This window comes from Streptomyces sp. NPDC018026, assembly GCF_044327745.1.
GTDB classification, from domain to species: Bacteria; Actinomycetota; Actinomycetes; order Streptomycetales; family Streptomycetaceae; genus Streptomyces; species Streptomyces rubrogriseus.
In genome coordinates, this window is the sequence record NZ_JBIRFY010000002.1 from 1 (window position 1) to 113872 (window position 113872).

Consider the following 113872-nt stretch of genomic DNA (forward strand, 5'->3'; position numbering starts at 1 on the left):
AGGCCCCGCAGGGCCCGCCGCCCCAGCAGCCCGGCTACGGCTATCCGCAGCAGCACCAGCCGCAGCGGTACGCCCCCCCCCCCGCCCCCCCCCCCCCCCCCCCCCCCCCCCCCCCCCCGGGCCCCCCCCCCCCCCCCCCCCCCCCCCCCCCCCCGCGCCCCCGCCCCCCCGCCGCCCCCCGGCCCGCGGGCGGTGCTACTGCCCGCAGTTGGAGTAGGGCGTCAGCGGAGGATGTTGGCCAGCAAGCGGGCCGCTCTTCGGGTTTTCGGGGTGGAGAGGAGGCGGGCTGCCGGGCGGAGTACCGCGGCGGTGGCTCCCGCCGGCTGCCAGGTGATCTGGAGGCGGCCCGGGTTGTGGCCCTCCGGGCGGAGGGTGACGCGGTGGGGGGTGAGGCCGGTGCGGTAGGGGACGCGGGCCGCGAGGGGCGGGAAGGCCGGCGGCGCCAGCAGGATGCCCGTGTGGGTGCGGCCGCGATGGCGCAGGCGGAGCACGGGATGCCGGGTACCCGCGAAGCCGTGCAGGGGGAGGCGGGCCGCCGCCAGGTCCAGGCGGACGCGGCCCTCGAAGAGCCCGGGGCGGACGGGCGAGAGGCGGAAGGGCACCGTGAGGCGTCGGCGGCCGGGGGAGAGGTGGAGCACCGCGCGCTGCGGGCCGACGGGGAGGCGCAGGGCCGGGTCGTAGGTGCGGACGGTGAGGTCGACCGACGCACCGGGGCCCCGCGTGATCTCCGTGATCTCGTGCCGGAGCAGGGCGGTGAAGAACGGGCGGGTGTCCAGTTCGAGGTCGGTCAGGTCCAGCTCCCGCCGGGCCTCGGGGGAGGCCGGGACCTCCTCGCCCCAGTACACGCGGCCGCTCTCCTCGTCCGGTGTCACCCGGCGCGGTGCCACCTCGTGGCCGAGGCCGCGGGCCGCCGTGCGTACGTCGGACAGGCGCCGGTCGCGCAGCAGCCGCAGGACGACCCGTTCGGCGCGGGGCAGCCGGGCACAGGCGCCCTCGGCGAGCGTGTCGAGGTAGGGGTTCATCAGGTCCGCGAAGGAGGCCAGCCAGGTGTCGTCCCGGTAGGGGAGGTCACCGGCGTACATCCGGAAGTCGTGCTTGAGGAACTTGAAGTCCTTGTCCTCGCGCAGCCCCTCGTGCCCGCTCTCGGCCAGGAACGCGTCGATGAGGCGCTGCACGTGGACGCGGTCGCGGACGTTGGTGAGCTTGTGCCGCTGGTTGGAGATGGAGGCGGTGTCGGAGGCGGCGTACGGGGCGATGTACCAGCGGTAGACCGGCTCGGGGACGACGGTGAACGTCTTGGCCAGGCAGTACGCCTGCGCCGAGAAGAGCTGGTCCTCGTAGTGGATGCCCTCGGGGAAGCGCAGGCCGTGCCGGTCGAGGAAGGCGCGGGCGTACATCTTGCTGGTGGAGAGGTGCTCGAAGAACAGCCGCGGGTCGGCCTCGATGCCGTCGAGGGTGCGGCGCTCGGCGACCAGGTGCGGCATCCAGGTCGTACGGCGTCCGCCGTCCACGCGGACGCGGTGCACGGCGCCCATGGCGAAGTCCAGGTCGCGTTCGCGGTGGGCGGCGAGCAGGACCTCGACGGCGCGTTCGGGGAGTTCGTCGTCGCTGTCCAGGAACATCAGGTACGGCGCCCGCGCGATCTCCAGGGCGCGGTTGCGCGGGGCGCTGCACCCGCCGCTGTTCTCCGGCAGCCGGAGGTAGACGACCCTCGGGTCGTGGGCGGCCAGTTCGCGGGCCACCTCCTCGGTCGCGTCGGTCGAGTGGTCGTCGCTGATGACGACCTCGATGTTCGCGTGGGTCTGGCGCAGCGCGGACGCGACCGCGCGGGGGAGGCGTTCGGCGTCGTTGTAGACGATGACCGTGACGGTGACGTCCGGGATCTCCAGCGGGAGAAGCGGGTCCGGGGCCGGGCTCGTGCTCGTGGCCGTCCTCATGACGAGGTCGCCTCCTCGGGGCTCGGGGCCGGAGTGCGGTCCTCGACCGGCAGGACCGGGGGCAGCGTCCGCTCGTCCTCGCCGAGGAAGACCCGGCGCACGACGCGTTCGGCGGCGCGGCCGTCGTCGTACTCGCAGAACCGGCGCCGGAAGGCGGTCCGGGCCTTCGTCGCGCGCTCGTCGTGCCAGGCGTCGCAGGTGAGGATCTCGGTCAGCTCCGCCTGGGTGCGGGCGACCGGTCCGGGGGCCTCGGCCATCAGGTCGAAGTAGACGCCGCGGGTGGTGCGGTAGGTCTCCCAGTCGTCGGCGTGGATGACGATCGGGCGGTCGAGGTTGGCGTAGTCGAACATGATCGACGAGTAGTCGGTGACCAGCGCGTCGGCGGCCAGGCACAGCTCCTCGACGGGTTCGTAGGAAGAGACGTCGACGAGGCGGCCGGTGCGGCGCAGGCCCGCCAGCGGGGCCGAGGGGGCGGCGGCGCTGTCGTAGAAGTAGTGGGCACGCACCAGCAGAACCGTTTCTTCACCGAGTCGGTCGGCGAGGGCCGCGAGGTCCAGGCGCGGGGTCCAGCCGGCCTCGTAGTCGCGGTGGGTGGGCGCGTAGAGGACCGCGCGGCGGCCGGGTGCGATGCCGAGGCGCTCGCGGGCCGCGCGGACCTCGGCGGGACCGGCGGTGTAGTACACGTCGTTGCGCGGGTAGCCGTGGTCGAGGGAGATGTGGCGGGACGGGTAGGCCCGCTGCCACATACGGGTGGAGTGGCTGTTGGCGGAGACGCTGAAGTCCCACTTGTCGACGCGCGCCAGCAGCGCCCGGAAGTCCAGGCCGTGGGCGGCGGCGGGGTACGGCAGCTGGTCCACGCCCATGCGTTTGAGCGGGGTCCCGTGGTGGGTCTGGAGGTGGACGGCGCCGGGGCGTTTGACCACCGCGTCAGCGAAGTTGACGTTGTTCACCAGGTACTTGGCGCGGGCCAGCACCTCCCAGTAGCGGCGGGTGCCGGGCACGACGTGGTCGGTGCCGGGCGGCAGCAGGGCCGCGCCCTGCGCCGTGACCACCCACACCGGGTGGACGCCCGGGGCGAGTTCGGCGAGCTTGGCGGCGATCGCGGCCGGGTTGCAGGCCACCCCGCGGTTCCAGTACGCCGAGAAGACCGCGAGGTGCGGGTCGAGGGGGCGGGCCAGGGCGGCACGGTACTGGAGCGTGCGCAGCCGGGTGCCGGCCCGGCGTCTGCCGGTGCGCGCGGCGGAGCGCACCCCGCGGCGGGCGTGGCTGGCCCGCTGGAGGGCGCGGTACCTGCCGTAGGCGCCCTCCTCCAGGAGCGACCGGCGTACGCCCTCCAGCCCGGCCGGGCGCCTCAGTCCTTCGGGGCGGTGGCGCCGGGCGGTCACCGACGCCCGGTGGAAGAACTCCCGCGCCACGTCGTCCGGCATCCCGGCGCGGGCGAAGGTGTGCAGGCAGTCGCGGATCATCAGGTCGTACAGGACGCCGTGGACGGCGGGTCGTCCGGCGGTGAGGCCCAGGAGCGCCTCGTAGCGGTCGACCAGCGCGTACCGCTGCGCCGCGGTGGGCGGCGGCAGGCTCTCGGGGCGCAGCCGTCGGTCCTCGTACGCCGGGTGGGGCAGGCAGGCGACGCGGTCGGCGAGCAGCAGCGCGGCGTACGCGGCGAAGGGCTCGTCCTCGGTGGTCAGGAGCCGTTCGTTGGCCCGCCAGAAGCCGGCGCGCACGGCCCGGTTGCCGAGCAGCGGGGTGAGGCGGAGCAGCCCCGCGCGGTCGTCGAGGGCGACACCCTCCCCCGCGCGGCCCGCGCGGGCGAGGCGGGGGCCGTCGGGGGAGGGCAGACCCGAGGCCCGCCAGGAGCTGCGGACGTGGTCGAGGAGCAGGACCTGCACGGCGTCGGGGAGCGCAGCGGCGCGCTCGGCGACGGCGGGCGGGGCGCCGACGGGCAGCCCGTCCTTGGCGTGCACGAAGTGCAGCCACCGGCCCCGCGCCCGGGCCGCCCCCGCCGAACGGGCCGCAGCGTCACCGGCTCCGTCCGGCAGGGGCAGCACGGTGAAGGCGGGGGCGTGCCGCTCGGCGACCTCCCGCGCCCAGTCCCCGACGGCGGCGACGATCACCTCGACGCCGGTGAGGGGATGGGCGTCCAGGGAGTCGAGGAGGGCGGGCAGGTGGTCCTGGACGTTGGCGCCGTGGACGATGACGCTGAGGTCGGGGGCCGTCTCGGACATCGCGGTGACGGACATCGCGGGGACTCCTTCGCCTTCGTCGCTCCCGGAGCACTCCTGTGGTCGACTGCTATTCGGTCATCGTGACATCAATCGGGCAAAAGGGTTAATTGTGAGTACGCCTCACGGGCGACGGGACGGTGCGCTCACGCGGGTGTCGGCGCCTTCGGTGTCTTTGGTGCGGGCGCGGCCTTGGCCTGCGGATTGGGCTTCGGACCGGGCTTCGGGCCGGGTTTCGCCGCCGGGCCCGGGCCCGCGGTGAACTTCTCGTACTCCTTGAGGACCTCCTCCGTCGGCCCGTCCATCCGCAGTTCACCGCGCTCCAGCCACAGCACCCGGTCGCAGGTGTCCCGGATGGACTTGTTGCTGTGGCTGACCAGGAACACCGTGCCGGCGTGCTTGCGCAGCTCCCGGATGCGTTGCTCGGACCGCTTCTGGAAGGAGCGGTCGCCGGTGGCCAGGGCCTCGTCGACGAGGAGGACGTCGTGGTCCTTGGCGGCGGCGATGGAGAACCGCAGGCGGGCCGCCATGCCGGAGGAGTACGTGCGCATCGGCAGGGTGATGAAGTCGCCCTTGTCGTTGATCCCGGAGAAGTCGACGATCTCCTGGTACCGCTCCTTGACCTGGGCGCGGGACATGCCCATCGCCAGGCCGCCGAGGTACACGTTGCGCTCGCCGGTGAGGTCGTTCATCAGGGCGGCGTTGACGCCGAGCAGGGAGGGCTGGCCGTCGGTGTAGATGCGGCCGTTCTCCACCGGAAGCAGGCCCGCGACCGCCTTGAGCAGCGTCGACTTGCCCGAACCGTTGGTGCCGATCAGGCCGATGGCCTCGCCCCGGTACGCCACGAAGGACACGTTCCGCACGGCGTGCACCCGGCGCACGCCCGCGGCCTTCTCGGTCTTCTTGCGGCGCAGGATGCGATTGAGGGCGGCGGTCGCGGAGCCGCGGCCGGCGCCGGTGCCGTTGACCCGGTAGACGATGTCGGCGCCGTCGACGACGACGGTGGGTACGCGCTCGGCCGCCTGCTCGGCGGCAGCGGCGGTGCTGTTGTTGTCAGCCACGACCGTAGGTCTCCTCGGCCTTCCAGAAGTAGACGAAGCCGCCGATCCCGGCGACCAGGGCCCATCCCGCCGCGAGCGCCCACACGTGGGGCGGCAGCTGACTCCCGTGGAAGCTGTCGATCAGGGCGAAGCGCATCAGGTCGATGTAGACCGCGGCGGGGTTGACCTGGAGGACGGTGCCGACCCAGGACGGCAGGCCGCTGTCCGGGCCGGTCATGTGGTGGATGCTGAACATGACGCCCGAGGCGTACATCCAGGTGCGCAGCAGGAACGGCATCAGCTGGGCCATGTCGGGGATCTTCGAGCCCACCCGGGCCATGACCATCGCGACGCCCGCGTTGAACAGGAACTGCAGCACCAGCGCCGGGACGGCGAGCAGCCAGGACGGGCCCGGCGGCACGCCGAACGCCAGCAGGATCAGGACCAGGGCGGCCATCGAGAACAGCAGCTGCTGGAGCTGCTGGAGGCAGAACGACACCGGCAGCGCGGCGCGCGGAAAGTGCAGGGCACGTACGAGGCCGAGGTTGCCGGAGATGGCGCGGGTGCCCGCCATGATCGAGCTCTGCGTGAACGTCCACACGAACACGCCGGTGACCAGGAACGGGACGAAGTCCTCCACGCCCCGGCTGGTGTTCATCAGCATGCCGAAGATGAAGTAGTACACCGCCGCGTTGAGCAGGGGCGTCATCACCTGCCAGACCTGGCCCAGCTTGGCCTGGCTGTACTGGGCGGTGAGCTTGGCGGTGGAGAAGGCGCCGATGAAGTGCCGGCGCGCCCACAGCTCACGGATGTACTGGGGCAGGGAGGGGCGGGCGCCGCTGACCGTCAGCCCGTGCCGGGCGGCGAGCGCCGCGAGGTCGGTCCCGGCGGCGGGGCCGGGGTCGGTGGTGGCCCGGGTCGAGGCCCGGGTCGGGGGAGGGGGGTCGAGGACCTGGCTCACATCCGGTGCTTTCGCTCGGGGGAGGGGGCGAGAGGGCGACGCCCGTCGTTCACCTGGGTGACCGTGTGTGTTCATTTACGTCGGGACGGCACCGTATCGTCGTGACGTGAGCGTAGGCCGTGGCAACGCCGGAACGCAACCGTTTCGTCGTTACGCCCTATGCTTGACTCGCATGACGACCAACGCCGCCGCCGACGAGCCGGCGCCGCGCCCGCGCCGCCGGGCCCCCGCCGGGGCGGCGGTGCTCCGCGAGGACGTGACCGAGGCCATTCGCGCGGCGGTCTTCGAGGAACTGGCGGCGGTCGGCTACGCCCGGATGTCCATCGAGGGCATCGCGCGCCGCGCGGGGGTCGGCAAGACCGCCGTCTACCGGCGCTGGCGCTCCAAGCTGCACCTGGTGCTCGACATCGTCTCCGCGCTGGCCGTGCAGGGCCTGCCCGCGCCGGACACCGGTTCCCTGGAGGGGGACCTGCGGCTGCTGTACGAGGTGACGTCCCGAGCCCTGCGCCACCCGGTGGCCTCGCAGATCATCCCCGACCTCCAGGCGGAGGCGGCCCGCAACGCCGACATCGCGCAGGCCCTGCAGAAGACGCTGCGGGAGGGCCAGGACGGCGTCGCCAGCAAGATCCTCGCGGCGGCGGCCGAACGCGGCGAGCTGGGCCCCGGCCTCGACACCGACCTGGCCCTCGACCTGATCTCGGGCCCGCTGTACTGGCGCTCGGTGGTCGTCCGCGGACCGAAGCCGCCGAAGGGCTACCTGGGCTCACTGGCCCGCGCCACGGCGCAGGGACTCAAGTCGCTCTGAGCCCGGGGCGAGTGTCAGTGGGTCCTGTCACGATGCCCGCATGGAACGAGTGGAACCGACGGAACCCATGGACGTGACCGAACCCGCGGCGGTCGTGCGGGAGTTCTGGACCCGCATGCAGGCCCGGGACTGGGACGGCCTCGGCGCGCTGCTCGCCGACGACCTGGTGGTGGAGTGGCCGGTCAGCGCCGAGCGGATCGACGGCCGGGCGAACTTCGTGGGCGTCAACGCGGAGTATCCGCAGGGCTGGTCGATAGAGGTGATACGCATCGTGGCCGACGGCGCGACCGTGGTCTCCGAGGTGGAGGTCCCGCACGAGACGATGGGCGTCCACCGGGCCCTGTCGCTGTGGACGGTCCGGGACGGACGCATCACCGGGGGCCGCGAGTACTGGACGGAGCTGGGCTCGGACCCGTCGCCGCAGTGGAGGGAGCCCTTCGTGCGACCGCTGTAGCCGGCTCGCCCTCACCAGCCGGCGAGCCGGACGACCTGCGCCGCGATGTCCGGCACCGCCCGGCCGTCCGTGGGCACCCGCACCGTGCCCACGGGAGCCTCCTCGGCCAGCCGCCGGGCCATGCGCAGACTCCGTTCGATGTGGACGCCGAGCTGCGATCCGGTCTCGCGCACGGCGAGCCGCCGGCGCACGGTGGCCTCGTCGGCGGTCAGCAGGACGCAGGTGACCCTGACCTCGTCCCCGCCCATGGCCCGCCCGATCATCGGCGCCTCGAGGATGCTCACGGTGTTGGTGTAGAGCAGCCTGCGCTGACCGAGCGCCGCGTAGTTCGCCCACACCGCGGCGATGTTCCGCTCGGTGATCGCGGTACGGTGCGGGTCGCCGTCGGGTGCGGGATGGATCTGGTCCATGGCGTCCCCCTCGATCAGGCAGTGCGCGGTGCCGGCCGCCCGCAGCAGCGCGGACACCTCCCGGCCGACGGTGCTCTTGCCGACGCCGGAGCCCCCGCCTATGAGCAACAGGTCGTAGGTACTGCCTTCTTGGTCCATGCCGGCAGTGTGCGTCGTCACCGGGGGCGCGTGCGCGCGAACGCGACTTCCGCGCCGGCGCCGGGCCGGACCCGGCGACGTACGATCGGGCGGGCTGCGAGTGGCCGCACGTCGACTTAGAGGACCACCTGCGCGCCTTCTACGTCGACGCCTGCGGTTCCAAGGAGACGACGGCCGGCCTCATCGCCCTGTGACGCGCCGCCGGGCGGCACACTGGCCCCATGATCCCAACAGACCCCAAGGCCAACCTCCGCTTCTACCTCCAGTCCGCCCGCGACGCGCTGCTCTGGAAGCTCGAAGGGCTCTCGGAGTACGACATACGGCGACCGGCGACGCCGACCGGTACCAATCTGCTCGGGCTGGTGAAGCACGCCGCCACCGTGGAGCTGGGCTATCTCGGCGAGGTCTTCGGGCGGCCGTCGGGGGAGCGGTTGCCCTGGATGGAGGAGGGCGCCGAGGCCGACGCGGACATGTGGGTCACCGCCGACGAGTCGCGCGAGTACGTCGTCGGGGTGTACCGCCGGGCGTGGGCCCACGCGGACGCGACGATCGACGCGCTGGCGTTGGACACGGTCGGCAAGGTGCCCTGGTGGTCGGCGGGCAAGGACGAGGTGACCTTGCATCATGCCGTGATCCGCGTGATCGCGGACACCCAGCGGCACGCCGGTCACGCCGACATCGTCCGGGAGCTGACGGACGGCGCCGTGGGGATGCGCGAGGACAACGTCGGGCTGCCGGAAGGGGATGCCGCGTGGTGGGCGGCGTACCGGGACCGGATCGAGCACGCGGCTCGGGAAGCCGGGCGCCGGGGGACGGACCAGACCCGATGAGGCGGGCGTGGACGGGCCCGGTGCTGCTGCTGATCGCCGGGGCGGGGGCCGCGACCGGGCCGTTCGTCCAGGGGCGCACCGGGACGGGTGCCGTACTGCTGCTGGTGTTCGTGGCGTTGGCGGGGGCGACCTCGCCCCTGGTGTTCCCCAGGTCGGTCGGTGCGGTGGAGGCGCGGCGGCGCAGTGCCGTGGACGGGCGGCCGGTGGTGTTCTGGCGGCCGGGCTGTACCTACTGCCTGCGGCTGCGCCTCCGGCTGGGGCGCAGCGCCCGGCGGTTGCACTGGGTCGACATCTGGCGGGACGAGGCCGGGGCGGAGTTGGTGCGCGGGGCCAACGACGGCAACGAGACCGTGCCCACGCTGCTCGTGGCGGGCCGGGCCTACACCAATCCCGACCCGGCCTGGGTGCGCGAGCAGGTCTCCTCTACCCGGTGACGACCCGGGGGCGTCAGTCCCGTGCGGCCTCCGGGTGGAGGCGTACCCAGCCTGCCCACGCCGACGCGATCATGTCCTCGACGTCGTGCTTGGCCTTCCAGTCCAGTTCGACGGCGGCGCGGTCGGCCGAGGCGACGACGCGGGCCGGGTCGCCGGGGCGGCGGGGGGTGACCGTCGGCGGCTGGTCGTAGCCGGTGACGGCGTTGATGCGGTCGATCATCTCGCGGACGGAGACGCCCTCGCCGCGGCCGATGTTCAGCGTGAGGGTGGCGCCGGGGGAGGACTGGAGGGCGCGGGCCGCGGCCACGTGGGCCTCGGCCAGGTCGACGACGTGGATGTAGTCGCGCACGCAGGTGCCGTCCGGCGTCGCGTAGTCGTCGCCGAAGATCCGGGGGGCCGCGGACTCCGTGAGCTTCTCGAAGACCATCGGGACGAGGTTGTAGACGCCGGTGTCGGTCAGCTCCGGGCTCGCCGCGCCCGCCACGTTGAAGTACCGGAGGGAGGCCGTGGCGAGGCCCGTCGCCTTGCCGGTGGCCCGGACCAGCCACTCGCCGGCCAGCTTGGTCTCGCCGTACGGCGACATCGGCACGCAGGGCGTCTCCTCGGTCACGAGGTCGACGTCGGGCATGCCGTACACCGCGGCGGAGGAGGAGAAGACGAAGGACGGCACCCCGGCCGCGGTGACCGCGTCCAGCAGGACGCGCAGGCCCTCCACGTTCTGCCGGTAGTAGTGCAGCGGCAGGTCCACCGACTCGCCGACCTGCTTCTTGGCGGCCAGGTGCACCACGCCCGTGACGGAGTGGTCGGCCAGGGCGCGGGCGACCCGCTCGCCGTCCAGGATCGAGCCCACCACCAGGGGCACACCGTCGGGCACGCGCTCGGCCACCCCCGTGGACAGGTCGTCGTAGACCACGGCCTTCTCGCCCGCTTCGGTCATCGCCCGTACGACGTGCGCCCCGATGTATCCGGCGCCGCCGGTGATCAGCCAGGTCATTGCGGCTGTCCCCTTCGTTCGGTGGTCCTTGGTAGCCATGATCCGTCATCGCGGCGCCCGCCGGGCGCCCGCACCCGTCAGGACGCTTCGGGTGCCGGACCGGTGCCGTACGCGTCCAGCGCCGCCGTGAGCCGGTCGAGGCGGGCGCGCAGGTCCTCGACCTCGGCCAGGTCCAGGCCGGTCGCCGCGGCGATCCGCCGGGGCACCTCGACGGCCCGCTCGCGCAGCGCCACGCCCTGTTCGGTCAGCCGCACCTCCACCGACCGCTCGTCGCGCGTGCTGCGCTCGCGCCGGACCAGGCCGGCCGCCTCCAGCCGCTTGAGCAGCGGCGACAGCGTGCCGGAGTCGAGACGGAGGTGCTCGCCGAGCCTCTTCACGGGCAGCTCGCCGTGCTCCCACAGCACCAGCAGCACCAGGTACTGGGAGTAGGTGAGCCCCAGGTCCTTGAGGACCACGCGGTAGACGCTGCCGAAGGCGCGCGACGCGGCGCTCAGGGAGAAGCAGATCTGCTGGTCCAGGCGGAGCCAGTCGGTCGCGGGCTCCGTCGCGGGCTCCGTATCGGGCTCGGTTGCGGGCGTGGTCATGCGCTCCAGGGTAGCCGACCGACCTTGTCCACGATTTAGTTGTGCGCAATCTAGTTGCGGGCAACCGAGTGGCGTGCTCTACTTGTGGCTGTCAGGCACACAGGCCCCTCCCGAACTCCTGAACTTCCGAACTCCTGAAAGGGACGGTTCTCCCATGGACGCGCTCTACACCGCCGCCGCCACCGCCACCCACGGCCGCGACGGCCGTGCCGTCAGCTCCGACGGCACGCTCGACCTCGCCCTCGGCATCCCCGTCGAGATGGGCGGCAACGGGCAGGGCACCAACCCCGAGCAGCTCTTCGCGGCCGGGTACGCGGCCTGTTTCGGCAGTGCCCTCGGCGTGGTCGGCCGGGCGGCGAAGGTGGACGTCAGCGACGCCGCGGTGACCGCCGAGGTCGGCATCGGCAAGCAGGGCGAGGGCTTCGCGCTCGCCGTCACCCTCCGGGTCGAGCTGCCCGAGGGTCTCGACGAGGAGACCGGGCGCAAGCTGGTCGAGCAGGCCCACCAGGTCTGCCCCTACTCCAACGCCACCCGCGGCAACATCCCGGTCGAGCTCGTCATCGAGTAGTCGCGCCCGCACCGGAGGCGGTCACCCGACCCGCGCCAGCACCTCCCCCGTCCGCTCGCTCCACGCCACCACCACCGCCTCCTCGGGCACCGGGTGCCAGCGCGTCAGCAGCAGCCAGCGGACGTGGTAGCGGCGGACGACCGCGGCGCGCTCGGCGCGGGTCGAGCCGGGCGCCAGGTACGCCCTGACGTCGGCCACCCGCCGGCCGCGCTCGCGCTCGTCCAGCGCCGGGTCCGGCCAGGCGGGCGCCGCGAGGTTCGGCCCGTACCCGGCGATGGCGTGCCCGGCGTAGTAGCCGTCGGTGATCACGACCTCGCCGGGGCCGATGTGCCGCGCCGCCCAGGTGTACGACGGCCAGTCGGGCGGCTGCTCGAAACCGACCGGGTCCAGCGCCCGCGGCACCACCGCCCCCGCGTGGACCGCGAGGAACCCCAGCAGGGCGCCCGCGGTCGCGGTCAGGCCCAGCGCCGTCCGCCACCGCGCCCACGGCCGGGGCGCGGCCAGTTCCACCGCCAGGGCGAACTGGAGCGGCACCAGTGTGAGCCCGAGGATCCGGCCGTAGGTGTAGTGGCCGCTGATCCAGCCGTACGCCACCACGGCGCAGTCCAGTGCGAACATCAGCACCAGCGGGTCCCGGCGTGAGCGGCGTCCGCGCGCCCACAGGGCCGGCAGGCCGAGCAGGGCCAGCCAGAACTCCCCGGGCAGGTCGAGGTACAGGACCCGGTGCATCGTGTCGATGCTGTCGTCGCCGGCCAGCGCGAACACGTCGAAGTACGGCCAGGCCGCCGCCGCCCCCACCGCCACGGCGCCCGCCAGTGCCCACCGCCCCGCGACCGGCCCGCGCCACCCGCGCTGCCATCCGGCCACCAGCGCCACCGCGCCGAGCACCGCCGCCACCGAGGTGATCGGGTGGACGAGGAGGATCACGCCGTACAGGACGCCCAGCGCCCCGTATCCGGGAAGGCCGCGCAGTCCGCCCGGCCCCACGTACCGCACCCGGCGCCCGTCCCGCGCCCGCGCCCCGGTCAGCGCCCAGGCCCAGAAGGTCAGCCCGATCGCGAAGGTCGACGGGTAGCCGAGGTTGCCCGTCATCGACATCAGCCCGAGGTAGCCGCTCCACCAGGCCCGCTCGGTGCCCCACAGCAGCGTCATCGCGCCCAGCGCCAGCACCGGCGCCCACGGGCGCGGGGTGAGTACCCGCACGAAGCGGTTCAGGCCGGTCAGCAGCACCAGCAGGTTCAGCGGCCCGGCGAGCCGCACCACCTCCCAGCCGCCCAGCCCCGTCAGCCGGGCGAACGCGCCCTCGGCCACCGCGTAGGGCGAGTAGTACGCGCTGCCCGCGCCCGGCAGGTCGGCCATCGGGTGCCGGGGGCGGAGCAGGTCCGCCTTCAGGCGCTCGACGACGGCCGCGTGCTGGCCCGCGTCGCAGCACAGCGGCACCGCCCAGTACGCCAGCGTCATCACGAGGAAGAAGAGGAATCCGGCGACCTGGTAGGGGGTGGGGCGCCAGGCGCGTCCGCCGCGCAGTGCCGTCGCGCCGCGCACGGGCTGCCGGACGAGGAGGTCGGCGCTCACGAAGCAGAGGAGGTGTGGGGCATTCGGGACATTTGGCGTATGTTCCCGGTGGGGTCACCCCCGCCAATCGCTCACCGGTCCAAGTCACCCGGGCGGCGGACGCCCAGGACACCCAGGACGCCCAGGACGCCCGGGACGCTCAGCCGACCGCGCCCGCCCGGTCCCGCCGCTCCTGCGCCGGCAGCGGCACCCGCCCGCCGCGCACCACCGGCTCCAGCAGCAGCGGCACCCCCACCACCGGCAGCAGCCACGCCAGCACGATCAGCCGCTCGCCCCAGATGTTGATGTCCGGGTGCCCGGCCTGGGTGAGGAGCCCGGTGCACGCCGCCGCCACCAGGAAGCCGCCGACCGCGCCCCCGCGCCGCAGCGCGCCCCACGCCCCGGCGGCCAGCGCCGCCACGAACAGCGGCTGCCACGCCTGCCGGCGCAGCCATTCCACCCAGAAGTTGCCCTGCAACTGCCAGAACTCCGGCCACGGGCGGGCGCGGTCGGGGCGGGCGAAGTGGTCGGTGAGCAGGTCCTGGAGGCTGTCCGCCTCGGACGGGTAGTGCAGCAGCCGCGCCAGCAGCAGGGTCGCGACCGCGGCGGCCAGGCCGACGGCCGCGAGCGCCAGCACCTCCCGGGGCGCCGGACCGCCTCCCCGCCGCCCGAGCCGCCGGTGCCGGCGCAGGGCGATCACCGCCCCCGCCGCCGCCAGGCACCCGCCCAGGAACAGCGCCTGGGAGTGCTTGACCGTGAACAGGGCGAGCAGCGCCCCGGCCACCAGCAGCAGCCCGGCCCGGGTGCGGCCCGCCCGCAGCACCAGCGCGCAGCCCCACACCGCCGCCAGGGTCAGCGCCATCAGCAGGCCCTCGGTCATCGGGCGCATCGCGGTCGTCCCGCACGGCAGCACGTAGTACAGCGCCTGCCCGGCCACCGCGAGCGGCACCGGCACCGACAGGGTCCGCAGGATCAGGAAGACCAGCACCCCGCCCGCGCACGCGACGACGACGCCCGCCGTCCACAGGCCCCACGTCACCCCGAAGGCCAGTACGAACGGCACCAGGAACGCCGGATAGCCCGGCCGCGCCTCGAAGATCGCCATGAAGCGCTCCGGCATGTACGGCACGGTGTGCCCGCCGGTCTGCCCGGCCGCCAGCCGCGGCTCGACCACCGCCCACTCCTGCTCGCGGCACTCGGCCGTCACCTCGGCGGTGGGGTCGGGGCGGTGGAAGCGGACCACGTGCACGCTCTGGTCCCGGCGGGCCCGCTCCGCCCGGCTCGCGCACACGTAGTCGATGGTGGCCGTCGCCGCCGCGCGCTTGCTCTGCCCGGTCAGACTCAGGGCGTACGACAGGTAGTTCCTGGTGTCGGGGGTGTCCCGGCCGGTGACGTTCGCCAGCTGGAGCGCGGCGAACACGGCGGCCAGGAGCAGCATCGCGACGACGGCACCCGGGCCGTCCGCCCGGCCGCGGGGTCTCATGTGGAGGGCAGCAGGTCGCGTCCGGACGGGACGGCGCGGGCGCCGGGGACGCCGGAGGGCTCCGGCGCGGGCATCGGCTCGCCCAGGAGCAGGGTCCGCACCACCCGTTCGGCGGCCCTCCCGTCCTCGTACTCGCAGTACCGGGCGCGGAAGGACGCCCGCAGCCGCGCCGCCTCCTCGTCCCGCCAGGCCCCGGACGCCAGCAGCCACGCCAGCTCCCGGTAGGAGCGCGAGACGTGTCCGGGTGCGTCCTCGGTGATGTCGAAGTACGTGCCGCGGGTCGCCGAGTACGGGCCCCAGTCCTCGGCGTGGATCAGGATCGGGCGGTCCAGGACGGCGTAGTCGAACATCAGGGCGGAGTAGTCGGTGATCAGCAGGTCGGAGGCGAGCATCAGGTCCTCGACGTGCGGTTCGTCCGTCGCGTCGACCAGCACGCCCCGCCGGTGCAGCTCCGTGAGGCCCAGGCCGCGGGCCGGACCGGTGGCGAGGGACGGGTGCAGGCGGACGAGCAGGGTGTGGCCCTCGCCCAGGTCGGCGGCGAGCCGGGCCACGTCGAGGCGCTCGACCAGCCCGCCGCGCCGGTACTCCCGGCGGGTCGGCGCGTACAGCACGACGGTGTGGCCGTCGGGGACACCGAGCCGCTCGCGGACCCGCCGCCCGTCCTCGGGACCGGCGTTGACCAGGGCGTCGTTGCGCGGGCTGCCGGTGCGCGCGGAGGTGAAGTGGCAGGGGTAGGCCCGCTCCCAGACCCGCTCCGCGTACCGGCTGGCGACCAGGCTGTGGTCCCAGCGGTCGGCCCGGCGCAGCATCTGCGGCACGTCCAGACCGTGCCGGGCGCCGGGCCGGTCCAGCAGGTCGGCGCCCATGTGCTTGAGCGGCGTCCCCTGGTGGGTGTGCAGGTGGACGGAGCCGTGCCGCTTGGCCACCGTGCCGGGCCAGTTGACGTTGTTGACGAAGAACGCCGCCCGCTCGGTCACCCGGTGGTAGGCGGCACTGCCCAGGACCACGTGCTCGGTGCCCGGCGGCAGCAGCGCGGGGTCCGCCGCGCTCTCCTCGTCCCGCACCACCCACACCCCGCGCAGGTGCGGGGCGAGTTCGCGGGCCGCGCGGTGGATGGCGGCGGGGTCGCCGAGCACGCCCCGGTGGGAGAACGCCGAGTACACGACGAGGTCCGGGTCGAGGGGACGGCGCACGTGCACGGCGGTCGCCGTCCGGCGCAGCCGCCCGGCGGCCGCGGCGCGCGCCTGCCGGGTCCGGCGCTCCAGCTCCCGCGCCGCCCGCCCGGACTGCCGGCGCACCCGGTAGGCGGTGTACGACCCGTCCAGCACCCGGAGTCCGGCCGGGACCGCGGCGTCCTCGGGCCGGTGGGCGCGGAACATCTCGGCGGTGCGGCGGAAGAACTCGGCCCGGTCGGCGGGCGGCAGCCGGTCAGGCTTGGACAGGATGTCCAGGCAGTGCTCGCCCATCTTGGCGTGCAGGAACGGCCGCCATCTGGCCGCCGGTTCCGGACGGGCGTCCAGGAAGGCGAAGACCCGCTCGTACTGCGCGTGGACGTCGAAGTGCTTGCGGCTGGTGGTGGACAGGATGTTGCCCTGGCGGCGCTGGCGGTAGTTGAGGCAGATGCGGTCCAGCGCGGCGATCCGTTCCGCGCTGAACAGGACCGGGAAGGTCCAGGGCGTGTCCTCGTAGTAGCCGGGCGGGAAGGTGAAGCCCTCCCGTTCGACGAAGTCGCGGCGGTAGACCTTGTTCCACACGACCATCAGCAGGTCGAGGATCTCGGGATGCCCGGCCGCGGTGAACGTGCCGTCGCCCGCCTCCGCGAGCACCCGGGCCAGGACGTTGCGCCGGGTGCCGCCCCACCAGTAGGTGCGCGCGTAGTCGAAGACCAGCACGTCCGGGTCGTCCGTCTCCGCGAGCCGGTCGGCCATCGCGCGCAGGGCGCCCGGGGTGAGGGTGTCGTCGCTGTCGAGGAAGAAGAGGTAGTCGCCGGTGGCGTGCGGCAGCCCGGCGTTGCGGGCCCGGCCGAGTCCGGCGTTCTCCGCCAGGTGCAGCACGCGCACCCGGTCGTCGCGTGCGGCGTACGCGTCGAGGATCGCGCCGGAGCCGTCCGGCGAGCAGTCGTCGACGGCGATGACCTCGATGTCCCGGAAGGACTGGTCGAGGACCGAGTCGAGGCACTCGCGCAGGAAGCCCTGCACCTTGAAGCAGGGGACGATGACGCTGAAGCGGGGCACGGCGGGGTCAGCTCCTCACGAGGGTGGCGGCGGCGGGGGCCGGGACGCGCTCCGAGAGCGGGAGCACCGGCGGCAGCGCCTCGGGCGGCTCGCCGAGCAGCACCCGGCGCACGACGCGCTCGGCGGCCCGGCCGTCGTCGAACTCGCAGAACCGCTCCCGGAAGACCGCCCGCAGCGCCGTCGACTCCGGGCCCGCCCAGCTGCCGTCGGCGAAGACCCGGGCCAGCTCCTCCGGCGTGCGCGCCACCGGCCCCGGGGGCGCCGCCATCAGGTCGAAGTAGACGCCGCGGGTCTCCCGGTACACGTCCCAGTCGTCGGCGTACACCACGATCGGGCGGTCCAGGTTGGCGTAGTCGAACATGATGGAGGAGTAGTCGGTGACCAGCGCGTCCGCGGCCAGGCAGACGTCCTCCGAGGAGCGGTGCCCGGTCACGTCGAGGACCCGGCCGGTGCCCGCCCGGCTGCCGCCCCGGTCGTAGAAGTAGTGGGCGCGCAGCAGTACGACGACGTCCTCGCCGGCCGCCTCGCAGAACGCCTCCAGGTCCAGGCCGCCCGCGCCGAACCCGGTCGCCCAGTCCCGGTGCGTGGGCGCGTACAGGACCGCCGTCTTCCCCTCCGGGACGCCCAGTTCCCGCCGTACCCGGGCCACGTCCTCGGCGGTCGCCGTGCAGTAGACGTCGTTGCGCGGGTAGCCGTACTCCAGGTGCTCGTACGAGCCGGGGAAGGCGCGCTCCCACATCTGGGTGGAGTGCCGGTTGGCGGAGAGGTTGTAGTCCCAGCGGTCCACGCGGGCCAGGAGCTTGGTGAAGCTGCCGGTGGCCGCCGCCACCACCGGGTACGTCGACTGGTCCACGCCCATCGTCTTCAGCGGCGTGCCGTGCTGGGTCTGCACGTGCACGCTGCCGGGGCGCTTGACCACGCCCTCGGCGAAGTTGGCGTTGTTCACCAGGTACTTGGCGCGGGCCAGCACCTCCCAGTACCGGTGGCTGCCGATCACCGCGTGGTCGACACCCTCCGGCAGGGTGTGCGCCTGGTCCGGCTCGACCAGGAACACCGACCTGAGGTGCGGGGCGAGTTCGCGGGCCTTGGCGTGGATCGCGGCCGGGTTGCAGGCGTAACCGCGGCCCCAGTAGGCGCAGTACACGACGAGGTTCGGGTCCAGCGGGCGGCGCAGGTGGCGGCGGTAGCGCAGGCGGGTGCGCAGCCCGCGCGGCCACGGCAGGCGGCGCAGGACGCCGGCCGCCGCCCGGTTGGCGGCGCGCAGGGCGCGGAAGCCGGCGTACGACCCGGACGCCAGCAGCCGGTGCTGCACGCCGAGCCGTCCGCCCGGCGGCCGGAAGCCCGCGGGGCGGTGGCGCCGGTACAGGCGGCTCGCCCGGCGGTAGAAGGCGCGGCGCCCCCGCCGGGCCAGGCGCCGGGGGTGGGTGGCCGTCTTCAGGACCGCCGCGAACAGCTGCTCGAACAGCGGGCCGCGCCGCTCGGGCGGCAGGCCCCACTCGACGGCGTGAGTGAGGGCGAGTTCGGCCTGGTCGAGCAGGTCCGCGTGGTGTTCGCCGGGCAGGTTCAGCCGGTTGCCCTGGCGCCGCACCCGGTGCCGTACGGCCACCTCGCGCAGCACGGCCACCCGCTCGGCGCGCGCCGCGACCCGGGCGCCGAAGCCGACGTCCGTGAAGTGCCCCTCGGGGAAGTCCAGCCGGCGCTCGCCGAGGAAGGTGCGGCGGTGGACCGCGCTCCACGCGGGCAGGTGCACGCCGGTCAGGTGCGGGGCGCGGTCCGGGGTGAAGGCGCCGTCCGGGGTCCCCGCCAGCAGCGGCGCGGCCGGGTTGCTGGTCTCGCCCTCCCACCAGGGCACCCGCTCGTACTCGAAGTACAGGACGTCGACGCCGCCGGTGTCCGCAAGGCGCGCGTCCAGGGCCGCCAGCGCCCCCGGCACCAGGGTGTCGTCGCCGTCGAGGAACAGCAGGTACGCGCCGGTCGCCGCCCGCATCCCGGCGTTGCGCGCCCCGGCCAGGCCCGCCGACGGCGGCGAGTGCACGGGCGTCACCCGGGAGTCCCGCTCGGCGTGCTCCCCGGCGACGTCCGCCGCGGCGCAGTCCGGGCCGTCGCAGACCGGGATCAGCTCGAAGTCGCCGAAGGACTGGCCGAGGACCGAGTCCAGTGCCTGGGAGAGCCGCCCCGCGACCCCATGGGACGGGACGATGATGCTGAAGCGGGGCATACTGCTCTTTCTCTCGGGTTCAGAGGCTGTCGGTGACGGTGCGCGGACCCGCCGGTGGCGGCACCGTGGTCAGCGGGGCCCGCACGAGAGCCGCGGCGGTGGGCGCGGGGCAGCGCCCGGCCGGCGGGACGACCGGCGGCAGGTCCGTCTCGCCCAGGACCACCCGGCGTACGACGCGCTCGGCGGCGCGGCCGTCGTCGTAGGGGCAGAACCGCTCGCGGAAGGCGGCCCGCAGCCGCGCCGACCGGGTGCCGTGCCAGTCGCCGCTCGCGAACACGCCGATCAGCTCGTCCTCGTCCCGCGCGATCGGGCCCGGCGGGAAGGAACGCAGGTCGACATAGGTGCCGCGGGCCGCCTCGTACGCCTCCTGCTCGGCGGCGTGGATCACGATCGGGCGGTCGAGGCCCGCGTAGTCGAACATCAGCGAGGAGTAGTCGGTGACCAGGGCGTCCGAGGCCAGGCACAGCGACTCCACGTGCGGGTGGTCGCTGACGTCCAGCACCCGCCCGGCGGACGCGGCGAGCGGACCGCCGTGCCGGGGGTGGGCGCGGGCCAGCACCACGAAGCGCGGGCCGAGGCGGCGTACGACGCGCTCCAGGTCCAGGGCGGAGCGCTGGGTGCGCCGGTAGTCGCGGTGGGTGGGCGCGTACAGGATCGCGACCGTGCCCTCGGGGACGCCGAGGGTCTCGCGCAGCCGGGCCACGTCCGCGGCCGTCGCCCGCTGGAGGACGTCGGTGCGCGGCTGGCCGTACTCCAGCGCGGTCCAGTCGCCCGGGTGGACGCGTTCCCAGGTCAGGGTGGAGTGGCGGTTGGCGGAGACCACGTAGTCCCAGGAGTCGGCCTCGCGCAGCAGCCGGGCGAAGTCGGTGCCCTGGGCGGCGGCCGGGCGCTCCTGGAGGTCCAGGCCCATGTGCTTGAGGGGTGTCCCGGCCTGCGTCTGGACCAGGACCTGGCCCCGCCGCCTGACCAGGTCCGGTCCGAAGGCCCCCTCGCGCACCAGGTAGCGGGAGCGGGCCAGGGCCGTCCAGTGGGCGGCCGTGCCCGGGGCCAGGCGGCGGGTGCCGGGCGGCACGGTGTGGTGGTGCACCCGGTCGGCGGCCCACGCCGTGCGCACGTGCGGCGCGAGACGGCGGAACGCCTCCTCCAGCGCGCCCGGGTCGCGGCCGTACCCCCGGTCGGCCTCGACGGCGAAGACGGCCCGGTCGGCGCGGAGCGGGAGGCAGCGCTGGACGCGGTAGTGCAGGCGCAGGGCACCGGTCCGGGCGGCGCCCAGCAGCCCCGCGGCGGCCCCCGCCGTACGGCGGCGCAGGGCCGACGCCAGCCGCAGGGCGCCGTAGGTGCGGCGCAGGCCCAGGCGGAGCAGGGCGTGGCGCAGCCGGACCGGCAGCGGGGCGGGGGCGCCGGGGACCCGGTAGCGGCGGCAGTGGACCCGGGCCCGGCGCAGGAACTCGGCGCGCAGGGAGCGCGGCAGACGGCCGGGACGGGTGTACACCGTCGTGAGGTGGTCGGCCATGCGGCGGTACAGGAGCGGCCGCCAGCGGGCCAGCTCCTTGCGCGACTCCGGGTGCGTCTCCATGCGCGCGTCGAGGAACGCGAAGACGCGGTCGTACTGCGTGAAGACGTCCAGGTGGCGCGCGTCCGGCGTGCCCAGGATGCTGCCCCGCCGCCGCTGCCGGTAGTGGACGCAGACGCGGTCCAGGGTGGCGACGGAGCCCGCCGTCATCAGGACCGGGTACGTCCACGGCGTGTCCTCGTAGTAGCCCGGCGGGAAGACGAAGCCCTCGCGCACGGCGAACTCCCGTCGCACCGTCTTGTTCCAGGCCACCATCAGCAGCTTCAGCAGTCCGGGCCGGTCGGCGAGCCGGAACGGCGCCGGGCCCTGCTCGGTGAGGTGCGCGGCGGCCTGGTTGCGGACCGTCTCGCCGGTCCAGTACGTGCGCGCGTAGTCGTAGACCAGGACGTCCGGCTCGCCGGTCTCCTTGATCCGGTCGGCGATGCCCCGCAGCGCGTGCGGGGTGAGGGTGTCGTCGCCGTCGAGGAACACCAGGTAGTCGCCGCCCGCCCGTTCCATGCCCGCGTTGCGGGCGGGGCCCAGCCCTTCGTTGCGCGGCAGGCTCACGACGCGGACGCGCGGGTCGAGGGCCGCGAACTCGTCGGCGATCGCGCCGCAGGCGTCCGGCGAGCAGTCGTCGACCACGATCACCTCGAAGTCCGGGTACGACTGGGCCAGCACCGACTCCAGGCACGCGTGCAGATAGGCCTGCACCTGGTACGCGGGAACGATGACACTGAACCTGGGCACGGGGACATCCATCGGTCGGCGGGATCGGTGCGGGCGTTCTGCCCGGCAACGGCCGGTGGCGCCGCTTGGTTACGGTCCCCGGGGCATTCGGGGGACGCCTGGCCCGTACGGATGAGGGGGCGGGCCGGTGACCGGCCCGCCCCCTCAAGGGTGTTGTCGCGGCGGCTACTTGACGGCGCCCGCCATCACGCCGGAGACGAACTGCCGCTGGAACGCGAAGAACACGGCCAGCGGGATCACCATGGAGATGAACGCGCCCGGCGCGAGCACGTCGATGTTGTTGCCGAACTGCCGTACCTGGGTCTGCAGGGCGACCGTGATCGGCTGGCTCCCGGAGTCCGAGAAGATCAGCGCGACCAGCATGTCGTTCCACACCCACAGGAACTGGAAGATGCCGAGACTGGCGATCGCGGGCCCGCCGAGCGGCATCACCACCCGCACGAACAGCCGCAGTTCACCCGCGCCGTCCAGGCGGGCCGCCTCCAGCAGCTCCCGCGGGATCTCCGCGAAGAAGTTCCGCAGCAGGAACACCGCGAAGGGCAGGCCGAAGCCGACGTGGAAGAGGATCACGCCGAGCATCGACCCGAACAGGCCGATCTTCCCGAAGAGTTCGGCGATCGGGATCAGGGCCACCTGCACGGGTACGACGAGCAGCCCGACCACGGCCAGGAACCACCAGTCGCGGCCCGGGAACTCCATCCAGGCGAAGGCGTATCCGGCCAGCGCCCCGATGACCACGACCAGGACGGTCGCGGGGACGGTGATCAGCGCGGTGTTGAGGAGCGAGGAGGTGATGTCGCCGTTCTCCAGCAGCTTCTCGTAGCTCTGGAAGGTCAGCCGGGACGGCTCGGTGAAGACCTTCCACCAGCCGCTCGCCGCCATGTCCTCGGGCGTGCGCAGCGAGGACAGCAGCAGCCCGATCGTCGGGACCAGCCAGAACAGGCCCACCACGATCAGGAACACCCGGACGAGCCCGCCGCTGACGACCTCGGCGAGCCGGGACCCGAGGGACCGCCTGGCGGAGAGGGCACCCGTGTCCGCGGTCATCGCCGCACCTCCCGCCGCAGTCGCCGTACGTTGAACCACATCACCGGGATGACCAGGAGCAGCAGGAACACCGCGATGGCGCTGGCGACGCCCGGCTGGTCCGAGGCGAAGCCCTTGCGGTACAGCTCCAGGGCGAGCACGTTCGCGTCGTCCTGGGAGGAGCCGGGGGCGATGATGAAGACCAGGTCGAAGACCTTCAGCACGTTGATCATCAGGGTGACGACGACGACCGCGAGGACCGGTGCCAGCAGGGGCACCGTGACCCGTCTGAAGACCTGCCACTCGTTGGCGCCGTCCACCCGGGCGGCCTCCAGGAGTTCCCGGGGCATCCCGGCCAGTCCCGCCGCGATCAGCACCATCGCGAAGCCCGCCCACATCCATACGTACGATCCGATGATCGCCGGGGTGACCAGGGAGGGGCCGAGCCAGTTCAGGCCGTTGTACGGCTCCTTGAAGTTGTCGGCGGGCAGCCTGAGCAGCGCCCCGTCGGCCGCCGCGGGCAGCGTGAAGGTGCCGTCCCCGGCCGCCGTGGCCGTCGCCACGACCTCGCCGTCCCTGACCGCCTCGATCTTCATCCCGGCGTAGCCCAGCTCGGCCGCGTCGACGCCGCCCAGCTTGCCGACGCCCTTGCCGCGGGTGAAGTCCTGCCAGGTGGTGCCGGTGACCTTCCCGTCCTCGGGTTCGGCGGCCGCGGCCTTCTTCGCGCCGTCGGGCATCAGGTCGGGGGCCACACCGACGAGGGGCAGGGCGACCGGGGTGCCGAGGCCGACCGGCTGCTTCGTGACGAACGCGCCCCCGCCGGCGGGCTCCAGCGGCGAGTCGCGGCCCGGGTGCGCCTTCGGGAACGCGGAGGACTCGGCGAACGTGTCGTGCACCCCGACCCACACCGCGTTGGCGACGCCCTTGTCCGGGTCCTGGTCGTACACCAGGCGGAAGATGATGCCGGCCGCCAGCATCGAGATCGCCATCGGCATGAAGACGACCAGCTTGAACGCGGTGCCCCAGCGGATGCGTTCGGTCAGCACCGCGAAGATCAGGCCCAGCGCGGTGGCGACCGTCGGCGCGAACACCACCCAGATGACGTTGTTCTTCAGGGCGGTGCGGATGCCGTCGTCGGTGAAGAGCGTCTCGTAGTTGTCGAACCCGGCGAAGGAGTCGCCGGACTGGTCGTAGAAGCTGCGGATCAGCGAGTACCCGATCGGGTAGACCACGAGCGCGCCGAGCAGCACCAGGGCGGGCAGCAGGAACAGCGCCGCCACGGACCTGCGGGTGCCGGTCACGCTCCTGCGCGACTTGGGTGACTTGGGGGCGGCGGGGACCGGTGGGCCCTCGGGGGCCGGTCCGGTCCCCGCCGCCGTGGCCGACGTCATCGCGTCAGCCGCCGTAGGCGGCGGCCGCGTCCGCCTCCAGCTTCGCCTGGGCACCCGCGACGTCCTTCGGGTTCTTCAGGAAGTCCTGCAGCGTCTTCCACTCGCCCTTGCCCGGGGTGCCGCCGAAGGCCTGCGGGGCCTGGTCCGACATGTCGAAGCGGAAGTCGTCACCGGCCGCGATCAGCGACTCCGCGATCTTCTTCTGCACCGCGTTCGGGTACACCGACGTGTCGAAGCTCTTGTTGGGCGAGAGGAACCCGCCGAGCTTCGCCTGGATCCCGGCCGCCTCCGGCGAGGCCAGCCAGGTGGCCAGCGCCTGCGCCGCCTTCGAGTCCTTGAAGACCACGGCCGCGTCGCCGCCGGACACCACCGGCGCGGTGTCGCCCACGGCCGGGAACGGGAACACCTTCGCGTCCGTGCCGACCTTCGCCTTCGTCTCACCGATGTTGACCTGGACGAAGTCGCCCTCGTAGACCATGCCCGCCTTGGGCTGTTCGCCGCCGGTGAAGGTCTGCGTCACCGAGGCCGGGAACTCCGTCTGGAGCGCGCCGGACGCGCCGCCCGCGACGAAGTCCTTCTTGCCCCAGATCTCCGCGAGCGTGGTGAGGGCCTCCTTCACGGACGGGTCCGTCCACTTGATCTCGTGCTTGGCGAGCTGGTCGTACTTCTCCGGACCCGCCTGCGAGAGGTAGACGTTCTCGAACCAGTCGGTGAGCGTCCAGCCGTCCGCGCCGCCCACCGAGAACGGGGTGACGCCCGAGTCGTAGACCATCTGGGCCGTGTTGAGCAGCTCGTCCCAGGTCTTCGGCTCGGCGGCGCCGGCGTTCTCGAAGACCTGGGCGTTGTACCAGATCAGCGACTTGTTGGCGGCCTTGTAGTACACGCCGTACTGCTTGCCGTCGACCTTGCCGATGTCCTGCCAGCCCTGCGAGTAGTTCTGGCCGAGTTCCTTGGTCGCCTCGGCACCCAGTGGCTTGGCCCAGCCCTTGTCCACGGCCTGCTTGATGGCGCCGGGCTGCGGGAGCATCGCCACGTCCGGCGGGGCGCCGCCCGCGATCTTCGAGCCGAGGAAGTTGATGATCGGGTCCTGGGCGGGCACGAAGGTCACCTTGGCACCGGTGCGCTTCTCGAACTCGGCGAGGACCTTCTTGAAGTTCTCCTGCTCGGTGCCGGTCCAGACGGCGGCGACCTCCAGGCTCTCGCCGTCCAGCTTCGGGAGGGTGACGGAGGCGCCCGGCTGCTGCTTGCCGCCGCCCTTGTCGCCCTCGTCTCCGCCGCCGTTGTCGTCGTCCCCGCCGCACGCGGTGAGCGAGAACGCGAGCGCTCCCGCGGCGAGGGCGGCTGCGGCCCGGGTGGTCCTCTTGACGGTTCCGCGTGTCCGGATGGTGCTGCTCGTACGCATCACTGCCCCGTTCTTCGTTCCTCGTCGAACGCTCGGCGCTGTCCCGTGCGCTCTGGTGTACGCCAGGGGGGTGAGGGCGGCAAGGGCGCGTCCGCGGTCAACCGGGGTTTCGTGACCGCGTCGTGACCATGATCAGGCGTCCGGCGCTACAGGAGTGACGGGACCCCGGCCGCCGAGACCTCGCGGGCCGCCCTCTCCAGGGCGCTGGCCAGGAGGGCCAAGTCGGTGGGGCCGTTGCCCAGTTCGCGTACGGGGCGGCGGGCGGGCGGGTCGCCCATGCGGTGCCACTCCAGGGGGACCACCGTGGGGCGCAGGGTCGCCGTGCGGGGGATGCGGCCCGTGACGCGGCCGCCCTGGAAGGCGGTGGTGCGTCCGTCGGGGCGGGCCAACCGCCCGCGTCCGGGCGCCGGTTCGTCCGGGCCCGGTACCGGCGGGTCCAGGGTGACGCGCAGGGTCGCGCGCAGGGCGGGCTCCGTCCGGTCCGTACGGTCGTCGGGCGCGGTGGCGGCCACCAGGTGGACGCCGAGCCGCTCGCCCTCCCGCGCGACGGCCTCCAACGCCCGCATCACCGACCCCGCCGCGGGCCGCCCGGGGGAACCGAGCGGGGGAGTGACCAGGGCGTCGAGGTCGTCGACGACCACGACCAGGCGGGGGAGGGGCGGGACGGGACCGGTGCGGCGCCTGGCGGCGGCCGGGCGCAGCCGCAGGGTGGAGCTGGGCGGGGACTCCACGTCCCCGGAGTCGGAGACCGGAGCGGGCGCCGCCGTGGTTGGCGTGCGCTGGGTGACCAGTCGGCCCGACACCTCGCGTCCCGTGTGCCACTCGGCGAAGTCCGACCGGCCGACCAGCTCGGCGCGCCGCTTCAGCTCGGCGCTCAGGGACTGGGCGAACTCCCGCATCCGCACCGGGTCGTTGGCGGTGAGGTGGGTGGTGACGTGCGGTACGTCCGTGCACACGTGCAGGCCTTCGCCGCGGGCGCCGCCCGAACTCACGCTGTCGCGGCCGTCCACGAGGACGACACCGAGCCGGTCGGGGCGTTCGACCGAGGCGAGTGAGGCGACGAACGCCCGCAGCAGCTCGGTGCGGCCGCTCCCGGCGGGTCCCTCGATCAGCAGGTGCGGGCCCTCGGCGGCCAGGTCGGCCAGGACGGGGCCGCGCGGACCGGCGCCCAGCACGGCCTGCGCGCGTCCCCCGAGGGACTCCGTGTCGTCGGCCGCGGCGGCCCAGCGGGCCATCAGGGAGGCGGGGGTGGCGCGGGCCAGGCCCAGTTCGTCGAGGAGCCGGGCCGTCCGGGGGAGCGGTGCGGACACGCGCGCGTGGTGCTCGCCGCCGGTCGCGGAGGTGTCGGTGCGCAGCGGGGCCAGGGCGCGCGCGAAGCGCTCGGCCCAGGGCAGGGAGACGGCGTCCAGCGTGCCGAGGGTGCCGTGACCGACCGGGCCGGCGGGAGCGGCCGGGGCGCCCGTGCCCGGGTTCGTGCCCGTGCGGGCGACGCGCAGCAGACGCAGGGTCGTCGCCACGTCGCCGCTGAGCAGCGCCACGGCGCCGCACTCCCGGAACACCGGCGACACCGCGCAGGCCGCCTCGTAGGTCCGCGTCACCGGGGAGGTGGGGGAGGCGGCGGGGGTCTCGGCGAGGCACACGACGTGCACACCGGCCCGCGGTCCCTCCAGGGCCAGCCGCGCCACCGCCTCGCGCACGTCCGCACCGCCGGGATCCCCGTCCACGACGACCACGGTGTACGGCCCGGTGAAGCCGCCTGCCGGGCCGGTGCCGTCGTCGGCGCCGTCGCCGGGGCGCGCCCAGGAGGGCTGCGGCCGGACGGCCCCCGTGGCGGCTGTGGCCGCTGTGGCCGCTGTGGTGTCCCCGGTCGTGTTGTGGGGGCGTGCACCGGACCGGGTCTCGTCCCCGAGGTGGTCGTCCAGGCGGCGGAGCAGTTCGGCGGCGCGGGCCGTGGCCTGCTCGCGGTCGTGGGCCAGCAGCAGACGGCAGTCCTGGCCGTGTCCCGGGCGCACCTGGGGCAGCCAGCCCAGCCAGGACCACTCGGCGGTCCGCTCGGCGAGCGGACGGGAGCGGTCCGCGCTGATCAGGACGATCTCCAGGGTGTCGGCGGAGTGCAGCGCGGCGAGCTGGGCCAGCACCGAGCGGGCCAGCCCGGTGAGCCGCTCGCGCGGACCCGCGAGGCCGAGCGCGCCGACCTCGCGCAGGTCGGCGGTCACCGGCACCGCGGGCAGCGGGGCGTCACCGCCCGGCACCGCCCGGTCGGCCGTACCGAGCCGCACGGTGAGCGCCTCCGGGTGGCCCGGGCCGCGCTCCCACAGCCGCGGTCCCGGTCCCAGCGCGGTCAGCAGCAGCGACGCGGAGTCCGGCCAGGTCTCCGGAGCGCCCGAGATGCCGGGCGGGGACGCCGGGGCCGGCCCGGTCGCCGCCCCGTCGGACGCGTACGCGCCGGGTGCGGGGGCCTCGGGGGCACCTGCGCGCCCGCCGGTCAGCCGCCGCGCCCACGCACCTATCCCCCCGCGCCTGCGGACCTCCTGCGGTACGTCGGTGCCCCGCAGGGGAGTCCCCTTGCGTCCGGTGCGGGCACCCGGGCCGCCGGCCGTGTCCGCGCGGAGGGCGCCCGCGTTGGCCGGGTCCGGGCCCTTCCGGTCCGGCCCGGAGAGGCTCTGGCCGTAGGCGTCCCTGCCGCCCGGGTCCCTGCCGCCCGGGTTCCTGTCGTACGTGTCCCTGTCGTACGCGCCGGGGACGGTCCCGTCGGCGCGGGGAGCGGCGCCGCCGGAACGGGCCGCGCCCGAGGCCGGAGATCCCTCGGCGTACGGGTCCCGGCCTGCTGTCCGCGGGGCCGGAGCGCCGTGTCCGTCCGCGCCGGACCCGCCGGTCGCGTACGCCCCCGCGCCCTGCGCGCCGCCGTGCGTCTCGCCCCCGGTGGGTGACTGCCGGGGCAGGCCCGCCGAGGGGCCGGTGCCGTGGCTCTCGATGCGGGGTGCGCCGCCCTGGCCGGGGACCTGCGGCGGCTCGGCGGGTGCCCCGTCCCTGTCGTACCCCGACGTGCCGTACGCGTGCTGGGTGCGCCCGCGGGGCCGGACCGTGCCGTCCGGACCGGTGCCGCGCGGCGCGGGGTCCGGTGCGGCTCCGTCCGCCGAAACGGACCCGCGGCCGGCTGCCCGTCCGCCCGGGCCGTTGGCTGGGCCGTGGCCCGGGGCCGTCGCGCGGGAGCGGGCGTCCGCGTCGCGCACCTGTCCCTCCGCCCCGTCGGCCACGCGCGCGTGGACCACCGCGTCGCCGTCCCCGGCGTCCGACGAGGGCGTCCTCGGCCCGGACAGCCGTACGTGTCCTTCCCCGTCCGGCGTCGTCGCCACCCGCACCTCCGCCGCGGGCGGCACCGGCACGAGCCGCAGGGCGGACTCGCCGATCCGCAGCAGCGCGCCCGGCGGGAAGCGCACCGGGCGGTCGCCCACGCGGGTGCCGTCCAGGGTGGTGCCGTTGGTGGAGCCGAGGTCGGCCACGGAGACGCGGGCGTCGGGACCGACGGTCACGGCGCAGTGCATGCGGGAGACGTCCGGGTCGTCGAGCGCGACGTCGGCGTCGGCGGAGCGGCCGAGCCGGATCTGGCCGCCGTGCAGGAGGTGGACGCCGCCCGCGTCGGGGCCCGCGACCACGTGGAGCTGGGCGGGGACGTCGGCCGGCTCGGTGTGCGGGTCGGGCTCGCCCGGGGCGCCCAGGCAGAGCACGGCGCCGTCGATCAGCGGAGGCTCGCCCAGGGTGCTGCGCTGGGCGTCGAGCCGCTGCGCACCGGCGTACAGCACCACCTGGCCGGAGCCCGGTCCGTCGCCGGGGAGCGTCGCGGCCAGCGCGGAGGAGACCGCGGCCAGGGCCGTGCCGGCCGGGGCGGTGACGAGAACGTCACAGCGCGCGGAGCGGTCCCCCGCCGGGACAGCCGAAGCAGCCGAAGCATGCGGGCCCAGCGGGTCTACGACGGTCAGCCGGATCTGCATCGCCGTAAGCGGTCCCTTCGCGCGGGCGCCCGCACGCCGGGACAGAAGCCGTCACCACGGTCCCCCACCGCGGACTTCCCCCACCGTCACACGAACACGTCGGCCAGTACTGCACGCATCCTCGCACCTGCCACTGACAACGCGCCCGCCGCCCGCCGTCAAATGATCTTGATTGGTCGGCTCTGCCCCCAAAAATGCCTGACAGGTGCCCTGCGGATGATCGAATGCCGTCCGCTTGAGATCGGTCACGTGCGGGCAACGGCAACCATGGGACCGGGTCGAGCGTCTTTCCTTCGAACGTGGTCCGGGGGGCGGCACTACAGTTGGGTCCGACTGGGACCGACCGGGTCTGGGACAGTGGGTCCGAACAGCCAGCAAGCAACTAGGAGCGCATGACGTGCGGCCGGTAGGCAGCAAGTACCTCCTCGAGGAGCCCCTCGGCCGCGGTGCCACGGGCACCGTATGGCGTGCCCGCCAGCGGGAGACCGCGGGCGCCGAGGCGGCCGTGGCCGGACAGCCCGGCGAGACCGTCGCGATCAAGGTCCTCAAGGAAGAGCTCGCGAGCGACGCCGACATCGTGATGCGCTTCCTGCGTGAGCGCTCCGTGCTGCTCCGGCTCACCCACCCGAACATCGTCCGGGTCCGCGACCTGGTCGTCGAGGGCGAGCTGCTGGCCCTGGTCATGGACCTCGTCGACGGACCGGACCTGCACCGGTACCTGCGCGAAAACGGGCCGCTCACCCCGGTTGCCGCGGCTCTGCTCACCGCGCAGATCGCCGACGCCCTCGCCGCCAGCCACGCCGACGGCGTCGTCCACCGCGACCTGAAGCCGGCCAACGTCCTGCTGAAGCAGACCGGCGGCGAGATGCACCCGATGCTGACCGACTTCGGCATCGCCCGCCTCGCCGACTCGCCCGGCCTCACCCGCACCCACGAGTTCGTGGGCACGCCCGCGTACGTCGCGCCGGAGTCCGCCGAGGGCCGCCCGCAGACCTCCGCCGTCGACGTCTACGGCGCCGGCATCCTGCTCTACGAGCTGGTCACCGGCCGCCCGCCGTTCGGCGGGGGCTCCGCCCTGGAGGTGCTGCACCAGCACCTGAGCGCCGAACCGCGCCGCCCCTCCACCGTCCCCGACCCACTGTGGACGGTCATCGAGCGCTGCCTGCGCAAGAACCCCGACGACCGTCCCAGCGCCGAGAACCTCGCCCGCGGCCTGCGCGTCGTCGCCGAGGGCATCGGCGTGCACGCGAACAGCGCGCAGATCGGCGCCGCCGAGAACGTGGGCGCGCTCCTCGCCCCCGACCCGGCGCCCGCGCAGGTCCCGGGCGCCCCCGACGCCGCCTACGACCCGAACGGCGCGACCAGCGTCCTGCCGCACACCTCGGGCCCGGCGGGCGCCGCCGACCCCACCGCCGTACTCCCGAACACCGGCGCCCCCGATCCGACCGCCGTCATGCCGCCGGTGCCGCCGGGACAGCCCGGCGCCCCGGGACAGGGCGGACCCGAGGACCCGCACCCCTGGCAGAACCAGCTGCGCGCCGCCCGCGACCGCAACGAACAGACGCAGGTCCAGTACCTCGACCCGAACCAGGACCCGCTGCGCCGCCGCCCCCAGCGGCAGGTCTCCCGGCCGCCGCAGCAGCCGCGTCAGGCCCCGCAGGGCCCGCCGCCCCAGCAGCCCGGCTACGGCTATCCGCAGCAGCACCAGCCGCAGCGGTACGCCACCCCCCAGCCCCCACCCCCGCCCCAGCCCCAGCAGCCGCAGCGGTACGCGCCGCCGCCCGCGCCCGAGCCGCAGCAGCCGCGGCGCGAGCCCAGGCCGCCGCGGCAGCGCAGCGCCAACCCCATGCGCATCCCGGGCCTGGGCTGCCTCAAGGGGTGCCTGGTCACGATCGTCGTCCTGTTCGTGGCGGGCTGGCTCGTCTGGGAGCTGAGCCCGCTGCAGGACTGGATCGGCACCGGCAAGGGCTACTGGGACCAGCTCACCGACTGGTTCACCACCGTGACCGACTGGATCGGGGACCTGGGCGGCTCCAGCGGAGGCTGAGTCTGGAGACTTGTCGACATCCGGAGGGTGATTTCCGCCTCCGCGGTGAAGGCCGGCTCCTCGGACGCGTACTTTTAGGCGCAACACGCGTCGGTAGGAGCAGTCTTGGCACGGAAGATCGGCAGCCGGTACACCGCCCACCAGATCCTCGGGCGGGGCAGCGCCGGCACGGTGTGGCTGGGCGAGGGACCCGACGGTCCCGTCGCGATCAAGCTGCTGCGCGAGGACCTGGCGTCCGACCAGGAACTCGTCTCGCGCTTCGTGCAGGAGCGCACCGCCCTGCTCGGCCTGGACCACCCGCACGTCGTCTCCGTGCGCGACCTGGTGGTCGACGGCAACGACCTCGCGCTGGTCATGGACCTGGTCCGCGGCACGGACCTGCGCACCCGCCTCGACCGGGAGCGGCGCCTGGCGCCCGAGGCCGCGGTGGCCGTCGTCGCCGACGTCGCCGACGGGCTGGCCGCCGCGCACGCCGCCGGGGTCGTGCACCGCGACGTCAAGCCGGAGAACGTGCTGCTCGACATGCAGGGCCCGCTCGGCCCCGGCGGCTCGCACCCGGCGCTGCTGACGGACTTCGGCGTGGCCAAGCTCATCGACACCCCGCGCCGCACCCGCGCCACGAAGATCATCGGCACGCCCGACTACCTGGCCCCGGAGATCGTCGAGGGCCTGCCCCCGCGCGCGGCGGTCGACATCTACGCGCTCGCCACGGTCCTGTACGAGCTGCTGGCCGGCTTCACGCCGTTCGGCGGCGGCCACCCCGGCGCGGTGCTGCGCCGCCACGTGACAGAGACCGTCGTCCCGCTGCCCGGCATCCCCGACGAGCTGTGGCAGCTCCTCGTCCAGTGCCTCGCCAAGGCCCCGGCCTCCCGGCTGCGCGCCTCCGAGCTGAGCGCCCGGCTGCGCGAGCTGCTGCCGATGCTCGCCGGAATGGCCCCGCTGGACGTGGACGAGCCCGACGCCGAGCAGCCGGAGGACGAACCCGACGCGTCCGCGGCGTCCCCGGCCGCCCCCGTGTCCAGCGCGGAACCGGTTCGGCGCCGGGGAGCGGTGCCCCTGGTGCCGGGGGCCAAGCCGGCCGACTCCAACCGCGACACCCACACCTCGATGCGCGTCCCCGCCCCCGACGAGCTGGCCGGCGGTGCCCGCGGCACCGCCCGGGCCCCGCGCGCGTCGGGCGCCCCGCGCCCCGGCTCGGCCCGCAACCGCGCCGCCACGCGGCGCCGCCGGATCGCGGTGGGCGCGGGCGCCGTCGCCCTGGTGGCGGCGATCGGCGTCGGTACGTGGCTGGCCACGGACGGTGACGAGGGCGGCGGCGGACCCCAGGACACCCGGAACTCGGCACCGGCCGCTCCCTGAGGCCCTGCCCCTGCCCCCGCCCCGGCCGACGTCCGCACCCGCGCCCGCACCCGTCCGGCGTGGACCGGTGGACGGAGCCGTTACGCTGGATGCGTGGCAGTCGTCGATGTATCCGAAGAGCTGAAGTCCCTCTCCTCGACCATGGAGTCGATCGAGGCCGTCCTGGACCTCGACAGGCTGAGGGCAGACATCGCCGTGCTCGAGGAGCAGGCGGCCGCGCCCTCCCTGTGGGACGACCCGGAGGCGGCGCAGAAGATCACCAGCAAGCTCTCGCACCTCCAGGCCGAGGTGCGGAAGACCGAGGCCCTGCGCGGCCGGATCGACGATCTCGGCGTGCTCTTCGAGATGGCCGAGGAGGAGGACGACCCGGACACCCGCGCCGAGGCCGAGTCCGAGCTCGCGGCCGTCCGCAAGGCGCTGGACGAGATGGAGGTCCGCACCCTGCTCTCCGGCGAGTACGACGCGCGCGAGGCGCTCGTCAACATCCGCGCCGAGGCGGGTGGCGTGGACGCCGCCGACTTCGCCGAGAAGCTCCAGCGCATGTACCTGCGCTGGGCCGAGCAGCACGGCTACAAGACCGAGGTCTACGAGACGTCGTACGCGGAGGAGGCCGGCATCAAGTCGACCACCTTCGCCGTGCAGTCGCCGTACGCCTACGGCACCCTCTCCGTCGAGCAGGGCACGCACCGGCTGGTGCGCATCTCGCCCTTCGACAACCAGGGGCGCCGCCAGACCTCCTTCGCGGGCGTCGAGATCCTCCCCGTGGTCGAGCAGACCGACCACATCGAGATCGACGAGTCCGAGCTGCGGGTGGACGTGTACCGCTCCTCCGGCCCCGGCGGCCAGGGCGTGAACACCACCGACTCGGCGGTGCGCCTGACCCACATCCCCACCGGCATCGTCGTCTCCTGCCAGAACGAGCGCTCCCAGATCCAGAACAAGGCCACCGCCATGAACGTCCTCCAGGCCAAGCTCCTGGAGCGGCGCCGCCAGGAGGAGCAGGCCAAGATGGACGCCCTCAAGGGCGACGGGGGCAACTCCTGGGGCAACCAGATGCGTTCGTACGTGCTGCACCCATACCAGATGGTCAAGGACCTGCGCACGGAGCACGAAGTGGGCAACCCGGAGGCCGTGTTCAACGGCGAGATCGACGGTTTCCTGGAGGCCGGAATTCGCTGGCGCAAGCAGCGGGAGAAGTAACGCGAGGCGGAACCGCCGCTTTGTCGACAAGGCAACTGCCGCCCCTCCGGCGGCGGTTGCCTTTTCTCTGACCCCCGTTCGCCGGTGATGTCTGGGTTTTGCATCACACTCACACCCATTGTGTCCGGCATACGTCCCGTACCCGGACATCGCGTACGCAATGGCCTTGACGTTGCTTTGAACATTCGGAATGGTGAGGCGCGGCATGCGTATTTCTGGGGCGCATGTGAACCGGGGGGCTTGAGCACACATGCAGCCACCCCCGTCGATCACGGCCCCCGAGTGCGGCCTCGACGACTAAAACGGCTACTGGGGGTAGCAACTACATGACGAAGAAGACGCGCATCCGTGTCGCGCGCATAGCGGCCGGCGCCGTGATCGCGGCCGGCGCCTCCCTGACCGCCGCGGGTGCCGCCTCGGCGCTCGACATCGGCGTGAGCGCCAGCGCCGACGACCAGGGTCTCGGCCTCGGCGTAAGCGTCCAGGGCGGCGAGGAGGACGGCGGCCTGACCGAGGGCTCCAGCGTCGGCGTGAGCGAGGGCACCTCCGAAGGGACGTCCGAGGGCACGTCCGAGGGGACCTCGGAGGGTACTTCTGAGGGCACTTCGGTCGGTACCTCCGAGGGCACCTCGGAAGGGACGTCCGAGGGTACTTCCGAGGGCACCTCCGAGGGGACCTCGGTCGGCACCTCGGAGGGGACTTCTGAGGGCACTTCGGTCGGTACCTCCGAGGGCACCTCGGAAGGGACGTCCGAGGGCACCTCCGAGGGCACCTCCACCGGCACGTCCGAGGGCGGTGACAACGGCGGCACCGGGGACAACGGTGGCAACGGCGACAATGGTGGCGCCGGTGACAACGGCGGCAACGGTGACAACGGCGGTTCCGGCGACAATGGCGGCAACGGCAACGGCAACGGCGGCAACGCCGGCGGTGCCGGTGGCGGTGACAACACCACCCCCGATGGCGGTGGCAACGACAACGTCGCTCAGGAGGAGGGTTCCTCCGCGCTGACCGACACCGGCGAGGAGGCCCCGGCCTCCGACACCGCCGCCCAGGGCAGCGGCGAGGAGCTCGCCGAGACCGGCGCCGCGGAGACCACGTTCCTGCTGGTCGGCGCCGCGACGATGATCGCCGGCGGCATCGGCTTCCGCTTCCTGCCGCGCCTGATGAACGGCCGCGGGGCAGCTGCCTGACGGTAGCCGTCCGCGTACACATCGCACACGCGGAGGAGGGGCCCGGAGCGTCATCGCTCCGGGCCCCTCCCGTGTCCTACGTGTCTTCCGCCACTATTTCGGCGCCCGCGCCCGCGCCCGTCCGTGTCCTGGCGGGCACCCAGGGCCGCTCCAGGGCCGTCAGACGGTCTGGTGGGCCAGCAGGGCCACCGCGGCGACCAGCATCGCCAGCAGCACGATCAGCGTCGTCGGATTCAGCCCCGTGAGGAAGCTGTTCTCCTGCTGCAGCCGCTCGCGGTTGGCCCGGCAGACCGGGCACCTGCCCTCGCTCACGGGCGACGCGCAGTTCGCGCACACCAACCGGTCGTACGTCATGCGCTCACCCTCCTTGCCGCCGGCTCCCTTGGGACAACGCCCGCGACGACGCGAACGTTCCCCCCTCCCACTGTGCCAGGTTCCGAAGGGCCCCGCGCGCCCTCCCGTGGGGACAAAACGCGCAACTGATACGCAACCCCGACCGGTGACTGCGGTCCGCTCCCCGGTTCGCGTATGGTCACGCACATCTACCCCCGGCGACCCGTGGTGCATTCGTGATCCGATTCGACAACGTCTCCAAGGTCTACCCCAAACAGAGCCACCCAGCCCTCAGGGACGTCTCCCTGGAGGTCGAGAAGGGCGAGTTCGTCTTCCTCGTGGGGTCCTCCGGCTCCGGAAAGTCCACCTTCCTGCGACTGATCCTCCGCGAGGAGCGGTGCAGCCACGGACAGGTACACGTCCTCGGGAAGGACCTCGCCCGCCTGTCCAACTGGAAGGTGCCGCAGATGCGGCGCCAGCTGGGGACGGTGTTCCAGGACTTCCGCCTGCTGCCGAACAAGACGGTCGGCGAGAACGTCGCCTTCGCCCAGGAGGTCATCGGCAAGTCCCGCGGCGAGATCCGCAAGTCCGTGCCGCAGGTCCTCGACCTCGTCGGACTCGGCGGCAAGGAGGACCGCAGGCCCGGCGAGCTGTCCGGCGGTGAGCAGCAGCGCGTCGCCATCGCGCGCGCCTTCGTCAACCGGCCCAAGCTGCTGATCGCCGACGAGCCCACGGGCAACCTCGACCCGCAGACCTCGGTCGGCATCATGAAGCTGCTCGACCGGATCAACCGGACGGGCACCACCGTGGTGATGGCCACGCACGACCAGAACATCGTGGACCAGATGCGCAAGCGCGTCATCGAGCTGGAGAAGGGCCGCCTCGTCCGGGACCAGGCACGCGGTGTCTACGGCTACCAGCACTGACGAGCCACTGACGACGAGGAACGAAAGGCTTAACGAGACGCCATGCGCGCCCAGTTCGTAGTCTCGGAGATCGGAGTCGGTCTTCGCCGCAATCTGACGATGACCTTCGCGGTCATCGTCTCGGTCGCCCTGTCCCTGGCCCTGTTCGGCGGTTCGCTGCTGATGAGCGACCAGGTCACCACCATGAAGGGCTACTGGTACGACAAGGTCAACGTCTCGGTCTTCCTCTGCAACAAGAGCGACGCCGAGTCCGACCCCAACTGCGCCAAGGGCGCGGTGACCGAGGACCAGAAGAAGCAGATCATGTCCGACCTCGACGAGATGGCCGTCGTCGAGAAGGTGACGTACGAGTCGCAGGACGAGGCGTACAAGCACTACAAGGAGCAGTTCGGCGACTCGCCGCTGGCCAGCTCCCTCACGCCGGACCAGATGCAGGAGTCGTACCGGATCAAGCTGAAGGACCCGGAGAAGTACCAGGTCATCGCGACCGCGTTCGACGGTCGTGAGGGCGTGCAGTCCGTGCAGGACCAGAAGGGCATCCTGGACAACCTCTTCGGTCTGCTCAACGGCATGAACTGGGCCGCCCGCGCGGTGATGGCGCTCATGCTCGTGGTCGCCCTGATGCTGATCGTCAACACCGTGCGCGTCTCGGCGTTCAGCCGGCGCCGTGAGACCGGCATCATGCGCCTCGTGGGCGCGTCGGGGTTCTACATCCAGGCGCCGTTCATCATGGAGGCGGCGGTCGCCGGTCTCATCGGCGGTGGTGTGGCCTGCGGATTCCTGGTGATCGCCAGGTACTTCATCATCGATCACGGACTCGCCCTGTCCGAGAAGCTGAACCTGATCAACTTCATCGGCTGGGACGCCGTCCTGACGAAGCTGCCGCTCATCCTGGCCACGAGCCTGCTGATGCCCGCGTTGGCCGCGTTCTTCGCGTTGCGCAAGTACCTGAAGGTGTGACACATGCCAAGAGGGCCGCGCGGTCAAGGGACCGTGCGGCCCTTGCCCGTTGTCCTAGACTCACCGGCATGTCAGGTCGTGACCTGCTCTGCCGGCCCCGCCGCGTACGCCACGGGGCTGCCCTGACCTTGGTGTTCGCGAGTGTGCTCGTCGCGGGCGCGGCCACCGGCTCGCTGCCCGGGACGGACCGGAGGTCCGAGCCCGGCACGGCCCGTTCGGCCGCCCCGGCCGGTCAGCAGGCCCGCCACGACGACGTAGCCCGCGCGGCGGCCGAGGCCATGGCCGACGGCAAGTCCCCCGTGGAGGCAGCCGAACGCGCGGTCAGCCGCAGCGGGGACCGCTGGGGGGCCGTCTACTCCCAGGGTGAGTACGAGGAGTTGGAGGACGCCCTCGACGGCCGCTACACCGGCGTCGGGCTCTCCGCGCGCCGCGAACGCGACGGCCGCATCGAGGTGACCCGGGTGCGCTCCGGCTCGCCGGCCGCCGACGCCGGGATCCGCGAGGGCGACCGGCTGCGCAGCGTGGACGGCGAGCGGGTCGACGGACGGCCCGTCACCGAGGTCGTCTCCATACTGCGCGGCGACGGCGAGCAGGAGCCCGCCGGCACCGCCGTCCGGCTGGGCCTGGAGCGCGGCACGCGCGCGTGGACCGAGACCGTACGCCGCGCCCGGCTGTCCACGGACTCCGTGACGGTCCGCACGCTCGCCGACGGCCTCACCGTCGTCAAGGTCACCTCCTTCACCAAGGGCGTCGGCGAGCAGGTGCGCGAGTCCGTGGCCCGGGTGCCGTCCGGCGCCGGGGTCGTCCTCGACCTGCGCGGCAACTCCGGCGGCCTGGTCACCGAGGCCGTCACCGCCGCCTCCGCCTTCCTCGACGGCGGCCTGGTCGCCACGTACGACGTCGACGGGGACCAGCGGGCTCTGCACGCCGAGCCCGGCGGCGACACCACCAGACCCCTGGTCGCGCTCGTCGACGGCGGCACGATGAGCGCGGCCGAGCTGCTCACCGGAGCCCTCCAGGACCGCGGCCGGGCGGTCGTGCTGGGCTCCCGCACCTTCGGCAAGGGCTCGGTGCAGATGCCGAGCCGGCTGCCCGGCGGCTCGGTGGCCGAGCTGACCGTCGGCCACTACCGCACCCCCTCCGGCCGCGGCGTCGACGGCGTGGGCATCACGCCCGACCTGGAGGTCGACCCGACGGACCCGGCCGCCCTCACGCGGGCCCGGACGGTGCTGAGCGGGCTCGGGCCGACCGCGTAATCGGCTTTCCGCCAGGCCCCTCCGTAGTGCCAAAATGGACCGCACTATGGCTAAGGAAAAAGGGCGCAAGCTGATCGCGCAGAACAAGAAGGCGCGGCACGACTACCAGATCCTCGACACCTACGAGGCCGGCCTCGTGCTGTCCGGTACCGAGGTGAAGTCGCTGCGTCAGGGGCGGGCCTCGCTGGTCGACGGCTTCGTGCAGCTGGACGGTCACGAGGCGTGGCTGCACAACGTGCACGTGCCGGAGTACAGCCAGGGCACCTGGACCAACCACAGCGCGCGGCGCAAGCGGAAGCTGCTGCTGCACCGGGTGGAGATCGACAAGCTGGAGTCGAAGTCCCAGGAGACCGGTCACACGATCGTGCCCCTGGCGCTCTACTTCAAGGACGGTCGGGCCAAGGTCGAGATCGCGCTGGCGCGCGGCAAGAAGGAGTACGACAAGCGCCAGACCCTCCGGGAGAAGCAGGACCGGCGCGAGGCGGAGCGGACGATCTCCGCGATCCGGCGCAAGCAGCGGGCCTGACGCCGCCCGCCGCCGGGAATAGGCTGGCACCCGTACGCGTTGGTCACGTACGATGGCACTGCACCCCACAGAGGATGCGCACCCTCCTCGGAGGGACCTCTTCGGAGGACTTGAAAAATCAACATGGGGATGATCGGTTTCGACAGCGGCTGTCGAAGCAGGGGAAGCGTGTCGAGGAAGCGGCCATGATCTCGTAAACCACAGGCCGAAAAAATAATCGCCAACACCAAGCGCGATTCCTCCCAGCAGGCCTTCGCCCTCGCTGCCTGATCTCAGGTAGCGAAGCGAGCCTCCTACTAAGGGAGTGTCAGCCCGGGGCTGTTCCCGACCCGGATCCTGGCATCAGCTAGGGGACTAAACCTTGATCCCGGTCACGGGGTGAAGAGGGAAACCAAACAGTGACTGAGCCCGTCGGAGACTTGTCCGCGTGATCTCCGGGGCTGAGAAAATCGAAGCGGACTGCACACGGAGAAGCCCTGATTCCGCACCGTTGGACGCGGGTTCGATTCCCGCCATCTCCACATTCCCAGGGAACCCCCTGGGTCACCGGCCACGTGTCGGCGACCCAGGGGGTTCCTGCGTTCACAGTGACCGTTTGGCCGGCTTGGCCGGCAGCAGGGTCAGGAGCAGGGCCGTCGCGGCCGCCGTGACCGGGATGCCGTAGGCGGCGGTGGGGGAGACGTGTTCCACCGTCCAGCCGCCCGCCGCGCTGCCGCAGGCGATGCCGCCGAGGAGGCCGGTCACCGCGAGGGTCATGCCCTCGTTCAGGCGGCCCTCCGGGGTGCGGTGCTGGACCAGCGTCATGGTGGTGACCATCGTCGGGGCCGTCGCCATCCCGCCGATCAGCAGGGTGAGCGCCAGCAGGGGCAGGGAGCCGCTGAGGGAGGCCGCGAGCAGCGGTAGGGTGAGCAGGGCCGTCATCGCGGCCACGCACCACGGCAGCCGGTGCTCGGGCGGCCCGGCGGGCTTGACCGCGCCGTAGAGCAGACCCGCCGCGCACGAACCGGCCGCCTGCAACGCGAGGACCAGACCGGCCGCCGCGCGATGACCCTGTGCGTCCGCGAACGCGATGGTGACGACCTCCATGGCGCCGAACACCCCGCCCATCGCCAGGCACACCACCAGCAGCGACGGGATGCCCGGGGCCCGGAAGGGCGCCTTCGCCGTCGGGCGCGGGCGGGCCGGCGGCTCGGTCGAGCGCTGGGCGGTGAACAGCAGCATGCCGGTCACCAGCAGCGCCACGGCCACCAGCGTGCCCGCCTCCGGGAAGAGCGCGGTGCACAGGAACGCCGCGAGGACCGGCCCGAACATGTAGCACAGTTCGTCCGTGGCCTGCTCGAAGGAGTTCGCGGTGTGCAGCGCGTCGGCGTCGCCTTTCAGCAGGTGGGCCCAGCGGGCGCGGGCCATGCCGCCGGTGTTGGGCGTCGTCGCGGTGGCGGCGTACGCGGCGAACAGGGTCCAGGCGGGTGCCCCGTGGCGCACGCACAGCAGCAGGGCGACCGAGCCCAGCGCGGCGAACAGGGTGGCGGGTACGGCCACCCGGGCCTGGCCGTACCGGTCCACGAGCCGCGCGGTCCACGGGGCGACCAGCGCCGTCGCCGCCAGCCCGGTCGCGGTGACCGCGCCGGCGAGCGCGTACGAACCACGGGTGCCGGCGATCATCACGACGGCGCTGACGCTGAACATGCCCATGGGCAGCCGGGCGATGAGATTCCCGAGCGTGAACGCTCGGGCGCCGGGAGTGGACAGGAGCCGCCGGTACGGGCCGGGTGGCCGGCGCCGGGTGCGGGGGCGGGTGCGGGGGCGGAAGTCGGCCGCGACCAGGGTGTCGGCGGTGACGGCCAGGAAGGGGGAGGCCGGTGTGGGACGGGAGGGGTGCGCTGGGGTCGGCTGCGGCATGGGTCCACCGTCGCCCGGCGACGATCAGCGGGTCCAACACCTTCTCCGTGGCCATTCACGCACCGGCGTTGTAAATTCGCCGGATGCCCGCACCCGCCCATCTCGACCCGCGACTCCTGCGCGCCTTCGTCGCGGTCGCCGAGGAACTGCACTTCACCCGCGCCGCCGCCCGCCTCTACGTCGCCCAGCAGGCGCTCAGCAGGGACGTGCGGCGACTGGAGCGGGAGTTGGGCGCCGAGCTGTTCGTCCGGACCACCCGGCAGGTGACGCCGACGGCCGACGGCGAGCGGCTGCTGCCGTACGCCCGCCGGGTCCTCCAGGCGCAGGACGACCTGTTGGCCGCCTTCGGGCAGGCCCGCCCGCTGCTGGTAGACCTCAACTCCCCGGGTCTGGCCACCGGCCGCCTGGTCCTGGAGCGGGCCCGGGCGCTCGCGCCCGAGCAGGAGCTGATGGCGCGTTACGAGAGCGGACTGACCCACGCCGCCGGTGAACTGGTCGCGGGTCGCCTCGACGCCTCCTTCGGCCGGTTCGCGGGGCTGCCCGCGGCGCTGCGGGCGGGGCTCGGCCATCAGCCGGTGCGCTACGAGCCCATGGCGGTCGTGCTGCCCGAGGATCACCCGCTGGCCCGGCTGGAGCGGGTGCCGCTCGCCGCTCTCGCCGGGGAGACCGTGTACGCCGGGGCCGGTAATCCGCGCACGCCGGAGTGGACCGACCTCGCGCACCGCCTGTTCGAGGGACGCGGCATCGACGTGGCGTCCCCCGTACCGCTGGCGGTCGGCGAGGAGGAGTTCCGGCGCATCATGGACAAGACGCGCAATCCCATCCTCGCCGTGGAGGGCTTTCCGGCCATGCCCTCGACCGTGGTGCGCCCGCTCGTCGACCCCGTGCCGCTCTCGCCGGTGTCGCTCGTCTGGCGAAAGGGACTGGTGCATCCCGCGCTCGACGCGCTGCGCCGGGCAGCCGCGCAGGTCGCGACCGAAAACGGTTGGCTCGCGGCTCCCGGTGAGGGATGGATTCCGGCCGCCGACGCGGCTGTGATGTCCGTCCACAAGTGACACGCGGCAACCACACATCCTCCGCGTGCGCTACATTCTTTGCCTGAGCACGGTGTGATACAGGGGGCGCTCGAACCTGGTGGGGGCCGGTTCGGCCGACGAGTGCTCGGAGTCGTATGCGCACCCGGAAGTGTTCCGTGGGGGGAAGTGCGCGCACGTGAAGAATTGGCAAAAAGACGCCCAACCGGAGTGGCCCGAGGTCGAGTCCGGGGCTCGTGATCTCCCGGAGGCCGGACGAGATGCTGACGCCACCGAGGTGCTGCCCCCTACCCGGGCCGTCCCGCCGGCCGGGGGACCCCCGGTGACCGCGTCGGGTCCGGGGTGGTTCGGCGAATCCGGCGAGAGCCCGCGCGGCCGCGGGAGTTCCGACGCCGACCGGACGCAGATCCTGGGTTCCCGAATAGGCGGCCGCGCGCCGGGCCCGGACCCGCTGGCCCAGGGGCGGATAACCTGGGGCAGAACGGACCCGGCCGGAGCCGACCACGACAACGCCGCCCCGGCGACCGGATCCGGCCACACCCGCGGCACCGGCACCGGAACCGGCTCGGACCCCGACCGGACGGACGTCCTCCCGTCGGCCGGTCCCGCCGCCCCGGCTCCGCCGACCCTCGCCTTCCCCGCACCGGCACCGGCTCCCGCACCGGCCCCCGCCCCCGCACCTCTCCCCGTGCCCTCGCCTTCCCCCGGCCCCGCCACCGCCGCACTCCGCGACCCCTGGCAGGAGACGCCGGACACGGACGGCGACGCGGGCACCGGCACCGCCGCCGGGCACACCCACGACCCGCACGAGGTCACCGTCCAGCTCGACGCCGTCCACCTCGGCGACGGCGGCGTGCTCCTGCGGGCCGACAGCGGGCACCGCAAGGGGGCCCCGGAGGCCTCCGACGGGCCCGTCTTCGTCGACGCGTCCGGCCGCCGCAGCCGCCTCTACCGCCGCCTCGGCATCCTGGTCGGCATCGCCTGCGCGGTCTACGCCGTCGTCATCGTCTCCACGCTGCTCTCCGGCAACTCCGACGCGCCCTGGATGCCCGTGCCGGGCCAGGAGGAGGGCGCACCGGCCGGCCAGGTCGACACCACCCCGGCGCCCTCGCAGTCGGCGCAGCCCTCCGGCACCGGCAACGCCACCACCCCGCAGGCCACTCCCTCGGCCGACGCCGGTACCGGCGTGACGACCGAACCGGGCGGCGGGGCACCCGCGTCCGGTACGTCCGGAGTGCCGGGCGGCAGCACGGGGCAGCCCGGTACGAGCGCCGACCCCGAGTCCTCGGCGACCGGCAGCGGCCAGGACCCGGGCGGCTCCGGCACGACCGGCCCCGACCCGACGCAGTCCACCGAGGTGCCGCCGTCCACCGGCACGGACCCCTCGGCCCCGACCGGCGACGGCGACCCCTCCGCCGGCCCGACCCAGCCCACCGGCGGTTCCACCACGGACACCGACCCGGGCGCGGGCGGCACCAACGCCAACGGCGCGGTCGGCCCGGACCCCGTCGCGGCTCCGGCCGGCGCCTCCGCCGTGGCCGCCGAACCGGCCGCCGCAACCTCCACGTCCCCCTCCCTTTCCCTGTCCCCGGAGAACACCCTCTGATGGCATCCAGCACCCGCCGTCACGGGGCCGCGCGCAGCGCCCGTGAGGGCTCCCGCCGTCGCCTGCCCTTGCGCCTGCTGCTTCCGCTGCTCGTCCTGGTCGCCCTGGTGGCGATGCTCATGCTGCGCGGATACGTGCACAGCGAGATCCTCGCCGACCACCGCGTCCAGCCGCCCGCCGCCACCGACAAGGTGCCGCAGAAGATCCTGGAGGGCGGCCCGGTCATCGACGTGCGCGGCGGCCGCACCGAGAGCCTGAGCGTGCCCGACCACCGGCTGGTCCTCACCTTCGACGACGGCCCGGACCCGACCTGGACCCCGCGGGTCCTCGACGTGCTCAAGAAGCACGACGCGCACGCGGTCTTCTTCGTCACCGGCACCATGGCCTCCCGCTACCCGGACCTCGTCGAGCGCATGGTCGACGAGGGCCACGAGGTGGGCCTGCACACCTTCAACCACCCCGACCTCTCCTTCCAGTCCAAGAAGCGCATCGACTGGGAGCTGTCGCAGAACCAGCTGGCGATCACCGGCGCGGCCGGGGTGCGCACCTCGCTGTTCCGGCCGCCGTACTCCTCCTTCGCCGACGCCATGGACAACAAGTCCTGGCCGGTCACCGAGTACATCGGCAGCCGCGGCTACATCACCGTCGTCAACAACACCGACAGCGAGGACTGGAAGAAGCCCGGCGTCGACGAGATCATCCGCCGCGCCACCCCGAAGGGCGGCAAGGGCGCCATCGTCCTGATGCACGACTCCGGCGGCGACCGCCACCAGACCGTGCAGGCCCTGGACCGGTTCCTGCCCGACCTGAAGAAGAAGGGCTACGAGTTCGACAACCTCACCGAGGCCCTGGACGTGCCCAGCGCCATGAGCCCGGTGACCGGCGCCGAACTCTGGAAGGGCAGGGCGTGGGTCTTCCTGGTCCAGGCCTCGGAGAAGCTCACCGACGGCCTGGTGGTGGGCCTGGCGGTGATCGGCACGCTGGTCATCGGACGCTTCGCGCTGATGCTGCTCCTGTCCGGCGTGCACGCCCGCCGGGTGCGCCGCCGCCGCTTCCGCTGGGGACCGGCCGTCACGCAACCGGTCACGGTGCTGGTCCCGGCGTACAACGAGGCCAAGTGCATCGAGAACACGGTGCGTTCCCTGGTGGCCAGCGACCACCCGGTCGAGGTCATCGTCATCGACGACGGCTCCAGCGACGGCACCGCCCGCATCGTGGAGGGGCTCGGCCTGCCGGGAGTCCGGGTGATCCGGCAGCTCAACGCGGGCAAGCCGGCCGCGCTCAACCGGGGCCTGGCCAACGCCCGGTACGACATCGTCGTGATGATGGACGGCGACACCGTCTTCGAGCCGTCCACCGTCCGCGAACTCGTTCAGCCCTTCGGCGACCCCAGGGTGGGCGCCGTGGCGGGCAACGCCAAGGTCGGCAACAAGGACAGCCTCATCGGCGCCTGGCAGCACATCGAGTACGTGATGGGCTTCAACCTGGACCGCCGGATGTACGACGTCCTCGGCTGCATGCCGACCATCCCCGGCGCGGTCGGCGCCTTCCGCCGTTCCGCCCTGGAACCCATCGGCGGCATGAGCGACGACACGCTCGCCGAGGACACCGACGTCACCATGGCGCTGCACCGGGCCGGCTGGCGGGTGGTCTACGCCGAGAACGCCCGCGCCTGGACCGAGGCCCCGGAGTCCGTCGGCCAGCTGTGGTCCCAGCGCTACCGCTGGTCGTACGGCACCATGCAGGCCATCTGGAAGCACCGCCGCGCGGTGATCGAGAAGGGCCCCTCGGGCCGCTTCGGCCGCGTCGGCCTGCCCTTCGTCTCCCTGTTCATGGTGCTGGCCCCGCTGCTCGCCCCGCTGATCGACGTCTTCCTGCTCTACGGCCTGGTCTTCGGCCCGACCGAGAAGACGATCGTGGCGTGGCTGGGCGTGCTGGCCATCCAGGCGGTGTGCGCGGCGTACGCCTTCCGGCTCGACCGGGAGAAGCTGACCCCGCTCATCTCGCTGCCCCTCCAGCAGATCCTGTACCGCCAGATCATGTACGTGGTGCTGCTCCAGTCCTGGATCACGGCGCTCACCGGCGGCCGGCTGCGCTGGCAGAAGCTGCGGCGCAGCGGCGGCGTGTCCGCGCCGCCGCCCGGCGGCGACGGCGTGCCGCCCCAGCGGCGGTCCGGCGCGATGGACGGGAGGCCGGTCGGATGACCACCCCGCCCTACGACCCGACGCGACCGCCCCCCGCACCCGGCCCGGCCACGCCGTTCCCGACCACGCCCTTCCCGGCCACGCCCGCCACGCCCCGGAGCGCCCCGCACATGACCGCACCACCCCTCCAGCCGCCCGTGGGCACCGACACCGACGTGCCGCCGGTGCCCCAGCAGAAGCAGGCCCGGCGCGCTCCCGTGCGCGACCGGTACTTCGACCTGCTGCGGGCGGTGGCGCTCTTCCGGGTGGTCCTCTACCACCTGATGGGCTGGGCCTGGCTGCCGGTGGTGTTCCCGTCCATGGGCGTCATGTTCGCCCTCGCGGGCAACCTGATGGCCCGCAGCCTCAAGCGGCCCGCCGTCCAGGTCGTGCGCAGCCGCATGCGCCGCCTGCTGCCGCCGCTGTGGCTGCTGGGCGTCGTGGGCGTGACCGGCATGGTGCTGCAGGGCTGGGGACCGAACGAGGACGGGCACCCGGGCTGGTGGTGGTTCCACCTCCTCTACTGGATCCTGCCGCTGAGCGACCCGCCCTTCGCCGAGAGCGTGCCGGGCATCCACGCCATCCTGGGCGAGGACTGGGCCGCGGAACTCGGCGGGCCGCTGTGGTACATCCGCGCCTACCTCTGGTACGTCCTGCTCTCCCCGGTGCTGCTGCGCGCGCTGCGCGCCCTGCCGTGGCTGACGATCCTCGCGCCCCTCGCCCTGTCGGCCGCCTTCCAGTTCGGCTATCTGAACCTGCCCGGCGAGCGCTTCCCGTCCGCGCTCACGGACTTCAGCACCTTCGGCGCCTGCTGGATCCTCGGCATGGCCCACCAGGAAGGCGTCCTGAAGCGGCTGCCGCGCTACGTCGTGCCCTCGGTCGCTCCGGTGATCGCCGCACTGGGGCTCTGGTACGCCTTCAGGGAGGGCTTCAAGACCGGGTACGACCTGGACTCCATCCCCTTCGCGCAGGCCGTCTGGTCCTTCGCCACGGTGCTGCTGCTCCTGCACGTCAGCCCGTCGTGGACCGAGTGGCCGCGCCGGCTGCGCCGCTGGGACCGGCTGATCACGCTGCTCAACTCCCGCGCGGTGACGATCTACCTGTGGCACAACGTCTGCATCCTGATCGCGGCCACGCTGTGGGACCAGCTGTGGGGCTTCGACGTCATGTACGAGAACGTCCCGTGGCTGCTGGAGAGCCCCTGGCCGGTCCTGGCCATCGCCTGGCTGCTCATCGGGAGCTGCATCGTCTGGTTCGGCTGGATGGAGGACGTGGCGGCCAAGCGCAGCCCCCAGCTGTGGCCGGACGGCGGGAAGCGCACGGCACCGAAGCAGCCCAGAGCCCGCGCCGCGCACCGGGGCTGACGCGTGTCGGCCCTCCGTGCGAGACTGCCCCGGTTGCGCGAGTGAACAGGGTGGCGTGAGCCGGTCAGGGGGAGCAGCGGGATGAGCAGGCGGCAGACGCAGAAGATGCTGGAGCTGATGGCGAGCGGGGAGCCGGTCCAGCTCACCAGCCGGATGTCCTCGGTGAAGAAGCTCGCCAAGCTCGCCTTCGTCGCCCAGCAGTTCGGGTACGAATACGCCGACGTGCGCCAGAGCGGGGGGAACAACGCCGCGCTCACCATGCTGCTCGTCCCCGACCCGAGCCCGCAGGCCCGCACCCGGGCCGCGCAGAACTGGGCGCAGTACCCGAACGCCGGTGACGGCGCGTCGCTGCCGCCGCTCGTGCCGGACGCCTTCGAACTCCTCAAGGCCCGGATCAACTTCGACCTCACCGGCAAGAACGCCCAGAAGAACATGGGCTACGGCGCGCTCGGCGGCACCGTCGCGTGTGTGGTCATCGCCTTCCGCGAGGGCGGCTCGTCCGACGACTTCCTCATCTCCGGGATCATCTGGCTGGTCCTCATGGCGGCCCTGGGCATCGGCTTCCTCGTCACCCGCAAGCGCAACGAGAAGTTCGCCGCCCGGCTGCAGGCCGCCGGCTTCGTGCCGATGGCCGACGAGACGGGACGGGTGCGGTACCTGCCGCCCGGCGGGCAGCTGCCGGGGCACGGAAACCCGTTCGGCGCCGCGCCCGGCGGCTACGGACAGCCGGCCCCCGGCCAGTACGCCGCCCAGCCGCCGCAGCAGCAGCCGTACGGCGGGCCGCAGCAGGCCCAGCAGCCCTACGCGGCTCCCCAGGCCCAGCAGCCCTACGCGCCCCCGCAGGCCCAGCAGCCCTACGCGCCCCCGCAGGCCCAGCAGCCGTACCCGCCGCAGCAGCCCCATCAGCCCCAGCAGCAGCCGTACGCCCAGCCGCAGCAGCAGCCGTACGCGCCGCCGCAGCCGCAGCAGCCGTACCCGCCGCAGGGCCACCCGCAGCAGAACCCGCACTGGCAGCCCCGGCCCCCGCAGGGCTGACCGCGATCTCTCACCCCGCGCCCGTGCCGGGTGAGAGCGACGTTCCCTCCCGGTCATCCACAGCCCCACCGGCCCGAAACGCGTCCTGCCTAGCGTCGGTGCCACCGAGCTGTGGAGCACCGTGGAGGCGCGATGAAAGCCCGTGGCGGCCGCTGGATCGAGCACTGGGATCCCGAGAACGAGACCTTCTGGAAGGAGACGGGACGGCGAACGGCCCGGCGGAACCTGTTCTTCTCCGTGCTCTCCGAGCACATCGGGTTCTCCGTCTGGACACTGTGGTCCGTGCTGGTGCTCTTCATGGGCCCGGAGTACGGGCTGACCCCGGCCGACAAGTTCCTGCTGACGTCCGTGGTGACCCTCGTCGGGGCCGTCGTACGGGTGCCGTACACCTTCGCCGTGGCCGTCTTCGGCGGGCGGAACTGGACGATCATCTCGGCGAGCATGCTGCTCGTGCCGACGCTCGCGGCCTTCGTCGTGATGGAGCCCGGGACGTCCTTCTCGACGTTCCTGCTGGTCGGGCTGCTGGCCGGGATCGGAGGCGGCAACTTCGCCTCCTCCATGACCAACATCAACGCCTTCTTCCCGCTCAGGGAGAAGGGGTGGGCGCTGGGCCTCAACGCCGGCGGCGGCAATGTCGGTGTGCCCGTCATCCAGCTCGTCGCGCTCGCGATCATCGGGGCGAGCGGCGGGCCCCGGGTGCTGCTCGGCATCTACATCCCGCTGATCCTCGTGGCCGCCGTCCTCGCCGCGCGCTTCATGGACAACCTCACCACGGTGAAGAACGACACCGGAGCGGCCAAGGACGCCGCCAGGGACGCCCACACCTGGATCATGTCGGTGCTGTACGTCGGCACCTTCGGTTCCTTCATCGGCTACAGCTTCGCCTTCGGACAGGTGCTGACGACCCAGTTCGGGCGGACACCGCTGCAGGCGGCCTCTCTCACGTTCATCGGCCCGCTGCTCGGTTCACTCGTCCGCCCGCTGGGCGGCAGGCTCGCCGACCGGTACGGCGGTTCGCGGATCACCCTGTGGAACTTCGTCGCCATGGCCGCGGCCACCGCGGTCCTCGTCGTGGCCGGCATGGAGAAGTCGCTGGCGGTGTTCGTGACTGTGTTCGTGGCGCTGTTCGTGCTCAGCGGGCTCGGCAACGGCTCGACGTTCAAGATGATCCCGCACATCTTCCACGCCAAGGCGCTGGCCCAGGGGCTGACGGGAGAGCAGGCCGTGCTGCACGGGCGGCGGCTGTCGGGTGCGTCGATGGGGCTGATCGGCGCGGTGGGGGGCCTGGGCGGCGTCGGGATCAACCTCGCCTTCCGCCAGTCCTTCCTCTCCTCCGGCTCGGGCACCGGTGCCTTCGTCGCCTTCCTGGCCTGCTACGCCGTGTGCATCGTGGTCACCTGGTCGGTATACCTTCGCCGTCCCGACGTGCGCGGTGGGCCGGGGGCGGGAGCCGCGGAGGCGGAGGCGCGGCGCAGCTTCGCCGAGGTGTGACGTAACACTGGTGACATGAAGCGGAACCGAGCCCGTCACGCACGGTTGACAGGCTCGGTCGCCACGTGACTGTGCACGTGGGTGTGAACGGATCGGAGCGCGGCGAGCGATGGACGACGTGAGCGACGTAAGCGACGTGAGTGGTGCGGGTGGCGTCGGCGGCGTGGGCGACGGACCGGGGCGGTCCGGCCACGGCCCGCTGGCCGGGTTCACCGTGGGCGTGACCGCCGCCCGCCGGGCCGACGAACTGGGCGCGCTGCTCGGGCGGCGCGGGGCCACCGTCCTGCACGCACCGGCGCTGCGGATCGTGCCGCTGGCCGACGACGGCGAGCTGATGGCCGCGACCAAGCGGATCGTCGACCGGGCGCCGGACGTCGTCGTCGCCACCACCGCCATCGGGTTCCGGGGCTGGGTCGAGGCCGCCGACGGCTGGGGGCTCGGCGACGCCCTGCTGGAGCGGCTGCGCACGGTGGAACTGCTGGCGCGCGGGCCCAAGGTCAAGGGTGCGGTACGGGCCGCCGGACTGACCGAGCGGTGGTCACCCGCCTCGGAGTCCATGGCCGAGGTCCTGGACCGGCTCCTGGAACAGGGCGTGGCGGGCCGCCGGATCGCCGTACAACTGCACGGCGAGCCGCTGCCGGGGTTCGTGGAGGCGCTGCGGGAGGGCGGGGCCGAGGTGGTGGGGGTGCCCGTGTACCGGTGGCTGCCGCCCGAGGACCTCGGTCCGGTGGACCGGCTGCTGGACGCCGCCCTCTCGCGGGGCGTGGACGCCGTGACCTTCACCAGCGCACCCGCCGCGGTGTCCCTGCTGGGCCGGGCCGGGGAACGGGGCCTGCTGCCGGAGCTGCTCGCCGCGTTCGGCCACGACGTGCTGCCCGCCTGCGTCGGCCCGGTCACCGCGGTGCCGCTCCAGGCGCACGGTGTGGACACGGTCCAGCCCGAGCGCTTCCGGCTCGGGCCCCTCGTCCAGTTGCTGTGCCAGGAACTGCCGGCCCGCGCCCGTGCCCTGCCCGTCGCCGGGCACCGGCTGGAGATCCGCGGACACGCGGTGCTCGTCGACGGGGAGCTGCGGAGCGTGCCGCCCGCGGGGATGTCGCTGCTGCGGGCCCTTGCCCGCCGGCCCGGTTGGGTGGTCTCCCGCGCGGAGCTGCTGCGCGCCCTGCCGGGCACCGGCCGCGACGAACACGCCGTCGAGACGGCCATGGCCCGCCTGCGCACGTCCCTCGGCACCCCGAAGCTGATCCAGACGGTGGTCAAACGCGGCTACCGCCTCGCCCTGGACCCGGCCACGGACGCCAAGTACACGACCGACTGAGCCCCGCGCGGCACGGTCGTTCCGGGGTCGGACGCGGTGCGGCGGCACGTGCGCCGGGTCCCGGTGACATGGACGTGGGCGCGGGCGGTGACGCGCGGTGCGGACGACGGACGACGGACGACGCGGCCGGCCGCCGTACGCGGACCGGTTACGTACCGGCGAGCCTCCGCCGTGCCCGGTGCTCAGTGGCCGGGCGGGTGCGGTGTGCCGTGGGTCGCCGTGGGCCGCTCCGGGGTCCGGGGCGCGGGCTGCGCCGGTCGTCGGCCCCGTGTCGTCAGGCCCGCGGCCAGGCAGGCCGTCGCCAGCGTCGAGAGCACGGCGCGTACGACGTTCCAGGCCACCCACGGGTCCTCGAACCGCTCGCGCAGCGCCGCCGGGTCGCCGGGGCGGGCCAGGGCGTCGTTGAGGGGGACGTTGCCGACCACGGTGACCAGGAACGCGAGCGCGTACGCCGCCGCGCCCGCCCAGATCCACCGGCTGCCCGGCAGCCCGCGCGACTGCCACCCGGCGAGGCCCGCGAGGGCGAGTGCGCCCATGAAGACCAGCAGGAACACCGGGTTCTGGATCACGTCGTTGATGTCGCGCATCACGTCGACGTACACCCGGTCCTCGCTGCGCGCCAGCGCCGGCATCACGGCGCAGGCGAAGACGTAGAAGGCCCCGGCCATCAGTCCCGCGGCGACCGTGGCCGCGACCAGTACTCCACCGGCGGTGCGGGCCCGCCGTTCCCCGTTGATGTCTGTCATGCGTCCAGTCAACGGACGCCGCGGCGCGCCGGACATGGCCCGGGCGCGCGGGCGCATACGCGAGCGTCCACGAGGGGGCGGTACGAGGGGTTCCGGGCGCGGGTGCGGGCAGGCACTGTAGAAGGGAGCGCTCCGCAAGCGGTCCGCGCGCGGTCTCCCTGCTCCCCTTTCCGGGCCCGTGCCTGAGCGGGCAAGCCCTAGGCGGTGACAGGAACATGGCACTGGGTACGGCCACCGACCCGTACGAGCTGCGGTTCGACACCGGGCGGATCAGTCTGGACCTCATCGCCACCACCCACCCCGCGGAACGCCTGGACTCCGTCGACGCCCTGCGCGCCTGGATCACCGGCTCCGGACTCGTCCCGCCCGGCACCCCGCTGGCCCACGCCGACCCCTCCTGGCTGACCGGCTTCCGCGAACTGCGCGGCGAGACCGCCCGCTTGGTGCGCGGCCGCCCGGTACCCCGCGGCCGCCCCTACGAACTGGCCCTCGCCCGCGTCAACGAACTCGCCCTCGCCGCGCCCCCCGCACCCCGTGCGGTGCCCGGCGAGGACGGCACGCTGGTGCGGGAGCTGACCGGGCCGCCGCGGTGCGCCGCGCTGCTGGGGGCCCTGGCCCGGGACGCCGTGGAACTGCTCACCGACCCCGTCGCGCGGGCGAGCCTTCGGCAGTGCGCGGGCGACAACTGCCCCATCGTGTACGTGGACACCTCCCGAGGCCGCCGCCGGCGCTGGTGCTCCAGCGAGATCTGCGGCAACCGCGAGCGCGTCGCCCGGCACCGCCGCCGCGTCGCGCTGTCCCGGTAAGTCCGCCCGCGCCCCGTTCGTGCGGCGCCTTCGAGAAATCCCTCATCTCGATTTGAACACGCCGCACTTCGCGTCCGTACCGAATGGGCGAGCGACCGACTGGGGGATCCCCCGGACACCGGAGGTGGGCGTGCGCAAGGATTCCGTCGTGGCCAACGAACGTGGTGCGAGGGCCCGACATCGCATGTCGCAGTCGTCCTCGGAGCCCGACGAGGAGCTGATGCGCGCGCTGTACCGCGAGCACGCCGGCCCCTTGCTGGCCTACGTGCTGCGGCTGGTCGCGGGGGACCGCCAGCGCGCCGAGGACGTCGTCCAGGAGACGCTCATCCGTGCCTGGAAGAACGCCGGTCAGCTCAACCGTGCGACCGGATCGGTACGCCCCTGGCTGGTGACGGTCGCACGTCGCATCGTCATCGACGGCCACCGCAGCCGGCAGGCCCGGCCGCAGGAGGTCGATCCGTCGCCGCTGGAGGTCATCCCCGCGGAGGACGAGATCGACAAGGCGCTGTGGCTGATGACGCTGTCGGACGCGCTCGACGACCTGACCCCGGCCCACCGGGAGGTCCTCGTCGAGACGTACTTCAAGGGGCGTACCGTCAATGAGGCGGCGCAGACACTGGGCATACCCAGCGGCACCGTTCGCTCCCGGGTGTTCTACGCCCTGCGTTCGATGAAGCTGGCTCTGGAGGAGCGGGGGGTGACGGCGTGATGAGCGGCTACGGGGGAGTACAGGGATTCGGCCCGGGGGACACGGGTAACTCTGTCCCCATGCAGGGAACACCGGCGCCGAACGAGCACGAGACCGTCGGCGCCTATGCCCTCGGGATCCTCGACGACGCCGAGGCGACGGCCTTCGAGGCCCACCTCGCCACCTGCGAGTGGTGCGCCCAGCAGCTCGACGAGCTGGCCGGCATGGAGCCGATGATGGCGGCCCTCGCGGACCTGCCGGGCACCGGGACGCCCGCTGTCGCCGAGGCGCTCACCGTGAAGCCCAGCGCGCGGCTCTCGGAGAAGCTCGTCGACGAGGTCGCCGAACGCCGCGCGGGCAAACGCCGCCGCAACTTCTACCTGGTGGGCACCGCGGCCGCGCTGATCATCGGCGGCCCGTTCGCCGCCGTGGCGACCACCGGCGGCGGGGGCGGCGGTGACGACGGCGGCGGCCGCAGGGCCGAGGCGACGCAGCAGGCCGCGAGCCCCGCCGAGTCCGCCTTCGCCGCCATGCCGGACCGGGTCACCGCCACCGACCCGGGCACGCAGGTCAGCGCGACCGTGGCCCTGGAGAAGAAGGCCTGGGGGACCGAGACGGTCCTGGAGCTGAAGAACCTCAAGGGCCCCCAGAAGTGCTCCCTGATCGCCGTCGGCAAGAACGGCGAGCGGGAGACGCTCACCTCCTGGACGGTCCCCGACTGGGGCTACGGCATCCCGGGCGCCACCACCGAGAAGGCCAGGAAGCCGCTCTACGTGCACGGCGGCGCCGCCTTCGAACCCAACCAGATCTCCCACTTCGAGGTCATGACCTTCGACGGGAAGCGGCTGGTGGAGGTCGACGCGTGACCGGTGCTCCGGGCGCGCCGTAGCTTCCCGGGCCCCCTTGGCGTATTTTTGACGGCTGCCCAGCACGTCAGAAGGGGGCCCGGTGGCCGCACAGGCTCAACAGGATTCAGCGGTCGACTCGGAGCACGACTCCGTACGGGACCGTGAGATCAGCGTGGAACAGGCACACCTCGACCGGGTGTACCTACGCCTCGAGGAGAAGATCCACGAGGCGGAGTTCCTCATGCACGACGCCGCGCAGCGCGGCCACGTCGGCACGCCCGGCGCCCTCGCCGAGCGCGACGCGCAGGTCTTCCGGGCCGGCATCCACCTCAACCGCCTGAACAACGAGTTCGAGGACTTCCTGTTCGGCCGCATCGACCTGCTCCTCGGCAAGGACGGCAAGAAGGGCCCGGACGGCGCGTACACGGCCGTCGAGCCCGCCGAGGGCGCCCTCGGACCCGACGGCACCGCCGACATCGCCGAGACCCTGCACATCGGCCGCATCGGCGTCCTGGACGAGGACTACGCGCCGCTGGTCATCGACTGGCGGGCACCGGCCGCCGCCCCCTTCTACCGGTCCACGCCGGTCGACCCGGGCCGGGTCGTGCGCCGCCGGGTGATCCGCTCCAAGGGGCGGCGCGTCCTCGGCGTCGAGGACGACCTGATGCGGCCCGAGGTCACGGCCCGGCTGGACGGCGAGGAGCTGGCCGTCGTCGGTGACGGCGCCCTGATGGCCGCCCTCGGCCAGGCCCGTACCCACTCCATGCGGGACATCGTGGCCTCCATCCAGGCCGAGCAGGACCAGGTGATCCGCGCCCCGGCCGCCTCCGTGACCTACGTCGAGGGCGGCCCCGGCACCGGAAAGACCGCCGTCGCGCTGCACCGGGCGGCGTACCTGCTCTACCAGGACCGGCGCCGGTACGCGGGCGGCATCCTGATCGTCTCGCCGACGCCGCTGCTCGTGGCGTACACCGAGGGCGTGCTGCCCTCGCTCGGTGAGGAGGGGCAGGTGGCCATCCGCGCGATCGGTTCGCTGGCCGACGACGCGGCGGGCGCGCAGGCCACGCTGTACGACTCCCCGGCCACCGCCCGCGCCAAGGGCTCCGCCCGGATGCTCCGGGTGCTGCGCAGGGCCGCGCGCGGGGCGCTGGAGCCGGCCGACTCGCCGACGCTGCTCAGGGTCGTCGCCTTCGGCCGCCGCCTGGAGCTGGAGGCCGAGGAGCTGGCCGGCATCCGCCGCACCGTCCTCGGCGGCACCGCGCCCGTCAACCTGCTGCGTCCGCGCGCCCGCCGGCTGCTCCTGGACGCCCTGTGGGAGAAGTCGGGCGCCGGGGCCCGGCACAGCGACCCCGAGCTGGCCGCCGAGCTGCGCTCCTCCTTCGACGAGGACGTCAGCTCCGAGGACTCCTTCACCGGCTTCCTGGACGCCTGGTGGCCCGAGCTGACCCCGGGCGCCGTGCTGGCCGCCATGGCGGACGAGCGCCGCCTGGGCCGCTGGGCCCGGCGCGTGCTGAACCCGGGCGAGGTCCGCAAGGTGGCCCGTTCGCTGCGCCGCGAGGGCCACTCCGTGCACGACATCGCCCTGCTCGACGAACTCCAGGCGATCGTCGGCACCCCGGCCCGCCCCCGCAAGCGGCGCGAGCAGGACCCGCTGGACCAGCTCACCGGCCTGGAGGAGCTGATGCCGCAGCGCGAGGAGACCCAGTGGGAGCGCGCCGAGCGCCTCGCGCAGGAGCGCACCGAGTACGCGCACGTCATCGTCGACGAGGCGCAAGACCTCACCCCCATGCAGTGGCGGATGGTCGGCCGCCGCGGCCGGCACGCCACCTGGACGGTCGTCGGCGACCCGGCCCAGTCCTCCTGGTCCGACCCCGACGAGGCGGCCGCCGCCCGTGACGAGGCCCTGGGCAGCCGCCCGCGCCGCCGCTTCGAGCTGACCGTGAACTACCGCAACCCGGCCGAGATCGCCGAGCTGGCGGCGAAGGTCCTGGCGCTGGCCATGCCCGGCTCGCCGTCCCCGTCGGCCGTACGCTCGACCGGCGTCGAACCGCGCTTCGCGGTGGTCGAGGAGTCCCTCGCCCGGACGGTCCGCGCGGAGGCGGACCGGCTGCTCGGCCTCGTCGACGGCACCGTAGGCGTCGTGGTCGCCATGAACCGGCGCGAGGAGGCCCGGCGCTGGCTGGCCGGGCTCGGCGACCGCGTGGTGGCGCTGGGCAGCCTGGAGGCCAAGGGCCTGGAGTACGACGCCACGGTCGTGGTCTCCCCGGCCGAGATCGCCGACGAGTCGCCCGCCGGACTGCGCGTGCTGTACGTCGCCCTGACCCGGGCCACCCAGCAGCTGACGGTCGTCTCCGGCGAGCGGGACGAGCCGGACGCCTCGGGGGTGCCGGACCTGCTGCGCGACTGAGCGCCGGGCCGGGGGACCGGCCCCGGACGTGCAAAAGGCCCGCGCCGTCGACGGCGCGGGCCTTCCGCTCTCGTTCAAGTGGCACCGACCCGCCATGCTCGCCTCGCGGCAAGTGGTCGCTCGTAGCGACGAAGGTTGGGCCCGGGGGCTTGGATCGAGCCGGTGCCACGTCCAAGGTAACAAACGATCCCCGCAAGACAATTCCCGTCCCGCGGGTTCCTTCCGCGATCGCGCCGCGATGTGCCCGCGATCGTGCCCCGTCCCCGTCCGAGTCTTCCGGCGGGCCTTCCCCCGACGGGCTACTTCTCGTATGGTGGAAGTCGTTTTCCGAAATCGGAGTGAACAAAAAGTTCGCAATCCGGGGCGGCTACCGCGTACCCAGTGGTAGGTGCGACGATCGGACGGCACAACCCAGTTACACGGTGAAAGCAGAGGAAGTCGGCCATGGCAACGGCGCCCAGCGTCTCCTACTCGATGACGGTCCGACTGGAGGTGCCCGCCGGCGGAACCGCCGTCTCGCAGCTCACCACGGCGGTGGAGTCCGCGGGCGGTTCGGTCACCGGCCTCGACGTCACGGCCTCCGGCCACGACAAGCTCCGCATCGACGTCACCATCGCGGCCGGCTCGACCGCCCACGCCGACGAGATCGTCGAGCAGCTGCGCGGCATCGAGGGCGTCAGCCTGGGCAAGGTCTCCGACCGTACCTTCCTCATGCACCTCGGCGGCAAGATCGAGATGCAGTCCAAGCACCCCATCCGCAACCGCGACGACCTGTCCATGGTCTACACGCCCGGCGTGGCGCGGGTCTGCATGGCGATCGCCGAGAACCCCGAGGACGCCCGGCGCCTGACCATCAAGCGCAATTCCGTTGCGGTCGTGACGGACGGCTCCGCCGTCCTCGGCCTCGGCAACATCGGCCCGAAGGCCGCGCTGCCGGTGATGGAGGGCAAGGCGGCCCTGTTCAAGCGGTTCGCCGGCATCGACGCCTGGCCGCTCTGCCTGGACACCCAGGACACCGACGCGATCGTCGAGATCGTCAAGGCCATCGCCCCGGGCTTCGCCGGTATCAATCTGGAGGACATCTCCGCGCCCCGCTGCTTCGAGATCGAGGCCCGGCTGCGCGAGGCCCTCGACATCCCCGTCTTCCACGACGACCAGCACGGCACCGCCATCGTGGTGCTCGCCGCGCTGACCAACGCCCTGCGCGTGGTCGACAAGCCCATCGAGAACGTACGGGTCGTCATGTCCGGCGCCGGCGCGGCCGGTACGGCCATCCTCAAGCTGCTGCTGGCCGCCGGGGTCAAGAACGCCGTCGTCGCCGACATCCACGGCGTCGTGCACTCGGGCCGCGCCGACCTGGTGGACGCCGCGCCCGAGTCCGCCCTGCGCTGGATCGCCGACAACACCAACCCCGAGGGCCTCACCGGCACCCTCAAGGAGGCCGTGCACGGCGCCGACGTCTTCATCGGCGTCTCCGCCCCCAACGTCCTGGACGGCGACGACGTGGCCGCCATGGCCGACGGCGCGATCGTGTTCGCGCTCGCGAACCCCGACCCCGAGGTGGACCCGGCGATCGCCCGGGAGACGGCCGCCGTCGTCGCCACCGGCCGCTCGGACTTCCCGAACCAGATCAACAACGTGCTGGTCTTCCCGGGCGTCTTCCGCGGCCTGCTCGACGCCCAGTCCCGCACCGTCAACACCGAGATGATGCTCGCGGCCGCACACGCCCTCGCGGACGTGGTGACCGAGGACGAGCTGAACCCGAACTACGTCATCCCCAGCGTCTTCAACGACAAGGTCGCCGGTGCCGTCGCGGGCGCCGTGCGGGACGCGGCGAAGGCCGCCGGAGTGGTGGCGTAGTTTCCCCCGGCCGGGGAAGGCGGCCTGTGGCGTGGTGGTGAGGATCACCACGGCGGGCCGCCCCTCCGGCGCGTCGCGGGATGTCGGGCCTCGGATCGCCCTCTAGGGTTGCGCAAGGCTCAGGCCCTCTCGGCGTGTGACTCCCAAGGGTGTTCTCACGACTCCTGGGGGTGCCGGATTGGCTTTACCGCCGCAGGTGGAGGCAGGATGCCTCCCTGGGCGCGAGGGTCTGACGACCGACCCGGGTCCGGGGAATGTCAGAGGGCCCTGGCAGCATCGGCATCGCTGTGCCCAACATGCGGCTCCGCCGCGTGGCACGCCTCAACGGCAAGAAGAACACGGGAGTAACAACTATGAACCGCAGTGAGCTGGTGGCCGCCCTGGCCGACCGCGCCGAGGTGACCCGCAAGGACGCCGACGCCGTGCTGGCCGCCTTCGCCGAGGTTGTCGGCGACATCGTCTCCAAGGGCGACGAGAAGGTCACCATCCCCGGCTTCCTGACCTTCGAGCGCACCCACCGTGCCGCTCGCACCGCCCGCAACCCGCAGACCGGCGAGCCGATCCAGATTCCGGCCGGCTACAGCGTCAAGGTCTCCGCGGGCTCCAAGCTCAAGGAAGCCGCCAAGGGCAAGTAAGCGCTCCGCTTGGAGTGCCGGGGACTGCGCGGATCGTTCGTTCGGGATGCGGTCGTTTCGCGGCTGCGGGCCCGTTGTGGCTGGTCGCGCAGTTCCCCGCGCCCCTTTGGGGCGCTCCTCGATACGCCGGTGGGGCGGTCACCCGAGTTCGGGTGACCGCCCCACCGGCGTTGCGTGCGTGGGTCAGCCCAGGGCCTTGCCCGGGAGTTCCACCTTCGCGCCCAGCTCGACGAGCTTGTCCATGAAGTTCTCGTAGCCGCGGTTGATCAGGTCGATGCCGTGGACCCGGGACGTGCCCTGGGCCGCGAGGGCGGCGATCAGGTACGAGAAGCCGCCGCGCAGGTCGGGGATGACCAGGTCGGCGCCCTCCAGCTTGGTCGGCCCGGAGACGACGGCCGAGTGCAGGAAGTTGCGCTGGCCGAAACGGCAGTGGGAACCGCCCAGGCACTCGCGGTAGAGCTGGATGTGGGCGCCCATCTGGTTGAGCGCCGAGGTGAAGCCCAGCCGGGACTCGTAGACCGTCTCGTGGACGATGGACAGCCCCGTGGCCTGTGTCAGCGCCACCACCAGCGGCTGCTGCCAGTCGGTCTGGAAGCCGGGGTGCACGTCCGTCTCCAGGGCGATGGACTTCAGCCGGCCGCCCGGATGCCAGAAGCGGATGCCCTCGTCGTCGATCTCGAAGGCGCCGCCCACCTTCCGGAAGGTGTTGAGGAACGTCATCATCGAGCGCTGCTGGGCCCCGCGGACGTAGACGTTGCCCTCGGTGGCCAGCGCCGCGGAGGCCCAGGAGGCCGCCTCCAGGCGGTCCGAGAGGGCACGGTGGGTGTAACCGCCCAGCTCGTCCACGCCGGTGACGCGGATGGTGCGGTCGGTGTCCATGGCGATGATCGCGCCCATTTTCTGCAGGACGCAGATCAGGTCCTCGATCTCCGGCTCCACGGCCGCGTTGGACAGCTCCGTGACGCCCTCGGCGAGCACCGCGGTCAGCAGCACCTGCTCGGTCGCGCCGACGGACGGGTACGGCAGGTTGATCTTCGTGCCGCGCAGCCGCTGCGGAGCCTCCAGGTACTGGCCGTCCGCCCGCTTCTCGATCTTCGCGCCGAACTGCCGCAGCACGTCGAAGTGGAAGTCGATGGGCCGGCCGCCGATGTCGCAGCCGCCCAGGCCCGGGATGAAGGCGTGCCCGAGGCGGTGCAGCAGCGGGCCGCAGAACAGGATCGGGATGCGCGACGAGCCCGCGTGGGCATCGATGTCGGCGACGTTCGCGCTCTCCACGTGGGTCGGGTCGAGCACCAGCTCGCCGGGCTCCTCGCCCGGACGGACGGTCACCCCGTGCAGTTGCAGCAGTCCGCGTACGACCCGCACGTCGCGGATGTCCGGCACGTTGCGCAGCCGGCTCGGCGCACTGCCCAGCAGAGCGGCCACCATGGCCTTCGGCACGAGGTTCTTCGCACCGCGGACCCGGATCTCGCCCTCCAGCGGGGTTCCGCCGTGGACAAGCAGTACGTCATCAGCGCCGTTGACGGTCATGAATCTCGCGTTCCGTGGGGTTGGGCAGGGGCCAGAAGGGAAAGGGTAATCGTCTTGTACCCCCCATCCATGCGCCTGCGCACGGTCCGGCAACGTCATGGATTTGTCACAACACGCGGCGTTCACCGGCGCGTACGGGGGGTCACGATCGAGGGACGTGCGCGGGTGCGTGTTCACTCCCGTGCCCCCGATTGCCTCCCCACCGGAGGGGAACATGCGGGATCATGTCTGGCATGACCGAGGTGTCCTCGCTCACGGGGCGACTGCTCGTGGCAACGCCCGCCCTGGCGGACCCGAACTTCGAGCGTGCGGTGGTGCTCCTGCTCGACCACGACGAGGAGGGCTCCCTCGGTGTCGTCCTCAACCGTCCCACGCCCGTCGACGTGGGCGACATCCTGGAGGACTGGGCGGACCTGGCCGGTGAACCGGGCGTCGTCTTCCAGGGCGGCCCGGTGTCCCTGGACTCGGCCCTCGGCGTCGCCGTCGTCCCCGGCGGGGCGTCGGGCGAGCGGGCGCCGCTGGGCTGGCGCCGGGTGCACGGCGCGATCGGGCTGGTGGACCTGGAGGCGCCGCCGGAGCTGCTGGCGTCCGCCGTGGGCGCCCTGCGGATCTTCGCCGGGTACGCGGGCTGGGGGCCCGGCCAGCTGGAGGACGAGCTGACCGAGGGCGCCTGGTACGTGGTCGAGTCCGAGCCCGGTGACGTCTCCTCGCCGTTCCCCGAGAGACTCTGGCGCGAGGTGCTGCGCCGCCAGCGGGGCGACCTGGCGATGGTGGCGACGTATCCGGACGACCCTTCGCTCAACTGAAGCGTGTGAGCTTCAGTACCCTTGGCCGTTATGAGCACTCTCGAGCCCGAGCGCGGGACAGGTACGGGAACCCTCGTCGAGCCGACGCCGCAGACGTCCCACGGCGACGGCGATCACGAGCGCTTCGCGCATTACGTCCAGAAGGACAAGATCATGGCGAGCGCCCTCGACGGCACCCCCGTCGTGGCGCTGTGCGGCAAGGTCTGGGTACCGGGCCGCGATCCGAAGAAGTACCCCGTCTGCCCCATGTGCAAGGAGATCTACGAGTCCATGAGCGGTGGCGGGGACGAGGGCAAGGGCAAGGGCGGCGACAAGAAGTAGGCGCCGCTGCCCGTACAGACCCCTCAGAACTTCCCGAAGGCCCCCGGAGTGTGCCCGCGCGCACTCCGGGGGCCTTCGTGCGTCGGGCTGATTAACAAAGAGGTTTACGAATTGGTTCAGACCTCTTGTGGACAGGTTCATGTCTCCCTACGCTCCTGGGTGTTGTGCAGAGCGAAACCGTCATTGCATATGTTGCAACGCACGCCCGGAGGAAAGACTCCATGAAGCTCGCCCCCCGCCTTGCCGTACTGCTGGCCGCGGCCGTCGTCGCCGCGACGGCCTGCGCACCCCAGGCGTCCGACAACTCCTCCTCCGGCAAGGACGAGAAGAGCGGCACCCTGCGCGTCTGGCTGTTCCAGGAGGTCAACAACAAGCCGAAGGAAAAGGTCGTCGACGCGGCCCTCGCCGACTTCGAGAAGGCACACGCGGACACGAAGGTCACCGTGGAGTACATCCCGGTCGAGACCCGTGCCCAGCGCATCAAGGCCGCCTTCAACGACCCGAAGAGCGCCCCCGACGTCATCGAGTTCGGCAACACCGACACCGCCGGTTACGTGAAGGACGGCGGACTCGCCGACATATCCGAGGAGTTCGCGGCCTGGGACGAGGCCAAGGACGCCGACCCCACCGCCCGCCAGTCGGTCACCGTGGACGGAAAGGTCTACGGCGCCCCCTACTTCGTCGGCGTCCGCGCCCTCTACTACCGCACCGACGTCTTCGACGAACTCGGACTCGAACCCCCCAAGTCGCTGGCGGAACTGGCGTCCACCGCCAAGAAGGTGCACGCCGCGAAGCCCGACCTCTACGGCATCGCGGTCGGCGGCGCCTACACCTACGGCGCGATGCCGTTCATCTGGGCCAACGGCGGCGAACTCGCCACCGGCAAGGGCGGCTCGTACGCCTCCGCGATCGACAGCGCCGCCGCCCAGAAGGGCATCAAGGCGTACACGTCCCTGTTCGGGGACACCAACTGCCCCGCCGCCAAGTGCGCCGGCATGGGCGGCAACGACACCGTCACGGCCTTCGCCTCGGGCAAGGCGGCCATGGCCATCGGCGGCGACTTCAGCCACCAGGCCGTGGAGGCCGGCGCGGCGAAGGGCAAGTACGCGGTGGTGCCGCTGCCCGGCGTCGAGCCCGGCTCCATCGCCCCCGCCTTCGCGGGCGGCAACAACATCGGCGTCCTGAAGAGCACCTCGCACCGCACCCTCGCCGTCGACCTGATGCAGCGGCTCGCGTCCAAGAAGGCGCAGGGCGAACTGTTCGACGCGATGGGCTTCCTGCCGACCTTCACGGACGTACGGCAGCAGGTGGCGGCCAAGGAGCCGTTCGTGAAGCCGTTCGTCGACACGCTCGCCGCGGGCACGAAGTTCGTCCCGGCCTCTCCCGCGTGGGCGACGATCGACTCCTCGCAGGTGCTGCCGACGATGTTCCAGGAGGTGGTCAGCGGCAAGAAGGACGTGGGCGGTGCCGCGGGGGATGCGGCTCGGAAGATGGACGACGCGTTTGGCTCCGCCGGATGAGTGTGGCGCCTTCCAGCTCGGGGGGTGCGGTGCGTTCGCGGGTGCGGGATCGTCGTGGTTTCTCGCGCAGTTCCCCGCGCCCCTATCGGGGCTCCTCCAGTACCCCCTGGATATATCTCGCGCCTGCTCTTGTCGTCCTGGGTGGGCTGCTGGTCTACCCCGTGTACCAGCTTGGGTTGATCTCCTTCCTGGAGTACACGCAGGCTCAGGTGTCCGGTGGGGAGCCGGCGACGTTCCAGGGGTTCGGGAACTATGCCGAGCTGTTCGGGGACGGGGAGTTCTGGCGGGTGCTGCTCGCCACCGTCGTGTTCGCGGCCGCCTGTGTGGTGTCCACGCTGGCCGTCGGGTGTGCGCTCGCCGTGCTGCTGACGCGGGTGCGGGCCGTGCCGCGGCTGGCGTTGATGCTGGCGGGGCTGGGCGCGTGGGCGACCCCGGCGGTCACCGGGTCGACGGTCTGGCTGCTGCTGTTCGACCCGGACTTCGGGCCCGTCAACCGCATGCTGGGCCTGGGTGACCACTCCTGGACGTACGAGCGGTACAGCGCCTTCCTGCTCGTGCTGCTCGAAGTGGTCTGGTGCTCCTTCCCGTTCGTCATGGTGACCGTCTACGCCGGGATCCGGGCCGTACCGTCCGAGGTGCTGGAGGCCGCCGCGCTGGACGGGGCCTCGCAGTGGCGGATCTGGCGCTCGGTGCTCGCGCCGATGCTCCGGCCGATCCTGGTGGTCGTCACCATCCAGTCGGTCATCTGGGACTTCAAGGTCTTCACCCAGATCTACGTCATGACGGGCGGCGGCGGCATCGCCGGCCAGAACATGGTCCTCAACGTCTACGCCTACCAGAAGGCCTTCGCGTCCTCGCAGTACAGCCTCGGCTCCGCGATCGGCGTGGTCATGCTGCTGATCCTGCTCGCCGTGACGCTGGTCTACCTGCGGCTGCTGCGCCGCCAGGGGGAGGAGCTGTGAATCTTCCGCGTGCGCGAGTGCGCCGTCCGTGGCGGCTCGCGGCCGAGGTGTCCGCGCTGCTGATCGCGGTGGTCGTCGCCTTCCCGCTGTACTGGATGGTGCTGAGCGCCTTCAAACCGGCCGGGGAGATCGAGTCGGCCGAGCCCCGTCCCTGGACGCTGACCCCCTCGCTGGACTCCTTCCGGCGGGTGTTCGAACAGCAGGAATTCGGCCGCTACTTTCTCAACAGCCTGATCGTGGCGGGTTCCGTGGTGATCGCCTCGGCGTTGATCGCGTTTCTCGCGGCGACCGCGGTGACGCGTTTCCGGTTCCGTTTCCGGACCACCCTGCTGATCATGTTCCTGGTGGCCCAGATGGTGCCCGTGGAGGCGCTCACGATCCCGCTGTTCTTCCTGATGCGGGACTTCGGCCAGCTGAACACGCTGGGCTCGCTGATCCTGCCCCACATCGCCTTCTCGCTGCCCTTCGCGATCTGGATGCTGCGGGGCTTCGTGAAAGCGGTGCCGGAGGCCCTGGAAGAGGCCGCCTACATCGACGGGGCGAGCCGGAGCCGCTTTCTCTGGCAGATACTTTTCCCGCTGGTCTTCCCGGGGCTGGTGGCCACCAGCGTCTTCTCCTTCATCTCGACCTGGAACGACTTCCTGTTCGCCAAGTCGTTCATCATCAGTGACACCTCCCAGTCGACGCTGCCGATGGCGCTGCTGGTCTTCTACAAGCCGGACGATCCCGACTGGGGCGGCGTCATGGCCGCGTCCACGGTGATGACGATTCCGGTGCTGGTCTTCTTCGTACTGGTACAACGACGACTCGTCTCCGGCCTCGGCGGAGCGGTAAAGGACTGACAACGTGACGGACCTGACGGACGTGACGGACGCGACCGACGTGACCGACGTGATTCCCCGGCCGCGGCACGCGGCGGCCCAGGACGCCTTCTTCGACCTCGGCCCCGACACCCGGCTGGTGGCCGACGAGGGCGCCGGGCACACCGAGCGCTGGCTGCGCGCCACCCTGGGCGCGGCCACCGGCCTGCCGCTGGCGCCCGGCGAGGGGGGAGGCGGCGTCGTCCGGCTGTCCCTCGACGGGGAACTCGCCGACGAGGGCTACCGCCTCGACGTCGCACCCGACGGCGTACGGCTCACCGGCGGCGCTCCCGCCGGACTCTTCTGGGGCGCCCAGACCCTGCGCCAGCTGCTCGGTCCGGACGCCTTCCGGCGCGCCCCGCTGCCCGGCCGCCGGTGGCGGCTGCCGCTGGGCCGCATCGAGGACGCGCCCCGCTTCGGCTGGCGCGGACTGATGCTGGACGTCTCCCGTCACTTCATGCCGAAGGACGGCGTCCTGCGCCAACTGGACCTGATGGCCGCCCACAAACTCAACGTCCTGCACTTCCACCTGACGGACGACCAGGGCTGGCGCATCGAGATCAAACGCCACCCGAAGCTCACCGAGACCGGCTCCTGGCGCTCCCGCACGAAATTCGGTCACCGGGCCTCGCCGCTGTGGGAGGACAAACCCCACGGCGGCTACTACACGCAGGAGGACATCCGGGAGATCGTCGCCTACGCGGCCGCGCGGCACATCACCGTCGTCCCCGAAATCGACGTGCCCGGACACTCGCAGGCGGCCATCGCGGCCTATCCGGAACTCGGCAACACCGATGTGATCGACACCACCGCGCTCTCCGTCTGGGACACCTGGGGCGTATCCCCGAACGTCCTCGCCCCCACCGAGAACACGCTGCGCTTCTACGAGGGCGTGTTCGAGGAACTCCTGGAGCTTTTCCCCTCCGAGTTCGTCCACATCGGCGGCGACGAATGCCCCAAGGACCAGTGGCGGGCCTCGGCCACCGCGCAGGCGCGGATGGCGGAACTCGGCCTCGCCGACGAGGACGAACTCCAGTCCTGGTTCATCCAGCACTTCGACACCTGGCTCGCCGGACGGGGACGCCGGCTCATCGGCTGGGACGAGATCCTGGAGGGCGGACTCGCCAAGGGCGCGGCCGTGTCCTCCTGGCGCGGTTACGCGGGCGGGATCGCCGCCGCGCGCGCGGGGCACGACGTGGTGATGTGCCCCGAGCAGCAGGTCTACCTGAACTTCCGGGAGGACGGCGGTGCGGACGAACCCGTGCCGATCGCCTTCGTGCGCACCCTGGAGGACGTCTACCGGTTCGAGCCGGTTCCGGCGGAACTGACCCCGCAGGAGGCCGGACATGTGATCGGCACCCAGGCGAACCTGTGGACCGAGGTGACGGAGAACCAGGAGCGGGTGGACTACCAGCTCTTCCCGAGGCTCGCCGCCTTCGCCGAGGTCGCCTGGAGTGCCCTGCCCGCCCCGGCCGACCGGGACTACGCCGCCTTCGAGCGGCGGATGGCCACCCACTACCGGCGGCTCGACGCCCTGGGCGTCGCCTACCGCCCGCCGGCCGGTCCGCGGCCCTGGCAGCGGCGGCCCGGTGTGCTCGGCCGCCCGATGGACGGGCCGCCGCCGAACAAGTAAGAGAAACGCCCCTAAACGTCACCGAAGAGTGGCAACTCGCGCGCATCGCGCGTAACTCCGATCGTCGGAGATCCCGTGCGAAAACGGACCATCTGGCCGACGAGGCGGGCGAATGCCTCCTAGCGGACCCGTGCGTCCGGGCCCTGCGAAGATGTGCCAGAGTTGCCACGTCCACCCTGTCAGGTCGTACCGTACGGCCACATGGGCGGGACCAGGTGGGACAGCGGGAAGGGGCAGTCGGTTTGACCACGCACGCACCGCAGGCGGCGCAGGCCGTCACGCTGCCCACGACACTGGACGAGGCCGTGGCGGCGCTCACCGCGATGCCCGCGGCCGTTCCGGTCGCGGGCGGCACCGACCTGATGGCGGCCGTCAACTCCGGGCAGCTCAGGCCCGCCGCGCTGGTGGGTCTCGGCCGGATCAGCGAGATCCGCGGCTGGCAGTACCAGGACGGGCACGCGCTGCTCGGCGCGGGCCTCACCCATGCCCGCATGGGCCGCCCCGACTTCGCCGCGCTCATCCCGGCGCTCGCCGCCGCCGCGCGCGCGGCGGGACCGCCGCAGATCCGCAACGCCGGCACCCTCGGCGGCAACATCGCCTCGGCCGCCCCCACCGGGGACGCGCTGCCGGTGCTGGCCGCGCTGGAGGCGACGCTGATCATCGCGGGCCCGGACGGGGCCCGCCGGGAGATGCCGGTCTCGCACCTGCTGGCCGGCATGGAGATGCTCCGCGCGGGAGAACTCATCGGCTACGTGCGCGTGCCGCTGCTGCACGCGCCGCAGGTCTTCCTGAAGGCGACCGGCCGCACCGGACCCGGCCGCGCCACGGCCTCCGTGGCGCTGGTCCTGGACCCGGCCAGGCGCGGCGTGCGGTGCGCGGTGGGCGCCATCGCGCCGATGCCGCTGCGGCCCCTGGAGGCCGAGCAGTGGGTGGCCTCGCTCATCGACTGGGACAACGGCCGGGCCGTCGTCCCCGAGGCGCTGCACGGCTTCGGCGAGTACGTCGCCGCGGCCTGCATCCCCGACGCGGCCCCGGACGAGGACGGCTCCGTGCCGCAACTGCCGCCCGCCGTACTGCACCTGCGGCGCACCGTCGCCGCGCTGGCCCGACGAGCACTGGGGAGGGCCCTGTCGTGACCGACGACCAGCACGGCGACCCGCACGGCGATCAGCAAGGCCAGGGCACCCCGCCGGGCGGCAGCCGATGGGACCCGCTGCCCCAGGGCGACTACGACGACGGCGCGACCGCCTTCGTGAAGCTCCCCGAGGGTGGCGTGGACGCGCTCCTTGCCTCCGCCGACAGCCCGCTCGCCGCGCCCGGACACGGCTACGTGCCGCCCCAGATCACGGTCGCGCCCGCCACCACCGCCGGCACCGACCCGGCCGCCACCGGCTCCTGGGCGGCGCCGTCGGCACCGTCCGCGCCGTCCGCGCCCGTGGACGGCACCCAGTGGCAGGTCCCGGACGCCGGTCAGGACCCCGCCGCCCACCAGGGGTACGGCGGGTACCCGGCCCAGCAGGACCCGTACGGCGGGGCCGCGCCCTACGACGTGAACGCCGGGCAGGGCGCCCCCGGGCACGACGACCGGTTCGCCTACCAGCCGGGTCCCACCGGGCAGTGGGACTTCTCCCAGGCCGCGCAGGCCGCCCAGGCGTCCCGGGCCGAGGCGGACACCGCGGCGGCCCGGCAGGCGTCCGGCCAGGACGTCACCGGGCAGTGGTCCATCCCCGTCGCCGACGGCGACCTGCCGGACGAGTCGGGCGAGTTCACCACGTCGTCCCTGGCCGAGCAGTGGGGCTCCGGTGCCCCGGCCACCCTCCCCGGCGGCGCTCCGGCGCCCTGGGCGACGCAGCCGGCCGGGCAGCCGTGGGGCGAGGACGCGCCGCGGACCGGTCCGGCCGGACCGGCCGGACCGGCCGACGAGGAGCGACCCGCGGCGAGCGGGCCCGAACGCGAGCACGAGCACGAGTACGAGTACGAGCAGGAGTCCACCGCGGGCGGACCGGGCCACGGGCCGGATTCCGGCACCGACGCGGGTCGGGGTTCCGACGCCACCGGGCCGCACGAGCTGGGCCCGGCCGCGCAGCCGCACGGGCACGGCCCCTCCGTGAGCCCGGAGGGCCCGCGCCCCGCCGACGGTGCGTACGGACACGCGCCCGGTGACGAGACCGCTGCCGCGAACGGCACGGTCACCGGCGGGCCCCGTGGGGCCGAGGAGGCCCCTGAGGGCCCGGCAGGGCGCTTCGCGGGCCCCAGCGAAGAGGTCGGGGCCGGATCCCCTCCGGAGGCCGCTGAAGGCCCCGCGACGGACCGGGCGCCGACCACCGGCCGGGAGCGCGTGCCCGAGCCCGCCCGGGAACACGAGCAGACGCCCGGGGGAGGCCCCCAGGGCGCCCTGGCCGACGCGCCCGACCGGAGCGATCGGACCGGTCACGGCACTGGGGCGACGGACCCGGCCGACACCCGTACCGACCCGGCGGACGCCGGAAGCGACGCGGACGGTTCCGGGACCGCCGCCGACGACCCCGAGACCGCCCTCGACGGCACTCCCGACAACACCCCCGTCGGCGCCCAGGAGCCGTCGGCGCCGCCCGCCGGTCCGCAGGACGAGCACCCCCTCGCCTCCTACGTGCTGCGCGTCAACGGCGCCGACCGCCCCGTCACCGACGCCTGGATCGGCGAGTCGCTGCTGTACGTGCTGCGCGAGCGGCTCGGCCTCGCGGGCGCCAAGGACGGCTGCTCGCAGGGCGAGTGCGGCGCCTGCAACGTGCAGGTCGACGGACGGCTCGTCGCCTCCTGCCTGGTCCCGTCCGTGACCGCGGCCGGCAGCGAGGTGCGCACCGTCGAGGGCCTGGCCACCGACGGACAGCCGTCGGACGTGCAGCGGGCGCTCGCCCGGCGCGGCGCCGTCCAGTGCGGCTTCTGCGTGCCCGGCATGGCGATGACCGTGCACAACCTCCTGGAGGGCAACCCGGCCCCGACCGAGCTGGAGGCCCGCCAGGCCTTGTGCGGCAATCTGTGCCGCTGCTCCGGCTACCGGGGCGTCCTGGAGGCGGTCCAGGAGGTCGTCGCCGAACGCGAGGCGCACGCCGACGCCGAGGCGCAGGCCGGACCGGACCCCGAGGAGCCCCGCATCCCGCACCAGGCCGGTCCCGGCGCGGGCGGCGTCAACCCGGCGGCGTTCGAGGCACAGCCACCGCCGGGGGCGCAGGACGCCACCGGACCGCACGACCGGCCGCCCTACGGCGACCACGGAGACCACGGCACCCACGGCCGGGACGGAGGCCACGCGTGAGCAACGACGCCGCGACTGCGGAGGCCGAGGGGACCGCCGAGGCGGCGACCCCTGCCCCCGACCCGATCCCGCACGGCCTCGGCGCGTCTCTGCCGCCCGCCGACGCCCGCGCCAAGACCGAGGGCACCTTCCCGTACGCCGCCGACCTGTGGGCCGAGGGCCTGCTGTGGGCCGCCGTGCTGCGCTCACCGCACCCGCGCGCCCGCATCGTGTCCATCGACACCACCCACGCGCGCGAGATGCCCGGCGTACGGGCGGTCGTCACGCACGAGGACGTGCCCGGCACCCCGCTGCACGGCCGCGGTGGCCAGGCCGACCGTCCGGTGTTCGCCTCCGAGGCCGTACGCCACCACGGCGAGCCGCTCGCCGCCGTCGCCGCCGACCACCCGGACACCGCGCGGATGGCCGCCGCCGCCGTCATCGTCGAGTACGAGGTGCTCGACCCGGTCACCGACCCGGAGCAGGCCTTCGAGGCCGAGCCGCTGCACCCCGACGGCAACCTGATCCGGCACATCCCGCTGCGCCACGGCGACCCGGACGCGGCCGGCGAGATCGTCGTCGAGGGCCTGTACCGCATCGGCCGCCAGGACCCGGCCCCCATAGGAGCCGAGGCGGGTCTGGCCGTACCGCGCCCGGACGGCGGCGTGGAGCTGTACCTGGCCTCCACCGACCCGCACGGCGACCGCGACATCGCCGCCGCCTGCTACGGCCTGTCGCCCGAACAGGTGAAGATCGTCGTCACCGGGGTGCCGGGCGCCACCGCCGACCGCGAGGACCAGGGCTTCCAGCTGCCGCTCGGACTGCTGGCGCTGAAGACCGGCTGCCCGGTGAAACTGACCGCCACGCGCGAGGAGTCCTTCCTCGGCCACACCCACCGCCACCCCACCCTCCTGCGCTACCGCCACCACGCGGACGCCGAGGGCCGGATCGTGAAGGTCGAGGCGCAGATCCTGCTCGACGCGGGCGCCTACGCCGACACCTCCTCCGAGGCCCTGGCGGCCGCGGTGGCCTTCGCCTGCGGCCCGTACGTCGTCCCCAACGCCTTCATCGAGGGCTGGGCGGTGCGCACCAACAACCCGCCCTCCGGCCATGTGCGCGGCGAGGGCGCGATGCAGGTCTGCGCCGCGTACGAGGCGCAGATGGACAAGGTCGCCAAGAAGCTCGGCCTGGACCCGGCCGAGGTGCGCCTGCGCAACGTCCTGGCCACCGGCGACGTGCTCCCCACCGGCCAGACCGTCACCTGCCCCGCCCCGGTCGCCGAACTCCTCCAGGCGGTCCGCGACTTCCCCCTCCCCGCGCTGCCCAAGGACACGCCCGAGGACGAGTGGCTGCTGCCCGGCGGCCCCGAGGGCGCGGGCGAACCGGGCGCGGTGCGCCGGGGCGTCGGCTACGGCATCGGCATGGTGCACATGCTCGGCGCCGAGGGCGCGGACGAGGTCTCCACGGCCACCGTGAAGGTCCAGGGCGGCGTGGCGACGGTGCTGTGCGCGGCCGTCGAGACCGGCCAGGGCTTCACCACCCTGGCCCGGCAGATCGTGCAGGACACCCTCGGCGTCGACGAGGTGCAGGTGGCGCCCGTCGACACCGACCAGCCCCCGGCGGGCCCGGGCTGCCGCGGCCGGCACACGTGGGTGTCGGGCGGCGCGGTGGAACGGGCGGCCAAGATGGTCCGCACCCAGCTCCTGCAGCCGCTGGCGCACCAGTTCGGGATGTCCACGGAGCTGCTCCAGATCGCCGACGGCAAGATCACCTCCTACGACGGCGTGCTGTCGACGACGGTCACCGAGGCGCTGGACGGCAAGGAGCTGTGGGCCACCGCCCAGTGCCGCCCGCACCCCACGGAGCCGCTCGACGAGGCCGGTCAGGGCGACGCGTTCGTCGGCATGGCCTTCTGCGCGATCCGCGCGGTGGTCGACGTCGACATCGAGATCGGCTCCGTACGCGTGGTGGAACTGGCCGTCGCCCAGGACGTCGGCCGCGTCCTGAACCCGGCCCAGCTGGCCGCCCGCATCGAGGCGGGCGTCACCCAGGGTGTCGGCATCGCGCTCACGGAGAACCTCCGCACCCCCCGCGGCCTGATCCGCCACCCCGACCTGACCGGCTACGCCCTCCCGACGGCACTCGACACCCCCGACATCCGGATCGTGAAGCTCGTCGAGGAGCGTGACGTGGTCGCGCCCTTCGGCGCCAAGGCCGTCAGCGCGGTCCCGGTGGTGGCCTCCCCGGCCGCCGTCGCCTCGGCCGTACGCGCGGCCACGGGACGCCCGGTCAACCGCCTCCCGATCCGCCCCCAGGCCGCGGTGGCCACCGGTCACTGACCGGCGGCCGAACCGCCCGGGCGCGGCCGGTCCCACCGGGCGATGTCAGTGGTGCCCCGTAGTGTGCGAGGTGGTGGGGACGGCAGCAGTCCCCGACCGCGGGACCGCACACTCTCGGGGGAAACGATGCACACAGCCATGGGCGAGAAGACGACCGCGCGTTCGGTGCCGTCGCTGCTGACCCTGGTCCGCCTCGTGACGTCGGCGGACGATCCGTCCTGGACGCGCGGCATCCTCAGACCCGCGCCGGCCGGGTGCGAGACGCCGCCACCGCTGTGGCTGTGGAAGACGTACGTGCTGGTCGGCTGTCTGTTCCTGACAGCGGGCCGCCGAGCGCCCGCGGAAGCCGCTCCGGGACTGCCGGCCCGGTTCCTGGACCGGGTGTTCGGCCGGTCCCGGGTGACGCGCTTCGAGGAAGCCGACTTCCCGGGCACCCTCACCCACGAACCGACCCGGCGCTTCCTGTGCGAGACGGGGCTGCCGGACCACGGCCCCTTCCTCGGGCGCACCGACGAGGGCCTGCCGGTGCTGCCGACGCTCGCGGAGTACGCCTCGGAACGGGCGGACGCCCCGCCGCTCCCGGACCACGCCGACCACCTGCTTCACCTGGGCGGCACGGCCGACGGCATCCACCTGCTCGTCCACGGCACGACGGGCGAGGTCCTGACCTGGTGCCCGCCGGAGGGCGCCCCGCTGCCCCTGGCCCCGGACCTCTCGATCCTGGCGTTCGGACTGTGGCTCAGACACCGGGCGTCGCGCGGAGCCGCGCTCACGTAGCGGGGCGGCCGGCCGGCGCCTGGCTCACCTCCGGCCCCTCTTGCTGCTGCCGCCCGAACCGGCGCCCGATGCACCGCGCTTGGTGCCGCCCGCCTTCGCCGCCCTCGCGTCGTACGCCTGCTGGAGCCCGGTCCTCGCCTCGTTGATCGCTTCGGTGTGCCCGGGGGTGGCGACGGCGGCCCGGTCGAGAGCGGCCAGCGACTTCTCCACGTACGCCTTCCAGTAGGCGAACTGCTGCGCGGTGACGTTCTTTCCGGTGAGGTTGGTGCTCAGAGTGTTCGTGTATTCGACGAGGTAATGCACGGTGCTGCGCAGGTGCGCGTCGTCGATGCCGGTCTCGCCCGTGTGCTCCAACTCCCACACATGAGCCTCGATCTCCTGCATGGGGAGCTGGAGGGTCTTCATGGTCGGTCCCCCGGTCGCGGTGTCCGCCATGGGGTCGTTGAAGATGTGCGCGTCACCGCCGTCCGCGCGGTCCTCGTCGGGAGCCAGGGACCGTTGTGCCACGTGGATGAGTTCGTGACGAAGGGTGCTGTAGAGGGCCGCCGCACCGAGGGTGAAGAGGTTGCGGTGGAAGGTCAGGGTGACCTGCTGCTCACCGGGCGACTCTCCGTCTTTGAGCAGGGCCTCCTGGGTGACGGCCATGGCCTTCCCGGCCCCTGCGTCGGTGTTCTTGTAAACGATCTTGGCGTTCCTGTGCAGGTTCTGCATTCCTTCGATGCCCACCTCGTCCGTCGGAGCGGGCATCCGCTGCATGACATGCGTGAACATGTCCATCAGTAACTGCTGACGCTCGCCCGGCGCCGCCGTGCCGATGCGCCGGACGAGCTCGGCAGGCAGGTCGGGCACTGATTCCGAGGCTTCCTCGGTGGACGGGGTGATGGTGTCGGAAAGGATGCGCTGTACCGGCAGGCCGCCGGCGGCCTGCCGCGGCCGGCCGTGCGGATGGTGACCCTCGCGCAGCATCTGCACCGCGGCCTGGTTTCCGGCGGTGTTCTGGACCTCCGTGACGCTGAGCAGCGGCGTTCTGCCCGCCGTCGCCGTCGCCGTCGCCGTGGGAGAGGGGCCGTGCCGCGGACGGTCGGCTCCGGCGTACGGGGGCCTGGCGGCCTGGCGTCGGGCGTGCACGCGTTTCTCCTCGGAGTAGGTGTGTCGATCACCTCTGCCTACGCGGACGACGACCACGGGACCAGAGGCTGAGGGGCAGACTCCGACGCCCGAACGGGCACGGCCCCTTCTTGCAACGACCCCTTCCTGTACGGCCCCTTGTTCTTCTCGCTCATGGATGCCGCGCAGGCGAGCCCCGTACCCACTCGGGCACACGGCCGTGTCGGACTTCGTGACTCGACGGCAGGCGGAGCCGCAGCGGACACGACTGCCATACCGCGTTCATGAACGGCGGACGGTCGTACGACCAAGGTCCCGGTTCCGTACCGCCTCCCGACAGGGGTAAAGGCAGGCCGCGGCCCTTACTCTGGCGACCATGACCGTCCCTGAGCCCCGCGACACCGATGTCGCCGTCCCCGCCGAGCCCGCCGCCGCTCCCGCCGCCCCCGCCGAGACCGTGCTGAGCCGCGCCTACCGGGCGCTGAGCATCGGCATCGTCTCCGTCATCGTGCTGATCGCCTTCGAGGCGACGGCCGTCGGCACGGCGATGCCGGTGGCGGCGCGGGAGCTGGACGGGGTGTCGCTGTACGCGTTCGCGTTCTCGGGGTACTTCACGACCAGCCTGTTCGGGATGGTGCTCTCCGGTCAGTGGTCGGACCGGCGCGGGCCGCTGGCCCCGCTGACGACCGGCATCGCCGCCTTCGCGGCCGGGCTCGTGCTGTCCGGGACGGCGGGCGCGATGTGGCTGTTCATCCTCGGGCGGGCCGTGCAGGGGTTCGGCGGCGGGCTGGTGATCGTCGCGCTGTACGTCGTCGTCGGCCGGGCCTACCCGGAGCGGCTGCGGCCCGCGATCATGGCGGCGTTCGCGGCGGGCTGGGTGGTCCCGTCCGTCGTCGGACCGCTGGCCGCCGGCGCGGTGACCGAGCACCTCGGCTGGCGCTGGGTGTTCGTCGGCATCCCGGTGCTGGTCGTCGTCCCGCTCGCGCTGGCGCTGCCGCAGATACGCAGCCGCGCGTCCGGCCCCGTCGGGGGAGGGGACACCCCGGCCTCCTTCGACGGCCGCCGGATCCGTCTCGCCCTGGCCATCTCGCTGGGCGCGGGCCTGCTCCAGTACGCCGCCCAGGACCTGCGCCCGGTCTCCCTGCTGCCCGGCGCGGCGGGCGTGGCGCTGCTCGTGCCCGCCGTGCTCGGGCTGCTGCCGCGCGGCACCTACCGGGCGGTGCGCGGGCTGCCGTCCGTGGTGCTGCTGCGCGGGGTGGCGGCGGGGTCGTTCATCGCCGCCGAGTCCTTCGTCCCGCTGATGCTGGTCACGCAGCGGGGGCTCAGCCCGACGCTGGCCGGTCTCTCCCTGGCGGCCGGCGGCGCGACCTGGGCCGGCGGCTCGTGGCTCCAGTCCCGGCCGCGCCTGGAGCCGTACCGGGAGCGTCTGATGGCCCTCGGCATGCTCCTGGTCGCGGCGGCCGTCGCGACGGCGCCGAGCGTGCTGATCGACGCCGTCCCGGCCTGGACGGTGGCCGTCGCCTGGGCCTTCGGCTGCTTCGGCATGGGCCTGGTGATCTCCTCCACCAGTGTGCTCCTGCTCAAGCTCTCCGCCCCCGAGGAGGCCGGTACCAACTCCGCCGCGCTCCAGATCTCCGACGGCCTCTCCAACGTCGTCCTGCTGTCGGCCGGGGGCGCGGCCTTCGCGGCCCTCGGCGGCGGCACGGTCAGCCACGCGGCCACCGAGGCCTCCGGCTCCCACCCGGCGGCCTTCGCGGCGGTGTTCCTGCCGATGGCGGCGGTGGCGCTGGTCGGGGCGTGGGTGGCGACACGGGTGCGGGAGCGGTGAGCGGGTGCGGGAGCGGGGAGCGGGAGCGGTGAGCGGGAGCGGGGAGCGGGAGCGGGGAGCGGGAGCGGTGAGCCTCCCGGACCCTCGTACCGCCGCCGCACGCGGGCTGTGACGTCCGTCCCACCCGGGGGTGACCCGCCCCCGTGCGCGCGGTGATCGCTCCGGACCGCCGGTAGGGTGGCCCGGTTGTCATACGTGGCCGAGCCGCTCTACCCCCTTCGGAGACCGTGACTACCACCGCCAGCTCCAGCACCTCGCACCACCTGTCCCCGGCCTTCCCGGGCCGTGCCCCCTGGGGCACCGCCGGCAAGCTGCGGGCCTGGCAGCAGGGGGCGATGGAGAAGTACCTCCAGGACCAGCCCCGGGACTTCCTGGCCGTCGCCACCCCCGGCGCCGGAAAGACGACCTTCGCGCTGACGCTGGCGTCCTGGCTGCTGCACCACCACGTCGTGCAGCAGGTCACCGTCGTCGCGCCGACCGAGCACCTGAAGAAGCAGTGGGCCGAGGCCGCGGCGCGGATAGGGATCAGGCTGGACCCCGAGTACAGCGCGGGCCCGCTCAGCCGCGAGTACCAGGGCATCGCCATCACCTACGCGGGCGTCGGCGTGCGCCCGATGCTGCACCGCAACCGCGTCGAGCAGCGCAAGACCCTCGTCATCCTCGACGAGATCCACCACGCCGGTGACTCCAAGTCCTGGGGCGAGGCGTGCCTGGAGGCCTTCGAGCCCGCCACCCGCCGCCTCGCGCTCACCGGCACGCCCTTCCGCTCGGACACCAACCCCATCCCCTTCGTGGCGTACGAGGAGGGCAACGACGGCATCCGCCGCTCCGCCGCCGACTACACCTACGGGTACGGCTCCGCGCTCGCCGACGGCGTCGTGCGCCCCGTCATCTTCATGAGCTACAGCGGCAACATGCGCTGGCGCACCAAGGCGGGCGACGAGATCGCCGCGCGCCTGGGCGAGCCCATGACCAAGGACGCCGTCAGTCAGGCCTGGCGCACCGCGCTCGACCCGCGCGGCGAGTGGATGCCCGCCGTGCTGCGCGCCGCCGACCAGCGGCTCACCGAGGTCAGGAAGGCCGTCCCGGACGCCGGGGCGCTCGTCATCGCCGCCGACCAGGACTCCGCCCGCGCCTACGCCAAGCTGATCCGCGAGATCACCGGCGACAAGGCCACCGTCGTACTGTCCGACGACACCGGCGCGTCCAAGAACATCGACGCGTTCAGCGGCAGCACCGACCGCTGGATGGTCGCCGTCCGCATGGTGTCCGAGGGGGTCGACGTCCCCCGCCTCGCGGTCGGCGTCTACGCGACGACCATCTCCACCCCTCTCTTCTTCGCGCAGGCCATCGGCCGTTTCGTCCGGTCCCGGCGCCGCGGCGAGACCGCCTCCGTCTTCCTCCCGACCGTCCCGGACCTGCTCACTTTTGCCAATGAGATGGAGCGCGAGCGGGACCACGTCCTGGACAAGCCCAAGAAGGAGGGCGAGGAGGACCCCTACGCCGAGTCCGAGAAGGAGATGGACGAGGCGAACCGGGAGCAGGACGAGGACACCGGCGAGCAGGAGCAGTTCGCCTTCGAGGCGCTGGAGTCCGAGGCCACCTTCGACCGGGTCATGTACAACGGCGCCGAGTTCGGGATGCAGGCCCACCCGGGCAGCGAGGAGGAGCAGGACTACCTCGGCATCCCGGGACTGCTGGAGCCCGACCAGGTGCAGATGCTGCTCCAGAAGCGGCAGGCCCGGCAGATCGCGCACAGCCGCAAGAAGCCCGACGAAGAGGCCGACCTGCTCGAACTGCCCGCCGACCGCCGCCCGGTGGTCTCCCACAAGGAGCTGATGGAGCTGCGCAAGCAGCTCAACACCATGGTCGGCGCCTACGTCCACCAGAGCGGCAAACCGCACGGCGTGATCCACACCGAGCTGCGCCGCGTGTGCGGCGGCCCGCCCAGCGCCGAGGCGACCGGCGGCCAGCTGCGCCAGCGCATCGCCAAGGTCCAGGAGTGGGCGACGCGGATGAAGTGACGCGCGGGGTGCCGGTGCCGGGGGCGTGCGCGGTACGTACTGGGACAAACACAGGCGGTTGATAACGGTTGGCGCCCGGATTCTGGACGGAGCCTTCCGCTGAGCGAACCGGGTCCTTTACTGTCCCGCTACGCACGCCCCGTGGCAGCGCCGCCGCGGAGCGCAGCCGTGAAGCGACTGGGCCCGGGACAAGGCGCCGGGCCGTCAGCCGATCGGCGGCCTCTGAAGCGCGTCACTGACGGGACTCGGTGACGCATCCGCCGCGATGAGGGCCGCCGACCTCACCACTAAGGAGTGGGCGTCGTGACCGCGGAGACCTCTCAGACGCTCGACCGGGGACTGCGGGTCCTCAAACTGCTGGCCGATACGGACCACGGGCTGACCGTCACCGAGCTGTCCCACAAACTGGGCGTCAACCGGACCGTCGTGTACCGGTTGCTCGCCACGCTGGAGCAGCACGCACTCGTACGCCGCGACCTGGGCGGCCGCGCCCGCGTCGGCCTCGGCGTACTGGGCCTGGGCCGCCAGGTGCACCCGCTCGTCCGCGAGGCCGCCATGCCGGCCCTGCGCGCGCTGGCCGAGGACATCGGGGCGACGGCCCACCTGACCCTGGTGGACGGCGCCGAGGCGCTGGCCGTCGCGGTCGTGGAACCGACCTGGACCGACTACCACGTCGCCTACCGCGCGGGCTTCCGCCACCCCCTGGAACGGGGCGCCGCGGGCAAGGCGATCCTGGCCGCCCGCCAGCCGCCCCGGCCCACCGCCGACGAGGACGTGGACGACCCCGGCTACACCCTCACCCACGGCGAACTGGAGGCCGGCGCTTGCGGGGCGGCGGCCCCCCTGCTCGGCGTCACCGGGGTGGAGGGCAGCGTCGGCGTCGTGATGCTGGCCGACGTGGTCCCCGAACGGGTCGGCGAACGCGTGAAGCACGCCGCCCGGGAGGTGGCGGAGGCGCTGCGCTGAGACGGGGCCGTGCCCGGGCGTCGGAGCCACCGGGATCGCCACGTTAGATTGACTCCGTGCTCTCTCGTCTCACGCGTCCCCAGTTCCTCGCCGTCTGCGGTCTGCCCGTCGTGGCGCTGCTCGCGACCGCCCTGTTCGCTCCCCTGCCGTTCTCCGTGGCGCAGCCGGGGCTGACGGCCGACGTGCTGGGGAAGAACCAGGGCGCCGAGGTGATCACGATCAGCGGCGCGCCGACGCACGACACCAGCGGCCAGCTGCGGATGACGACGATCGAGGCGACCGGGCCGGACGCGAGCATCCACCTCGGGGACGTGCTCGGCAGCTGGTTCGACACCGACCGGGCCGTGATGCCGCGCGACGCCGTCTACCCGAGCGGCGACGACGTGAGCGAGATCGAGCAGTACAACCAGGAGCAGATGAAGGAGTCCCAGGACTCGGCCACCACGGCCGCGCTCGGGTACCTCCGGATGGACAAGGGCGACGTCGATGTCGAGCTCCGGCTGGAGGACGTCGGCGGGCCCAGCGCCGGGCTGCTGTTCTCGCTCGGCATCGTCGACAAGCTCGGCGCCGGGGACCTGACCGGGGGCAGGGTCGTCGCCGGGACCGGGACCATCACCGACGGCGGCAGGGTCGGTGCCGTCGGCGGGGTCCCGCTCAAGACGCAGGCCGCCCGGCGGGACGGGGCCACCGTTTTCCTGGTGCCGAAGGCCGAGTGCTCGGACGCGCGGGCCGAGCTGCCGAAGGGGCTGCGGCTGATCCCGGTCACCACCCTCAAGGGTGCCGTCGACTCGCTGAAGGCGCTGGCGAGCGGCAAGGGCGACGTGCCCGCCTGCTGAGCGGCGGACGCGGCAGCCCTATCCCTCCTTCACGAAGCCCCTCTCCTTCATCCAGTCCAGCGCCACCTGGTGCGGGTCCTCGCCGTCCACGTCGACCTTCGCGTTCAGGGTCTGCGCCACGTCGTTGGTCAGCGCCTTGGTGACCGGGTCCAGGACCGACGCGATCGCCGGCCACTTCTTCAGGGTGGCCGTGCGGACCATGGGCGCCGCGTTGTAGTTCGGGAAGAACTTCTTGTCGTCCTCCATCACCACCAGGTTCATGGACTTGATCCGCCCGTCGGTGGTGTACACCTCGCCGTAGGTGCAGGCGCCCTTCGCGGTCTGGGTGTAGATGATGCCGGTGTCCATCTGCGTGATGTTCCCGGCGGGCAGCGACATGCCGTACGCCTTCTCCAGGCCCGGCAGGCCGTCCGCGCGGTTGGCGAACTCGCCCTCCACGCACAGCGTCACCGCGCCCGGGTCCGACTTGGACAGGGCGGTGACCTCCGAGAGGGTCTTCGTCCGGTACTTCTTGAAGTTGGCCTGGTTCATCGCCAGCGCGTACGTGTTGTTCAGGCGGGCCGGCTCCAGCCACGTCAGGCCCTTCTTCGCGTCGGCCTCCTTCACCGCCTTCCACTGCTGCTCCGGGTCGGGGATCGGCCTGCTGTTGCCCAGGTAGGTGATCCACGCGGTGCCCGTGTACTCGTACGTGGCGTCGGCGTCGCCGTTCTCGACCGCCGCGCGGGTGCCGACCGAGCCCTGGATGCCGGTGCGGTCGAGCACCTCCGCCCCGGCCGCCTCGAAGGCGATGCCCATGATCGCGCCGAGGACCAGCTGCTCGGTGAACTCCTTCGAGGTGACCGTGAGATCGGCCCCGTCCAGCGGCTTGCCCTTGCCGATGGTGCCCGGCTCCACGTCGTCGACCATCGGGGAGCCGCTGGTCAGACCGCAGCCCGCGGGGGCCGCGAGGAGTACGGCGGCCAGGGTCCAGCAGATGCGTCGCCTCACGTGCCCACCTCCAGTCCCCGCGGCCGCAGCAGCAGCTCCGCCAGCGAGGCCAGCCAGTCCACCAGCAGCGCCAGGGCGACGGTGAGGATCGAGCCGAGGACCAGCACCGGCATCCGCTGGCTGGTGATCCCGGTGGTGATCAGTACGCCCAGGCCACCGCCGCCGCCGAAGGTCGCCAGCGTCGCCGTACCGACGTTCAGGACCAGGGCCGTGCGCACGCCGGCCAGGATGAGCGGAACGGCCAGGGGGAGTTCGACCCTGGCGAGCACGCCCAGCGGGGACATCCCGATGCCGCGGGCCGCCTCCAGGAGCGTCGGGTCGTTCGCCTTCAGACCGGCGATGGTGTTGGACAGGACGGGCAGGACGGCGTAGATGATGATGCCGATCAGGGCGGCCCGGCGGCCGATGCCCAGCCAGATCACCAGCAGCGCCAGCAGACCGATCGCCGGGGTCGCCTGGCCCATGTTGGCGAACGCCATCGCGAACGGGGTCGCCTTCCGGAACGCCTTGCGGGTGAGCAGGATGCCCAGCGGGATCGCGATGATCAGCACGAAGAAGGTGGAGATCACCGTCAGCTGGACGTGCTGCCACAGGGCCTTGGTGACCTGGCCGTTGCCCAGGGCGTTCTGGCTGAGCGCGTCCAGGTCCGCCTGCCGGTACCACAGCCAGGTCGCCAGCAGTACGGCGATCAGGACGACCGGCAGGAAGGTCAGCTTGCGCCAGCCGACCCGGGGGCCCGCCACCGGGGACTGCCGGGGAGCCCCGCCCTCCTCCCCGCCGTCGTCCTCCCCCTCGTCCCGGAAGGCGAGCCCCTTGACCTCGTGCTCGCCCGCGGGGCGGCGTCCGGGGGAGGGGCGGGCGGAGCTGCTCACGCGCGGCCTCCGACCTCGCCGAAGCCCTCCTGCTCGGTGTGCGTCTGGGTGGCCCGGGTCTCCTCCAGGTCGTGCTGGTGCTCCAGCGCGTCCAGCCGGTCGGCCTCCAGCAGTTCGTGCACGGAGTTCATCAGCGTCTCCATGTCGACGACGCCCTCGTACGTGCCGCGCCGCCCGGTGACCGCGACCCGCCCCGCGTTGTCGGTGAGCACCGCCTCCAGCGCGTCCCGCAGCGTCGCGTCCCGGGTCACCGTGTCGTGGACCAGCGTCCCGGCCCGCGCCAGCGAGCCCCTGGCCCGCATCAGGTCGCCGCGCCGCAGCCACTTGTAGGGGCGCCCGCGCCGGTCCAGGAGCAGGATCTCGTTGGTGCCCGAGTCCCGCAGCCGGTCGAAGATGTCCTGGAGCGGGTCCTCCACGGTCACCGTCGGGTAGTCCGTGATGCCCACGTCCCGCACCCGGGTCAGGTTCAGGCGCTTGAGGGCCGCGCCCGCGCCCACGAAGCCGGAGACGAAGTCGTCCGCCGGGTTGGTGAGGATCGCCTCCGGGGTGTCGAACTGCGCGATGTGGGAGCGCTCGCGCAGCACGGCGATCCGGTCACCCAGCTTGATCGCCTCGTCGAAGTCGTGGGTGACGAAGACGATCGTCTTGTGCAGTTCGTGCTGGAGGCGGATCAGCTCGTCCTGGAGGTGGTCCCGGGTGATCGGGTCGACCGCGCCGAACGGCTCGTCCATCAGCAGCACGGGCGGATCGGCCGCCAGCGCCCGCGCCACGCCCACCCGCTGCTGCTGGCCGCCGGACAGCTGGCGCGGATAGCGGCCGTGGAACTCCCCGGCGTCCAGGCCGACCAGGTCCAGCATCTCCTCCACCCGGTCCCGGATCCGCGCCTTCGACCAGCCGATCATCTTCGGCACCAGCGCGATGTTCTGGGCGACGGTCATGTGCGGGAAGAGACCGGAGGACTGGATCGCGTAGCCGACCTTGCGGCGCAGCTTCACCGGGTCGATGTCGGTGACGTCCTCGCCATTGATGCGGATGCGGCCGCCGCTGGGCTCGATCAGCCGGTTGATCATCTTCAGGGTGGTGGACTTCCCGCAGCCCGAGGGGCCCACGAAGATGACCGTCTCCCCGGCCTTGATCTCCATCGACACGTTCTCGACGGCGGGCTGCGGATTGCCCGGGTAGCGCTTGGTGAGGGCCTCCAGCTCGATGGTCGCGCCGGTGGCGCTGTCGTGACCGTTCTCAGACACGGATCCCCCTCGGAATGGTCAGCCGTCCCAGCAGCACGTACGCCGCGTCGAACAGCAGGGCCAGGACGATGATCCCGAGCGTGCCCGCGAGGACCTGGTTGAGCGCGTTCTTGCTGCCCAGCGAGGCGATCCCGCGGAAGATCTCGTTGCCGAGGCCCGGCCCCGAGGCGTAGGCGGCGATCGCCGCGATGCCCATCAGCATCTGCGTCGAGACCCGGATGCCGGTCAGGATCGGCGGCCAGGCCAGCGGCAGCTCCACCCGCAGCAGCCGCGCCGGCCGCGACATCCCGATGCCCTTGGCGGCGTCCACCAGCGCCGGGTCCACCCCGCGCAGGCCCACGATCGAGTTGCGCACGATCGGCAGCAGCCCGTACAGGGTCAGCGCCGTCACCGTCGGCGGCACGCCGAGCCCCAGGATCGGGATGAGCAGACCGATCATGGCCAGCGACGGGATGGTGAGGATGGCCGACGTGGACAGGGTCGCCACGTTCCCCGCCCAGTCGCTGCGGTAGGTGAGGACGCCGATCAGCACCCCGAGCAGGGTCGCCACGACCATGCACTGGAAGACGGCGCTGGCGTGCTGGTAGGCGTCGGCGAGCAGCTGCTGGTGGCGGCTGCCCAGGAAGTCCCAGAAGTTCACGTCCGCTCACCTCCGGGATCGGGCCGGCCGGCCTCAGTCGTGTCCGCCGCTGTCCCCGGCCGCCTGCTCCACCAGCGGGATGATCCGCAGCGGAACGGGGTTCTCCATGACGATCGCCGTGGCGGCCCGGACGATGCCATCAAAACCGACAACCCGGTCGATCACCCGCTGGAGATCGGCGTTCGAGCGGGCCACCAGGCGGCACAGCATGTCCCCGGTGCCGGTCGTGGTGTGCAGCTCCAGGACCTCCGGCACCGTCGCCAAGTGCGCCCGTACGTCGGCCCCTTGGCCCTGCCGGATCTCCAGCGTGGCGAACGCGGTGACCGGGTAGCCGAGGGCCGCCGGGTCCACTTCGGGACCGAAGCCGCGGATGACTCCGTTCGACTGAAGCCGGTCGAGCCGCGCCTGCGCGGTGCCGCGCGCCACCCCGAGCCGCCGGGACATCTCCAGCACCCCGATCCGCGGCTCCCGCGCCAGCAGACCAATGATCCGCCCGTCCAGCCGGTCGATCCCCGTACCCGCCATACCCACACCCTCCCCGCTGGTCATCCTGTACAGATCGCCCGCCCGGACCCGCACGCCACTGGTCATGTTGCCCACTGAAAACGCAAACTATTGCGCACCTTGCGAACAGGGGAGAACCTGCGGCTATGACGCAGACCACACACCACACTCCCGACACCGCCCGGCAGGCCGATCCCTTCCCGGTCAAGGGAATGGACGCGGTCGTCTTCGCCGTGGGCAACGCCAAGCAGGCCGCGCACTACTACTCCACCGCCTTCGGCATGAAGCTGGTCGCCTACTCCGGACCGGAGAACGGCAGCCGGGAGACCGCGAGCTACGTCCTGGAGAGCGGCTCCGCCCGCTTCGTGTTCACCTCGGTGATCAAGCCCTCGACCGACTGGGGCACCTTCCTGGCCCAGCACGTCGCCGAGCACGGCGACGGCGTCGTCGACCTCGCCATCGAGGTCCCGGACGCGCGCGCCGCCCACGCCTACGCCGTCGAGCACGGCGCCCGCTCGCTCGCCGAGCCGCACGAGGTCAAGGACGAGCACGGCACCGTCGTCCTCGCCGCCATCGCCACCTACGGCGAGACCCGGCACACCCTCGTCGAGCGCACCGGCTACGACGGCCCCTACCTGCCCGGGTACGTCGCCGCCAGGCCGATGGTCGCGCCGCCCGAGCAGCGCGTCTTCCAGGCCGTGGACCACTGCGTCGGCAACGTCGAACTCGGCCGCATGAACGAGTGGGTCGGCTTCTACAACAAGGTCATGGGCTTCACGAACATGAAGGAGTTCGTGGGCGACGACATCGCCACCGAGTACAGCGCGCTGATGTCGAAGGTCGTGGCCGACGGCACCCTCAAGGTGAAGTTCCCGATCAACGAGCCCGCCGTCGCCAAGAAGAAGTCCCAGATCGACGAGTACCTGGAGTTCTACGGCGGCGCAGGCGTCCAGCACATCGCGCTGAACACCAACGACATCGTGTCGACCGTCCGGGCGATGAAGGCGGCCGGCGTCGAGTTCCTGGACACCCCCGACTCGTACTACGACACGCTCGGCGAGTGGGCCGGCGAGACCCGGGTGCCCGTCGACATCCTGCGCGAGCTGAAGATCCTCGTCGACCGGGACGAGGACGGCTACCTGCTGCAGATCTTCACCAAGCCGGTCCAGGACCGTCCGACCGTCTTCTTCGAGATGATCGAGCGCCACGGCTCCATGGGCTTCGGCAAGGGCAACTTCAAGGCCCTGTTCGAGGCGATCGAGCGCGAGCAGGAGAAGCGCGGCAACCTCTGACCCGCACGGGCGTCAGTCGGGCGGGCCCTCAACCGGGGGCTCGCCCAGCTCCGCCAGCGCCCGCTTCGCCTCCGGCACCCGCAGCGGCGAGAAGTACGGGTTGATCGTCAGCGCCTCCCCGAGGTGCCGCCGCGCCGGACCGGACCGTTCCAGCTCCTTCTCGATCATCCCCCGGTGGAAGACGTACAGCGCGCTGCGCACCCCGCCGCCCTTGTCGCCGTCGGTCGCGATCGTCGCGAACTCCAGCGCCTCGTCGTCCTCGCCGGCGCGGTGCAGCGCCCAGCCCAGCGCGTCGGCGACCGCGATCCCCGGCTGCCGCCCCCACTCCGCCCGCAGCCGCTCCACCGCCGCCGCCGGATCCCCGTGGTCGGCGTCGAGCAGCCCCAGCACCAACTGCTCGTCGGCCCCGGCCGCCTCGGCGTCCCGCGCCCGCTCCCGCAGCAGGTCGTACTCCACCCGCGCCGCCTGGCCGAGGCCCAGCGACTCGTACAGCTCGCCCAGCTCCAGGGCGTACTCGGGGCCGGGCCGCTTGGCCAGCGCCGCCTGGTACGCGGCCAGCGCCTCCGTCGTCCGGCCCAGCGCCGCCAGCGCCCGGCCCTGCCCGGCCTGCGCGGCCCGCTGGTCGGGGTCGGTGCGCAGCGCCTCCTGGAAGAACCGCAGCGCCTCCTCCCGCTCCCCGCGCTCGAACGCCAGCCGCCCGGCCTGCTCCAGGTACGCCGCCCGCTCCGCCGGTGCCCCGGCGGCCGCCGCCGCGTCCGAGATCCGGGCCGCCGCGTCCTCCCGCCAGCCCCGGTCCCGGTAGACGGCCGCCGCCAGCGCCCCCACCGCCGGAGCGTCCGGGCGCAGCTCCATCACCTTCTCCAGGGCCCGGCCCACGCCCTTGTCGTCGCCGAGCCCGGTGTACGCGCCGATCAGCACCGCGTGCGCCGTCCACCGCTTCGGCGCCGCTTTCACCGCGCTCTCGCCCCACTTCTTCGCCGTGGGGAAGTCCCGGCGGGCCACCGCCAGCGCCGCGAGCCCCTCCAGGGCCTGCGGATTGCGCTCGGGCCCCGTCCTCAGCGAGGTGCGCAGCGCCTTCTCGGCCTTCGGCCAGTTCGCGCCGTCGGCCGTCCGGCGGCCCTGCTCCACGTACGCGGCGCCGAGCACCGCCCACGACGCCCCGTCCAGCGGATGCGCCCGCAGATGGGTCTCCCGGTCGCCGATCAGCGCCGCCAGGTCCGGCAGCGCGGCGGGCACGCCCGTGGTGACCGCCCCGCGCGCCAGCGCCGCGGGCCCGGGTGCGGGCGGGGGCGCGTCGCCACCGTCCCAGGGGAGCAGCACCAGGACCCCTCCGAGTACGGCGGCCCCGGCGACCGAGGCGGTCAGCACCCGGCGCCCGCGGCGCGACGGCCGCCCGGGTTCCGGTGTCCCGCCCTGTTCCCGCCGGGTGAGCCTCTCCATGACCTCCATGGCGCTCACTGTGCTCCCATATGACGATCACACCGGGCAGGCGACGGCTGCCGCCCGCGGGGTTCACACCGATGGCCGTGGATGCGAGCCTGTGATCATGAGCCGTATCGAAGCGCCTCGCGACGAAGACGACGCGGCCGCGGCGGTCGACAACGCCCCCGGCAGCACCCCGGGCAGCACCCCTGGCAGCCCCCTCGGCGACCCGAGCACCCTCGTCGACCGGCTGCTGGCCGGTCTGCCCGCCGGGTCCGTCCTCACCGATCCCGACGTCACGGCCTCCTACGCCAACGACATGGCGAGTTTCTGCCCGGCCGGCGCCCCCGCCGCGGTCGTCCTGCCGCGCACCGTGGAGGACGTCCAGCACGTCATGCGCACCGCCACCGAGCTGCGCGTCCCGGTGGTCCCGCAGGGCGCCCGCACCGGCCTGTCCGGCGCGGCCAACGCCACCGACGGCTGCGTGGTCCTCTCCCTGACGAAGATGGACCGCATTTTGGAGATCAACCCGGTCGACCGGGTCGCCGTCGTCGAACCCGGCGTCGTCAACGCCACGCTCTCCCGCGCGGTGAACGAACACGGCCTCTACTACCCGCCGGACCCCTCCAGCTGGGAGATGTGCACCATCGGCGGCAACATCGGCACCGCCTCCGGCGGCCTGTGCTGCGTCAAGTACGGGGTGACCGCCGAGTACGTCCTCGGCCTCGACGTCGTCCTCGCCGACGGCCGCCTGATGTCCACCGGCCGCCGCACCGCCAAGGGCGTCGCCGGGTACGACCTCACCCGGCTCTTCGTGGGCTCCGAAGGCTCACTCGGCATCGTCGTGAAGGCGGTCCTCGGGCTGCGGCCCAAGCCGCCCGAGCAGCTGGTGCTGGCCGCCGAGTTCGCCTCCGCGTCCGCCGCCTGCGACGCGATCTGCCGGATCATGGAAGGGGGCCACGTCCCCTCCCTCCTCGAACTGATGGACCGTACGACCGTCAAGGCGGTCAACGACCTCGCCCACATGGGCCTGCCGGAGACCACCGAGGCGCTCCTGCTGGCCGCCTTCGACACCACCGACCCGGCCGCCGATCTCGCCGCCGTCGGTGCGCTGTGCGAGGCCGCGGGCGCCACGCAGGTGGTCCCGGCCGAGGACGCCGCCGAGTCCGAACTCCTCCTCCAGGCCAGGCGCCTGGCCCTCACCGCCCTCGAAGCCGTCAAGGGCACCACGATGATCGACGACGTGTGCGTGCCCCGCTCCCGGCTCGGCGAGATGCTGGCGGGCATCGACCGGGTCGCCGCCAAGTACGGCCTCACCATCGGGGTCTGCGCCCACGCGGGCGACGGCAACACCCACCCCACCGTCTGCTTCGACGCCCAGGACCCCGACGAGTCCCGGCGGGCCCGCGAGTCCTTCGACGAGATCATGGCGCTCGGTCTGGAACTCGGCGGCACCATCACCGGCGAGCACGGCGTGGGCGTCCTGAAGAAGGAGTGGCTGGCGCGGGAGATCGGCCCGGTCGGCCTGGAGATGCAGCGGGCCGTCAAGGAGGTCTTCGACCCGCTGGGCATCCTCAACCCGGGCAAGCTCTTCTGACCGCCGCCGCTCCTCACCGGGCGAGCAGCTCGGCCAGCCCGTCGTCGATCCCGAGCTGCGCCCCCTCGGTCCCCGGCGGCACCGCCCGCAGGGTCCGCTCCAGCCACGCCGACACCTGGGGCGTGGGCGCCTCCAGGAGGGCGTCGCCGTCCGGGCTGCTCAGCGCCACGAGCACGACGCTGCGGCCCTCCGTCTTCGACGGCCACACCCGCACGTCCCCGTGCCCGGACGGCCGGAAGACGCCCTCCACCAGGAGGTCGCGGGCGAACGTCCAGTGCACCGGGTGGCCGGAGTCGATGTGGAAGGTGATGTGCACGGCGTACGGATCGTCCGTGTGGTAGCCGAGCCTGGCCGGCACCGGGATGCCGCTCTCGGGCGACAGGATGAGCCTCAGCTCCAGTTCGCGTTCCACGACGATCGGGCCGGTGGGGTTGGTGTGCATGGCGGGTTCCTCTCCCGAGTCTCGTACGTCCTTGTGTGGAGAGAGCGGCCCGGGCCCGGAGCATTACGCGGGTTCGGGGAACTTTTTTCCGCACCCCGGACCGGGGCTCGGCCCGGATGTGAAGGTCCCGGCACGAGGTTGCCCGGAAAGGGGCGGGTACGGCGGGACCGGCGGTGCGGATTGCGCCCGTCTGATAGATGTTGAGGCCCCTCTATCAACCCCCGAGCAGATACGGGACGACGGACATGAGCGCCCCAACCCCGGCCCCCGGCGACGACAGGCCCCGCGAGGGGTATTACCCGGACCCCTCCATTCCCGGCTACGTCCGGTACTGGAACGGCGCCTCCTGGGTGGCGGGCACGAGCCGCCCCGCCCCCAAGGACGGCGAGCCGCTCGCGCCCCCGCCCGGCGCGCGGCCCTCCGTCGAGGAGACCGGCCCGCACTTCTTCGACGAGGACCCGGTCGAGGACCCGCCGCCCGCCGCCGCGTCCCAGCACGGCAGCCGTCCGGAGTCCGCCGCGGCCTGGGCCGCCGACCGCTCCGCCCCGTCCGGTTCCGCCGACGCCCCGGAGCGGCGCGGCGCCTGGCCGGGCGCGGCGCGGGGCGCGGACCCGCGGGTTCCGCACGCCCGGCAGGCGGCACCGCCCGCCGACGGCGCGGCGGGTGACCCCCGCGCGGGGGCCGCGGGCTCCGGCACGGCGGGCACGGCGGGCACGGCGGCGGGCTCGGGGGACTCGGCGGGCGGTGAGCATCCCGCGCGGGGCGCCGCGGCAGGCGGGGCGGAGGCCGAGGCCGAGGCGGGCAACACCTTCGTCTTCCGCCGGCCCGCGGCGGGACGGCAGGACGCCCCCGCCCCCGCCGCCGCGCAGGACGAGGGCACCATGACCTTCCGCGCGGTCACCCCGCGCACGGGCCCGCAGCCCGGCGGCCCAGGCACCGACGCCGGTCCCGGTCCCGCGGCCGGCCCCGCCTCCGGTCCCGGGTTCGGTGCCGGCAAGGCGGCCGCCGCCAGGGCCGCCGCCGCGCAGGCGCCCCCGACGCCCGCCGCCCCCGCGGTGCCTCACCAGGCGCCGCCGCAGCAGCAGCCCGCCGCCTCCGCGCCGGTCGCGGCGGGCGGTCCCGGCGGCGGTCAGACCTCCTGGGCGCAGCAGGTGCACCGGCTGGCCGGGGCGGGCGCGGAGGAGCAGCCCGGGCCGGCAGGCGCGCCGTGGAAGCCGCCGGTCGAGGACGTGTTCCAGGCCGCCGCCCGCCGCCAGGCCGCGGCCCGGCCCGCCGGGCTCGGCAAGCGGCTGGCCGCCCGGCTGATCGACACGGTGGTCCTCGGGGGTGTCACCGCCGTCGCCGCCGTACCTCTCGGCGTCAAGGCGGTCGACCACGTCAACGACAAGATCGACGAGGCCAAGCTCTCCGGCGAGACCGTCACGGTCTGGCTGCTGGACGGCACGACGTCCACGTACCTGGGCATCGTGCTCGCGGTCCTGCTGCTCTTCGGCGTCGTCTACGAGGCGCTGCCCACCGCCAAGTGGGGCCGCACCCTGGGCAAGAGGCTGCTCGGGCTGGAGGTCCGGGACATCGAGGCCCACGAGCCGCCGTCCTTCGGCGCGGCCCTGCGCCGCTGGCTGGTCTACAGCGTCCCCGGCCTCCTCGCCGTCGGCGTGGTCGGCGTCGTGTGGTGCCTGTTCGACCGCCCCTGGCACCAGTGCTGGCACGACAAGGCCGCCAACACGTTTGTCGCGGGCTAGCTTGGCGGAGGGGCCGGGGGAGCGGGGGTCTCGTCTTCGGCTGCGGGTGCGTGGGAACTGCGCGAGCAACCACATCGCACCCGCACCCGCCTACTCCGGACGGCCGCTCGCCGGATGCGCCGCGACAGACCCCGAGTTCCACTCGGGACATGAGCAGCGAACCGCCGGAAGACGACCCGCTGAGGAAGAACCCCTACGACGGCCCGCCCCCGCCCCCCGGCGGCGGCGGACCCTACGGTGCGCCTCCCCCCGGTGGCGGCCCCTACGGCGGTGACCCGTACGGCGGTGGCGGCTACCCCGCCGATCCGCTGGCGGGGATGCCCCCGCTCGCCGACAGCGGGCGGCGCACGCTCGCGCGGATCGTCGACATGATCCTCGTGGGCATCGTGGTCTGGTTGCTCAGCTGGGCCTTCAACGTCCAGGAGTACACGGTGGACGGCGACGACGTCTCCGTCGGCAAGTCCTTCGGGCAGTCCGTGATCGCCGCCGTGCTCTACATCGCGTACGACACCTACATGACCACGAGGACGGGCCAGACCCTCGGCAAGAAGTGGCTCGGGATGCGGGTGGCCAACCTGGACAACGGCGCGACGCCCTCGGTGCAGACGTCGCTGATCCGCGCCCTGGTGCTGTGGATCCCGTTCGCGTTCTGCTGCGCCTGCGTGTGGACGATCATCGCGGGTGGCTGGAGCTTCTTCGACAAGCCCTACAAACAGGGCCTGCACGACAAGGCGGCCAAGACGGTCGTGGTCAGCACGCGCTGACGGACCCGGACGCTCAGGCGGCCCGCCCGCGTGTCGCCTCGCCCGCGCCCGCGGAGACCCGGGCCGCCGCGGGCACCCGCACCGGTTCCCGGTTCGCGTCGGGGCGGTGGGACGGCACGGCGGTCATCGGGCGCGTCCTGGGCACGGGGACCGTCATGGCGACCAACAGGCCGAGGGCGAGGGCCGCGACGGCGATGAGGGCGACTCCGGGGCCCGAACTCGTCTGCGACAGCAGCAGCATGGCGAGTGTCGAGAAGATCACGGTGCACGAACCGTAGGCGAACTGGGCGGCAGTCGGACGGGGCATGGCCATCGTGTCCTCGGAAGACAATCATGGGGTGAGACGGGCTGTCGGCCTGGCATTCCGCCGGCTTCCGGGCGTTCCGCCAAGCGACTCTAACCCGCTGTGTGCCCGAGTGGAACCAGCAGTAAGCACGACCTAACCGACACGGCGGATGCACGGGGGGCGCACGGATTCATGACGTCCGGGAAGTGGACGGTCCCGCGCGCCCGTCGGGGCCGTCCGGTGGCCGTCGTACCCGGCGAAGGTCACGATCCGGTGTCCGCAAAGCGAACGGCGACTCCGCATAGTGCACTTGTTCTGCTCAAGTCAAGGTCTGTCTTTTCCGGTGAACCTCTAGTCAAATGTCGTCACTTGACTACACGCGTTGAGCACGTGTGCGCGGACTATGCACTGTCCTTGGTCCCCCATCCGCGCGCGTGGACGCGGGGGAGGAACTCAAGTGACCAGAAGATCCTGGACGTTCAGAACGGCGGCGACCACCGTCGCGTTCGCCGCGGCGGCCGCCACGTTCTCGGCGGCCGGCGTGGCGCAGGCGGACTCGCCGTCCCGGCCGGAGGCCGTGGACCGCAACGACCCCGGCCCGGACAAAACGACGCGCTCCCACGACCTCAAGGGCCCCCTGAGCGACACTCAGGCCGCCCAGCGTGAGGAGGCCCTCAAGCAGGTCATATCCGGCAACGCGTCGGTGAAGAAGAAGGACGGCTCCAACGTCGTCCAGCTGAAGAGCAAGAAGGGCGACGCCAAGTACGTCGAGCTGGGCCGGGAGAAGACCGACAAGATCTTCACCATCCTGGTCGAGTTCGGCGACAAGGTCGACAGCCGCTACGGCGGCACGCCCGGCCCGCTGCACAACGAGATAGCCAAGCCGAACCGGCGGACGGACAACTCCACGGCCTGGCAGGAGGACTACGACCAGGAGCACTTCCAGGACCTGTACTTCGGTTCCGGCAAGGGCGTCAACTCGGTCAAGACCTACTACGAGAAGCAGTCCTCCGGCCGCTACTCGGTCGACGGCGAGGTCTCCGACTGGGTCAAGGTCCCCTACAACGAGGCCCGTTACGGCTCCAACAAGTGCGACCCGGACAACTGCGCCTGGTACGCGGTGCAGGACGGCGTCACCGCCTGGGTCGCGGACCAGAAGGCGGCCGGCCGCACCGACGCCCAGATCAAGTCCCAGCTGACCCAGTACGACCAGTGGGACCGCTACGACTTCGACGGCGACGGCGACTTCAACGAGCCCGACGGCTACATCGACCACTTCCAGATCGTGCACGCCGGTGAGGACGAGTCCGCGGGCGGCGGCGCGCAGGGCGAGGACGCCATCTGGGCCCACCGCTGGTACGCCTTCGGCACCGACGCCGGCGCCACCGGCCCCGCCGACAACAAGCTCGGCGGCACCCAGATCGGCGACACCGGCATCTGGGTCGGCGACTACACCATCCAGCCGGAGAACGGCGGACTCGGCGTCTACGCGCACGAGTACGGCCACGACCTCGGCCTGCCGGACCACTACGACACGGTCGGCGGCGACAACTCCACCGGCTTCTGGACGCTGATGTCGTCCGGCTCGTGGCTGGGCACCGGCCGCAACGAGATCGGCGACCTGCCCGGCGACATGAACGCCTGGGACAAGCTCCAGCTGGGCTGGCTGAACTACGACACCGCCAAGGCGGGCGTCAACTCCTGGCACAAGCTGGGCCTGGCCGAGTACAACACCAAGCACAAGCAGGGCCTGGTCGTCGAGCTGCCGAAGGAGGAGGTCACCACCGAGATCGTGCCCCCCGCCGAGGGCGAGACCCAGTGGTGGAGCGGGAGCGGCAACGACCTCAAGAACACCCTGAGCCGCAGCGTCGACCTCACCGGCAAGTCGGCCGCCTCCCTCACCCTGGACGGCTGGTACGACATCGAGGCCGACTACGACTTCCTCTACACCGAGGTGTCCACCGACGGCGGCGCCAACTGGACCGCGATCGACGGCACCTTCGACGGGCAGCCGATCCAGCGCGACGGCAGTGACAAGCCCGCCCTGAGCGCCACCGTGGACGCCTACGGCAAGCTGGTCTACCCGCTGGACGCCTACGCCGGCAAGAAGATCGACCTGCGCTTCCGCTACCAGACCGACGGCGGCCTGGCCATGAAGGGCTTCACCGCCGACGAGATCGCGGTGACGGCCGACGGCGAGACGCTCTTCTCGGACAACGCGGAGACCGCGGACGACGCCTGGACGGCGGTCGGCTTCACCCGCAAGGGCGCCTCCTTCACCAAGGAGTACGCGCAGTACTACATCGCCGAGAACCGGCAGTACGTGTCGTACGACAAGACGCTGAAGACCGGCCCGTACAACTTCGGCTTCTCGGAGCGCCCGAACTGGGTCGAGCACTACGCGTACCAGAACGGCCTGCTGATCTGGAAGTGGGACACCTCCCAGGCGGACAACAACACCAGCCAGCACCCGGGCAAGGGCCTGGTCCTGCCGATCGACTCGCACCCGACCGCGCTGAAGTGGAAGGACGGGACGCTGATGCGCAACCGCTTCCAGGCGTACGACTCGCCGTTCAGCCTCTACCGCACGGACGGCATGACGCTGCACAAGGCGGACGTCGCGAAGTACGTCCCGGGCTCGAAGGGCGTCTCGGTCTTCAACGACCGCAAGAACGACTACTACGACCCGGCGAACCCGACCGGCGGTGTCCAGATCACTGACACCAACACGAAGATCAAGATCCTCAAGGAGGCCAAGAACGGCTCGACGATCGAGCTCGAGGTTGGCCCCGCGGGCAGGTAAATAGCATCTGCCCAGGTCAGAGCATGATCGGCGGTGACCCCCTGGCGGGTCGCCGCCGATCCGTGTTTAGGTGCGTCCTGTGGTTCTCTTATTGACACCGGGTCCGGCAACCGGACCGGCACAGGCTGACTCGGGGGTATGACCGCATGGCCGCAGGAGGCTTCTGCAAGCTGCCGAACGGCACGGTGGTGGTGGCACTGAACCTGCCCAGCCCCGCCCCGGCGAGCGCCGGCAGCGTGCGTTTTCTCGTCCACGCCCAGAACCGGGCGCGCGCCCTGACCAGGCTGCGCAACCTGGGGCTGCGCAGCGTCTACCTGCGGGGCAACGCGGCCCCGCCCACCCCGGACGAGATCACCGCGGTCCTGCACCACCCGGACGGCCTGATATGGCGCACGGCACCGGCGGCGGGCGCCGTGGGCGGCCCGGACCTGGTCCAGGAGCTGTGGCACCCGATCCGCGCCCTGCTCAGACGCCCGACCGCCCAGACGTAGCGGATCCGCCGCCCGGGGGCCCACTGCCCCGGGGGGATCTACTGCACGACCGGCTTGCCGGACAGCTCCACGCCCGCCTCCCGCAGCTCCTCCAGCGCCCGCTCGGTGGTCTGGGCGGCCACCCCGGCGGTCAGGTCGAGCAGCACCTGGGTGCGGAAGCCCTCGCGGGCGGCGTCCAGGGCGGTGGCCCGCACGCAGTGGTCGGTGGCGATGCCCACGACGTCGACCTCGTCGATCTCGCGGGAGCGCAGCCACTCGGCGAGGCCCGTGCCGTTCTCGTCGGCGCCCTCGAAGCCGCTGTAGGCGGCCGCGTACGCGCCCTTGTCGAAGACGGCGTCTATCGCGCCGGAGGCGACGGCGGGGGCGAAGTTCGGGTGGAAGCCGACCCCCTCGGTGCCCGCGACGCAGTGCGCCGGCCAGGAGTGGACGTAGTCCGGGTTGTCGGCGAAGTGGCCGCCCGGAGCCACGTGGTGGTCGCGGGTGGCCACGACGTGGCGGTAGCCGGCGGGCGCCTGCCCGATCAGCTCGGTGATGGCGGCGGCCACGTCGGCACCGCCGGACACCGCGAGGCTGCCTCCCTCGCAGAAGTCGTTCTGCACGTCTACGACGATCAAGGCGCGGCGCATGGTCGGTGTCCTTCGACTGGGTCGACTGTGGGATGGGGGATGGGGGATGAGGGACGGGTGGAGCGGGTGGGGCGGGGGACGCGGGGCTGATTCGGCCCTTGTGGGGCCGCACAGCTTTAGCTACCCGAGCCCCCGTGCGCGTACTCCGTCGGAATGACGGGTTCCCCTCGGGAGAGCTGGGTGGCGGACAGCGGGAGGTTGGCGCGGGCGGCCGCGTGCCGGTCCCGGGCGGCGTCCAGCGGCTCGCGGGCGACGACCTCGCCGCCCTTGACCAGCTCGACCAGGAGCTGCCGGTCGGCCAGCGCGTCGGGCACCGGTCCGGTGCCGACCACCTCGGCCTCCGCGTACCCCTCCGCGTCCAGGCGCCGCGCGGCCCACTTGCGGCCGCCGACGGAGGTCTTGCCGCCGGTGGACTTCTTGGCCACCGGCACCAGCGGCGCGCCCTCCTCGCCGGACTCGGCGCGGGCGACCAGCTTGTAGACCATCGAGGCCGTGGGGTGGCCGGAGCCGGTAACCAGCTGGGTGCCGACGCCGTAGGCGTCCACGGGCGCCGCCGCCAGCGAGGCGATGGCGTACTCGTCCAGGTCCGAGGTCACGACGATCTTCGTCTCGGTGGCGCCCAGCTCGTCCAGCTGCTGGCGCACCCGGTGCGCGACCAGCAGCAGGTCGCCGGAGTCGATGCGCACCGCGCCCAGCTCGGGCCCGGCCACCTCCACGGCCGTCCGGACCGCCTCGGCGACGTCGTAGGTGTCCACCAGGAGCGTGGTGTCCCGGCCCAGCGAGTCCACCTGGGCGCGGAAGGCATCCCGCTCGTTGTCGTGCAGCAGGGTGAAGGCGTGCGCGGAGGTGCCGACGGTGGGGATGTTGTAGCGGAAGCCCGCGGCCAGGTCGGAGGTGGTCGCGAAACCGCCGACGTAGGCCGAGCGGGCGGCGGCGACGGCGGCCAGCTCGTGGGTGCGGCGGGCGCCCATCTCGATCAGCGGGCGCTGTCCGGCGGCCGACGACATGCGGGAGGCGGCGGCCGCGATCGCCGAGTCGTGGTTGAGGATGGAGAGGATCACCGTCTCCAGCAGCACGCACTCGCCGAAGGTGCCCTCCACCCGCATGATCGGCGAGCCCGGGAAGTACACCTCGCCCTCGGGGTAGCCCCAGATGTCGCCGCCGAACCGGTACTGGGCGAGCCAGTCCAGGGTCTCCTCGTCGACGATGTCCCGCTCGCGCAGGAAGCGCAGCACGTCGGCGTCGAAGCGGAAGTTCTCCACCGCGTCCAGCACCCGCCCGGTGCCCGCCACGACGCCGTAGCGGCGGCCGTCCGGCAGCCGCCGGGTGAAGACCTCGAACACGCTCCGCCGCCCGGCCGTACCGGCCTTCAGGGCTGCCCGCAGCATGGTCAGCTCGTACTGGTCCGTGAAGAGCGCCGTAGAGGGGACGTCCACCGGCAGCCCAAGGTCCGCTGTGTTCATAGGACGGATCGTACCCCCATTTCGTCACTCTGACGATTTCCGGGCCCGCCCGGTGCGCGTGGCGCCCGCCACAGGCCCGTTTGTGCGGGTGCCCCCCTGTGGTGGCAGCATGGGCTGTGTGACGGCAGCCGCACCCATGGAGATCGAGAAGACCGAGCCGGCGGAGGAGGTCTTCGCCGTACCCGAGCCCGACGTGCCCTGGGTGACGATCGTCCACAACGATCCCGTCAACCTCATGAGCTACGTGACGTACGTCTTCCAGTCGTACTTCGGCTACTCCAAGGACAAGGCCACCAAGCTCATGATGGACGTCCACCACAAGGGCCGGGCGGTCGTCTCCAGCGGCAGCCGGGAGGAGATGGAGCGCGACGTACAGGCCATGCACGGCTACGGCCTGTGGGCCACCCTCCAGCAGGACCGGAAATGAGCCCGGAAACGACCCACGCCCGCCCGCAGGACGGAAGCAGCTGAATCGCCTTCATGCCCGGACAATTCGAACCGCTCCCCGGCGGCGGCGCGGCCGTCGCCCTCGACGACGTCGAGATCTCCATCATCCGCTCGCTGGCCGTGCAGCTCCTGGAGCTGATCGGGCCCGGACCCGCCGAGGACGCCTCCGACGACCCGCTCGCCGAGCTGTTCGCCGAGGGCCCGAGCGAGCCGCCCTCCGACCCGGTGCTGCGCAGGCTGTTCCCGGACGCCTACGGCGACCCCGAGGGCACCCCGCAGGCCCAGGAGGCCGAGGAGCAGCGGGCGCACTCCGCGGAGTTCCGCCGCTACACCGAGAACGACCTGCGGGCCGGCAAGCGGGACAACGCGCTGGCGGTGGTCCGCACCCTGGACGCCCTCTCCTCGGCGTCCGCGGGCGAAGAGGGCGCGGTGCTGAAACTGTCGGCCCAGGAGTCCCAGCAGTGGCTGCGCGCCCTGAACGACCTGCGCCTGGCGATCGGCTCCCGCCTGGAGATCGCCGACGAGGACGACACCGACCTGCTCTACCGGCTCCCGGACGAGGACCCGCGCAAGCCGATGGTGATGGCCTACCTGTGGCTCGGCGGGCTCCAGGAGTCGCTCGTCGCGACGCTCATGCCCTGAGTGCGGTTATGCCCTGAAGCGGTTATGCCCTGACCGAGACCGTTTCGTCACCCTCCGTGTCCGCTCAGCGGGGCCTCAAATCCGGATAACGATCCCGTCAAAGCCGTGCCTCCTTTGTCCCGGAGGTGCGGCTTTCGTCCGCTTCTCCCTGTGTGACACGTCACAGTCCGCCCCTGTGATCGGTGCCGCCGTCGTGGTAAATCTTCACGACCGCCCGGCGAACACCACCCGAATGTTCGGCCGGGTGCGCCACCGAGCCGGCCGACCGCCGGCCAGGCACCGAGCGGGATGTGAGGCCCGCTCAGCTCCATCATCCGGGGGGATCGAGACCCGATCCGCGGCCGAGTCAAGGCCCGGGTCGGCATGGAGAAAGGCGCACCACACATGACCTCTGCGCAGGTCGACACGGACAAGGCCCCCGAAGAGGGCTACGAGCGCGGTCTCAACAGCCGCCAGGTCCAGATGATCGCGATCGGCGGCGCCATCGGCGTCGGTCTCTTCCTGGGCGCCGGGGCCAACATCGCCAAGGCCGGCCCCAGCATCATCCTCATGTACGCCCTCGCGGGCGTGATCATCTTCTTCATCATGCGGGCGCTCGGCGAGCTGCTCCTGTACCGACCCGTCTCCGGCTCCTTCGCCGAGTACTCGCGCGAGTTCCTCGGCCCCTTCTTCGGCTACTTCACCGGCTGGACGTACTGGCTGATGTGGGTGGTCACCGGCATGGCGGAACTCACCGCCGCCGCCATCTACATCCACTACTGGTTCCCGGACATCCCGCAATGGGTCTCGGCCCTGGTCTTCCTGGTCCTGCTGTTCGTGGCCAACCTGATCTCGGTGAAGCTGTTCGGCGAGATCGAGTTCTGGTTCTCGATGGTCAAGGTCACCGCCATCATCGGCATGATCGTGATCGGCGTCGGCGTGCTCACCCTCGGCTTCAGCCAGGCCGGTGACACCGCCGCCGTCTCCAACCTGTGGGAGTTCGACGGCTTCTTCCCCAAGGGCATCGGCTCGTCCCTGATGACCCTCCAGGGCGTCATGTTCGCCTACCTCGCCGTCGAGCTGGTCGGCGTCACCGCCGGTGAGTCGGAGAACCCGGAGAAGACCCTCCCCAAGGCGATCAACACCCTGCCCTGGCGCATCGCCCTCTTCTACGTCGGCGCCCTCACCGTCATCCTGGCGGTGGTCAAGTGGACCGAGTTCGCCGAGGGCGTCAGCCCCTTCGTGGAGGCCTTCGCCGTCATCGGCATCCCGGCCGGCGCCGGCATCGTCAACTTCGTCGTGCTCACCGCCGCGCTGTCGTCCTGCAACTCCGGCATGTACTCCACCGGCCGGATGCTGCGCACCCTCGCGGACAACGGCGAGGCGCCCAGGATCTTCAACAAGCTGTCCTCGACCAAGACCCCGGCCATCGGCATCGCCGTCTCGGTCGTCTTCATGGCCATCGGCGTGGTCCTGAACTACCTCGTCCCGGAGAAGGCCTTCGGCTACGTCACCTCCGTCGCCACCGCCGCCGGCATCTGGACCTGGCTGATGATCCTGATCAGCCACGTGCTGTACCGCCGCAAGGTCGTCGCGGGCCGCCTGCCCGCCTCCTCCTTCCCGGCGCCGGGCGGGTCGGTGTGCTCCTACATCGCCATCGCCTTCCTCCTCTTCGTCACCTGCCTCATCGCCTACGACGCCGACGCCCGCGTCTGCCTGTACGTGATGGCCGGCTGGGCCGCCGCCCTCGGCATCGGCTGGGCGGTGCTCAAGAGCCGCAACCCGCGGATCACCGAGCGGCCCGGCGAGCCGGAGTTCGAGAAGATCGGCTGACGGACCCGCCGAACGCCGCTGACCAGCGCCTTCACGCGCACACCAGGACCTCCGGCCACCAGGGACGCTCGTGGCGTCCCCACGGCCAACGCTCAGGATGTCCGGCATACGGGCTCCTCCGTACCACCCACCGGTACGGAGGAGCCCGTCTGCTTATCCTGGCCGCATGCTGACCATCACACAGGCCCTGTACGACCAGATCGTCGCCCACGCGCGCGAGGACCACCCCGACGAGGCGTGCGGCGTGGTGGCCGGTCCCGTCGGCGAGGGCCGGCCCGAGCGGTTCATCCCCATGCTCAACGCCGCCCGCTCGCCCACGTTCTACGAGTTCGACTCGCAGGACCTCCTCAAGCTCTACCGCGAGATGGACGACCGCGACGAGGAACCGGTGGTCATCTACCACTCCCACACCGCCACCGAGGCCCACCCCTCCCGCACCGACATCACCTACGCCAACGAGCCCGGCGCCCACTACGTCCTCGTCTCCACCGCGGACACCGACGGCGCCGGCGAGTTCCAGTTCCGCTCGTTCCGCATCGTGGAGGGCGAGGTCACGGAGGAGGAGGTCAAGGTCGTCCAGGCGTACTGATCTCGCACTTCGGACGGAATGAGTCCATCAGGTGAGATAACACTCCGGAAGCCGGACCGGGAATCGATACGATGAGCCCATGGTTCTTCTCGACGTGAGCGACAAGGCGCCGGGCGCGATGCTCGTGGCGCGGCTGCACGTCGACCTGTGCAGGCTGAAAAGCGCCATCTGTTGATCTTCGTTGCCGCCGTACGGCCGTGAGCCGCGGCGTGCTGACGTGTGCCGCCGCGCGCCCTCAGAACCCACGACAAACTTCCGACAGGAGCCCTCAGCCATGGCCATCGAGGTCCGCATCCCGACCATCCTCCGCCAGTACACCGACGGCCAGAAGGCGGTGGAGGGCACCGGGGACACCCTCGCCAAGCTCTTCGCCGACCTCGAGACCCGGCACACGGGCATCCAGGCCCGCATCGTCGACGGCGAGCAGCTGCGCCGCTTCGTCAACGTCTACCTCAACGACGAGGACGTCCGCTTCCTGGACGGCATCGACACCAAGCTGTCCGACGGCGACAGCATCACGATCCTGCCGGCCGTCGCCGGCGGCATGGCCTGATCGCCGATGCGCTACGACTCCCCGCTGGCCGCGGTGGGCAACACCCCTCTGGTGCGCCTGCCGCGGCTGTCGCCGTCCGACGACGTCCGCATCTGGGCCAAGCTGGAGGACCGCAACCCGACCGGCTCGATCAAGGACCGCCCCGCGCTCCACATGATCGAGCAGGCCGAGAAGGACGGCCGTCTCACCAAGGGCTGCACCATCCTGGAGCCGACCAGCGGAAACACCGGCATCTCCCTGGCCATGGCCGCCCGGCTCAAGGGCTACCGCATCGTCTGCGTCATGCCCGAGAACACCTCCCAGGAACGCCGGGACCTGCTCACCATGTGGGGCGCGGAGATCATCTCCTCCCCGGCCGCGGGCGGCTCCAACACCGCCGTACGCGTCGCCAAGGAACTCTCCGCCGAACACCCGGACTGGGTGATGCTCTACCAGTACGGCAACCCGGACAACGCCGGCGCCCACTACGCCGGCACCGGCCCCGAGATCCTCACCGACCTGCCCTCGGTCACGCACTTCGTCGCGGGCCTCGGGACGACGGGGACGCTGATGGGCGTCGGCCGCTACCTGCGCGAGCACAAGCCGGACGTGAAGATCGTCGCCGCCGAACCGCGCTACGACGACCTGGTCTACGGCCTGCGCAACCTCGACGAGGGCTTCGTCCCCGAGCTGTACGACGCCTCCGTCCTCACCACCCGCTTCTCGGTGGGCTCCGCCGACGCGGTCACCCGCACCCGCGAGCTGCTCCAGCAGGAGGGCATCTTCGCGGGCGTCTCCACGGGCGCCGCCCTGCACGCCGCGATCGGCGTCGGGAAGAAGGCGGTCAAGGCGGGGGAGAGCGCCGACATCGTGTTCGTCGTCGCCGACGGCGGCTGGAAGTACCTGTCGACCGGCGTCTACACCGCCGAGACGACCGAGGCGGCCATCGCGACCCTCCACGGCCAGCTCTGGGCCTGACGGCTCCTCCCGGAAACCGCCCCGCGACGTACGCGTCGCGGGGCGCTTCAGTTTTCGGGCCCCCGCCCGCCGGGCCCGCCGGGCCCGTCCCGCCCGTCCGGGGGACGCCGCCCCCGGCGACGGGGCCGCCGGCCCCGGCCCCAGCCGTCGACGAGCGTCGCCACGAGCGCGAGCAGCACCACCGCCGCGAAGACGAGCCACCAGGACGTGTCCATACCGACGACGGTACCGGCGCACGCCGCAGCCGCGCGCCCCTTCTGCGGCCCCGCACTCCCCGCTTCCAGCCGAACCGGTGATCCCACAGGTGAGTTCGCCCACAACGGCCCCTGGTGGAGGAGCGACCGCAGGTTTTGCGCCTTACGCTCGACGGACCGCACGACCCCCCGTCTCTCCACACGCGCCAGCGGAGGTTTCTGCTTCATGAAGCTCACCGTCGTCGGCTGCTCGGGGTCGTTCCCGTCCGCGGAATCGGCCTGCTCGAGCTACCTCGTCGAGGCCGACGGCTTCCGGCTGCTCCTCGACATGGGCAACGGCGCCCTCGGCGAGCTGCAGCGCCACTGCGGTCTCTACGACCTCGACGCGATCTTCCTCAGCCATCTGCACGCCGACCACTGCATCGACATGTGCGGCTACTTCGTGGCCCGCTACTACCGGCACGACGGCGGCCGCTGCGCCCCGCTCCCGGTCTACGGACCCGAGGGCACCGAGCACCGGCTGACCACCGCCTACGCCGACACCCCGTCCGCCTCCTCCATGAGCGAGGTGTTCGACTTCCACACGGTCAAGCCGTCCACCTTCGAGGTCGGACCGTTCACCGTGCACACCGAGCGCGTCGCCCACCCCGTGGAGGCCTACGGCATCCGCGTCGAACACGGCGGCCGTTCACTGACGTACTCCGGGGACACGGGTGCCACCCCCGTGCTGGACGAACTCGCCCGCGACACCGACCTGTTCCTGTGCGAGGCCGCCTTCACGCACGGCAAGGAGAACATCCCCGACCTGCACCTCAACGGACGCGAGGCGGGACAGAGCGCCGCCCGGGCCGGCGCCCGGCGCCTGGTGCTCACCCACATCCCCCCGTGGACCGACCCCGCGGTCAACCTGGCCGACGCGCGCGAGGTGTACGACGGGAGGGTGGACGTCGCCGCCACGGGCGCGGTGTACCAGATCTGAGCCCGCGACGGCGCCGACGCGGCAGGAAGGCCCCGGAACCTTCGCGGTTCCGGGGCCTTCGTCACGCCGTACGGCCGGGGCTCACGCCTTGGTGAGGTCCTCGACCTCCTCCTCGGGCTCGCGGCCCGGGGTCTTCAGGTTGAACTTGACGATCGCGAAGCGGAACGTCACGTAGTAGATCGCCGCGAACACCAGACCGATCGGGATGATCAGCCATGGCTTGGTGGCGAGGTGCCAGTTCAGGGCGTAGTCGATGGCACCGGCCGAGAAGTTGAACCCGGCGTGCACACCCAGCCCCCACGTCACGGCCATCGACACGGCGGTCAGCACCGCGTGCAGCACGTACAGGACCGGCGCGATGAACATGAAGGAGAACTCGATCGGCTCGGTCACACCCGTGACGAACGAGGTCGCGGCCAGCGAGAGCATCATGCCGAGGACGGCCTTGCGGCGCTCCGGGCGGGCGGTGTGCGCCATGGCCAGGGCGGCGGCCGGCAGGCCGAACATCATGATCGGGAAGAAGCCCGACTGGAAGATGCCGGCGGACGGGTCGCCGGCCAGGAAGCGGGTGATGTCGCCGTGCACGACGTCACCGGCGGAGTTGGTGAAGTCGCCGAGCTGGAACCAGGCCACCGTGTTCACGAACTGGTGCATGCCGACCGGGATCAGCGCGCGGTTCACACCGCCGAAGAGGGCCGCGCCACCGGAGCCGAGGCCGGTCATCCACTCACCGAAGTTCGAGATGCCGTCGCCGATGGGCTCCCAGACCAGACCGAAGAAGACACCCACGATGATGCCGACGAAGGCCATGATGATCGGCACCAGCCGGCGGCCGTTGAAGAAGCCGAGCCAGTCCACCAGCTTCTTGCGGTGGTACCGCTGCCACAGCACGGCGGCGAGCAGACCCATGATGATGCCGCCGAGCACACCCGGGTCGTTGTAGGTCGCGGCGACGTCCTCGCCGTTCTGGACCACCGCCTCGGTGACCGGGAAGGCCTCGAGCACCTTGCTGTAGACGAGGAAGCCGACCACCGCGGCCAGCGCGGTCGAGCCGTCGGCCTTCTTGGCGAAGCCGATGGCCACGCCTATGCAGAACAGGATCGGCAGCGAGCCGGTGAGGGCACCGCCCGCGTTGTTGAAGACGGCGGCGACCTTGTCCCAGCCGAGGCCGTCCGCGCCGAAGATGTCCGGCTGACCGAGGCGGACCATGATGCCCGCCGCCGGAAGAACGGCGATCGGGAGCTGGAGGCTGCGTCCTACCTTCTGCAGCCCCTGGAAAAGACCGGATCCCCGCTTCTTTGCGGGGGCCGCCGTGTCGGTGGCGGTGCTCATGCTTCCTCCATCGGGTGGTGGTCTACACCACTCAGTGGTGTAGACCTGTTGTAGCACGATGAAGGCGGCGTAAGGAACCCGTGATTCCGCGACCGGACCGCTACGCGCAGTACCCGGTCAAGTCCCCTGCCGGCACACGTGCGAGGGCGTGGCGAAGGCCCCCGGACCGACGGTCCGGGGGCCTTCGCGAGACCACCCTCAAAGGGTACGTGAGGACGAAAGAGGTCTACACCGCTACACCTTGGTGACGTCCTCCACCTCTTCGTCGGGCTCCCGCCCCGGCGTCTTCAGGTCGAACTTCGTGATCGCGAACCGGAAGACCACGTAGTACACCACCGCGAAACACAGCCCGATCGGAATGATCAGCCACGGCTTGGTCGCCAGGTTCCAGTTGATGACGTAGTCGATCAGCCCCGCCGAGAAGCTGAACCCGTCCTTCACTCCCAGCGCCCACGTCACCGCCATCGACACACCCGTCAGCACCGCGTGCGCCGCGTACAGCAGCGGCGCGATGAACAGGAACGAGTACTCAAGCGGCTCGGTGATCCCCGTCACGAACGACGTCAGCCCCACCGACAGCATCAGGCCGCCGACCTCCTTGCGCCGGTTCGGCTTCGCACAGTGCGTGATCGCCAGCGCCGCCGCCGGCAGCGCGAACATCATGATCGGGAAGAAGCCGGTCGTGAACTGCCCCGCGTCCGGGTCGCCCGCCAGGAACATGTTGATGTCGCCGTGCACCACCGTGCCGTCCGGCTTCGTGTACGAACCGAACTGGAACCACATCGGCACGTTCAGGAACTGATGCAGACCGATCACCAGCAACGCCCGGTTCGCCAGCCCGAACACACCCGCGCCCCACGCGCCGATCCCGGTCATCCAGTCACTGAAACTCTCCAGCGCGTCACCGATCGGCGGCCACACCCACAGGCACAGCGCCGCGAACACGATCGCCACGAACGCCATGATGATCGGCACCAGCCGGCGGCCGTTGAAGAAGCCCAGCCAGTCCACCAGCCTCGTCCGGTGGAAACGCTGCCAGAAGTACGCCGTCAGCAACCCCATCACGATGCCGCCGAACACCCCCGGATTCTGGAAGACGAACGCGGTCACCTCGCCCGAACCGTCGGTCACCTGGCAACCGACCTGCGGGACCACCTTCGACCCCTCCGGACAGTCCTCCGGAAACTGCCGCAGCACGTTGTAGTAGACGAGGAACCCCGCCACCGCCGCGAGCGCCGTCGAACCGTCCGCCTTCTTCGCCATCCCGATGGCCACGCCCACACAGAACAGCAGCGGCAGCCCCAGCGAACCGTCGAGCAGCGCGCCGCCCGCGCCCGTCATCACCTTCGAGACGTTCGTCCAGCCCAGACCGTCGTCCCCGAACACGTCCGGCTGCCCCAGCCGGTTGAGAATGCCGGCGGCGGGCAGGACCGCGATGGGCAACTGAAGGGAGCGACCCATCTTCTGCAACCCTTGGAACGCGGTGTTCCAGCGGGCGCGAGCGGGGCTGACCGCGTTGTCGGCACTCATCCGGTCTCCATCCGGTCGCCGGTACACTGGTGTAGACCAGTTGACAGACGGCACCGCCGTCGTGACGCCATCATTCGCGAAAGACCGCACGATGGCTCGCGAAGATGGGCCAACTGTGGGTTACTGCGACAAAGCGGTACGGATCAGGGAGAACGAACATGGCGAGCAAGGCTGAGAAGATCGTCGCCGGTCTCGGCGGCATCGACAACATCGACGAGGTCGAAGGCTGCATCACCCGCCTCCGCACCGAGGTCCACGACGCTTCCAAGGTCGACGAAGCCGCCCTCAAGGCCGCCGGAGCCCACGGCGTCGTCAAGATGGGCAACGCCATCCAGGTCGTCATCGGCACCGACGCCGACCCGATCGCCGCGGACATCGAAGACATGATGTGAGCCACCGGCTCACCGGCAAGGGGCCTTTCCCACTCCGGGACAGGCCCCTTCCCCATGGGCCGCTAGGCTCACCCGCATGTCACGAATCGACGGCCGCACCCCCCAGCAGCTCCGCCCCGTCACCATCGAACGCGGCTGGAGCAAGCACGCCGAAGGCTCCGTCCTCGTCTCCTTCGGCGACACCAAGGTCCTCTGCAACGCCTCGGTCACCGAAGGCGTCCCGCGCTGGCGCAAGGGCAGCGGCGAAGGCTGGGTCACCGCCGAGTACGCCATGCTCCCCCGCGCCACCAACACCCGCGGCGACCGCGAGTCCGTCAAGGGCCGCATCGGCGGCCGCACCCACGAGATCAGCCGCCTCATCGGCCGGTCCCTGCGCGCCGTCATCGACTACAAGGCACTCGGCGAGAACACCGTCGTCCTGGACTGCGACGTCCTCCAGGCCGACGGCGGCACCCGCACCGCCGCCATCACCGGCGCCTACGTCGCCCTCGCCGACGCCATCGGCTGGGCCCAGGGCCGGAAGCTGATCAAGGCCAACCGCAAGCCCCTCACCGGCACCGTCTCCGCCGTCTCCGTCGGCATCGTCGACGGCACCCCGCTCCTCGACCTGCGCTACGAGGAAGACGTCCGCGCCGACACCGACATGAACGTCGTCTGCACCGGCGACGGCCGCTTCGTCGAGGTCCAGGGCACCGCCGAGGCCGAGCCCTTCGCCCGCGAGGAACTCAACACCCTGCTCGACCTCGCCACCGCCGGCTGCACGGAACTCGCCGAACTCCAGCGCAAGGCACTCGACGCGGTCCTCGAAAGGTAAAGCGAGTAAAGGGAACGCCAATCGCAGGCAACTGGGCCGCCCGCGGGCGCGTCCCTAGCAGTACAGCACCACGGGCGTACGGCAGACCCTGCCGTACGCCCGACGCCGCACCGCACACGGGCCGCCCGGCCCTGTCCCAAGGGGAGGACCGAGACCCATGGCCGCGAGCCGCCACCGCCGCCTTCGCCGCACCGCCACCGCCGTCGCCACCGTGGCGACCATCGCCCTGACGGCCGGCCTCACCACCGGCTGCGACGCCGTCGACAAGGCGCTCGACTGCGTACGCACCGCCGACGCGATAGCCGACAGCGTCACCGAACTCCAGCAGGCCGTGGAGAACGCGGACGACCCCACCCAGTGGGAGGAGTCCCTCAACTCCATCGACAAGAACCTGGACAAGATCGGCGACCAGACCGACAACACCGACGTCAACAAGGCCGTCGACGACCTCGGCAAGGCCGTCGACAACGTCCGCACCTCGGTCGAGAACGGCGACGAGACCCCCGACCTCAGCCCCGTCACCGACGCGGCGGGTGAACTCACCAAGGTCTGCACACCGTAGGGAGGGCTCGGCGGGGCCGGGCGGGGGGTCCGGAATACTGACCCCCATGACCCGCCTCATCCTCGCCACCCGCAACGCCGGCAAGATCACCGAACTGAGGGCCATCCTCGCCGACGCGGGCCTGCCCCACGACCTCGTCGGCGCGGACGCCTACCCGGAGATCCCCGACGTCAAGGAAACCGGCGTCACCTTCGCCGAGAACGCCCTCCTCAAGGCCCACGCCCTCGCCCGGGCCACCGGCCTGCCCGCCGTCGCCGACGACTCCGGCCTCTGCGTCGACGTCCTGAACGGCGCCCCGGGCATCTTCTCCGCCCGCTGGGCCGGCCGCCACGGCGACGACAAGGCCAACCTCGACCTGCTCCTGGCCCAGATCGCCGACATCACCGACGCCCACCGGGGCGCCCACTTCGCCTGCGCGGCGGCTCTCGCCCTCCCCGACGGCACGGAACGAGTCGTCGAGGGCCAACTCCGAGGCACCCTCCGCCACGCCCCCGCCGGCACGAACGGCTTCGGCTACGACCCGATCCTCCAGCCGGACGGCGACACCCGCACCTGCGCGGAACTGACGGCGGCCGAGAAGAACGCGATCAGCCACCGCGGCAAGGCGTTCCGGGCCCTGGTGCCGGTGGTGCGGGAGCTGTTGGACTGACTCAAGAATGAGGGCCCTGTACCTACGAATCGTAGGTACAGGGCCCTGTGCGCCCGGTCGGATTCGAACCGACAAACACAACCACCTAAAGATTGCCGCTCGGCCAGTTGGCGTACGGGCGCTCGACCGGGCCTACTTTACTGGGCAGAGTATGCCGCCGTCGGCCGCCTCGGCACCAGGTGGCAGTGGCGGCGTGGCAGTTGGGGCACAGTAACCGCAGGTTCTCCTGTCGATCGTCGCTCCAGTCCCCGTTGACGTGGTCCACTTCCAGAGTCATGGGCTTGCCGAGCCATTCGGGGTCTGTACCGCACTCGTCGCATTTGTTGGGTACGCCAACTGCGCGTAGCGCCCGACGCAGCAATGCGGTCTTCGTTCGGCGTTCGCCGATGTGCTTGACCAAGATGTCCTCAGGCTGTCTGAGCGGTGTGGCCGTGCTGGGCCTGCCCCGTTGGTGCGCCTGCCCCAAGAAGTGCGCTGTCGAAAGATGGTCGTCAGCGATCCATCGACGCAACAGGGCGCGTTGCGCACCGCTGTCGGGACGCCCCAGTCGACGGAGCACACTCGCGATCGAAACGGATTCGGCGACTGCGGCACGCAGCTCCTCACCAGAAGGCCGGACCTGGCTAGTGGCAGGGGCCAAATGCGAGATGTCGATTCCGTAGTGGGTGAACCTCTTCGCGAGGTACCCCCGCAGCCTGCCCGACGGCTGAGCGCCGAAGAAGTTGATCACTTCATCGAGATCGGAGCACTGCTCGGCTGCCTCTGCGAGTCGCTCACGCGTGTAGCGCACGCCACTGCTCATCGGTGTGCACGCCCCTTGCCACGTCCTCGGTAAGTGTCCGTGATCGAGTGACAGTTCGGGCACAGGAGTCGAAGGTTCTCGATGCGGTTGTTGCGCCAGTCGCCGTCTACGTGGTCGACCTCCAAGGGGATCGGGTGTCCGTGCCACATGCCGTCGTTACCGCAGAGCGCGCACCTCTCGGATGCGCCCACGGCCGCCATCGCCCACTTGATGCGATCACTGGGGATTCGCCTCGCTTCGCCGGGCGTCTGCTCGACGAGCAAGCCTTCAGGCGTCCGGGGGCGCCAGGGCTTCCCCTTCCGGGTCGGCATCTGGAAGTGCGAGATGTCGATGTCGTAGGCCTTGATACGTCGGCTGATGTGCGTGTGGTGTCCACCGACCACTTCCAGTCCGAGATGTCGGAGTACCTCGCACATGTTCGTCGAAGCTGTGGCTGCCTCTTGGAGAACCTCCCGGGTCCACTTCACTCCCTCACGCTGGAAGTGGGAGGTGTCGACCTCCAGCCTCTTCATCCGCCCCAGGACGTACCGCCGAGTCGAACTCTTCGGATCCACCCCCAACCGCACCAACGCCTCCGACAACGTCCGCGCGCCCCGAGCCGCCTCCTCCAGCCGCTCCCGGCTGTACGCGCTTGCCCCCATCGAACCCCTCCGTCCCCGGCCGCGTGTTCGCGGCTTCGTACGGAATAACGAACCGGTTATCGGACAGTCACGCACGGCATGCGGAAGGGCCCGTACCGGGTCTTGCCGATGCCGGTACGGGCCCCGCGGGGGGCCTCAGATGCCGAGGTCCTTGATGATCTTGGCCACGTGGCCCGTGGCGCGGACGTTGTACAGGGCGCGTTCGACCTTGCCCTGTTCGTCGACGACGATCGTGGAGCGGATGACGCCCATGTAGGTGCGGCCGTAGTTCTTCTTCTCGCCGAAGGCGCCGTACGCGTCGAGGACCTTCTTGTCCGGGTCGGCGAGGAGGGTGACCTTCAGGGACTCGGCCTCGCGGAACTTGGCCAGCTTCTCCGGCTTGTCGGGGGAGATGCCGATCACGTCGTACCCGGCGCCGGTCAGCAGCTCCAGGTTGTCCGTGAAGTCGCAGGCCTGCTTCGTGCAGCCGGGGGTAAGCGCGGCAGGGTAGAAGTACACGATGACCTTGCGGCCCTTGTGGTCGGACAGGGACACCTCGTTGCCGTCGGCGTCCGGGAGGGTGAAGGCGGGGGCCGGGTCCCCGGGCTGGAGTCGCTCGCTCATCGATCCAGCGTAACGGGGGGTCCTGACAGTGCGGAGAGGCGCCGAGCTGACAGACTGTCCGGGACAGCGTCAGAGCGGACTTCGGAGGCGTACGGTGGCGGACACGTCGGACATCAGGACCCCGGCGCAGATCGAGGCGGACATCAAGCGCCGCCGCGAGGTGCTGGCCGAGACGCTCGACGAGCTCGGGATGCGGGTGCACCCGAAGACGATCGTCGACGATGCGAAGGCCAAGGTCGCCTCCAGCGTCGATCACACGCTGGGCCGGGCCTACGTCCAGGTCAATCGGGTGGTCAGTGATGTGAAGGCGCAGTTCGTGGACGAGGAGGGCGCCCCGCGGATGGAGCGGGTCGTGCCCGTCGCGCTGGTGGTGGTCGGGGTCGTGGGGCTGCTCGCGTTCGGCGGCACCCGGCGGCGCGGGCGCTGAGCGGGGGCAGGTAGGTTCGGGGCGTGAGCGCCAAGAGAAACGAGCACGGTCCCCAGGACGACAAGCTGCCCATCCGGATGCTGCACGACCGCGTGCTCGTGCGGCAGGACACCGGTGAGGGCGAGCGGCGTTCCGGGGGCGGCATCCTGATCCCCGCGACGGCGGCCGTCGGCAAGCGGCTGGCCTGGGCCGAGGTGGTCGCGGTCGGGCAGAACGTACGGACCGTGGAGCCGGGCGACCGGGTGCTGTACGACCCGGAGGACCGTGCCGAGGTCGAGGTGCGGGGTGTGGGCTACGTGCTCATGCGCGAGCGTGATCTGCACGCCGTGGCGGCGGACCGGTTCGAGGGGTCGGAGGACTCCACCGGGCTGTATCTGTAAGCAGCGGGGCTGCAAGGAGGAAAGGGCCTGGTGACCGGTGTCACCAGGCCCTTTTCCCCGTTTTTGCTATCGTGGGAAGCACCCCGACGAGACGCGCCGTACCGGGCTGAAGGCAAAGACGACGCACCACCGTTCAGTTCGTTCACGGAGGTGTCGGTCGTGGCGTGGGTTCTGTTGTTCGTCGCCGGTCTGCTCGAGGTCGGCTGGTCGATCGGGATGAAGTACACCGACGGTTTCACCCGGCTGTGGCCCAGTGTGTTCACGGGTGCCGGGATCGTCGCGAGCATGATGCTGCTGTCGTACGCGGCGCGGACGCTGCCCATCGGTACCGCCTACGGCGTGTGGGTGGGCATCGGCGCGGCCGGGGCGGCGGTGCTCGGCATGGTGGTGCTGGGGGAGCCCGCGACCGCCGCCCGGATCTTCTTCATCTGTCTGCTGCTGGTCGCCGTCGTGGGCCTGAAGGCGACCTCCGGTCACTGACGCCTGGGTGTGACGGGGATGCCGGGGAAACCGGTGTTCGAGTCCCCGCCGCCCGCGCCCTCGGTGTCTCCGTCGCCCGGCCCCGTGCCGCCGTTCGAGGAGTCGTCGCCCCCGCCGTCGCCGCCGCCCGTGGGGCCGGGCTCGGTGCTGGGGCCACCGGTGGTGGGAGTGCCGCCGCCGGTGGACGGGGGGTCGGACTCGGTGCCGCCGTCGTCACCGGGCGCGGTGCTGCCGCCCGCGGAGTCGCCGGGGGTCTCGGAGCCGGAGCCGTCCTCGTCGGCGTCGCCCGGTCCCTCGGAGGCGTCGCTGCTGCCGCTCTCGTCACCGTCGCCCGGTTCGTCCGAGGCGTCGCTGCTCGGGGGCGCGGTGACGTCGGCGCCGTCCTGGAGCTGGAGGTCGAAGTCGGTGACCGGTTCGCCCTTGAGGGCGTTGCGGGTGTACTGGCTCCAGATCTCGGCGGGGGCGCCGCCGCCGTTGATACGGGCGAGGCCCATGGCGCCGTACAGGGGCTTGTGGGCGGCGGTCTTCGGGTCCTGGCCCATGACGGCGACGACGGTGGCCAGGTCGGGGGTGTAGCCGGCGAACCAGGCGGCGGTGTCCTCCTCGGCGGTGCCGGTCTTGGCCGCGGCGGGGCGCCCGGCGGCCTGGGCGGCGGTGGCGGTGCCGTTCTGGACGACGCTGCGCAGGACGGACGTGGTGGTGTCGGCGGACTCGCGGCTGACGGCCTGGTGCTCGCGCCGCTCGGGCAGCTCGACCTGCTGCTTGCCGTCCTTCATGACCTTCTCGACCAGCGTGTAGGTGCTGTGCCTGCCGTGGTTGGCGAGGGTCGCGTAGGCCTCGGCCATGTCGAGGGGGCTGGCGGTGGCGACGCCGAGGGCGATGGAGGGGGAGGGGGTCAGCTCGGGGGTGTCGGGGGAGAGCCCGAGGTCGATCGCGGTCTGCTTGACCTTGTCGGAGCCGACGTCGACGGCCATCTGGGCGTACACGGCGTTGATGGACTTGTCGGTGGCCTCGCGGACGGTGACGTGGCCGTAGTCGCGGTGGTCCTCGTTCTCCGGGGCGTAGCGGCCGCCGCTCCAGCCCTGGACGGGGCGTTCGCTGGTGCCGTCGTAGCGGGTGTTGGGGTTGATGACCTGGCCGCTCTGCGTCTCGGAGTGGTTCTCGACGGCGGACGTGAACACGAAGGGCTTGAAGGTGGAGCCGACCTGGAAGTCGCGGCGGACGGCGTTGGGCGTGTACTGCTTGACGTAGTCGATGCCGTTGTACATCGCGACGACCTTGCCGGTCTTCGGGTCGACGGAGGCGCCGCCGGCGCGGACGTAGCTGTCGACCTTGCGTTCCTTCTTGTCCAGCTGGGACATCAGCTTGTCGTCGACGGCCTTGACGAAGGCGTCCTGCTTGTCCTTCTGGAGGGTGGTGGTGATGCGGTAGCCGCCGCGGCCGAGTTCCTCCTCGTCGACGATGTCGTTCTCGATCAGGTACTTCTTGACGATGTTGACGACGTAGCCGCGCTGTCCGGACATGTTGGTGGAGATGGTGGACTGCTTGGGCTTGGGGAACTTCGCGGCGGCGCGGTCGGCGGCGCTGAGCCAGCCCTTGTCGACCATGCCGTTCATGACGTAGTTCCAGCGGGCCTCGGCGGCGGGCCTGTTCTCGGGGTGGGCGACGACGTCGTACTGGCTGGGGGCGTTGAGCAGGGAGGCGAGGTAGGCGCCCTGGGCGGCGGTGAGGTCCTTGGCGTCGACGCCGAAGTAGGCCTGGGCGGCGGACTGGATGCCGTAGGCGCCGCGGCCGAAGAAGCTGGTGTTGAGGTAGCCCTCGAGGATCTCGCTCTTGCTCTTCTCCCGGTCGAGCTTGATCGCGATGAAGAACTCCTTCACCTTGCGGGTGACGGTCTGGTCCTGGGCCAGGTAGTAGTTCTTGACGTACTGCTGGGTGATGGTGGAGCCGGACTGCTTGCCCTTGCCGGTGGCGGTGTTCCAGCCGGCCCGGACCATCGCCATCGGGTCGATGGCGGACTCGCTGTAGAAGTCGCGGTCCTCGGCGGCGAGGACGGCGTGCTGGGCGTCCTTGGAGATCCGGGCGAGGCCGACGCTCTCGCGGTTGACCTCGCCGTCGCGGGCGAGGACGCTGCCGTCGGCGTACAGGTAGACGTTGGACTGCTTGGTGGCGAGCGCGTTGGCGGCGGGGATCTGCACGAGGTGGTAGCCGAGGAAGAAGCCGCCGACGATCAGCAGCAGGCCGATGACGACGGTGCTCAGCACGATGCGCCAGGTCGGGATCAGCCGGCGCCATCCGGTGCGCCCCGGCCGCTTGGGCTTCTTCGCCTTCCCGGGTTCTGCGGGGGCTCCGGGCGCCGCCTGTGCCCCCGTCCGCCCCTCGCCGGCCGCCTGGGGCTCTCTCGGGGCCCAGCCCTGGTTCGGCGGCTGCGGC

98 protein-coding genes, 1 tRNA gene, 1 other RNA gene and 1 riboswitch (1 of these 101 cut by a window edge) are annotated in these 113872 nt (G+C 72.3%); of the genes, 62 read left to right on the forward strand and 38 right to left on the reverse strand.

Annotated features, from left to right (window positions below):
* Positions 1–221 precede the first annotated feature (221 nt).
* The 4 genes from ACH4D3_RS05610 to ACH4D3_RS05625 all read right to left on the reverse strand — a co-directional run bounded on the left by ACH4D3_RS05610 (position 222) and on the right by ACH4D3_RS05625 (position 6157).
* Positions 222–1937: a glycosyltransferase family 2 protein gene (locus ACH4D3_RS05610; protein WP_398316680.1), complete on the reverse strand. Its 1716-nt coding sequence runs from the start codon at positions 1935–1937 to the stop codon at positions 222–224.
* Positions 1934–4174, reverse strand: a complete 2241-nt coding sequence (locus ACH4D3_RS05615; protein WP_398316682.1) for a CDP-glycerol glycerophosphotransferase family protein — start codon at positions 4172–4174, stop codon at positions 1934–1936. Before ACH4D3_RS05615 ends, ACH4D3_RS05610 begins: the two co-directional genes overlap by 4 nt.
* A gap of 128 nt (positions 4175–4302) precedes the next feature.
* Positions 4303–5217, reverse strand: coding sequence for an ABC transporter ATP-binding protein (locus ACH4D3_RS05620; protein ID WP_398316684.1), 915 nt, complete (start codon positions 5215–5217; stop codon positions 4303–4305).
* Positions 5210–6157, reverse strand: a complete 948-nt coding sequence (locus tag ACH4D3_RS05625; RefSeq protein WP_398316686.1) for an ABC transporter permease — start codon at positions 6155–6157, stop codon at positions 5210–5212. The genes ACH4D3_RS05620 and ACH4D3_RS05625 overlap by 8 nt, the downstream gene beginning before the upstream one ends.
* Before the next feature lie 172 nt (positions 6158–6329).
* On the opposite strand from ACH4D3_RS05625, the gene ACH4D3_RS05630 reads away from it, so the two are divergent.
* Entirely contained in the window at positions 6330–6962 is a 633-nt protein-coding gene (locus tag ACH4D3_RS05630) for a TetR/AcrR family transcriptional regulator (RefSeq protein WP_398316688.1), read from the forward strand.
* A gap of 40 nt (positions 6963–7002) precedes the next feature.
* A complete protein-coding gene (locus ACH4D3_RS05635; RefSeq protein WP_398316690.1) occupies positions 7003–7416 on the forward strand; it encodes a nuclear transport factor 2 family protein in 414 nt (137 codons plus the stop codon).
* A gap of 11 nt (positions 7417–7427) precedes the next feature.
* Here the strand turns inward: ACH4D3_RS05635 and ACH4D3_RS05640 are convergent, their stop codons facing one another.
* Positions 7428–7964 carry a hypothetical protein gene (locus ACH4D3_RS05640; RefSeq protein WP_398316692.1) on the reverse strand — a complete coding sequence of 179 codons (537 nt, stop codon included), beginning with the start codon at positions 7962–7964 and terminating at the stop codon, positions 7428–7430.
* 221 nt (positions 7965–8185) lie between these two features.
* Between ACH4D3_RS05640 and ACH4D3_RS05645 the strand changes: the two genes are divergently transcribed.
* Together ACH4D3_RS05645 and ACH4D3_RS05650 are read left to right on the forward strand one after the other, a co-directional pair.
* The gene (locus tag ACH4D3_RS05645; protein ID WP_398316693.1) at positions 8186–8794 is read left to right on the forward strand and encodes a DinB family protein; all 609 of its coding nucleotides are present in this window, start codon (positions 8186–8188) and stop codon (positions 8792–8794) included.
* Positions 8791–9228 carry a glutaredoxin domain-containing protein gene (locus ACH4D3_RS05650; protein WP_398316695.1) on the forward strand — a complete coding sequence of 146 codons (438 nt, stop codon included), beginning with the start codon at positions 8791–8793 and terminating at the stop codon, positions 9226–9228. The genes ACH4D3_RS05645 and ACH4D3_RS05650 overlap by 4 nt, the downstream gene beginning before the upstream one ends.
* A gap of 13 nt (positions 9229–9241) precedes the next feature.
* Here the strand turns inward: ACH4D3_RS05650 and galE are convergent, their stop codons facing one another.
* Both galE and ACH4D3_RS05660 read right to left on the reverse strand, forming a co-directional pair.
* The gene (gene galE, locus ACH4D3_RS05655; RefSeq protein ID WP_398316697.1) at positions 9242–10222 is read right to left on the reverse strand and encodes a UDP-glucose 4-epimerase GalE; all 981 of its coding nucleotides are present in this window, start codon (positions 10220–10222) and stop codon (positions 9242–9244) included.
* 77 nt (positions 10223–10299) lie between these two features.
* Complete coding sequence (locus ACH4D3_RS05660; RefSeq protein ID WP_398316699.1) at positions 10300–10806, reverse strand: MarR family winged helix-turn-helix transcriptional regulator; 507 nt, start codon at positions 10804–10806, stop codon at positions 10300–10302.
* Between the two features lie 154 nt (positions 10807–10960).
* Here ACH4D3_RS05660 and ACH4D3_RS05665 point away from each other — a divergent pair, with 154 nt between their 5' ends.
* The gene (locus tag ACH4D3_RS05665) at positions 10961–11374 is read left to right on the forward strand and encodes an organic hydroperoxide resistance protein (RefSeq protein ID WP_398316701.1); all 414 of its coding nucleotides are present in this window, start codon (positions 10961–10963) and stop codon (positions 11372–11374) included.
* A gap of 21 nt (positions 11375–11395) precedes the next feature.
* Here ACH4D3_RS05665 and ACH4D3_RS05670 read toward each other — a convergent pair whose 3' ends face one another.
* From ACH4D3_RS05670 to ACH4D3_RS05710, 9 genes are all read right to left on the reverse strand, one after another.
* Positions 11396–12949, reverse strand: coding sequence for a hypothetical protein (locus tag ACH4D3_RS05670; RefSeq protein ID WP_398316704.1), 1554 nt, complete (start codon positions 12947–12949; stop codon positions 11396–11398).
* Positions 12950–13088: 139 nt separating this feature from the next.
* Complete coding sequence (locus ACH4D3_RS05675; protein WP_398316707.1) at positions 13089–14411, reverse strand: hypothetical protein; 1323 nt, start codon at positions 14409–14411, stop codon at positions 13089–13091.
* On the reverse strand, positions 14408–16645 hold the full coding sequence (locus ACH4D3_RS05680; protein ID WP_398316710.1) for a CDP-glycerol glycerophosphotransferase family protein: 2238 nt from the start codon (positions 16643–16645) through the stop codon (positions 14408–14410). Before ACH4D3_RS05680 ends, ACH4D3_RS05675 begins: the two co-directional genes overlap by 4 nt.
* A 7-nt stretch (positions 16646–16652) precedes the next feature.
* The gene (locus ACH4D3_RS05685) at positions 16653–18863 is read right to left on the reverse strand and encodes a CDP-glycerol glycerophosphotransferase family protein (protein WP_398316713.1); all 2211 of its coding nucleotides are present in this window, start codon (positions 18861–18863) and stop codon (positions 16653–16655) included.
* Positions 18864–18882: 19 nt separating this feature from the next.
* Positions 18883–21165, reverse strand: coding sequence for a CDP-glycerol glycerophosphotransferase family protein (locus ACH4D3_RS05690; RefSeq protein ID WP_398316716.1), 2283 nt, complete (start codon positions 21163–21165; stop codon positions 18883–18885).
* Between the two features lie 165 nt (positions 21166–21330).
* The gene (locus ACH4D3_RS05695) at positions 21331–22212 is read right to left on the reverse strand and encodes a carbohydrate ABC transporter permease (RefSeq protein WP_398316719.1); all 882 of its coding nucleotides are present in this window, start codon (positions 22210–22212) and stop codon (positions 21331–21333) included.
* Positions 22209–23582, reverse strand: coding sequence for a carbohydrate ABC transporter permease (locus ACH4D3_RS05700; protein ID WP_398316721.1), 1374 nt, complete (start codon positions 23580–23582; stop codon positions 22209–22211). Before ACH4D3_RS05700 ends, ACH4D3_RS05695 begins: the two co-directional genes overlap by 4 nt.
* Positions 23583–23586: 4 nt before the next feature.
* Positions 23587–24984, reverse strand: coding sequence for an ABC transporter substrate-binding protein (locus ACH4D3_RS05705; protein WP_398316724.1), 1398 nt, complete (start codon positions 24982–24984; stop codon positions 23587–23589).
* Positions 24985–25130: 146 nt separating this feature from the next.
* Positions 25131–28976, reverse strand: coding sequence for an FHA domain-containing protein (locus tag ACH4D3_RS05710; protein WP_398316727.1), 3846 nt, complete (start codon positions 28974–28976; stop codon positions 25131–25133).
* A gap of 397 nt (positions 28977–29373) precedes the next feature.
* Between ACH4D3_RS05710 and ACH4D3_RS05715 the strand changes: the two genes are divergently transcribed.
* The 4 genes from ACH4D3_RS05715 (at position 29374) to ACH4D3_RS05730 (ending at position 34775) form a co-directional block, all read left to right on the forward strand.
* Positions 29374–31023, forward strand: coding sequence for a serine/threonine-protein kinase (locus ACH4D3_RS05715; protein WP_398316730.1), 1650 nt, complete (start codon positions 29374–29376; stop codon positions 31021–31023).
* Between the two features lie 105 nt (positions 31024–31128).
* The gene (locus ACH4D3_RS05720) at positions 31129–32382 is read left to right on the forward strand and encodes a serine/threonine-protein kinase (RefSeq protein ID WP_398316733.1); all 1254 of its coding nucleotides are present in this window, start codon (positions 31129–31131) and stop codon (positions 32380–32382) included.
* Positions 32383–32475: 93 nt separating this feature from the next.
* Positions 32476–33582, forward strand: a complete 1107-nt coding sequence (gene prfB / locus ACH4D3_RS05725) for a peptide chain release factor 2 (RefSeq protein WP_398316736.1) — start codon at positions 32476–32478, stop codon at positions 33580–33582.
* A 326-nt stretch (positions 33583–33908) separates the two neighbouring features.
* Entirely contained in the window at positions 33909–34775 is an 867-nt protein-coding gene (locus ACH4D3_RS05730; RefSeq protein WP_398316737.1) for a hypothetical protein, read from the forward strand.
* Positions 34776–34934: 159 nt separating this feature from the next.
* On the opposite strand, the gene ACH4D3_RS05735 is transcribed toward ACH4D3_RS05730, so the two are convergent.
* Positions 34935–35129, reverse strand: coding sequence for a hypothetical protein (locus tag ACH4D3_RS05735; protein ID WP_398316740.1), 195 nt, complete (start codon positions 35127–35129; stop codon positions 34935–34937).
* A gap of 215 nt (positions 35130–35344) precedes the next feature.
* Between ACH4D3_RS05735 and ftsE the strand changes: the two genes are divergently transcribed.
* From ftsE to ssrA, 5 genes are all read left to right on the forward strand, one after another.
* Positions 35345–36034 carry a cell division ATP-binding protein FtsE gene (ftsE, locus tag ACH4D3_RS05740; RefSeq protein ID WP_003975843.1) on the forward strand — a complete coding sequence of 230 codons (690 nt, stop codon included), beginning with the start codon at positions 35345–35347 and terminating at the stop codon, positions 36032–36034.
* A 42-nt stretch (positions 36035–36076) separates the two neighbouring features.
* Entirely contained in the window at positions 36077–36994 is a 918-nt protein-coding gene (gene ftsX, locus ACH4D3_RS05745) for a permease-like cell division protein FtsX (RefSeq protein WP_115742401.1), read from the forward strand.
* 68 nt (positions 36995–37062) lie between these two features.
* Positions 37063–38250, forward strand: a complete 1188-nt coding sequence (locus ACH4D3_RS05750; protein WP_205350992.1) for a S41 family peptidase — start codon at positions 37063–37065, stop codon at positions 38248–38250.
* Positions 38251–38296: 46 nt separating this feature from the next.
* A complete protein-coding gene (smpB, locus tag ACH4D3_RS05755; protein ID WP_007450171.1) occupies positions 38297–38776 on the forward strand; it encodes an SsrA-binding protein SmpB in 480 nt (159 codons plus the stop codon).
* 125 nt (positions 38777–38901) lie between these two features.
* Positions 38902–39300, forward strand: a transfer-messenger RNA (tmRNA) gene (gene ssrA, locus ACH4D3_RS05760).
* Between the two features lie 58 nt (positions 39301–39358).
* Here the strand turns inward: ssrA and ACH4D3_RS05765 are convergent.
* Positions 39359–40675: an MFS transporter gene (locus ACH4D3_RS05765; protein ID WP_115742399.1), complete on the reverse strand. Its 1317-nt coding sequence runs from the start codon at positions 40673–40675 to the stop codon at positions 39359–39361.
* 83 nt (positions 40676–40758) lie between these two features.
* On the opposite strand from ACH4D3_RS05765, the gene stgR reads away from it, so the two are divergent.
* The 7 genes from stgR (at position 40759) to ACH4D3_RS05800 (ending at position 50703) form a co-directional block, all read left to right on the forward strand.
* Entirely contained in the window at positions 40759–41730 is a 972-nt protein-coding gene (stgR, locus tag ACH4D3_RS05770) for a LysR family transcriptional regulator StgR (protein ID WP_398316746.1), read from the forward strand.
* 301 nt (positions 41731–42031) lie between these two features.
* Positions 42032–43315 (forward strand): hypothetical protein, encoded by a 1284-nt coding sequence (locus ACH4D3_RS05775; RefSeq protein ID WP_398316749.1) that lies wholly within the window; start codon positions 42032–42034, stop codon positions 43313–43315.
* Positions 43315–45519: a polysaccharide deacetylase family protein gene (locus ACH4D3_RS05780; protein ID WP_398316752.1), complete on the forward strand. Its 2205-nt coding sequence runs from the start codon at positions 43315–43317 to the stop codon at positions 45517–45519. The genes ACH4D3_RS05775 and ACH4D3_RS05780 overlap by 1 nt, the downstream gene beginning before the upstream one ends.
* Positions 45520–45629: 110 nt before the next feature.
* Positions 45630–46862, forward strand: coding sequence for an acyltransferase (locus tag ACH4D3_RS05785; RefSeq protein WP_398318870.1), 1233 nt, complete (start codon positions 45630–45632; stop codon positions 46860–46862).
* A gap of 81 nt (positions 46863–46943) precedes the next feature.
* A complete protein-coding gene (locus ACH4D3_RS05790; RefSeq protein WP_398316755.1) occupies positions 46944–47897 on the forward strand; it encodes a hypothetical protein in 954 nt (317 codons plus the stop codon).
* 132 nt (positions 47898–48029) lie between these two features.
* The gene (locus ACH4D3_RS05795; protein ID WP_398316758.1) at positions 48030–49388 is read left to right on the forward strand and encodes an MFS transporter; all 1359 of its coding nucleotides are present in this window, start codon (positions 48030–48032) and stop codon (positions 49386–49388) included.
* A gap of 109 nt (positions 49389–49497) precedes the next feature.
* The gene (locus ACH4D3_RS05800; RefSeq protein ID WP_398316761.1) at positions 49498–50703 is read left to right on the forward strand and encodes a uroporphyrinogen-III synthase; all 1206 of its coding nucleotides are present in this window, start codon (positions 49498–49500) and stop codon (positions 50701–50703) included.
* 182 nt (positions 50704–50885) lie between these two features.
* Here the strand turns inward: ACH4D3_RS05800 and ACH4D3_RS05805 are convergent, their stop codons facing one another.
* A complete protein-coding gene (locus ACH4D3_RS05805; RefSeq protein ID WP_398316764.1) occupies positions 50886–51449 on the reverse strand; it encodes a DUF1772 domain-containing protein in 564 nt (187 codons plus the stop codon).
* A 215-nt stretch (positions 51450–51664) separates the two neighbouring features.
* Here ACH4D3_RS05805 and ACH4D3_RS05810 point away from each other — a divergent pair, with 215 nt between their 5' ends.
* The 6 genes from ACH4D3_RS05810 (at position 51665) to ACH4D3_RS05835 (ending at position 58693) form a co-directional block, all read left to right on the forward strand.
* Entirely contained in the window at positions 51665–52255 is a 591-nt protein-coding gene (locus ACH4D3_RS05810; RefSeq protein WP_398316766.1) for a CGNR zinc finger domain-containing protein, read from the forward strand.
* Between the two features lie 184 nt (positions 52256–52439).
* Positions 52440–52964: a sigma-70 family RNA polymerase sigma factor gene (locus ACH4D3_RS05815; RefSeq protein WP_007450155.1), complete on the forward strand. Its 525-nt coding sequence runs from the start codon at positions 52440–52442 to the stop codon at positions 52962–52964.
* A gap of 59 nt (positions 52965–53023) precedes the next feature.
* Entirely contained in the window at positions 53024–53809 is a 786-nt protein-coding gene (rsuA, locus tag ACH4D3_RS05820) for an anti-sigma U factor RsuA (RefSeq protein ID WP_398316769.1), read from the forward strand.
* A gap of 82 nt (positions 53810–53891) precedes the next feature.
* Positions 53892–56198: a HelD family protein gene (locus ACH4D3_RS05825; RefSeq protein WP_398316772.1), complete on the forward strand. Its 2307-nt coding sequence runs from the start codon at positions 53892–53894 to the stop codon at positions 56196–56198.
* Between the two features lie 444 nt (positions 56199–56642).
* Positions 56643–58058, forward strand: coding sequence for an NAD-dependent malic enzyme (locus ACH4D3_RS05830; protein WP_398316775.1), 1416 nt, complete (start codon positions 56643–56645; stop codon positions 58056–58058).
* A gap of 353 nt (positions 58059–58411) precedes the next feature.
* Complete coding sequence (locus tag ACH4D3_RS05835; RefSeq protein WP_003950507.1) at positions 58412–58693, forward strand: HU family DNA-binding protein; 282 nt, start codon at positions 58412–58414, stop codon at positions 58691–58693.
* A 183-nt stretch (positions 58694–58876) separates the two neighbouring features.
* Here the strand turns inward: ACH4D3_RS05835 and murA are convergent, their stop codons facing one another.
* Positions 58877–60223: a UDP-N-acetylglucosamine 1-carboxyvinyltransferase gene (murA, locus tag ACH4D3_RS05840; RefSeq protein ID WP_115742388.1), complete on the reverse strand. Its 1347-nt coding sequence runs from the start codon at positions 60221–60223 to the stop codon at positions 58877–58879.
* A 233-nt stretch (positions 60224–60456) separates the two neighbouring features.
* Here murA and ACH4D3_RS05845 point away from each other — a divergent pair, with 233 nt between their 5' ends.
* From ACH4D3_RS05845 to ACH4D3_RS05890, 10 genes are all read left to right on the forward strand, one after another.
* Positions 60457–61029 (forward strand): YqgE/AlgH family protein, encoded by a 573-nt coding sequence (locus tag ACH4D3_RS05845; protein ID WP_042826249.1) that lies wholly within the window; start codon positions 60457–60459, stop codon positions 61027–61029.
* Between the two features lie 30 nt (positions 61030–61059).
* Positions 61060–61350 carry a DUF3039 domain-containing protein gene (locus ACH4D3_RS05850; RefSeq protein ID WP_398316779.1) on the forward strand — a complete coding sequence of 97 codons (291 nt, stop codon included), beginning with the start codon at positions 61060–61062 and terminating at the stop codon, positions 61348–61350.
* 221 nt (positions 61351–61571) lie between these two features.
* Positions 61572–62870: an extracellular solute-binding protein gene (locus tag ACH4D3_RS05855; protein ID WP_398316782.1), complete on the forward strand. Its 1299-nt coding sequence runs from the start codon at positions 61572–61574 to the stop codon at positions 62868–62870.
* The gene (locus ACH4D3_RS05860; RefSeq protein WP_398316785.1) at positions 62867–63832 is read left to right on the forward strand and encodes a carbohydrate ABC transporter permease; all 966 of its coding nucleotides are present in this window, start codon (positions 62867–62869) and stop codon (positions 63830–63832) included. The genes ACH4D3_RS05855 and ACH4D3_RS05860 overlap by 4 nt, the downstream gene beginning before the upstream one ends.
* Positions 63829–64674, forward strand: coding sequence for a carbohydrate ABC transporter permease (locus ACH4D3_RS05865; RefSeq protein ID WP_398316788.1), 846 nt, complete (start codon positions 63829–63831; stop codon positions 64672–64674). Before ACH4D3_RS05860 ends, ACH4D3_RS05865 begins: the two co-directional genes overlap by 4 nt.
* 4 nt (positions 64675–64678) lie before the next feature.
* The gene (locus ACH4D3_RS05870; RefSeq protein ID WP_398316791.1) at positions 64679–66325 is read left to right on the forward strand and encodes a beta-N-acetylhexosaminidase; all 1647 of its coding nucleotides are present in this window, start codon (positions 64679–64681) and stop codon (positions 66323–66325) included.
* Between the two features lie 242 nt (positions 66326–66567).
* Complete coding sequence (locus ACH4D3_RS05875) at positions 66568–67461, forward strand: xanthine dehydrogenase family protein subunit M (protein ID WP_052841719.1); 894 nt, start codon at positions 66568–66570, stop codon at positions 67459–67461.
* A complete protein-coding gene (locus ACH4D3_RS05880) occupies positions 67458–69620 on the forward strand; it encodes a 2Fe-2S iron-sulfur cluster-binding protein (protein ID WP_398316795.1) in 2163 nt (720 codons plus the stop codon). The genes ACH4D3_RS05875 and ACH4D3_RS05880 overlap by 4 nt, the downstream gene beginning before the upstream one ends.
* Positions 69617–71938, forward strand: a complete 2322-nt coding sequence (locus ACH4D3_RS05885) for a xanthine dehydrogenase family protein molybdopterin-binding subunit (RefSeq protein WP_398316797.1) — start codon at positions 69617–69619, stop codon at positions 71936–71938. The genes ACH4D3_RS05880 and ACH4D3_RS05885 overlap by 4 nt, the downstream gene beginning before the upstream one ends.
* Positions 71939–72076: 138 nt before the next feature.
* Positions 72077–72715: an SUKH-4 family immunity protein gene (locus ACH4D3_RS05890; RefSeq protein ID WP_398316799.1), complete on the forward strand. Its 639-nt coding sequence runs from the start codon at positions 72077–72079 to the stop codon at positions 72713–72715.
* Between the two features lie 24 nt (positions 72716–72739).
* Here the strand turns inward: ACH4D3_RS05890 and ACH4D3_RS05895 are convergent, their stop codons facing one another.
* A complete protein-coding gene (locus tag ACH4D3_RS05895; RefSeq protein ID WP_398316801.1) occupies positions 72740–73843 on the reverse strand; it encodes a hypothetical protein in 1104 nt (367 codons plus the stop codon).
* A 355-nt stretch (positions 73844–74198) separates the two neighbouring features.
* Here ACH4D3_RS05895 and ACH4D3_RS05900 point away from each other — a divergent pair, with 355 nt between their 5' ends.
* The 4 genes from ACH4D3_RS05900 (at position 74199) to ACH4D3_RS05915 (ending at position 79476) form a co-directional block, all read left to right on the forward strand.
* On the forward strand, positions 74199–75650 hold the full coding sequence (locus ACH4D3_RS05900) for an MFS transporter (protein ID WP_398316803.1): 1452 nt from the start codon (positions 74199–74201) through the stop codon (positions 75648–75650).
* Between the two features lie 227 nt (positions 75651–75877).
* Positions 75878–77674 carry a DEAD/DEAH box helicase gene (locus ACH4D3_RS05905; protein WP_398316805.1) on the forward strand — a complete coding sequence of 599 codons (1797 nt, stop codon included), beginning with the start codon at positions 75878–75880 and terminating at the stop codon, positions 77672–77674.
* A 303-nt stretch (positions 77675–77977) separates the two neighbouring features.
* Complete coding sequence (locus ACH4D3_RS05910; RefSeq protein ID WP_398316808.1) at positions 77978–78640, forward strand: IclR family transcriptional regulator; 663 nt, start codon at positions 77978–77980, stop codon at positions 78638–78640.
* Positions 78641–78696: 56 nt separating this feature from the next.
* Positions 78697–79476 carry a S16 family serine protease gene (locus ACH4D3_RS05915; RefSeq protein ID WP_398316811.1) on the forward strand — a complete coding sequence of 260 codons (780 nt, stop codon included), beginning with the start codon at positions 78697–78699 and terminating at the stop codon, positions 79474–79476.
* A gap of 18 nt (positions 79477–79494) precedes the next feature.
* On the opposite strand, the gene ACH4D3_RS05920 is transcribed toward ACH4D3_RS05915, so the two are convergent.
* The 5 genes from ACH4D3_RS05920 to ACH4D3_RS05940 are packed head-to-tail and all read right to left on the reverse strand — an operon-like array spanning position 79495 to position 83747.
* Positions 79495–80463: a glycine betaine ABC transporter substrate-binding protein gene (locus ACH4D3_RS05920; protein WP_398316814.1), complete on the reverse strand. Its 969-nt coding sequence runs from the start codon at positions 80461–80463 to the stop codon at positions 79495–79497.
* Complete coding sequence (locus tag ACH4D3_RS05925) at positions 80460–81335, reverse strand: ABC transporter permease (protein ID WP_398316817.1); 876 nt, start codon at positions 81333–81335, stop codon at positions 80460–80462. The genes ACH4D3_RS05920 and ACH4D3_RS05925 overlap by 4 nt, the downstream gene beginning before the upstream one ends.
* Positions 81332–82582, reverse strand: a complete 1251-nt coding sequence (locus ACH4D3_RS05930; protein ID WP_398316820.1) for a betaine/proline/choline family ABC transporter ATP-binding protein — start codon at positions 82580–82582, stop codon at positions 81332–81334. The genes ACH4D3_RS05925 and ACH4D3_RS05930 overlap by 4 nt, the downstream gene beginning before the upstream one ends.
* Entirely contained in the window at positions 82575–83222 is a 648-nt protein-coding gene (locus tag ACH4D3_RS05935) for an ABC transporter permease (protein ID WP_003975880.1), read from the reverse strand. Before ACH4D3_RS05935 ends, ACH4D3_RS05930 begins: the two co-directional genes overlap by 8 nt.
* A 33-nt stretch (positions 83223–83255) precedes the next feature.
* Complete coding sequence (locus ACH4D3_RS05940; RefSeq protein WP_109032672.1) at positions 83256–83747, reverse strand: Lrp/AsnC family transcriptional regulator; 492 nt, start codon at positions 83745–83747, stop codon at positions 83256–83258.
* A 125-nt stretch (positions 83748–83872) separates the two neighbouring features.
* Here ACH4D3_RS05940 and hppD point away from each other — a divergent pair, with 125 nt between their 5' ends.
* The gene (gene hppD, locus ACH4D3_RS05945; RefSeq protein ID WP_398316824.1) at positions 83873–85018 is read left to right on the forward strand and encodes a 4-hydroxyphenylpyruvate dioxygenase; all 1146 of its coding nucleotides are present in this window, start codon (positions 83873–83875) and stop codon (positions 85016–85018) included.
* A 12-nt stretch (positions 85019–85030) separates the two neighbouring features.
* Here the strand turns inward: hppD and ACH4D3_RS05950 are convergent, their stop codons facing one another.
* Positions 85031–86467: a tetratricopeptide repeat protein gene (locus ACH4D3_RS05950; RefSeq protein WP_398316827.1), complete on the reverse strand. Its 1437-nt coding sequence runs from the start codon at positions 86465–86467 to the stop codon at positions 85031–85033.
* 91 nt (positions 86468–86558) lie between these two features.
* On the opposite strand from ACH4D3_RS05950, the gene ACH4D3_RS05955 reads away from it, so the two are divergent.
* On the forward strand, positions 86559–88037 hold the full coding sequence (locus tag ACH4D3_RS05955) for an FAD-binding oxidoreductase (protein WP_398316830.1): 1479 nt from the start codon (positions 86559–86561) through the stop codon (positions 88035–88037).
* 13 nt (positions 88038–88050) lie between these two features.
* Here the strand turns inward: ACH4D3_RS05955 and ACH4D3_RS05960 are convergent, their stop codons facing one another.
* On the reverse strand, positions 88051–88479 hold the full coding sequence (locus tag ACH4D3_RS05960) for an SsgA family sporulation/cell division regulator (RefSeq protein ID WP_356858543.1): 429 nt from the start codon (positions 88477–88479) through the stop codon (positions 88051–88053).
* A 245-nt stretch (positions 88480–88724) separates the two neighbouring features.
* Here ACH4D3_RS05960 and ACH4D3_RS05965 point away from each other — a divergent pair, with 245 nt between their 5' ends.
* Together ACH4D3_RS05965 and ACH4D3_RS05970 are read left to right on the forward strand one after the other, a co-directional pair.
* A complete protein-coding gene (locus tag ACH4D3_RS05965; RefSeq protein WP_398316833.1) occupies positions 88725–90221 on the forward strand; it encodes an RDD family protein in 1497 nt (498 codons plus the stop codon).
* A gap of 149 nt (positions 90222–90370) precedes the next feature.
* Complete coding sequence (locus ACH4D3_RS05970) at positions 90371–90985, forward strand: RDD family protein (protein ID WP_398316836.1); 615 nt, start codon at positions 90371–90373, stop codon at positions 90983–90985.
* Between the two features lie 13 nt (positions 90986–90998).
* Here ACH4D3_RS05970 and ACH4D3_RS05975 read toward each other — a convergent pair whose 3' ends face one another.
* Entirely contained in the window at positions 90999–91292 is a 294-nt protein-coding gene (locus ACH4D3_RS05975) for a hypothetical protein (protein ID WP_398316839.1), read from the reverse strand.
* Between the two features lie 436 nt (positions 91293–91728).
* Here ACH4D3_RS05975 and ACH4D3_RS05980 point away from each other — a divergent pair, with 436 nt between their 5' ends.
* Together ACH4D3_RS05980 and ACH4D3_RS05985 are read left to right on the forward strand one after the other, a co-directional pair.
* The gene (locus tag ACH4D3_RS05980) at positions 91729–94074 is read left to right on the forward strand and encodes an immune inhibitor A domain-containing protein (RefSeq protein WP_398316842.1); all 2346 of its coding nucleotides are present in this window, start codon (positions 91729–91731) and stop codon (positions 94072–94074) included.
* Positions 94075–94220: 146 nt separating this feature from the next.
* Positions 94221–94565: a hypothetical protein gene (locus tag ACH4D3_RS05985; RefSeq protein WP_398316845.1), complete on the forward strand. Its 345-nt coding sequence runs from the start codon at positions 94221–94223 to the stop codon at positions 94563–94565.
* A 38-nt stretch (positions 94566–94603) separates the two neighbouring features.
* Here ACH4D3_RS05985 and ACH4D3_RS05990 read toward each other — a convergent pair whose 3' ends face one another.
* Positions 94604–95191 (reverse strand): nicotinamidase, encoded by a 588-nt coding sequence (locus tag ACH4D3_RS05990; protein WP_385349188.1) that lies wholly within the window; start codon positions 95189–95191, stop codon positions 94604–94606.
* 116 nt (positions 95192–95307) lie between these two features.
* On the reverse strand, positions 95308–96654 hold the full coding sequence (locus ACH4D3_RS05995; RefSeq protein WP_398316848.1) for a nicotinate phosphoribosyltransferase: 1347 nt from the start codon (positions 96652–96654) through the stop codon (positions 95308–95310).
* Positions 96655–96763: 109 nt separating this feature from the next.
* Between ACH4D3_RS05995 and clpS the strand changes: the two genes are divergently transcribed.
* From clpS to ACH4D3_RS06030, 7 genes are all read left to right on the forward strand, one after another.
* The gene (clpS, locus tag ACH4D3_RS06000) at positions 96764–97081 is read left to right on the forward strand and encodes an ATP-dependent Clp protease adapter ClpS (RefSeq protein WP_333753265.1); all 318 of its coding nucleotides are present in this window, start codon (positions 96764–96766) and stop codon (positions 97079–97081) included.
* Between the two features lie 53 nt (positions 97082–97134).
* On the forward strand, positions 97135–97743 hold the full coding sequence (locus tag ACH4D3_RS06005) for a DUF2017 domain-containing protein (RefSeq protein ID WP_398316852.1): 609 nt from the start codon (positions 97135–97137) through the stop codon (positions 97741–97743).
* Between the two features lie 384 nt (positions 97744–98127).
* Complete coding sequence (locus ACH4D3_RS06010) at positions 98128–99555, forward strand: amino acid permease (protein ID WP_398316855.1); 1428 nt, start codon at positions 98128–98130, stop codon at positions 99553–99555.
* A gap of 166 nt (positions 99556–99721) precedes the next feature.
* On the forward strand, positions 99722–100144 hold the full coding sequence (locus tag ACH4D3_RS06015; protein WP_398130846.1) for a Mov34/MPN/PAD-1 family protein: 423 nt from the start codon (positions 99722–99724) through the stop codon (positions 100142–100144).
* Positions 100145–100223: 79 nt separating this feature from the next.
* Entirely contained in the window at positions 100224–100319 is a 96-nt protein-coding gene (locus ACH4D3_RS06020) for a putative leader peptide (RefSeq protein ID WP_328822939.1), read from the forward strand.
* A 99-nt stretch (positions 100320–100418) separates the two neighbouring features.
* The gene (locus tag ACH4D3_RS06025) at positions 100419–100697 is read left to right on the forward strand and encodes a MoaD/ThiS family protein (protein WP_398316859.1); all 279 of its coding nucleotides are present in this window, start codon (positions 100419–100421) and stop codon (positions 100695–100697) included.
* Between the two features lie 6 nt (positions 100698–100703).
* Positions 100704–101654, forward strand: a complete 951-nt coding sequence (locus ACH4D3_RS06030; protein ID WP_398316862.1) for a PLP-dependent cysteine synthase family protein — start codon at positions 100704–100706, stop codon at positions 101652–101654.
* Positions 101655–101701: 47 nt separating this feature from the next.
* Here the strand turns inward: ACH4D3_RS06030 and ACH4D3_RS06035 are convergent, their stop codons facing one another.
* A complete protein-coding gene (locus tag ACH4D3_RS06035) occupies positions 101702–101869 on the reverse strand; it encodes a hypothetical protein (protein ID WP_398318968.1) in 168 nt (55 codons plus the stop codon).
* A 205-nt stretch (positions 101870–102074) separates the two neighbouring features.
* On the opposite strand from ACH4D3_RS06035, the gene ACH4D3_RS06040 reads away from it, so the two are divergent.
* Positions 102075–102827, forward strand: a complete 753-nt coding sequence (locus tag ACH4D3_RS06040; RefSeq protein ID WP_398316864.1) for an MBL fold metallo-hydrolase — start codon at positions 102075–102077, stop codon at positions 102825–102827.
* An 81-nt stretch (positions 102828–102908) separates the two neighbouring features.
* On the opposite strand, the gene ACH4D3_RS06045 is transcribed toward ACH4D3_RS06040, so the two are convergent.
* On the reverse strand, positions 102909–104159 hold the full coding sequence (locus ACH4D3_RS06045) for a PTS transporter subunit EIIC (protein WP_398316867.1): 1251 nt from the start codon (positions 104157–104159) through the stop codon (positions 102909–102911).
* 234 nt (positions 104160–104393) lie between these two features.
* Positions 104394–105689 carry a PTS transporter subunit EIIC gene (locus ACH4D3_RS06050; RefSeq protein ID WP_398318875.1) on the reverse strand — a complete coding sequence of 432 codons (1296 nt, stop codon included), beginning with the start codon at positions 105687–105689 and terminating at the stop codon, positions 104394–104396.
* Positions 105690–105847: 158 nt separating this feature from the next.
* Between ACH4D3_RS06050 and ACH4D3_RS06055 the strand changes: the two genes are divergently transcribed.
* The 4 genes from ACH4D3_RS06055 (at position 105848) to rdgB (ending at position 108106) form a co-directional block, all read left to right on the forward strand.
* On the forward strand, positions 105848–106081 hold the full coding sequence (locus ACH4D3_RS06055) for a glucose PTS transporter subunit EIIB (protein WP_398316870.1): 234 nt from the start codon (positions 105848–105850) through the stop codon (positions 106079–106081).
* A gap of 76 nt (positions 106082–106157) precedes the next feature.
* Positions 106158–106895 carry a ribonuclease PH gene (gene rph, locus ACH4D3_RS06060; RefSeq protein WP_398316873.1) on the forward strand — a complete coding sequence of 246 codons (738 nt, stop codon included), beginning with the start codon at positions 106158–106160 and terminating at the stop codon, positions 106893–106895.
* A gap of 157 nt (positions 106896–107052) precedes the next feature.
* Complete coding sequence (locus ACH4D3_RS06065; protein ID WP_159328831.1) at positions 107053–107457, forward strand: hypothetical protein; 405 nt, start codon at positions 107053–107055, stop codon at positions 107455–107457.
* Positions 107458–107503: 46 nt separating this feature from the next.
* Positions 107504–108106 carry an RdgB/HAM1 family non-canonical purine NTP pyrophosphatase gene (rdgB, locus tag ACH4D3_RS06070; RefSeq protein ID WP_398316876.1) on the forward strand — a complete coding sequence of 201 codons (603 nt, stop codon included), beginning with the start codon at positions 107504–107506 and terminating at the stop codon, positions 108104–108106.
* 48 nt (positions 108107–108154) lie between these two features.
* On the opposite strand, the gene ACH4D3_RS06075 is transcribed toward rdgB, so the two are convergent.
* The 3 genes from ACH4D3_RS06075 to bcp form a co-directional block, all read right to left on the reverse strand.
* Positions 108155–108228, reverse strand: a tRNA-Leu gene (locus ACH4D3_RS06075).
* Positions 108229–108904: 676 nt separating this feature from the next.
* The gene (locus ACH4D3_RS06080; protein ID WP_398316879.1) at positions 108905–109549 is read right to left on the reverse strand and encodes an HNH endonuclease signature motif containing protein; all 645 of its coding nucleotides are present in this window, start codon (positions 109547–109549) and stop codon (positions 108905–108907) included.
* Positions 109550–109684: 135 nt separating this feature from the next.
* On the reverse strand, positions 109685–110152 hold the full coding sequence (gene bcp, locus ACH4D3_RS06085; RefSeq protein WP_319231873.1) for a thioredoxin-dependent thiol peroxidase: 468 nt from the start codon (positions 110150–110152) through the stop codon (positions 109685–109687).
* A 94-nt stretch (positions 110153–110246) separates the two neighbouring features.
* Between bcp and ACH4D3_RS06090 the strand changes: the two genes are divergently transcribed.
* From ACH4D3_RS06090 to ACH4D3_RS06100, 3 genes are all read left to right on the forward strand, one after another.
* Complete coding sequence (locus tag ACH4D3_RS06090; protein WP_356858505.1) at positions 110247–110579, forward strand: DUF3618 domain-containing protein; 333 nt, start codon at positions 110247–110249, stop codon at positions 110577–110579.
* Between the two features lie 23 nt (positions 110580–110602).
* On the forward strand, positions 110603–110959 hold the full coding sequence (locus ACH4D3_RS06095) for a co-chaperone GroES (RefSeq protein ID WP_003975911.1): 357 nt from the start codon (positions 110603–110605) through the stop codon (positions 110957–110959).
* 60 nt (positions 110960–111019) lie between these two features.
* Positions 111020–111087, forward strand: a riboswitch (guanidine-III (ykkC-III) riboswitch).
* A 31-nt stretch (positions 111088–111118) separates the two neighbouring features.
* Positions 111119–111439, forward strand: coding sequence for a multidrug efflux SMR transporter (locus tag ACH4D3_RS06100; protein ID WP_003975912.1), 321 nt, complete (start codon positions 111119–111121; stop codon positions 111437–111439).
* Here ACH4D3_RS06100 and ACH4D3_RS06105 read toward each other — a convergent pair.
* On the reverse strand, positions 111433–113872 hold the 3' portion of the coding sequence (locus ACH4D3_RS06105; RefSeq protein ID WP_398316884.1) for a transglycosylase domain-containing protein. It continues 17 nt past the right edge of the window; the window shows 2440 of its 2457 coding nt (coding positions 18–2457); its start codon lies off the right edge, out of view; it ends in the stop codon at positions 111433–111435. The genes ACH4D3_RS06100 and ACH4D3_RS06105 overlap by 7 nt on opposite strands.

Excerpts from the sequence above, each read along its gene's own strand:
- ACH4D3_RS05645 (WP_398316693.1), top strand. The coding sequence starts at position 8,186 with ATGATCCCAACAGACCCCAAGGCCAACCTCCGCTTCTACCTCCAGTCC.
- ACH4D3_RS05710 (WP_398316727.1), bottom strand. The coding sequence starts at position 28,976 with ATGCAGATCCGGCTGACCGTCGTAGACCCGCTGGGCCCGCATGCTTCG.
- ACH4D3_RS05685 (WP_398316713.1), bottom strand. The coding sequence starts at position 18,863 with ATGCCCCGCTTCAGCATCATCGTCCCGTCCCATGGGGTCGCGGGGCGG.
- ACH4D3_RS06045 (WP_398316867.1), bottom strand. The coding sequence starts at position 104,159 with ATGAGCACCGCCACCGACACGGCGGCCCCCGCAAAGAAGCGGGGATCC.
- ftsX (WP_115742401.1), top strand. The coding sequence starts at position 36,077 with ATGCGCGCCCAGTTCGTAGTCTCGGAGATCGGAGTCGGTCTTCGCCGC.
- ACH4D3_RS05965 (WP_398316833.1), top strand. The coding sequence starts at position 88,725 with ATGAGCGCCCCAACCCCGGCCCCCGGCGACGACAGGCCCCGCGAGGGG.
- ACH4D3_RS05785 (WP_398318870.1), top strand. The coding sequence starts at position 45,630 with ATGACCGCACCACCCCTCCAGCCGCCCGTGGGCACCGACACCGACGTG.
- ACH4D3_RS05640 (WP_398316692.1), bottom strand. The coding sequence starts at position 7,964 with ATGGACCAAGAAGGCAGTACCTACGACCTGTTGCTCATAGGCGGGGGC.
- ACH4D3_RS05700 (WP_398316721.1), bottom strand. The coding sequence starts at position 23,582 with ATGACGTCGGCCACGGCGGCGGGGACCGGACCGGCCCCCGAGGGCCCA.
- ACH4D3_RS05985 (WP_398316845.1), top strand. The coding sequence starts at position 94,221 with ATGGCCGCAGGAGGCTTCTGCAAGCTGCCGAACGGCACGGTGGTGGTG.
- ACH4D3_RS05615 (WP_398316682.1), bottom strand. The coding sequence starts at position 4,174 with ATGTCCGTCACCGCGATGTCCGAGACGGCCCCCGACCTCAGCGTCATC.
- ACH4D3_RS05650 (WP_398316695.1), top strand. The coding sequence starts at position 8,791 with ATGAGGCGGGCGTGGACGGGCCCGGTGCTGCTGCTGATCGCCGGGGCG.
- rdgB (WP_398316876.1), top strand. The coding sequence starts at position 107,504 with ATGACCCGCCTCATCCTCGCCACCCGCAACGCCGGCAAGATCACCGAA.
- ACH4D3_RS05900 (WP_398316803.1), top strand. The coding sequence starts at position 74,199 with ATGACCGTCCCTGAGCCCCGCGACACCGATGTCGCCGTCCCCGCCGAG.
- ACH4D3_RS05705 (WP_398316724.1), bottom strand. The coding sequence starts at position 24,984 with ATGCGTACGAGCAGCACCATCCGGACACGCGGAACCGTCAAGAGGACC.
- ACH4D3_RS05730 (WP_398316737.1), top strand. The coding sequence starts at position 33,909 with ATGACGAAGAAGACGCGCATCCGTGTCGCGCGCATAGCGGCCGGCGCC.
- ACH4D3_RS05855 (WP_398316782.1), top strand. The coding sequence starts at position 61,572 with ATGAAGCTCGCCCCCCGCCTTGCCGTACTGCTGGCCGCGGCCGTCGTC.
- murA (WP_115742388.1), bottom strand. The coding sequence starts at position 60,223 with ATGACCGTCAACGGCGCTGATGACGTACTGCTTGTCCACGGCGGAACC.
- rsuA (WP_398316769.1), top strand. The coding sequence starts at position 53,024 with ATGCAGGGAACACCGGCGCCGAACGAGCACGAGACCGTCGGCGCCTAT.
- rph (WP_398316873.1), top strand. The coding sequence starts at position 106,158 with ATGTCACGAATCGACGGCCGCACCCCCCAGCAGCTCCGCCCCGTCACC.
- ACH4D3_RS05780 (WP_398316752.1), top strand. The coding sequence starts at position 43,315 with ATGGCATCCAGCACCCGCCGTCACGGGGCCGCGCGCAGCGCCCGTGAG.
- ACH4D3_RS05995 (WP_398316848.1), bottom strand. The coding sequence starts at position 96,654 with ATGAACACAGCGGACCTTGGGCTGCCGGTGGACGTCCCCTCTACGGCG.
- ACH4D3_RS05850 (WP_398316779.1), top strand. The coding sequence starts at position 61,060 with ATGAGCACTCTCGAGCCCGAGCGCGGGACAGGTACGGGAACCCTCGTC.
- ACH4D3_RS05970 (WP_398316836.1), top strand. The coding sequence starts at position 90,371 with ATGAGCAGCGAACCGCCGGAAGACGACCCGCTGAGGAAGAACCCCTAC.
- ACH4D3_RS06040 (WP_398316864.1), top strand. The coding sequence starts at position 102,075 with ATGAAGCTCACCGTCGTCGGCTGCTCGGGGTCGTTCCCGTCCGCGGAA.
- ACH4D3_RS05790 (WP_398316755.1), top strand. The coding sequence starts at position 46,944 with ATGAGCAGGCGGCAGACGCAGAAGATGCTGGAGCTGATGGCGAGCGGG.
- ACH4D3_RS05845 (WP_042826249.1), top strand. The coding sequence starts at position 60,457 with ATGACCGAGGTGTCCTCGCTCACGGGGCGACTGCTCGTGGCAACGCCC.
- ACH4D3_RS05815 (WP_007450155.1), top strand. The coding sequence starts at position 52,440 with ATGTCGCAGTCGTCCTCGGAGCCCGACGAGGAGCTGATGCGCGCGCTG.
- ACH4D3_RS06025 (WP_398316859.1), top strand. The coding sequence starts at position 100,419 with ATGGCCATCGAGGTCCGCATCCCGACCATCCTCCGCCAGTACACCGAC.
- ACH4D3_RS05830 (WP_398316775.1), top strand. The coding sequence starts at position 56,643 with ATGGCAACGGCGCCCAGCGTCTCCTACTCGATGACGGTCCGACTGGAG.
- ACH4D3_RS05860 (WP_398316785.1), top strand. The coding sequence starts at position 62,867 with ATGAGTGTGGCGCCTTCCAGCTCGGGGGGTGCGGTGCGTTCGCGGGTG.
- galE (WP_398316697.1), bottom strand. The coding sequence starts at position 10,222 with ATGACCTGGCTGATCACCGGCGGCGCCGGATACATCGGGGCGCACGTC.
- ACH4D3_RS05940 (WP_109032672.1), bottom strand. The coding sequence starts at position 83,747 with ATGGCGGGTACGGGGATCGACCGGCTGGACGGGCGGATCATTGGTCTG.
- ACH4D3_RS06065 (WP_159328831.1), top strand. The coding sequence starts at position 107,053 with ATGGCCGCGAGCCGCCACCGCCGCCTTCGCCGCACCGCCACCGCCGTC.
- clpS (WP_333753265.1), top strand. The coding sequence starts at position 96,764 with ATGGGCTGTGTGACGGCAGCCGCACCCATGGAGATCGAGAAGACCGAG.
- ACH4D3_RS05665 (WP_398316701.1), top strand. The coding sequence starts at position 10,961 with ATGGACGCGCTCTACACCGCCGCCGCCACCGCCACCCACGGCCGCGAC.
- ACH4D3_RS06015 (WP_398130846.1), top strand. The coding sequence starts at position 99,722 with ATGCTGACCATCACACAGGCCCTGTACGACCAGATCGTCGCCCACGCG.
- ACH4D3_RS05810 (WP_398316766.1), top strand. The coding sequence starts at position 51,665 with ATGGCACTGGGTACGGCCACCGACCCGTACGAGCTGCGGTTCGACACC.
- ACH4D3_RS06005 (WP_398316852.1), top strand. The coding sequence starts at position 97,135 with ATGCCCGGACAATTCGAACCGCTCCCCGGCGGCGGCGCGGCCGTCGCC.
- ACH4D3_RS05610 (WP_398316680.1), bottom strand. The coding sequence starts at position 1,937 with ATGAGGACGGCCACGAGCACGAGCCCGGCCCCGGACCCGCTTCTCCCG.
- ACH4D3_RS05990 (WP_385349188.1), bottom strand. The coding sequence starts at position 95,191 with ATGCGCCGCGCCTTGATCGTCGTAGACGTGCAGAACGACTTCTGCGAG.
- ACH4D3_RS06050 (WP_398318875.1), bottom strand. The coding sequence starts at position 105,689 with ATGAGTGCCGACAACGCGGTCAGCCCCGCTCGCGCCCGCTGGAACACC.
- ACH4D3_RS05795 (WP_398316758.1), top strand. The coding sequence starts at position 48,030 with ATGAAAGCCCGTGGCGGCCGCTGGATCGAGCACTGGGATCCCGAGAAC.
- smpB (WP_007450171.1), top strand. The coding sequence starts at position 38,297 with ATGGCTAAGGAAAAAGGGCGCAAGCTGATCGCGCAGAACAAGAAGGCG.
- ACH4D3_RS05950 (WP_398316827.1), bottom strand. The coding sequence starts at position 86,467 with ATGGAGGTCATGGAGAGGCTCACCCGGCGGGAACAGGGCGGGACACCG.
- ACH4D3_RS05805 (WP_398316764.1), bottom strand. The coding sequence starts at position 51,449 with ATGACAGACATCAACGGGGAACGGCGGGCCCGCACCGCCGGTGGAGTA.
- ACH4D3_RS06055 (WP_398316870.1), top strand. The coding sequence starts at position 105,848 with ATGGCGAGCAAGGCTGAGAAGATCGTCGCCGGTCTCGGCGGCATCGAC.
- bcp (WP_319231873.1), bottom strand. The coding sequence starts at position 110,152 with ATGAGCGAGCGACTCCAGCCCGGGGACCCGGCCCCCGCCTTCACCCTC.
- ACH4D3_RS05835 (WP_003950507.1), top strand. The coding sequence starts at position 58,412 with ATGAACCGCAGTGAGCTGGTGGCCGCCCTGGCCGACCGCGCCGAGGTG.
- ACH4D3_RS06080 (WP_398316879.1), bottom strand. The coding sequence starts at position 109,549 with ATGGGGGCAAGCGCGTACAGCCGGGAGCGGCTGGAGGAGGCGGCTCGG.
- ACH4D3_RS05800 (WP_398316761.1), top strand. The coding sequence starts at position 49,498 with ATGGACGACGTGAGCGACGTAAGCGACGTGAGTGGTGCGGGTGGCGTC.
- hppD (WP_398316824.1), top strand. The coding sequence starts at position 83,873 with ATGACGCAGACCACACACCACACTCCCGACACCGCCCGGCAGGCCGAT.
- ACH4D3_RS05660 (WP_398316699.1), bottom strand. The coding sequence starts at position 10,806 with ATGACCACGCCCGCAACCGAGCCCGATACGGAGCCCGCGACGGAGCCC.
- ACH4D3_RS05675 (WP_398316707.1), bottom strand. The coding sequence starts at position 14,411 with ATGAGACCCCGCGGCCGGGCGGACGGCCCGGGTGCCGTCGTCGCGATG.
- ACH4D3_RS05750 (WP_205350992.1), top strand. The coding sequence starts at position 37,063 with ATGTCAGGTCGTGACCTGCTCTGCCGGCCCCGCCGCGTACGCCACGGG.
- ACH4D3_RS05890 (WP_398316799.1), top strand. The coding sequence starts at position 72,077 with ATGGGCGAGAAGACGACCGCGCGTTCGGTGCCGTCGCTGCTGACCCTG.
- ACH4D3_RS05695 (WP_398316719.1), bottom strand. The coding sequence starts at position 22,212 with ATGACCGCGGACACGGGTGCCCTCTCCGCCAGGCGGTCCCTCGGGTCC.
- ACH4D3_RS05635 (WP_398316690.1), top strand. The coding sequence starts at position 7,003 with ATGGAACGAGTGGAACCGACGGAACCCATGGACGTGACCGAACCCGCG.
- ACH4D3_RS06035 (WP_398318968.1), bottom strand. The coding sequence starts at position 101,869 with ATGGACACGTCCTGGTGGCTCGTCTTCGCGGCGGTGGTGCTGCTCGCG.
- ACH4D3_RS06010 (WP_398316855.1), top strand. The coding sequence starts at position 98,128 with ATGACCTCTGCGCAGGTCGACACGGACAAGGCCCCCGAAGAGGGCTAC.
- ACH4D3_RS05960 (WP_356858543.1), bottom strand. The coding sequence starts at position 88,479 with ATGCACACCAACCCCACCGGCCCGATCGTCGTGGAACGCGAACTGGAG.
- ACH4D3_RS05630 (WP_398316688.1), top strand. The coding sequence starts at position 6,330 with ATGACGACCAACGCCGCCGCCGACGAGCCGGCGCCGCGCCCGCGCCGC.
- ACH4D3_RS05975 (WP_398316839.1), bottom strand. The coding sequence starts at position 91,292 with ATGCCCCGTCCGACTGCCGCCCAGTTCGCCTACGGTTCGTGCACCGTG.
- stgR (WP_398316746.1), top strand. The coding sequence starts at position 40,759 with ATGCCCGCACCCGCCCATCTCGACCCGCGACTCCTGCGCGCCTTCGTC.
- ACH4D3_RS05765 (WP_115742399.1), bottom strand. The coding sequence starts at position 40,675 with ATGCCGCAGCCGACCCCAGCGCACCCCTCCCGTCCCACACCGGCCTCC.
- ACH4D3_RS05735 (WP_398316740.1), bottom strand. The coding sequence starts at position 35,129 with ATGACGTACGACCGGTTGGTGTGCGCGAACTGCGCGTCGCCCGTGAGC.
- ACH4D3_RS06030 (WP_398316862.1), top strand. The coding sequence starts at position 100,704 with ATGCGCTACGACTCCCCGCTGGCCGCGGTGGGCAACACCCCTCTGGTG.
- ACH4D3_RS06020 (WP_328822939.1), top strand. The coding sequence starts at position 100,224 with ATGGTTCTTCTCGACGTGAGCGACAAGGCGCCGGGCGCGATGCTCGTG.